At 71.3% G+C, this 115,343-nt stretch carries 104 protein-coding genes (2 of these 104 only partly in view); 61 read left to right on the forward strand and 43 right to left on the reverse strand.

Features of this window, described 5'->3' with window-relative positions:
* Positions 1-448, forward strand: partial view of a glycoside hydrolase family 43 protein gene (locus OG568_RS13705; protein WP_329531722.1) — the 3' portion only. 1,370 nt of this gene lie to the left of the window's left edge; the window shows 448 of its 1,818 coding nt (coding positions 1,371-1,818); its start codon lies beyond the left edge, outside the window; the stop codon is at positions 446-448.
* 191 nt (positions 449-639) lie between these two features.
* Positions 640-1,686, forward strand: coding sequence for a LacI family DNA-binding transcriptional regulator (locus tag OG568_RS13710; protein ID WP_329531723.1), 1,047 nt, complete (start codon positions 640-642; stop codon positions 1,684-1,686).
* Here the strand turns inward: OG568_RS13710 and OG568_RS13715 are convergent.
* Positions 1,683-2,336, reverse strand: coding sequence for a ThuA domain-containing protein (locus OG568_RS13715; RefSeq protein WP_329531724.1), 654 nt, complete (start codon positions 2,334-2,336; stop codon positions 1,683-1,685). The genes OG568_RS13710 and OG568_RS13715 overlap by 4 nt on opposite strands.
* 137 nt (positions 2,337-2,473) lie before the next feature.
* On the opposite strand from OG568_RS13715, the gene OG568_RS13720 reads away from it, so the two are divergent.
* On the forward strand, positions 2,474-2,872 hold the full coding sequence (locus tag OG568_RS13720; RefSeq protein ID WP_329531725.1) for a VOC family protein: 399 nt from the start codon (positions 2,474-2,476) through the stop codon (positions 2,870-2,872).
* A gap of 21 nt (positions 2,873-2,893) precedes the next feature.
* On the opposite strand, the gene OG568_RS13725 is transcribed toward OG568_RS13720, so the two are convergent.
* The 4 genes from OG568_RS13725 to OG568_RS13740 form a co-directional block, all read right to left on the reverse strand.
* Positions 2,894-3,370: a hypothetical protein gene (locus tag OG568_RS13725; RefSeq protein ID WP_329531726.1), complete on the reverse strand. Its 477-nt coding sequence runs from the start codon at positions 3,368-3,370 to the stop codon at positions 2,894-2,896.
* A 371-nt stretch (positions 3,371-3,741) separates the two neighbouring features.
* On the reverse strand, positions 3,742-4,428 hold the full coding sequence (locus OG568_RS13730; RefSeq protein ID WP_329531727.1) for a helix-turn-helix domain-containing protein: 687 nt from the start codon (positions 4,426-4,428) through the stop codon (positions 3,742-3,744).
* Positions 4,429-4,438: 10 nt separating this feature from the next.
* Positions 4,439-5,374, reverse strand: coding sequence for an AraC family transcriptional regulator (locus tag OG568_RS13735; RefSeq protein WP_329531728.1), 936 nt, complete (start codon positions 5,372-5,374; stop codon positions 4,439-4,441).
* Between the two features lie 76 nt (positions 5,375-5,450).
* The gene (locus tag OG568_RS13740; protein WP_329531729.1) at positions 5,451-6,614 is read right to left on the reverse strand and encodes a YihY/virulence factor BrkB family protein; all 1,164 of its coding nucleotides are present in this window, start codon (positions 6,612-6,614) and stop codon (positions 5,451-5,453) included.
* Between the two features lie 17 nt (positions 6,615-6,631).
* Here OG568_RS13740 and OG568_RS13745 point away from each other — a divergent pair, with 17 nt between their 5' ends.
* From OG568_RS13745 to OG568_RS13815, 15 genes are all read left to right on the forward strand, one after another.
* The gene (locus OG568_RS13745; RefSeq protein WP_329531730.1) at positions 6,632-8,266 is read left to right on the forward strand and encodes an acyl-CoA dehydrogenase family protein; all 1,635 of its coding nucleotides are present in this window, start codon (positions 6,632-6,634) and stop codon (positions 8,264-8,266) included.
* Positions 8,267-8,611: 345 nt separating this feature from the next.
* Positions 8,612-10,018: a GAF domain-containing protein gene (locus OG568_RS13750; RefSeq protein ID WP_329363089.1), complete on the forward strand. Its 1,407-nt coding sequence runs from the start codon at positions 8,612-8,614 to the stop codon at positions 10,016-10,018.
* 81 nt (positions 10,019-10,099) lie between these two features.
* A complete protein-coding gene (locus OG568_RS13755) occupies positions 10,100-11,479 on the forward strand; it encodes a hypothetical protein (protein WP_329531731.1) in 1,380 nt (459 codons plus the stop codon).
* A 382-nt stretch (positions 11,480-11,861) separates the two neighbouring features.
* Positions 11,862-12,434 (forward strand): GNAT family N-acetyltransferase, encoded by a 573-nt coding sequence (locus OG568_RS13760; protein ID WP_329531732.1) that lies wholly within the window; start codon positions 11,862-11,864, stop codon positions 12,432-12,434.
* Between the two features lie 171 nt (positions 12,435-12,605).
* A complete protein-coding gene (locus tag OG568_RS13765; protein ID WP_309486338.1) occupies positions 12,606-12,689 on the forward strand; it encodes a putative leader peptide in 84 nt (27 codons plus the stop codon).
* A 135-nt stretch (positions 12,690-12,824) separates the two neighbouring features.
* Entirely contained in the window at positions 12,825-14,519 is a 1,695-nt protein-coding gene (locus OG568_RS13770; protein WP_266429569.1) for a nitrite/sulfite reductase, read from the forward strand.
* Positions 14,516-14,695: a hypothetical protein gene (locus OG568_RS13775; RefSeq protein WP_079090235.1), complete on the forward strand. Its 180-nt coding sequence runs from the start codon at positions 14,516-14,518 to the stop codon at positions 14,693-14,695. The genes OG568_RS13770 and OG568_RS13775 overlap by 4 nt, the downstream gene beginning before the upstream one ends.
* On the forward strand, positions 14,692-15,456 hold the full coding sequence (locus OG568_RS13780) for a phosphoadenylyl-sulfate reductase (protein WP_329531733.1): 765 nt from the start codon (positions 14,692-14,694) through the stop codon (positions 15,454-15,456). The genes OG568_RS13775 and OG568_RS13780 overlap by 4 nt, the downstream gene beginning before the upstream one ends.
* On the forward strand, positions 15,453-16,025 hold the full coding sequence (cysC, locus tag OG568_RS13785; RefSeq protein WP_329363098.1) for an adenylyl-sulfate kinase: 573 nt from the start codon (positions 15,453-15,455) through the stop codon (positions 16,023-16,025). The genes OG568_RS13780 and cysC overlap by 4 nt, the downstream gene beginning before the upstream one ends.
* Entirely contained in the window at positions 16,022-16,960 is a 939-nt protein-coding gene (gene cysD / locus OG568_RS13790) for a sulfate adenylyltransferase subunit CysD (RefSeq protein ID WP_329531734.1), read from the forward strand. Before cysC ends, cysD begins: the two co-directional genes overlap by 4 nt.
* A 2-nt stretch (positions 16,961-16,962) precedes the next feature.
* A complete protein-coding gene (locus OG568_RS13795) occupies positions 16,963-18,318 on the forward strand; it encodes a sulfate adenylyltransferase subunit 1 (RefSeq protein WP_329531735.1) in 1,356 nt (451 codons plus the stop codon).
* A gap of 232 nt (positions 18,319-18,550) precedes the next feature.
* Entirely contained in the window at positions 18,551-19,666 is a 1,116-nt protein-coding gene (locus OG568_RS13800) for an aliphatic sulfonate ABC transporter substrate-binding protein (protein ID WP_266429583.1), read from the forward strand.
* Between the two features lie 36 nt (positions 19,667-19,702).
* A complete protein-coding gene (locus tag OG568_RS13805) occupies positions 19,703-20,491 on the forward strand; it encodes an ABC transporter ATP-binding protein (RefSeq protein ID WP_266431878.1) in 789 nt (262 codons plus the stop codon).
* On the forward strand, positions 20,478-21,398 hold the full coding sequence (locus tag OG568_RS13810) for an ABC transporter permease (RefSeq protein ID WP_329531736.1): 921 nt from the start codon (positions 20,478-20,480) through the stop codon (positions 21,396-21,398). The genes OG568_RS13805 and OG568_RS13810 overlap by 14 nt, the downstream gene beginning before the upstream one ends.
* A gap of 8 nt (positions 21,399-21,406) precedes the next feature.
* Positions 21,407-22,147: a sirohydrochlorin chelatase gene (locus OG568_RS13815; protein WP_329531737.1), complete on the forward strand. Its 741-nt coding sequence runs from the start codon at positions 21,407-21,409 to the stop codon at positions 22,145-22,147.
* 4 nt (positions 22,148-22,151) lie between these two features.
* Here the strand turns inward: OG568_RS13815 and OG568_RS13820 are convergent, their stop codons facing one another.
* From OG568_RS13820 to OG568_RS13835, 4 genes are all read right to left on the reverse strand, one after another.
* The gene (locus OG568_RS13820; protein WP_329531738.1) at positions 22,152-24,752 is read right to left on the reverse strand and encodes a fibronectin type III domain-containing protein; all 2,601 of its coding nucleotides are present in this window, start codon (positions 24,750-24,752) and stop codon (positions 22,152-22,154) included.
* A gap of 156 nt (positions 24,753-24,908) precedes the next feature.
* Positions 24,909-25,538, reverse strand: coding sequence for a mycothiol-dependent nitroreductase Rv2466c family protein (locus tag OG568_RS13825; RefSeq protein ID WP_329531739.1), 630 nt, complete (start codon positions 25,536-25,538; stop codon positions 24,909-24,911).
* Positions 25,539-25,593: 55 nt separating this feature from the next.
* A complete protein-coding gene (locus tag OG568_RS13830; protein ID WP_329531740.1) occupies positions 25,594-26,205 on the reverse strand; it encodes a TIGR03086 family metal-binding protein in 612 nt (203 codons plus the stop codon).
* Between the two features lie 10 nt (positions 26,206-26,215).
* Complete coding sequence (locus OG568_RS13835; RefSeq protein ID WP_329531741.1) at positions 26,216-27,253, reverse strand: ketopantoate reductase family protein; 1,038 nt, start codon at positions 27,251-27,253, stop codon at positions 26,216-26,218.
* A 39-nt stretch (positions 27,254-27,292) separates the two neighbouring features.
* On the opposite strand from OG568_RS13835, the gene OG568_RS13840 reads away from it, so the two are divergent.
* Together OG568_RS13840 and OG568_RS13845 are read left to right on the forward strand one after the other, a co-directional pair.
* Positions 27,293-28,123 (forward strand): aldo/keto reductase, encoded by an 831-nt coding sequence (locus OG568_RS13840; RefSeq protein WP_329531742.1) that lies wholly within the window; start codon positions 27,293-27,295, stop codon positions 28,121-28,123.
* A 34-nt stretch (positions 28,124-28,157) separates the two neighbouring features.
* Positions 28,158-29,024 carry a transglutaminase-like domain-containing protein gene (locus tag OG568_RS13845; RefSeq protein WP_329531743.1) on the forward strand — a complete coding sequence of 289 codons (867 nt, stop codon included), beginning with the start codon at positions 28,158-28,160 and terminating at the stop codon, positions 29,022-29,024.
* Here OG568_RS13845 and OG568_RS13850 read toward each other — a convergent pair.
* Complete coding sequence (locus OG568_RS13850; RefSeq protein ID WP_329531744.1) at positions 29,005-29,340, reverse strand: nuclear transport factor 2 family protein; 336 nt, start codon at positions 29,338-29,340, stop codon at positions 29,005-29,007. The genes OG568_RS13845 and OG568_RS13850 overlap by 20 nt on opposite strands.
* Before the next feature lie 103 nt (positions 29,341-29,443).
* Here OG568_RS13850 and OG568_RS13855 point away from each other — a divergent pair.
* The 3 genes from OG568_RS13855 (at position 29,444) to OG568_RS13865 (ending at position 34,360) form a co-directional block, all read left to right on the forward strand.
* Positions 29,444-30,240, forward strand: a protein-coding gene (locus OG568_RS13855) for an IS5 family transposase (protein WP_329536356.1) whose coding sequence is annotated in 2 segments (ribosomal slippage) — positions 29,444-29,780 and positions 29,780-30,240 — 798 coding nt in all. Because the reading frame shifts where the segments join, the coding sequence is not laid out codon by codon here.
* 145 nt (positions 30,241-30,385) lie between these two features.
* Entirely contained in the window at positions 30,386-31,759 is a 1,374-nt protein-coding gene (locus tag OG568_RS13860; RefSeq protein WP_329536357.1) for an MFS transporter, read from the forward strand.
* A gap of 453 nt (positions 31,760-32,212) precedes the next feature.
* Positions 32,213-34,360: a zinc ribbon domain-containing protein gene (locus OG568_RS13865; protein ID WP_329531745.1), complete on the forward strand. Its 2,148-nt coding sequence runs from the start codon at positions 32,213-32,215 to the stop codon at positions 34,358-34,360.
* Between the two features lie 47 nt (positions 34,361-34,407).
* Here OG568_RS13865 and OG568_RS13870 read toward each other — a convergent pair whose 3' ends face one another.
* On the reverse strand, positions 34,408-34,956 hold the full coding sequence (locus OG568_RS13870; protein ID WP_329531746.1) for a DUF1697 domain-containing protein: 549 nt from the start codon (positions 34,954-34,956) through the stop codon (positions 34,408-34,410).
* A 276-nt stretch (positions 34,957-35,232) separates the two neighbouring features.
* On the opposite strand from OG568_RS13870, the gene OG568_RS13875 reads away from it, so the two are divergent.
* Positions 35,233-37,497 carry an MMPL family transporter gene (locus OG568_RS13875; protein WP_329531747.1) on the forward strand — a complete coding sequence of 755 codons (2,265 nt, stop codon included), beginning with the start codon at positions 35,233-35,235 and terminating at the stop codon, positions 37,495-37,497.
* A gap of 209 nt (positions 37,498-37,706) precedes the next feature.
* Here the strand turns inward: OG568_RS13875 and OG568_RS13880 are convergent, their stop codons facing one another.
* Positions 37,707-38,933 (reverse strand): RNA-guided endonuclease InsQ/TnpB family protein, encoded by a 1,227-nt coding sequence (locus OG568_RS13880; RefSeq protein WP_329531748.1) that lies wholly within the window; start codon positions 38,931-38,933, stop codon positions 37,707-37,709.
* Positions 38,934-39,288: 355 nt separating this feature from the next.
* Here OG568_RS13880 and OG568_RS13885 point away from each other — a divergent pair, with 355 nt between their 5' ends.
* Positions 39,289-40,152: a phosphotransferase enzyme family protein gene (locus OG568_RS13885; protein WP_329531749.1), complete on the forward strand. Its 864-nt coding sequence runs from the start codon at positions 39,289-39,291 to the stop codon at positions 40,150-40,152.
* A gap of 34 nt (positions 40,153-40,186) precedes the next feature.
* Here the strand turns inward: OG568_RS13885 and OG568_RS13890 are convergent, their stop codons facing one another.
* From OG568_RS13890 to OG568_RS13905, 4 genes are all read right to left on the reverse strand, one after another.
* Positions 40,187-40,909, reverse strand: a complete 723-nt coding sequence (locus OG568_RS13890; RefSeq protein WP_329531750.1) for a 3'-5' exonuclease — start codon at positions 40,907-40,909, stop codon at positions 40,187-40,189.
* 131 nt (positions 40,910-41,040) lie between these two features.
* Positions 41,041-42,279, reverse strand: coding sequence for an SAV2148 family HEPN domain-containing protein (locus tag OG568_RS13895; protein WP_266429616.1), 1,239 nt, complete (start codon positions 42,277-42,279; stop codon positions 41,041-41,043).
* 114 nt (positions 42,280-42,393) lie between these two features.
* A complete protein-coding gene (locus OG568_RS13900) occupies positions 42,394-43,713 on the reverse strand; it encodes a copper amine oxidase (protein ID WP_329531751.1) in 1,320 nt (439 codons plus the stop codon).
* Between the two features lie 96 nt (positions 43,714-43,809).
* Positions 43,810-44,625: a Tat pathway signal sequence domain protein gene (locus tag OG568_RS13905; protein ID WP_329531752.1), complete on the reverse strand. Its 816-nt coding sequence runs from the start codon at positions 44,623-44,625 to the stop codon at positions 43,810-43,812.
* A gap of 178 nt (positions 44,626-44,803) precedes the next feature.
* Here OG568_RS13905 and glgX point away from each other — a divergent pair, with 178 nt between their 5' ends.
* The gene (glgX, locus tag OG568_RS13910) at positions 44,804-46,912 is read left to right on the forward strand and encodes a glycogen debranching protein GlgX (RefSeq protein WP_329531753.1); all 2,109 of its coding nucleotides are present in this window, start codon (positions 44,804-44,806) and stop codon (positions 46,910-46,912) included.
* A 60-nt stretch (positions 46,913-46,972) separates the two neighbouring features.
* Entirely contained in the window at positions 46,973-49,378 is a 2,406-nt protein-coding gene (gene treY, locus OG568_RS13915; RefSeq protein WP_329531754.1) for a malto-oligosyltrehalose synthase, read from the forward strand.
* Here the strand turns inward: treY and OG568_RS13920 are convergent.
* Positions 49,338-50,438 (reverse strand): cytochrome P450, encoded by a 1,101-nt coding sequence (locus OG568_RS13920; protein WP_329531755.1) that lies wholly within the window; start codon positions 50,436-50,438, stop codon positions 49,338-49,340. The two genes, treY and OG568_RS13920, sit on opposite strands and share 41 nt — an antisense overlap.
* A gap of 441 nt (positions 50,439-50,879) precedes the next feature.
* Between OG568_RS13920 and OG568_RS13925 the strand changes: the two genes are divergently transcribed.
* Positions 50,880-52,130, forward strand: coding sequence for a M14 family zinc carboxypeptidase (locus tag OG568_RS13925; RefSeq protein ID WP_329531756.1), 1,251 nt, complete (start codon positions 50,880-50,882; stop codon positions 52,128-52,130).
* Positions 52,131-52,238: 108 nt separating this feature from the next.
* Here the strand turns inward: OG568_RS13925 and OG568_RS13930 are convergent, their stop codons facing one another.
* The 3 genes from OG568_RS13930 to OG568_RS13940 form a co-directional block, all read right to left on the reverse strand.
* Positions 52,239-52,655: an SSI family serine proteinase inhibitor gene (locus OG568_RS13930; protein WP_329531757.1), complete on the reverse strand. Its 417-nt coding sequence runs from the start codon at positions 52,653-52,655 to the stop codon at positions 52,239-52,241.
* Positions 52,652-54,019: a M14 family zinc carboxypeptidase gene (locus OG568_RS13935; protein ID WP_329531758.1), complete on the reverse strand. Its 1,368-nt coding sequence runs from the start codon at positions 54,017-54,019 to the stop codon at positions 52,652-52,654. The genes OG568_RS13930 and OG568_RS13935 overlap by 4 nt, the downstream gene beginning before the upstream one ends.
* A 150-nt stretch (positions 54,020-54,169) precedes the next feature.
* On the reverse strand, positions 54,170-54,721 hold the full coding sequence (locus OG568_RS13940) for a DUF1707 and FHA domain-containing protein (RefSeq protein ID WP_266586838.1): 552 nt from the start codon (positions 54,719-54,721) through the stop codon (positions 54,170-54,172).
* Positions 54,722-54,976: 255 nt separating this feature from the next.
* Between OG568_RS13940 and treZ the strand changes: the two genes are divergently transcribed.
* Positions 54,977-56,722, forward strand: coding sequence for a malto-oligosyltrehalose trehalohydrolase (gene treZ, locus OG568_RS13945; protein WP_329531759.1), 1,746 nt, complete (start codon positions 54,977-54,979; stop codon positions 56,720-56,722).
* A 27-nt stretch (positions 56,723-56,749) separates the two neighbouring features.
* Here the strand turns inward: treZ and OG568_RS13950 are convergent, their stop codons facing one another.
* The 3 genes from OG568_RS13950 to cyc2 form a co-directional block, all read right to left on the reverse strand.
* Positions 56,750-57,679, reverse strand: coding sequence for an aminoglycoside phosphotransferase family protein (locus OG568_RS13950; RefSeq protein ID WP_329531760.1), 930 nt, complete (start codon positions 57,677-57,679; stop codon positions 56,750-56,752).
* Between the two features lie 67 nt (positions 57,680-57,746).
* Complete coding sequence (locus OG568_RS13955; RefSeq protein WP_329531761.1) at positions 57,747-58,862, reverse strand: aminopeptidase P family protein; 1,116 nt, start codon at positions 58,860-58,862, stop codon at positions 57,747-57,749.
* Positions 58,863-59,153: 291 nt separating this feature from the next.
* Positions 59,154-61,475, reverse strand: coding sequence for a germacradienol/geosmin synthase Cyc2 (gene cyc2 / locus OG568_RS13960; RefSeq protein WP_329531762.1), 2,322 nt, complete (start codon positions 61,473-61,475; stop codon positions 59,154-59,156).
* Between the two features lie 158 nt (positions 61,476-61,633).
* Here cyc2 and OG568_RS13965 point away from each other — a divergent pair, with 158 nt between their 5' ends.
* On the forward strand, positions 61,634-62,491 hold the full coding sequence (locus OG568_RS13965) for an alpha/beta fold hydrolase (protein ID WP_329531763.1): 858 nt from the start codon (positions 61,634-61,636) through the stop codon (positions 62,489-62,491).
* The gene (locus OG568_RS13970) at positions 62,488-63,753 is read left to right on the forward strand and encodes a cytochrome P450 (RefSeq protein WP_329531764.1); all 1,266 of its coding nucleotides are present in this window, start codon (positions 62,488-62,490) and stop codon (positions 63,751-63,753) included. The genes OG568_RS13965 and OG568_RS13970 overlap by 4 nt, the downstream gene beginning before the upstream one ends.
* A 3-nt stretch (positions 63,754-63,756) precedes the next feature.
* On the opposite strand, the gene OG568_RS13975 is transcribed toward OG568_RS13970, so the two are convergent.
* Together OG568_RS13975 and OG568_RS13980 are read right to left on the reverse strand one after the other, a co-directional pair.
* A complete protein-coding gene (locus OG568_RS13975; protein ID WP_329531765.1) occupies positions 63,757-64,923 on the reverse strand; it encodes a damage-control phosphatase ARMT1 family protein in 1,167 nt (388 codons plus the stop codon).
* A gap of 77 nt (positions 64,924-65,000) precedes the next feature.
* Positions 65,001-66,824: a S8 family peptidase gene (locus OG568_RS13980; RefSeq protein ID WP_329531766.1), complete on the reverse strand. Its 1,824-nt coding sequence runs from the start codon at positions 66,822-66,824 to the stop codon at positions 65,001-65,003.
* 389 nt (positions 66,825-67,213) lie between these two features.
* On the opposite strand from OG568_RS13980, the gene OG568_RS13985 reads away from it, so the two are divergent.
* Complete coding sequence (locus OG568_RS13985) at positions 67,214-68,152, forward strand: lytic polysaccharide monooxygenase (protein ID WP_329531767.1); 939 nt, start codon at positions 67,214-67,216, stop codon at positions 68,150-68,152.
* An 18-nt stretch (positions 68,153-68,170) separates the two neighbouring features.
* Here OG568_RS13985 and OG568_RS13990 read toward each other — a convergent pair whose 3' ends face one another.
* Entirely contained in the window at positions 68,171-68,821 is a 651-nt protein-coding gene (locus OG568_RS13990; RefSeq protein WP_266586818.1) for a Tat pathway signal sequence domain protein, read from the reverse strand.
* Between the two features lie 617 nt (positions 68,822-69,438).
* Between OG568_RS13990 and OG568_RS13995 the strand changes: the two genes are divergently transcribed.
* From OG568_RS13995 to OG568_RS14005, 3 genes are all read left to right on the forward strand, one after another.
* Entirely contained in the window at positions 69,439-70,098 is a 660-nt protein-coding gene (locus tag OG568_RS13995) for a DUF6230 family protein (protein ID WP_266591490.1), read from the forward strand.
* Positions 70,098-70,517, forward strand: coding sequence for a DUF6114 domain-containing protein (locus OG568_RS14000; protein WP_329531768.1), 420 nt, complete (start codon positions 70,098-70,100; stop codon positions 70,515-70,517). The genes OG568_RS13995 and OG568_RS14000 overlap by 1 nt, the downstream gene beginning before the upstream one ends.
* 230 nt (positions 70,518-70,747) lie before the next feature.
* Positions 70,748-72,010, forward strand: a complete 1,263-nt coding sequence (locus OG568_RS14005; protein WP_329531769.1) for a cytochrome P450 family protein — start codon at positions 70,748-70,750, stop codon at positions 72,008-72,010.
* A 39-nt stretch (positions 72,011-72,049) separates the two neighbouring features.
* Here the strand turns inward: OG568_RS14005 and OG568_RS14010 are convergent, their stop codons facing one another.
* Genes OG568_RS14010 through OG568_RS14030 form a run of 5 tightly spaced genes read right to left on the reverse strand, consistent with a single transcriptional unit; the run spans position 72,050 to position 76,298 of the window.
* Positions 72,050-73,405, reverse strand: coding sequence for a cytochrome P450 (locus OG568_RS14010; RefSeq protein WP_329531770.1), 1,356 nt, complete (start codon positions 73,403-73,405; stop codon positions 72,050-72,052).
* A complete protein-coding gene (locus OG568_RS14015; RefSeq protein WP_329531772.1) occupies positions 73,402-74,007 on the reverse strand; it encodes a GTP-binding protein in 606 nt (201 codons plus the stop codon). Before OG568_RS14015 ends, OG568_RS14010 begins: the two co-directional genes overlap by 4 nt.
* On the reverse strand, positions 73,985-74,344 hold the full coding sequence (locus tag OG568_RS14020; protein WP_329531773.1) for a DUF742 domain-containing protein: 360 nt from the start codon (positions 74,342-74,344) through the stop codon (positions 73,985-73,987). Before OG568_RS14020 ends, OG568_RS14015 begins: the two co-directional genes overlap by 23 nt.
* Positions 74,341-74,754, reverse strand: a complete 414-nt coding sequence (locus OG568_RS14025) for a roadblock/LC7 domain-containing protein (RefSeq protein ID WP_266647643.1) — start codon at positions 74,752-74,754, stop codon at positions 74,341-74,343. Before OG568_RS14025 ends, OG568_RS14020 begins: the two co-directional genes overlap by 4 nt.
* Positions 74,751-76,298: an ATP-binding protein gene (locus tag OG568_RS14030; RefSeq protein ID WP_329531774.1), complete on the reverse strand. Its 1,548-nt coding sequence runs from the start codon at positions 76,296-76,298 to the stop codon at positions 74,751-74,753. The genes OG568_RS14025 and OG568_RS14030 overlap by 4 nt, the downstream gene beginning before the upstream one ends.
* Positions 76,299-76,673: 375 nt before the next feature.
* Between OG568_RS14030 and OG568_RS14035 the strand changes: the two genes are divergently transcribed.
* Both OG568_RS14035 and OG568_RS14040 read left to right on the forward strand, forming a co-directional pair.
* Positions 76,674-77,615, forward strand: coding sequence for an AraC family transcriptional regulator (locus OG568_RS14035; protein WP_329531775.1), 942 nt, complete (start codon positions 76,674-76,676; stop codon positions 77,613-77,615).
* 163 nt (positions 77,616-77,778) lie between these two features.
* Positions 77,779-80,169, forward strand: a complete 2,391-nt coding sequence (locus tag OG568_RS14040; RefSeq protein ID WP_329531776.1) for a SpoIIE family protein phosphatase — start codon at positions 77,779-77,781, stop codon at positions 80,167-80,169.
* A gap of 16 nt (positions 80,170-80,185) precedes the next feature.
* On the opposite strand, the gene OG568_RS14045 is transcribed toward OG568_RS14040, so the two are convergent.
* Positions 80,186-80,650, reverse strand: a complete 465-nt coding sequence (locus OG568_RS14045; RefSeq protein ID WP_329531777.1) for a cupin domain-containing protein — start codon at positions 80,648-80,650, stop codon at positions 80,186-80,188.
* Positions 80,651-80,962: 312 nt separating this feature from the next.
* On the opposite strand from OG568_RS14045, the gene OG568_RS14050 reads away from it, so the two are divergent.
* From OG568_RS14050 to OG568_RS14070, 5 genes are all read left to right on the forward strand, one after another.
* Positions 80,963-81,982: a substrate-binding domain-containing protein gene (locus OG568_RS14050; protein WP_329531778.1), complete on the forward strand. Its 1,020-nt coding sequence runs from the start codon at positions 80,963-80,965 to the stop codon at positions 81,980-81,982.
* Between the two features lie 171 nt (positions 81,983-82,153).
* The gene (locus tag OG568_RS14055; RefSeq protein ID WP_329531779.1) at positions 82,154-84,574 is read left to right on the forward strand and encodes a sensor histidine kinase; all 2,421 of its coding nucleotides are present in this window, start codon (positions 82,154-82,156) and stop codon (positions 84,572-84,574) included.
* 11 nt (positions 84,575-84,585) lie between these two features.
* The gene (locus OG568_RS14060) at positions 84,586-85,017 is read left to right on the forward strand and encodes a roadblock/LC7 domain-containing protein (protein WP_329531780.1); all 432 of its coding nucleotides are present in this window, start codon (positions 84,586-84,588) and stop codon (positions 85,015-85,017) included.
* Between the two features lies 1 nt (position 85,018).
* Complete coding sequence (locus OG568_RS14065; protein ID WP_266429715.1) at positions 85,019-85,375, forward strand: DUF742 domain-containing protein; 357 nt, start codon at positions 85,019-85,021, stop codon at positions 85,373-85,375.
* Positions 85,362-85,964 (forward strand): GTP-binding protein, encoded by a 603-nt coding sequence (locus OG568_RS14070; protein ID WP_266586790.1) that lies wholly within the window; start codon positions 85,362-85,364, stop codon positions 85,962-85,964. The genes OG568_RS14065 and OG568_RS14070 overlap by 14 nt, the downstream gene beginning before the upstream one ends.
* A gap of 64 nt (positions 85,965-86,028) precedes the next feature.
* On the opposite strand, the gene OG568_RS14075 is transcribed toward OG568_RS14070, so the two are convergent.
* Positions 86,029-86,595, reverse strand: a complete 567-nt coding sequence (locus tag OG568_RS14075; protein WP_329531781.1) for a cysteine hydrolase family protein — start codon at positions 86,593-86,595, stop codon at positions 86,029-86,031.
* Positions 86,596-86,774: 179 nt separating this feature from the next.
* On the opposite strand from OG568_RS14075, the gene OG568_RS14080 reads away from it, so the two are divergent.
* On the forward strand, positions 86,775-87,374 hold the full coding sequence (locus tag OG568_RS14080; RefSeq protein WP_329531782.1) for an HD domain-containing protein: 600 nt from the start codon (positions 86,775-86,777) through the stop codon (positions 87,372-87,374).
* 203 nt (positions 87,375-87,577) lie between these two features.
* Positions 87,578-88,582, forward strand: coding sequence for a lysylphosphatidylglycerol synthase transmembrane domain-containing protein (locus OG568_RS14085; protein WP_443077642.1), 1,005 nt, complete (start codon positions 87,578-87,580; stop codon positions 88,580-88,582).
* A gap of 24 nt (positions 88,583-88,606) precedes the next feature.
* Here the strand turns inward: OG568_RS14085 and OG568_RS61450 are convergent, their stop codons facing one another.
* On the reverse strand, positions 88,607-88,954 hold the full coding sequence (locus OG568_RS61450) for a peptide-methionine (R)-S-oxide reductase (protein ID WP_443077643.1): 348 nt from the start codon (positions 88,952-88,954) through the stop codon (positions 88,607-88,609).
* A gap of 49 nt (positions 88,955-89,003) precedes the next feature.
* Positions 89,004-91,349, reverse strand: coding sequence for a DUF4132 domain-containing protein (locus OG568_RS14095; protein WP_329531784.1), 2,346 nt, complete (start codon positions 91,347-91,349; stop codon positions 89,004-89,006).
* Positions 91,350-91,747: 398 nt separating this feature from the next.
* Between OG568_RS14095 and OG568_RS14100 the strand changes: the two genes are divergently transcribed.
* A complete protein-coding gene (locus OG568_RS14100; RefSeq protein WP_329531785.1) occupies positions 91,748-92,095 on the forward strand; it encodes a hypothetical protein in 348 nt (115 codons plus the stop codon).
* A gap of 58 nt (positions 92,096-92,153) precedes the next feature.
* Here OG568_RS14100 and msrB read toward each other — a convergent pair whose 3' ends face one another.
* From msrB to OG568_RS14120, 4 genes are all read right to left on the reverse strand, one after another.
* Entirely contained in the window at positions 92,154-92,561 is a 408-nt protein-coding gene (gene msrB, locus OG568_RS14105) for a peptide-methionine (R)-S-oxide reductase MsrB (protein ID WP_329531786.1), read from the reverse strand.
* Between the two features lie 27 nt (positions 92,562-92,588).
* On the reverse strand, positions 92,589-93,974 hold the full coding sequence (murC, locus tag OG568_RS14110; RefSeq protein ID WP_329531787.1) for a UDP-N-acetylmuramate--L-alanine ligase: 1,386 nt from the start codon (positions 93,972-93,974) through the stop codon (positions 92,589-92,591).
* Positions 93,975-94,143: 169 nt separating this feature from the next.
* Positions 94,144-94,617, reverse strand: a complete 474-nt coding sequence (locus tag OG568_RS14115; RefSeq protein ID WP_266429741.1) for an indole-3-glycerol phosphate synthase — start codon at positions 94,615-94,617, stop codon at positions 94,144-94,146.
* Between the two features lie 203 nt (positions 94,618-94,820).
* A complete protein-coding gene (locus OG568_RS14120) occupies positions 94,821-95,648 on the reverse strand; it encodes a pyrimidine reductase family protein (protein ID WP_329531788.1) in 828 nt (275 codons plus the stop codon).
* Here OG568_RS14120 and zapE point away from each other — a divergent pair.
* The 8 genes from zapE to OG568_RS14160 all read left to right on the forward strand — a co-directional run bounded on the left by zapE (position 95,647) and on the right by OG568_RS14160 (position 103,092).
* On the forward strand, positions 95,647-96,789 hold the full coding sequence (gene zapE / locus OG568_RS14125; protein WP_443077644.1) for a cell division protein ZapE: 1,143 nt from the start codon (positions 95,647-95,649) through the stop codon (positions 96,787-96,789). The two genes, OG568_RS14120 and zapE, sit on opposite strands and share 2 nt — an antisense overlap.
* A gap of 122 nt (positions 96,790-96,911) precedes the next feature.
* A complete protein-coding gene (locus OG568_RS14130; RefSeq protein WP_329531789.1) occupies positions 96,912-97,250 on the forward strand; it encodes a hypothetical protein in 339 nt (112 codons plus the stop codon).
* A gap of 70 nt (positions 97,251-97,320) precedes the next feature.
* The gene (locus tag OG568_RS14135) at positions 97,321-97,899 is read left to right on the forward strand and encodes a carbonic anhydrase (RefSeq protein ID WP_329531790.1); all 579 of its coding nucleotides are present in this window, start codon (positions 97,321-97,323) and stop codon (positions 97,897-97,899) included.
* Positions 97,900-97,925: 26 nt separating this feature from the next.
* Positions 97,926-99,380 (forward strand): SulP family inorganic anion transporter, encoded by a 1,455-nt coding sequence (locus OG568_RS14140; RefSeq protein ID WP_329531791.1) that lies wholly within the window; start codon positions 97,926-97,928, stop codon positions 99,378-99,380.
* A 120-nt stretch (positions 99,381-99,500) separates the two neighbouring features.
* Positions 99,501-100,499 (forward strand): slipin family protein, encoded by a 999-nt coding sequence (locus OG568_RS14145; protein WP_329531792.1) that lies wholly within the window; start codon positions 99,501-99,503, stop codon positions 100,497-100,499.
* Between the two features lie 211 nt (positions 100,500-100,710).
* The gene (thrS, locus tag OG568_RS14150; RefSeq protein ID WP_329531793.1) at positions 100,711-101,940 is read left to right on the forward strand and encodes a threonine--tRNA ligase; all 1,230 of its coding nucleotides are present in this window, start codon (positions 100,711-100,713) and stop codon (positions 101,938-101,940) included.
* A 35-nt stretch (positions 101,941-101,975) separates the two neighbouring features.
* A complete protein-coding gene (locus OG568_RS14155; RefSeq protein ID WP_329531794.1) occupies positions 101,976-102,128 on the forward strand; it encodes a hypothetical protein in 153 nt (50 codons plus the stop codon).
* Positions 102,129-102,192: 64 nt separating this feature from the next.
* The gene (locus OG568_RS14160; protein WP_443077645.1) at positions 102,193-103,092 is read left to right on the forward strand and encodes a polyphosphate kinase 2 family protein; all 900 of its coding nucleotides are present in this window, start codon (positions 102,193-102,195) and stop codon (positions 103,090-103,092) included.
* A gap of 20 nt (positions 103,093-103,112) precedes the next feature.
* Here OG568_RS14160 and OG568_RS14165 read toward each other — a convergent pair whose 3' ends face one another.
* A complete protein-coding gene (locus OG568_RS14165; protein WP_329531795.1) occupies positions 103,113-103,616 on the reverse strand; it encodes a hypothetical protein in 504 nt (167 codons plus the stop codon).
* 233 nt (positions 103,617-103,849) lie between these two features.
* Here OG568_RS14165 and OG568_RS14170 point away from each other — a divergent pair, with 233 nt between their 5' ends.
* Genes OG568_RS14170 through OG568_RS14180 form a run of 3 tightly spaced genes read left to right on the forward strand, consistent with a single transcriptional unit; the run spans position 103,850 to position 105,763 of the window.
* Positions 103,850-104,731: a polysaccharide deacetylase family protein gene (locus tag OG568_RS14170; protein ID WP_329531796.1), complete on the forward strand. Its 882-nt coding sequence runs from the start codon at positions 103,850-103,852 to the stop codon at positions 104,729-104,731.
* Between the two features lie 32 nt (positions 104,732-104,763).
* A complete protein-coding gene (locus OG568_RS14175; RefSeq protein ID WP_266586755.1) occupies positions 104,764-104,952 on the forward strand; it encodes a hypothetical protein in 189 nt (62 codons plus the stop codon).
* A 49-nt stretch (positions 104,953-105,001) separates the two neighbouring features.
* Positions 105,002-105,763, forward strand: coding sequence for an aminoacyl-tRNA hydrolase (locus OG568_RS14180; RefSeq protein WP_329531797.1), 762 nt, complete (start codon positions 105,002-105,004; stop codon positions 105,761-105,763).
* A gap of 75 nt (positions 105,764-105,838) precedes the next feature.
* Here the strand turns inward: OG568_RS14180 and OG568_RS14185 are convergent, their stop codons facing one another.
* The gene (locus OG568_RS14185) at positions 105,839-107,068 is read right to left on the reverse strand and encodes an RNA-guided endonuclease InsQ/TnpB family protein (RefSeq protein WP_329531798.1); all 1,230 of its coding nucleotides are present in this window, start codon (positions 107,066-107,068) and stop codon (positions 105,839-105,841) included.
* 17 nt (positions 107,069-107,085) lie between these two features.
* On the opposite strand from OG568_RS14185, the gene OG568_RS14190 reads away from it, so the two are divergent.
* From OG568_RS14190 to OG568_RS14210, 5 genes are all read left to right on the forward strand, one after another.
* Entirely contained in the window at positions 107,086-107,994 is a 909-nt protein-coding gene (locus tag OG568_RS14190; RefSeq protein WP_329531799.1) for a DUF4142 domain-containing protein, read from the forward strand.
* A 172-nt stretch (positions 107,995-108,166) separates the two neighbouring features.
* Positions 108,167-109,528 carry a DUF692 domain-containing protein gene (locus tag OG568_RS14195; protein WP_329531800.1) on the forward strand — a complete coding sequence of 454 codons (1,362 nt, stop codon included), beginning with the start codon at positions 108,167-108,169 and terminating at the stop codon, positions 109,526-109,528.
* Between the two features lie 278 nt (positions 109,529-109,806).
* Positions 109,807-110,580: a DUF4142 domain-containing protein gene (locus OG568_RS14200; protein WP_329531801.1), complete on the forward strand. Its 774-nt coding sequence runs from the start codon at positions 109,807-109,809 to the stop codon at positions 110,578-110,580.
* Between the two features lie 91 nt (positions 110,581-110,671).
* Positions 110,672-111,460: a TIGR04222 domain-containing membrane protein gene (locus OG568_RS14205; RefSeq protein WP_266429788.1), complete on the forward strand. Its 789-nt coding sequence runs from the start codon at positions 110,672-110,674 to the stop codon at positions 111,458-111,460.
* Between the two features lie 119 nt (positions 111,461-111,579).
* Entirely contained in the window at positions 111,580-113,238 is a 1,659-nt protein-coding gene (locus OG568_RS14210; RefSeq protein ID WP_329531802.1) for an alpha/beta hydrolase, read from the forward strand.
* Here the strand turns inward: OG568_RS14210 and hemQ are convergent, their stop codons facing one another.
* Together hemQ and hemG are read right to left on the reverse strand one after the other, a co-directional pair.
* Entirely contained in the window at positions 113,239-113,970 is a 732-nt protein-coding gene (gene hemQ / locus OG568_RS14215) for a hydrogen peroxide-dependent heme synthase (RefSeq protein WP_266429793.1), read from the reverse strand.
* 4 nt (positions 113,971-113,974) lie between these two features.
* Positions 113,975-115,343: the 3' portion of a protoporphyrinogen oxidase gene (gene hemG, locus OG568_RS14220; RefSeq protein ID WP_329531803.1), read on the reverse strand. The gene runs 92 nt beyond the window's last position; the window shows 1,369 of its 1,461 coding nt (coding positions 93-1,461); the start codon falls outside the window, past its right edge — the gene reads right to left on this strand; its stop codon occupies positions 113,975-113,977.

Here is a 115,343-nt window from a genome sequence, read left to right on the forward strand (position 1 = left end):
CGAGGCCGCACCGCGCACCTTCACCCAGGCCGCGGGCCTGCTGCTGTGGTACGACACCGCGTCGTATCTCACGCTCGATCTGACCTGGGCCGAACTCGAGGGCGAGCCACAGCGCGGCCAGCAGTGGCAGGGCGCCGGCCGCACGGTGCTCAGTCTGTTGGAACGCGACGAGGAGGGCGCCCGGCAGGTCGCGGTCGCCGACATCGACGCGGGTGCTCCGGTCACCCTGGGCGTGACCGTCGACGGCGCCGACGCGCAGTTCTGGTACCTGCGGGACGGGGAGCGCACGCCGATCGGGCCGCCGCTCGACTTCAGCCGCCTGTCCGACGACTACGGATCCCGGCTGCGTTTCACCGGCGCGTTCGCCGGTATCCGCGCCCACGACCTCGTCGACGCCGCCTTCACCGCCGACTTCACCGGCTTCCGGCTCACCTGCACTCCCCGGTGACCTCCCGTCGGCGTTCGATGTTTCGAAAGTTTTGACCAGCATGATCCTGCGAATACCCGCCTCTTCACGCCCGTACGAAGGTGGGCTTACTGTAGGAAGCGCTTACCATGCGTCACTCGGTTCTCCTTGCGTGAGCAGCGCGACGCGAAACTTTCGACGGCCCTCGGGCGGGCCGGAGAGGCGGTTTCTCGATGGCCCCTACCGGGAGCGTGAGCACGGCGGTCGGACCCACCCTGGCGGTCGTCGCCCGCGCGGCCGGGGTGTCGGTGCCCACAGCGTCGAAGGTCGTCAACGGCCGGGAGGACGTGGCCCCGGAGACCCGTCGCCGCGTCACCGAGGCCCTCGACCGCCTCGGCTACGTCCGCAGACCCCGCTTCGAGGTGACAAAGCCTCCGGGGCTGGTCGACCTCGTGGTGCATTCGCTGGAGAGCTCCTGGTCGGGGGCGGTGCTGCACGGGGTGGAGGGCGCGGCGCACGACGCGGGCCTCGAGGTGGTGGTCTCGGCCGGCCTGACCCGGACCGGGGGCGGGCGCCCGGAGCGGGGCTGGCTGGACAAGCTCACCGCGCGCGGCTCGGCGGGCGTGCTGTTCAACCTGGCCGAGCTCACCCCGTCCCAGTACGCCTGGCTCGAGCGGCACCGCATCCCGTTCGTGATGATCGACCCGGTCCTCGAACCACCGCCCGGCGTGGTGTCGGTGGGCGCGGCCAACTGGCAGGGCGGGGTGCTGGCCACGGAGCACCTCCTCTCCCTCGGCCACGAGCGCATAGCCGTCATCGGTGGTCACCGCCGCAGGATGTGCGGCAACGCCCGGATCGCCGGCTACCGCTCGGCCCTCGCCTCGGCCGGGGTCAGGCATCGCCCCGAGTACGTCCGGCACGGCGGCTTCAGCGAGACCGGCGCCCATCGCCGCATGCGGGAACTCCTCGACCTGCCTGAACCGCCCACCGCCGTCTTCGTCTGCTCCGACAAGATGGCCTTAGGGGCCTACCAGGCCCTGTCCGAAAGGAAGTTGAGGGTCCCGGACGACATCAGCGTGGTGGGCTTCGACGACCTTCCCGAGTCCCGCTGGGCCACCCCGGCCCTCACCACCGTCCGCCAGCCGCTCTCCGAGATGGCGGCGACGGCGCTGCGCCTGCTGGTGCGCATGATGGCGGGCGACCAGCCGGAGGGCACACGTACGGAGCTGTCGACGCGTCTGGTGGAACGGGCGAGTACGGGCCCGGCACGGAGCTCTTAGAGACCGGCCGCCCACGTGATGCCGCCGAGCAGGTGCGCGCGGAAGCCGGGGTCCTCGTACGCCTGGGAGGCGTGCCCGAGCGCGGTGTAGAAGACCCTGCCCGCGCCCTGTTCCCGGCACCACACGAGGGGGTGGTCCGGCCCCATGCCCCCGCCCTCGTACGAGGTTTCGTCGGCGGAGGCGAGAACGCGGACCGTACCGCGCGGGCTGGCGCGGAAGTCGTACCACTCGTCGGTGAACTCCCAGACGGGCGGGAGGTGTTCGGTCGCCGGATGGCCGTGGTCCTCGACGAGCGCCTTGCCCGGCTGGTACTGCGGATGCCGGTCGAAGCGCGCGCCGAGGAGTTCGCCGTAGTACGGCCAGTCGTACTCGGTGCAGGCGGCGGCGTGCACTCCGACGAACCCGCCGCCGCCCTCGACGAACGCCGCGAGCCGGGTCCGCCCCCGCGGGGTCAGCACGTCCCCGCTGGTGGAGAGGAAGACGACCGCCGCGTACGGGTCGAGGGGCGTCTCGAAGGCGCCGGGGTCCTCGGTGGCGTCGACGGCGAACCCGTGTGCCGCGCCCAGCGACCGTACGGCGGTGACGGCGTCCGGGATGGAGTCGTGCCGGTAGGCGGTGGTACGGGTGTAGACGAGAACGCGGGTGGTCATGTGCGCGAGCCTATGCGGGCGGCGGCGCCCGCCCCAACGCCCCGTCGGCTGCGAAAATTTCGGATTCCGCCCGCCCTCGGAGGAACTCTGTCCGATTCGTTCAAGACTCGCTCCCGCCCCCTGCCTACGGTGACCCCATGACTCCACGATTCGCCGTGATCGGCCTGGTCGCCTCCGACATGGCCGCCACGCTCGCCTTCTACCGCCGCCTCGGGCTCGTCTTCCCCGAGGGCTCCGAGGACCAGCCGCACGTCGAGGCCGAACTGCCCGGCGGGCCCCGGCTGGCGATCGACACCGAGGAGACGATCCGGTCGTTCCACGCGGGGTGGCGACCGCCGGCCGACGGGGGCGGCCGGGTCTCGCTCGCCTTCGGCTGTGACAGTCCGGCGGAGGTGGACGCCGTGTACGCGGACCTGATCGGCGCCGGGTACCACGGCGAGCTCAAACCGTGGGACGCCTTCTGGGGGATGCGGTACGCCGTCGTGCACGACCCGGACGGCAACGGCGTCGACCTGTTCGCCCGGCTCCCCGAGTAGAGGGCCCACCGACCGGGGGTCCTACGAGCGTGGGTTCACCAGCGCCGGGCAGAAGTTCCACAGCTCCACCCCGGCTCTGATCAGCTCCAGCACCGCGCGTTGTTCGTCGGGAGTCCACGCGGCCCCTTCGCGGGCTGCTCCGAACAGCTTCTCGTAGGCGCTGTTGTGGAGTGCTCCCTGCCGCGGCAACCGGTCGACCGCGTCGAGGCCCCGGGCCAGGTCCTCGAAGAAGTTCCACGCCTCCAGCACCGCGCCGAGTGGGGCCCTTCGGCGCTCCGGGTCCGCCAGCCAGTGCTGGACGCGGCCGAGGTCCAGCGTGTTCACCTCGGTGGTGGCCGGCTCCTGGCCTCGTCGCCTCGCATACAGCCGGGCCTGCCGGACCGTCACGAACACGGGAACGTAACGGCGGCCGGCTTCCGGCACCGTGAGCACGCGGTCCGGTTCGTCGCCCCGCCCGCCGATCCACAGCACGACGGCACTGCGTTCGCGTCCGCGCACCCGGTACCCGTAGAGGCTCCGCCCTGCTGGAGCAAGGCCGCCGGTCCTACGTTCGTCTGCCGTGTCGATTCCCATGACACGCCCCACAGTGACAGGGCCCACAGAATCCGTCGCGGGGTTTTCGCCCGTGCGGGCGGCATCGCTAGTGCCGCGGCAGGCAACGTTTGCCCGTCAAGGAGCGGCGTCCGGTGCGTGCTCTGGGGGTCCCCCCGGCCGAAGGCTGGGGGAGTGCCGGCCGGAAGGCCTCGTCGACGGACCGGACGTACTTGGGCTTTCGGCCGGTGCGGCGAGTGGGGGCACCGCCCACGCCCTTGAGGCAGTGGGGGAGCGTGCCGGGCGTCGCGACGGGGCGAACGTTGCCTGTCGCGGCACTAGGAACGGGCGAGCAGTTCCCCCAGTGGCGCGCCCGCCAGCGCCCGCATTTCCCGCGCAAGGTGGGCCTGATCGGCGAATCCGGAGCGGGTCGCCGTCTCCGCGAAGGGGAGCCCGGAGCGCGCGAGGGCGAGCGCCCGTTGCAGGCGCAGGACGCGGGCGAGGGTCTTGGGGCCGTAGCCGAAGGCGGTCAGCGAGCGGCGGTGCAACTGGCGTGCGCTCAGGCCGAGCCGGTCGGCCGTCGCCGCGATCGACCGGCCCGCGTCCAGGGCCGTGACGACCTCCCGCAGCAGCGGGTCGGGGGGCTCGACGGCTGCCGCCCGGTCCAGTGCCACCTGCTCCAGCGCGGTCACCGGGTCGACGGCCGCGGCGACACGCGCGGTGAGGCGCCGTACCTCCGAGGCGGGCCAGAGGTCCGCCAGGCCGACGCGCAGGTCACGGAGTTCGTGGGCGGGTACGCCGAGGAACGTCGGCCCCGTGCCGGGGTAGAAGCGGACGCCCGCCCAGCGTCCGGTGGTGGATTCGGCAGCGTACGCGTGGGTGTCGGGCCCGGCGACCAGCAGCCGTCCCTCGTTCCAGAGCAGGTCCATGCAGCCGTCGGGGAGCACGGCCCCCACCGTGGAACCGGAGGCTCCGCGGGACCACACGACGGCGCCCGCCAACCGGGACGCCCGCTCCACGTACACGTGCGTCAGGCTACGCCGCGCGCGTCCGGTGCTCCTGCGGGCTGACTCCGTACACCCGTTTGAAGGCACTGGACAGGGCGAACGCGCTGCCGTAGCCGACGTGGCGGGCGATCGCCTCGAGGGTGTCGTCCGTTTCGCGCAGCCGGTCGGCGGCGAGGGCGAGGCGCCAGCCGGTGAGGTACGTCATCGGAGGCTCGCCCACGAGTTCGCCGAAGCGGCGGGCCAGCGCGGCCCTGGACACTCCGGCCTGCGTGGCGAGCGTCGCCACCGTCCAGGGGTGTGCCGGTTCGTCCTGGAGAAGCCGCAGCACCCGGCCGACGACGGGGTCCGCGAGCGCCCGGTACCAGGCGGGGGTGGCGGCCTCCGGTCGGGAGAACCAGGCGCGCAGCGCGGCGATCATGAGGAGGTCGAGGAGTCGGTCCAGGACCACCTCCTGGCCGGGCTCGTCGCGGACGATCTCCTCGGCGAGGATCGGGGTGAGCGGGCAGTCCCACACGTCCGGGGTCAGGGAGAGCATCGGCGGCAGGGCGTCGAGCAGTCTGCCGTTGACCTCGCCGCACATCATGTACGTCCCGATCAGCAGCACCGTGGAGCCGTCGAGCCGGTCGCCCCAGGTGCGGACGTCCAGGTCCCACCGGCCTTTCAGGGACCGCCCGTCGGGGTAGGTGCACTCGCCGCCCGGCAGGATCATCGCCTGCGGCGGGGTCTCCGGGTCGTCCGCGCAGGTGTACGGGTCCGGGCCGCGGGCGATCGCGAGGTCACCGGCCCGTAGGAGCAGGCGCTCGCCCTCGTCCGGGACGACCCAGGCCTCGCCCCGCACCACGAGCATGATCGTGAGGGGGGCGCGGTCCTCGACGCGTACGCACCAGGGCGGATCGAAGCACGCCCGGATCATGAAGGCGCCGCGTGCCCGGGGGCCCTCCAGCAGGCCGGCGAGTGCGTCCATGGCGTCAGCGTAGACGTCCCCGGGGAACTGTCGTAGACGTCCGGCTGCCCGTGCCCCTGACGGGGCGCGGGTCGTCCTACTCCTGTGCGGCGTGGTCGTCGTCGTTGTTCTTGCGGGGGTGGTGGGTGCTCTTCACGTGGGTGCGCAGGCGGGAGGTCACGTCCTCCGGGGGGAGGAAGCGGGACCAGCGTTCCGGGAACTCGGAGGGCATGTCCGGGTCGTCGGGGTCGGGCTCGGCGGCGCGGGAGGCGGCGGCGCGGGCGACGTACTCGGCGGCCTGCTCCTGGCGCAGGCGCTCGTTCGCGGCGCGGGCCGCGGCCGTGGCGGCGGCCGGCCAGACCCGGTCGATGGCGGCGTTGACCGCGGCGCCGACGAGGACGGCGAACGCGGACACGCCGATCCACAGGAGGACGGCCACGGGGGCGGCCAGTGAGCCGTAGATCGTCGGGCCCTCGACCGTACTGGTCAGGTAGATACGGAGGAGGAAGCTGCCGACGACCCACATGGCGAGGGCGACCAGGGCGCCCGGCACGTCCTCGACCCAGGGTGAGCGGACCGGCACCGACACGTGGTACAGCGTGGTCAGGAAGACGACCGAGAGCACGATGACGACAGGCCAGTACAGGATTTGTACGAGCGTCGCCGACCACGGCACGATCTGCACCACCGCGTCCGGGCCCGCGACCATCAGCGGCAGCGCGATCGAGCCGATCAGCAGCGCCACGATGAACAGCAGGAACGACATCACGCGGGTCGCCACGATCCCCCGGGTGCCGTCGAGGCCGTACATCACGGTGATGGTGTCGACGAAGACGTTCACCGCACGCGAGCCCGACCACAGGGCGAAGAGGAAGCCGATGGAGATGATGTCCGGCCGGCCGCCCTTCATCACGTCGTGAAGGATCGGTTCGGCGATCTGGTGGACGCCCTTGTCGGTGAGGACCGTGCGGGCGGCCTCCAGAATGTTGGACTCCAGGCTCGCGATCGAGTGCGCGCCGGTCCAGTCGTCCACGTAGCCGAGCAGTCCGATGAGGCTCAGCAGCAGGGGCGGCACGGACAGGAGCGTGAAGAAGGCGGCCTCGGCCGCCAGCCCCAGGATCCGGTACTCCATGCAGGAGTTGACGGTGTCCTTGAGCAGCAGCCAGGCGGTCCTGCGCTTCGACACGTTCCTGTACAGCGCGCGAGCGCGGTGGAAGCGGCCCGAGGAAGGCCGTTCGGGTGTTTCTTTTGCCTGGTGCACGTCCTTACCGTATCCGTATGGCAGCCAGCACCCACACCGTGACCAACCAGGCTCCGCCCCTGGTCGGATATGACGTCTTTGCCGCTGATCGCGCCCTCACGGAGGCGCTCGAGCGGCATCTGGATCCAGGGCTTCTCGACGAGGCGCGCGAGGAGCTGTCCCTGCTCGGGCGTACGACGGGCTCCGCGCAGGTGCAGGAGTGGGGGGTGCTGGCCAACGAGAACCCGCCGAAGCTGCGCACCCATGACCGCTACGGCAACCGCATCGACGAGGTCGAGTTCCATCCCGCCTGGCACCGACTGCTCGGCAAGGGCGTCTCGGCCGGGCTGACGGCGGCCTGGAGCCGTCCCGGCGGTCACCTCAGGCGCGCGGCCGGCTTCGTCGTGTGGTCGCAGGCCGAGGCGGGTCACGGCTGCCCGCTGTCGATGACCCACGCGGCGGTGCCCGCCCTGCGTACCGACCCGGAGCTCGCCGCCCTCTGGGAGCCGCTGCTCACGTCCACCGTCTACGACCAGGGGCTGCGGCCCGCCTCCCAGAAGGCCGGTGTGCTCTTCGGGATGGGCATGACGGAGAAGCAGGGCGGCAGTGACGTACGGGCGAACAGGACCGGGGCACGGCCGCTCGCCGAGGACGGGACGTATGAGCTGACCGGGCACAAATGGTTCTGTTCGGCGCCGATGTCGGACGGGTTCCTGGTGCTGGCGCAGGCCCCGGGCGGGCTGACCTGCTTCCTGGTGCCGCGGGTACTGGAGGACGGGACCCGCAACGTGTTCCGCATCCAGCGGCTCAAGGACAAGCTCGGCAACAAGTCGAACGCGTCGAGCGAGGTCGAGTTCGACGGGACCTGGGCGCGCCGGGTCGGGGACGAGGGGCGCGGGGTGCGCACCATCATCGAGATGGTCGCGGTGACCCGGCTGGACTGTGTGCTCGGCGCCGCCGCCGTCATGCGGCAGGCCGTCGCGCAGGCCGTGCACCACTGCACCTACCGGGAGGCCTTCGGCGGCAGGCTGATCGACAAGCCGCTGATGCGCAATGTGCTGGCGGACCTGGCGCTGGAGTCGGAGGCGGCGACGACGCTGGCGATGCGCCTCGCGGCGGCGTACGACGACGGCGGCGAGGACGAGCGGGCGTTCCTGCGGCTCGCGGTGCCGGCCGCGAAGTACTGGGTGACCAAGCGCTGCACCCCGGTGGCGGTGGAGGCGCTGGAGTGTCTGGGCGGCAACGGGTACGTGGAGGAGTCCGGCATGCCGCGGCTGCTGCGCGAGTCGCCGCTCAACTCCATCTGGGAGGGCGCGGGCAATGTGCAGGCCCTCGACCTGCTGCGGGCGATCCAGCGGGAGCCGCAGGCGCTGAACGCGTTCCTGAAGGAGGTCGGCCGGGCCCGTGGCGCCGACCACCGGCTGGACGGCGCGATCAAGAACCTGCTGGGCGAGCTCGCCGACCTGGACGGTATCGAGGGCCGCGGGCGCAGGCTCGCGGAGCGTGTCGCGCTGGTGCTGCAGGGGTCGCTGCTCGTTCAGTACGCGCCCCCGGAGGTCGCCGACGCGTTCTGTGCCTCACGGCTGGGCGGCGACTGGGGCTCGGCCTTCGGCACCCTGCCGCACAGTCTGGATCTGGCCACGGTGGTGGAACGGGCCCGACCGGTTTCCTGAGCCGGTCCCCGCACCGGGTGGCGCGGGGGTGGTGCTGCGCCGACACGGCACCACCCCCGCTCTCCGGCCCCGTTGTGAGGAGCGCGAACGCCGCACGGGCGGCGTTGCTCAAGTTTCCGACCCCGTACGGCTGTTCGCCAGGGTTGCAGGGGGTTGCAACTTTTCGGGCTTCTGTGGCCGGACTGTGTCCCTCCGTCGGCGCCGGGCGGCACTATGAGAACAACGGTCAATGAGAACCGCGGTCAGTACCGGCCGGGGGACCCGTGGCGCCATGGCCGAAAAGGGCCGAGCGATCGGTTGTCCACCGAGGAGCGGGGCCCGTCCGGGGCGGATGGGGAGGATCCAGTGGCGCACTCGCCGATCGACGTGACGCGGCTCGCCGCTCTGGACGCCGCCCAGGCGGCCCGCGTACTGAGCGACGTGCGCGACGCCGCGCTCGCCGGACAGCCCGGCCGCCTCGCGCCGCGCCCGGTGATCGAGCAGTCCTGGGAGCGCATGCTGCGCGGCGGAGTCGACCCCGACCACGACTTCCGGGCCGGGCTGCTGGTCCGCGACGAGGTCGAGCGGCGGCGCCAGACCTCACAGCTGCGGCATGTCCTGCCGGTGCTGCGCGAGGGCCTGCTCTCGGTCGCGGACGTCGCGCACCACATCATGGTGATCGCGGACGCGGAGGGCCGGGTGCTCTGGCGGGAGGGCAGCGCGTCCGTACTGCGCAAGGCCGACGGGTTCGGCTTCGAACTCGGGGCGGACTGGCGCGAGGGCGTGGTCGGTACGAACGGTGTGGGGACCCCGCTGGTCGCCCGGCGCCCCGTCCAGGTCTTCTCCGCCGAGCACTTCGTGCGCACCCACCACTCGTGGACCTGCACCGGCGCTCCCATCACCGACCCGCGCGACGGCAGTCTGATCGGCGTCGTGGACGTGAGCGGGCCGCTGGACACCCTGCACCCGGCGACGCTCGCCCTGGTCGGCTCGGTGGCCAAGCTCGCCGAGGCGCGGCTGCGCGAGCGGCACCTGGCCTCGCTGGAGGGTCTGCGCGCGGTGGCGGCGCCGGTGCTCGCCCGGCTCGGCGGGCGCGCCCTCGCCGTGGACCAGGACGGCTGGACGGCCGCGGTCACCGGAATGCCGTACACCGGACGGCTCGCGCTGCCCAAGGCGATCGCTCCCGGGCGGAGTTGGCTGCCGACCCTCGGGCTGTGCGTGGTGGAGCCGCTGCCCGGCGGCTGGCTGGTGAGGGCCGCCGACGAGCCGGAGCCCAGGCGGGCCGCGCGCATCGTCCTGGACCTGGCGCACCCGCGGCGCTCCTCGGTGACCGTCTCGTCCGAAGCGGGCTCCTGGTGCCACGAACTGAGCCCCCGGCATGCCGAGTTGCTCTACCTTCTGGCCGTCCGCCCCGCCGGGCGCAGCGCCTCCGGGCTCGCCGACGACCTGTTCGACGATCCCGGCCGTACGGTGACGGTGCGGGCCGAGATGTCGCGCGTACGGCGGTATCTCGGGGCTTTTCTGGAACACCGGCCGTATCGTTTCTGCGAGGACGCGGAGGTCGAGTTGGTCCTCCCGGAGGACCTCCGGAACCTGCTCCCCCACTCGACGGCGCCCGCGGTACGCAGGGCGCGCGAACCCGGGGCCCCTTGTACCGCACCGGGGCCGGACGCGTCACCCGACCGGCCGAATATGCCCCTTGCGAGAGGCAAGGAGCGTATTTCGGGACCGTCTTCCGGGGTCTTCGACCAGGCACGTGGCTCTCTGACGTAGCATCCCCTCACAGGCCACCCCACCCGTCTCTCCGTCAACGTTCTGATCATGAGGGGCAGTTGGCCTTCCTCGGGAGGACGCATGAAGCACCGCGGCAGACACCGTCGTAGGCGAAGGGGACAGGCGCTGCGCGCCACACTGGCCGGAACCGCCCTCGCGCTCACCGCGGCCGCCACGCTGATCAGCACCTCCCAGGCCACCGGCAGCAACAGTCCGGGCGCACTGACCCCGCTCACCTCGGCCTCCGAGACCAGCAGGCTCCAACTCCACGAGAACCTGGTCGCCGCGGACACCCTCACCACGCTCAGCCGGAACATGGGCGGGAACGTCGGGGTCTCCGGCGTACTGGCGAGCGCCGACCACACGATGCGCGACGAGGCCGACTGCTCCGGGACCGAGCGGGCCGCGCTGCCGCTCGAACCGGTCGCCACGCGCGCCTACTGCTGGGCCGCGGACGACGCGGGAACCCAGCGGTGGGCACCCGCCTCCGTCACCACCTCCGGTGACGCCGACGACGACGGCCAGTGGGGCGACCAGCGGGTCATCCTGGCGGGCTGGAGCCATGACGACCAGGCCACGGGTTCCTCCGACGCGGACCGGGGCCTGGCCCGGATCGCCTTCATCGACGCCACCGACCCGGCGGCCCTCAGATACCGCTGGGTGCTGCTGGTCGCCCCGCGCGACGGCGGCAAGGACTTCGGCGCGGTCCGCTCGCGGATGAGCGGCATGGTCTGGTACCAGGGCAAGCTGATCGTCACCGCGCAGAACGGCGCGGGGCAGGACGACTCCCTGCTCGTCTTCGACCTGCACCACCTCCTCAAGGCGGGCGTGAACAGCGGAGCCGTCGGCAAGGTGCGCGGCGGCTACTCCGCGGACGGCTACCAGTACGTGCTGCCCGCCGTCGGCTCCTACAGCCCGGCGGGCGGCACCTGCGGCTCGGGCGAGGCCCGGGCGAACCCCTGTTTCGGATCCCTCTCGCTGGACCGCACCTCGACACCGGACAGCCTGGTCGCCACGGAGGCGGCGCCGGCCGACGGCACGGAGCGCACCCGGATCTGGCGGTACTCGTACAGCACCGTCGCCGGCCGGGCGGGGCTGCTCGGCAGCGACTCCCTGGGGCGTGTCGACGCGCGCGAGGCCTACACGACCAAGGCCGCCGGGCTCTCGGGCGTCCTCTCGTACACGCCGGCCGGGGCGCGCAAGGCCGACTGGTACGTCGGCCACACCCCCGCCAGCGGCGGCCGGCACGGCACGCTGTGGCGTCAGAGCGGCAGCGGTGCCGAGGCGGTCCAGTGCACGGGGGACCAGTCCTACGCCTGCTGGGGCCAGCACACCGCGTCCCTGTCCTACTGGCAGGACACCGGCGAACTGTGGACCCTCACGGGTGCGGACCCCGACACGGTGCCGGAGCGGGTCCTGTACGCGGTCCCGTTGACGGCGGTGGACAAGTCCCTGGGCTAGGAGAGTCCCCGGGGGGTCTCCGCCCCCGCCGCCCCTACCCGTCCCATCCTCAACCTGGGGGCTCCGCCCCCAGCCCCCCCGATCGGCCTGAACGGCCTCGTCCTCAAACGCCGGACAGGCTGAAGATGCGCGCCAGCACTTCTGAGGAGGCGCGGAAAGATGCGGGGCGAAGCCCCCGCCCGAGGGGCGCGGGGAACTGCGCGACCAGCCCCCACCCACCCGCAGCCAAACGAATGAGGCGGGCGGGGGATCCGGGGCACAGCCCCGGCCTCAGGGGCGCGGGGAACTGCGCGAACGGCCCCCATCCACCCGCAGCCGAAGAACCCCCTGCGATCCAGCCCCGCTTTGGAGCGGGGCGTGAGCCCGTGGTTCCCTGGCCCTCATGAGCAACGTCACTGTGACCACCTGGTCCCTGGAGCAGACCGCACCGAGCGACCTGCTCCCCGCGATCACGCCCGACGGGGACGTCCGGATCGTGCGCTCCGAAGTCCCCTCCCCCGAGTTCAGCCGCTTCCTGTACGCCTCCGTAGGCGGAGACATCCGCTGGACCGACCGGCTGAGCTGGACGTACGCGCAGTGGCAAGAGGTCCTGGAGCGCCCCGGCGGGGAGACCTGGGTCGCCTACGACCGGGGGACGCCCGCGGGCTACGTCGAGCTGGACCCGCAGGACGACGGCGTCGTGGAGGTCGCGTACTTCGGGCTGATCCCCGCCTTCCGGGGCCGCCGGATCGGCGGGCACCTGCTCTCGTACGGCGTCGCACGCGCCTGGGACCTGGCCGAGCGCTGGCCCGGGCGGGCCGAGACGAAGCGTGTCTGGCTGCATACATGCAGCAAGGACGGGGAGCACGCGATGGACAACTACCTGCGCCGCGGCTTCAAGCTCTTCGACACCAAGGTGGAGGAGGAGCCGGAGGTCGCCGCACCCGGGCCCTGGCCGGGCGCACGAGCGGTCTGACCTGCCGTGGGCCGTCCCTCGGCCCGTCATCGGACGGTCGCCGGGCGGCCGGATCTCCATTTCTGCCCAGCCGTGTGACCGACAACACCATCGTCTCACCATTCAGGACACGGGTGTCCACATGATGGATGATGGTGGACTGGTCCGAGATCCCCGTGACACGCTTCCGTCATGTCTGGAACTGGAATTGCCTTGGTGAGTCGGCGGCACGTCGACCTCGGCCGCATGTCCAGCGCCATCTGTCCGGCGAGCTGACACCCCCGGCCCAGCCGACATTCTCCCTTTTGCCTCCCTCTGCGCAATGACGCGCGCGTACTTCCGTATGCGCCCATATGCGCAGATGAGAGCCGCTCTCCTTCCTGTCCCGCAGTCCCGAAGGACGTATCAACCATGGCCGCCACCCCGCAGAATCCCGCCGCCGCGCCCCGCCGCAAGGTGAGTCGTCACCGCGGCGAGGGTCAGTGGGCCGTGGGTCACTTCACCCCGCTCAACGGAAACGAGCAGTTCAAGAAGGACGACGACGGTCTCAATGTGCGGACACGCATTGAGACGATCTACTCGAAGCGCGGCTTCGACTCGATCGACCCCAACGACCTTCGTGGACGGATGCGCTGGTGGGGGCTGTACACCCAGCGCAAGCCCGGGATCGACGGCGGCAAGACCGCGATCCTGGAGCCGGAGGAGCTGGACGACAAGTACTTCATGCTGCGCGTCCGCATCGACGGCGGCCGGCTGACCACCGACCAGCTGCGCGTCATCGGCGAGATCTCGCAGGAGTTCGCGCGCGGTACCGCCGACCTCACCGACCGCCAGAACGTGCAGTACCACTGGATCCGTATCGAGGACGTCCCCGAGATCTGGAACCGGCTCGAAGCGGTCGGACTGTCCACGACCGAGGCCTGCGGTGACACGCCCCGCGTCATCCTCGGCTCGCCCGTCGCCGGCATCGCCGAGGACGAGATCATCGACGGCACCCCGGCCATCGACGAGATCCACCGCCGGATCGTCGGCAACAAGGACTTCTCGAACCTGCCCCGCAAGTTCAAGACCGCGATCTCCGGCTCGCCGCTGCTCGACGTGGCCCACGAGATCAACGACGTCGCGTTCGTCGGCGTGAACCACCCGGAGCACGGCCCCGGCTTCGACCTCTGGGTCGGCGGCGGCCTCTCCACCAACCCGAAGATCGGCCAGCGCCTCGGCGCCTGGGTCCCGCTCGACGAGGTCCCGGACGTCCACGTGGGCGTCCTCTCGATCTTCCGCGACTACGGCTACCGGCGCCTGCGCACCCGCGCCCGTCTGAAGTTCCTGGTCGCCGACTGGGGCGTCGAGAAGTTCCGCCAGATCCTGGAGGACGAGTACCTCAAGCGGAAGCTGGTCGACGGCCCGGCCCCCGACCAGCCGGTCGCCCGCTGGCGCGATCACGTCGGTGTGCACCGCCAGCAGGACGGTAACTTCTACGTCGGCTTCGCGCCGCGCGTCGGCCGTGTGGACGGCACCACCCTCACGAAGATCGCCGAGCTGGCCGCGGCACACGGCTCGGGCCGGCTGCGCACCACCGTCGAGCAGAAGATGATCGTGCTCGATGTGACGGAGGACCAGGTCGACTCGCTGGTGGAGGGCCTCGAAGCCCTCGACCTGACCGTCAAGCCCTCCACCTTCCGGCGCGGCACGATGGCCTGCACGGGCATCGAGTACTGCAAGCTCGCGATCGTCGAGACCAAGGCGCGCGGTGCTTCCCTGATCGACGAACTCGAGCGCCGTATCCCCGAGTTCGACGAGCCCATCACCATCAACATCAACGGCTGCCCGAACGCCTGCGCCCGTATCCAGGTCGCGGACATCGGCCTCAAGGGCCAGCTGGTCCTCAACGACCAGGGCGAGCAGGTCGAGGGCTTCCAGGTGCACCTGGGCGGCGCCCTCGGCCTGGAGGCCGGCTTCGGCCGCAAGGTCCGTGGCCTGAAGGTCACCTCGGACGAACTGCCCGACTACATCGAGCGGGTCCTCAAGCGCTTCCAGGCGGAGCGCGAGGACGACGAGCGCTTCGCCACCTGGGCCGCCCGTGCGAGCGAGGAGTCGCTGTCGTGAGCGAACGAGCGGCTCCCTTCTACTGCCCCTACTGCGGCGACGAAGACCTCCGTCCGAGCGAGCAGGGCCACGGCGCGTGGGAATGCGCGGCGTGCAACCGAGCCTTCCAGTTGAAGTTCCTCGGGCTGCTTGCCCGTGGGGTTCAGCGCAACGAAGGTGGAGGGGACGAGATATGACGACGATTCAGAAGGACCGGGAAGATCGGGAAGACCGGGAAGGTCCGGAAGATCGGGAAGGCCGTACGGCCGAGGACCTGAAGCTGCTCGCCGAGCAGGCGGGGCGCGACCTCGAGGACTCCTCGGCTCTGGAGATCCTCCAGTGGGCCGTCCAGACCTTCGGCAAGACGTTCTGTGTGACCTCCTCCATGGAGGACGCGGTCGTCGCCCACCTCGCCTCCCGCGCCCAGCCCGGGGACAGCCAAGTCGACGTGGTCTTCCTCGACACCGGCTACCACTTCCCCGAGACCATCGGCACCCGGGACGCGGTCGAGGCCGTGATGGACGTCAACGTCATCACCCTCACCCCGCGCCGGACCGTCGCCGAGCAGGACGCCGAGTACGGGCCCAAGCTGCACGACCGCGATCCCGACCTGTGCTGCGCCCTGCGCAAGGTCAAGCCCCTGGAAGAGGGCCTGACCAGGTACGACGCCTGGGCGACCGGACTGCGCCGCGACGAGTCCCCGACCCGGGCGAACACCCCGGTCGTCGGCTGGGACGAGAAGCGGCAGAAGGTCAAGATCTCGCCGATCGCCCGCTGGACGCAGGACGACGTGGACGCGTACGTCGCCGAGCACGGCGTGCTCACCAACCCCCTGCTGATGGACGGCTACGCCTCCGTCGGCTGCGCGCCCTGCACCCGCCGTGTGCTGGAGGGCGAGGACGCCCGCGCCGGACGCTGGGCGGGACGATCCAAGACCGAGTGCGGGCTGCACGGATGACCACGACCACCCAGATCTCCCAGGAGCAGCAAGTGACGACCGGAGCCACCGTCTGGCTCACGGGTCTGCCGAGTGCCGGCAAGACCACCATCGCGTACGAGCTGGCCGGCCGGCTGCGCGACGAGGGCCACCGTGTCGAGGTGCTCGACGGCGACGAGATCCGCGAGTTCCTCTCGTCGGGCCTCGGTTTCTCGCGCGAGGACCGCGACACGAACGTGCAGCGGATCGGTTTCCTCGCCGAGCTGCTCGCCCGCAACGGCGTGAAGGCGCTCGTCCCGGTGATCGCGCCGTACGCCGACAGCCGTGAGGCGGTCCGCGGGCGTCACCAGAGCGGCGGCACCCCCTACCTGGAGGTGCACGTGGCGACCCCGGTCGAGGTCTGCTCCGTACGCGATGTGAAGGGCCTCTACGCCAAGCAGGCCGCGGGGGAGATCTCGGGGCTGACCGGCGTGGACGACCCCTACGAGGAGCCCGCGTCGCCCGATCTGCGCATCGAGTCGCACACCCAGTCCGTGCAGGAGTCCGCGGCCGCGCTCCATGCGCTGCTCACCGAAAGGGGTCTCGCATGACGACCGTCGCCAGTGTCCCCGAGGAGACGGACAGCAGCCCGTACGCGCTGTCGCACTTGGACGCGTTGGAGTCCGAGGCCGTCCACATCTTCCGTGAGGTCGCGGGCGAGTTCGAACGGCCGGTGATCCTCTTCTCCGGCGGCAAGGACTCCATCGTCATGCTGCACCTCGCCCTGAAGGCCTTCGCCCCCGCAGCCATCCCCTTCACCCTGCTGCACGTCGACACCGGACACAACTTCCCCGAAGTCCTCGCCTACCGCGACCAGACCGTCGACAAGCACGGACTGCGACTGCACATCGCCTCCGTACAGGACTACATCGACCGCGGAGTCCTGCGCGAACGCCCCGACGGCACCCGCAACCCCCTGCAGACCCTGCCCCTCACCGAAAAGATCCAGTCCGAACGCTTCGACGCCGTCTTCGGCGGCGGACGCCGCGACGAGGAGAAGGCCCGCGCCAAAGAACGCGTCTTCTCCCTGCGCGACGAGTTCTCCCAGTGGGACCCCCGCCGACAGCGCCCCGAACTCTGGCAGCTCTACAACGGCCGCCACGCACCCGGCGAACACGTCCGCGTCTTCCCCCTCTCCAACTGGACCGAACTGGACGTCTGGCAGTACATCGCCCGCGAAGGCATCGAACTGCCCGACATCTACTTCGCGCACGAGCGTGAGGTCTTCCAGCGGTCGAACATGTGGCTGACCTCCGGCGAGTGGGGCGGCCCGAAGGACGGCGAGACGGTCGAGAAGCGGCTCGTCCGCTACCGGACCGTCGGCGACATGTCCTGCACGGGCGCCGTCGACTCCGACGCGACCACGCTGGACGCCGTGATCGCCGAGATCGCCGCCTCCCGGCTCACCGAGCGGGGCGCCACCCGCGCCGACGACAAGATGTCCGAGGCCGCGATGGAAGACCGCAAGCGCGAGGGGTACTTCTAGACATGACCAGCACCACCGAACCCACCGAGCCGCTGTCGGTCGAGCAGTTGTCGGCGACCACGCTCCTGCGCTTCGCGACCGCCGGTTCCGTCGACGACGGCAAGTCCACACTGGTCGGCCGTCTGCTGCACGACTCCAAGTCGGTCCTGACGGACCAGCTTGAGGCTGTGGAGCGGGTCTCGGCGAGCCGTGGCCAGGACACCCCCGACCTCGCCCTCCTCACCGACGGCCTGCGCGCCGAGCGCGAACAGGGCATCACCATCGACGTCGCCTACCGCTACTTCGCGACCGCGCGCCGCCGGTTCATCCTGGCCGACACCCCCGGGCATGTGCAGTACACCCGGAACATGGTCACCGGTGCCTCCACCGCCGACCTCGCCGTCGTCCTCGTCGACGCCCGCAACGGGGTCATCGAGCAGACCCGCCGGCACGCGGCCGTCGCCGCGCTGCTGCGCGTCCCGCACGTGGTCCTCGCCGTCAACAAGATGGACCTCGTCGAGTACAAGGAGTCCGTCTTCGCGGCGATCGCCGAGGAGTTCACGGCGTACGCCTCCGAGCTGGGCGTTCCCGAGATCACCGCGATCCCGATCTCGGCACTCGCCGGTGACAACGTGGTGGACGCCTCCGCGAACATGGACTGGTACGGCGGCCCGACGGTCCTGGAGCACCTGGAGACGGTCCCGGTCAGCCACGACCTGGGGCACTGCCACGCGCGTCTGCCCGTGCAGTACGTCATCCGCCCGCAGACCACCGAGCACCCGGACTACCGGGGATACGCCGGTCAGATCGCCGCCGGTACCTTCCGGGTCGGCGAGAGCGTGACCGTACTGCCCTCCGGGCGCTCGACGAAGGTCAGCGGGATCGACCTGCTGGGCAAGCCGGTCGACGTGGCGTGGACCCCGCAGTCGGTGACCCTCCTGCTGGAGGACGACATCGACATCTCGCGCGGCGACCTGATCGTGCCGAGCAAGGACGCGCCCCCGACCACGCAGGACGTCGAGGCGACCGTCTGCCACGTGGCCGACCAGCCGCTCACCGTCGGCCACCGCGTGCTGCTCAAGCACGGCACCCGCACGGTGAAGGCGATCGTCAAGGACATCCCGTCCCGGCTGACGCTGGACGACCTCTCGCTGCACCCGCACCCGGGTCAGCTGGTCGCCAACGACATCGGCCGCGTGAAGATCCGTACCGCCGAGCCGCTTCCGCTCGACTCGTACGCCGACTCCCGGCGCACCGGCGCGTTCATCCTGATCGACCCGGCGGACGGCACCACGCTGACCGCGGGCATGGTCGGCGAGTCGTTCGCCGCGCCGCAGCCGGTCAAGGACGAGGGCGACGAGGACGGGTGGGACTTCTGACATGACGTCAACCGACTTCTACTCCACGTTCGCCAAGGAGGGCGGCCGCGTCGGCAGCGGCGCCCTCGGCAGCGGGCAGGGCGGAGTGGCGCGATGTGCGGACTGACGTACGCGCACTGCCTGCGCGCCCCGTCCCCCCACCCGACGTCCCGGATGCGACGACGAAGACCTGCCGACCTCCCGGCCACGACCTGAAAACGTGACCGCCGGGCCAACGAGAGGAACCCCTCCCGTGCCTGCCATCCGCTCGAACCTCGTACGCCGTGGCATAGCCACCGCCGTCGCACTCCCCCTGCTCGCGCTCGCCGCGTGCAGCTACGGCTCCGACTCCAAGGACTCCACCTCCTCGAAGGAGAAGGTCGCCGCCGGATCCTCGAAGATCGAGGGTCTCGACACCGTGAAGATCGGCTACTTCGGCAACCTGACCCACGCGACCGCGCTGGTCGGCCGCCAGGAAGGCCTCTTCCAGAAGGCGCTGGGCGGCACGAAGGCGGAGTACTCCATCTTCAACGCCGGTCCCTCCGAGATCGAGGCGCTGAACTCGGGCTCGATCGACATCGGCTGGATCGGCCCCTCGCCGGCGATCAACGGCTTCACCAAGTCCCAGGGCAAGAGCCTGCGCATCATCGGCGGTTCGGCGTCCGGCGGTGTGAAGCTCGTGGTCAACCCGAAGAAGATCACGTCCCTGAAGGACGTCAAGGGCAAGAAGATCGCGACCCCGCAGCTCGGCAACACGCAGGACGTGGCGTTCCTCAACTGGATCGCGGAGCAGGGCTGGAAGGTCGACGCGCAGAGCGGCAAGGGTGACGTCTCGGTCGTCCGCACGGACAACAAGATCACCCCGGACGCCTACAAGTCCGGCTCCATCGACGGCGCCTGGGTGCCGGAGCCGACCGCGTCCAAGCTGGTCGCCGAGGGCGGCAAGGTGCTGCTGGACGAGTCGTCGCTGTGGCCCGACAAGAAGTTCGTGATCACGAACATCATCGTGTCGCAGAAGTTCCTCAAGGAGCACCCGAAGGTCGTCGAGGCCGTGCTGAAGGGCTCGGTCGACACCAACAAGTGGATCAACGCCAACTCCGACCAGGCGAAGGCCGCGGCGAACGCGCAGCTGAAGGTCGACTCCGGCAAGGAGCTCCCGGCGAACGTCCTCGACCCGGCCTGGAAGTCCATCCAGATCACCAATGACCCGCTGGCCTCCACCCTCAACACGGAGGCGGCGCACGCGGTGAAGGCGGGCCTGCTGGAGAAGCCGGATCTGAACGGGATCTACGACCTCACGCTCCTGAACAAGGTCCTGGGGGCCGCGGGCGAGAGCACGGTCGACGACGCCGGTCTCGGCGTCAAGTAAGGACCCACACCGATGAGTTCCCAGGAGGTGACGACCATGGCCACGACCCTCGCCAAGGCCGCTGACGGCGCCGAAGTGGTGGAGCACGCCGCCCGGATCGAGCATGTCTCGAAGTCCTTCGCCGGACCGGCGGGGCCCCAGCTCGTCCTCGACGACATCACCCTCGATGTCGCGCCGGGCGAGTTCGTCACCCTTCTGGGGGCCTCGGGGTGTGGGAAGTCGACGCTGCTCAACCTGGTCGCGGGCCTCGACGCCCCGACCGCGGGCAGCATCACGACCAACGGGCGTCCGGCCCTGATGTTCCAGGAGCACGCCCTGTTCCCGTGGCTGACCGCGGGCAAGAACATCGAGCTCGCCCTTCGGCTGCGCGGCGTCGCGAAGTCCGAGCGCCGCGACCGGGCGGAGGAGCTGCTCGAACTCGTCCGGCTGAAGGGCGCGTACGGGAAGCGGGTGCACGAGCTGTCCGGCGGTATGCGCCAGCGCGTCGCGATGGCCCGCGCGCTCGCCCAGGACAGCCAGATCCTGCTGATGGACGAGCCGTTCGCGGCGCTGGACGCCATCACACGGGACGTCCTGCACGACGAACTGACCCGGATCTGGCGCGAGACCCGGCTGTCCGTCCTCTTCGTCACCCACAACGTGCGTGAGGCGGTGCGGCTGGCCGAGCGTGTCGTCCTGCTGTCGTCCCGCCCGGGCCGGGTGGCCCACGAGTGGCGGGTCGACATCCCTCAGCCGCGTCGTATCGAGGACGCGGCCGTCGCCGAGCTGTCCGTCGAGATCACCGAACAACTGCGTGGGGAGATCCGCCGCCATGGCCAGCACTGAGACGAAGGCCGACGCGGCCGACCAGCCCGTCAAGGACAGCCCCGGCAGCGACATGGCGGGCCTGGAAGCGGGCCTCGACGCCCTGGAGACGGTCGGCCACACAAACAGGCCGACGTTCCGCCAGACCTTCGTCGAGAAGATACTGCCGCCGCTCGTCGCCATCGCCCTGGTGCTGGTGGTGTGGCAGGCGCTGATCTCGTTCAAGGTCGTCACCGACCCGAGCAAGCTGCCCTCCCCGTCCGACGTCTGGGGCGAGGTCAAGAACGCCTGGCTGCAGGGCACGCTGCTCGACTACATCTGGACGAGCGTCTCGCGCGGTCTGCTCGGGTTCCTCTTCGCCCTGGTGATCGGCACCCCGCTGGGTCTGCTGGTGGCCCGCGTGAAGTTCGTCCGCGCCGCGATCGGCCCGATCCTCTCCGGCCTGCAGTCGCTGCCCTCCGTGGCCTGGGTGCCGCCGGCCGTCATCTGGCTGGGCCTGAACAACTCGATGATGTTCGCGGTGATCCTGCTCGGTGCCGTCCCCTCCATCGCCAACGGCCTGGTGTCGGGTGTGGACCAGGTGCCGCCGCTGTTCCTGCGGGCGGGCCGCACGATGGGCGCGACGGGACTGCGCGGGACCTGGCACATCGTGATGCCGGCCGCGCTGCCCGGCTATCTGGCCGGTCTGAAGCAGGGCTGGGCGTTCTCCTGGCGCTCCCTGATGGCGGCGGAGATCATCGCCTCCTCCCCCGACCTGGGCATCGGCCTCGGTCAGCTGCTGGAGAACGGCCGCACCGCCAGTTCCATGTCGATGGTCTTCCTCGCCATCTTCCTCATCCTGTTCGTCGGTATCGCCATCGACCTGCTGATCTTCAGCCCGCTGGAGCGGTGGGTGCTGCGCAGCCGCGGTCTCCTGGTGAAGAGCTGAGCCGCGTCATGACGAGTCAGCCGGTCCTCCTGGTCATCGCCCACGGCAGCCGCGATCCGCGTCATGCCGCGACGGTGCACGCCCTCGTACGGCGCGTGCGGGCGCGGCGCCCCGGCCTGCGCGTGGAGACCGGCTTCCTCGACTTCAACATCCCCTCGGTGCAGGGGGTGCTGGAGTCGCTGGCGGCGGAGGGCGTACGCGATGTGGTCGCCCTCCCCCTCCTCCTCACCCGTGCCTTCCACGCGAAGGCGGACATTCCGGCGGTCCTGCGGGAGGCCCCGTCGTGCCTGCGCATCCGCCAGGCGGAGGTGCTCGGCCCCTCCCCCCTGCTGACGTCGGCGCTCGACCGCCGGCTGTACGAGGCGGGGCTGACCCCCGCCGACAAGTCCTCGACGGGGGTCGTGCTGGCCTCCGCGGGGTCCACCGACCCGGAGGCGATCGCGGTGATCGCAGAAATCGCGCGGGAGTGGCGGCACACCGGTTGGTGCGCCGTGCGGCCCGCGTTCGCCTCCGCATCCCTTCCGCGCACCGAGGACGCCGTACGCGAACTGCGCGCCCTCGGCTGCGAACGTGTCGCCGTCGCGCCCTACGTCCTCGCGCCCGGCTTCCTCCCGGACCGCATCGCCCGGGGCGCCGCCGAGGCGGACGTACTGGCCGATGTACTGGGCCCGGCGCCGGAGGTGGTACGGGTCCTGCTGGAGCGGTACGACGAGGCACGCGTCCCGGTCCTGGCGGCGCTCGGCGCCTGAGCGCTCACGACTTGGTGGTGGCCGTCACGGTGGCCGCCGGTCCCGTGCCCGCCGCCGTCACCGTCGCGATCGTGACGGTGTACGAGGTGCCCGGCCTGAGTCCTCCGATCACCCGGAACATGCCCTTCGCGGAGGGCTGGGTGACCAGGACGTCCCGCCCCGTGACGTCGATCGGGGCGCGGCCGTCGGAGACGGTGACGCGGTAGCCGACGACCTTGGCGTCACCGGTGGCGGTCGGCGGGGTCCAGGCGACGGTGGCCGCGGTGGACGCCGTGCGCAGCTTGGGGCCGGTCGGTGCGCCCGGCAGCGCGGTCACGGCGGTCGGGGTCAGCGGGAGCGAGGCGAGCGACGGGGCACTGGTGCCGTGGGTGTTGCTCGCGGTGACGGTGACCGTGAGCGGGCCGCCCGGCGCGGGCAGTCCACCGATCCGTACGACCGCCGTGCGCTTGAACTCGGCGGCGCCGATGGCCTGTTCGCCCACCTGATGCCCGGTCGCGTCGTACGCCCGCGCCGTGTAGCCCGTCACCGGTGAGCCGCCGTCCACGAAGCTCGGGTTGAAGGTGACGTACAGGGCGTCGGCGCCCGCCGTGCTCGTACCGACACGGGAGGGTGCCTCCGGGGCGGAGACGGCGCCGACGCGGCGGTCGAGCAGTCCGCGGTAGGCGGGTTCGAGTCCTGCGTTGTCGAGGATCTCCGGCGGTACGTCGGAGGGGGCCGTCATGATCTTGTTGCCGGCCGTCACCAGGCCCTTGTTGTCGCTGTCGGAGGTTCCCTCCTCCCACCAGTTGTCCTTGACGAGGGTCGGGTCGTTGTTGCCGAGGGTGTCGCGGTAGTCGGTGTGGCGGGAGGCGACGTTGGCGTACGAGGCGTTGTAGAGGACGTTGCCCTCGACCGTCTCGTAGGTGCAGCCGTTGTCGGTGTAGACGTTCTTGCCCAGGCCCCACTGGTCGTGGATGACGTTGCCGGTGACCTTCTCTCCGTCGGCCAGGGAGGTGCCCGTCAGGCCCTGGGTGTAGATGCCGCCGCCGTCGTCGAGCATCTGCATGTAGTCGAAGATCAGGTTGTCGCGGACCGTGTTGTCGTGGCTGGGGTTGGGGGTCGCCGGGTCGCCGATCTTGTCGGGCCAGCCGCCCCAGCCGAGGGAGACGGCGCTGTAGCCGACGTGGTCGATCTGGTTGTGGGCGATCGTGGTGCGCTGGGTCCAGCCGTCGAGGATCGCCACGCCGCCGTGGTACTCGCGGGGAAGTCCGTAGAGGTGATTGTTCGTCACCTGCACCCCGGAGGCCGGGGTTTGCCCGTCCACTGAGCCGATCTCCAGGCCGTTGCCGGAGATGTCGGTGAAGACGCTGCCGCTGACCGTGGAGTCCTTCGAGCCGGTGCCCAGGTCGAGGCCGGACGCGCCGAGATGGGCGAAGACGTCGTCGCTGAACGCGATGCGCTGTCCGTACGCGAAGGAGACGTTGCCCGGCATCTTGGTCCAGGAAGCGAAGGGGCAGGTGCCGCCCTCGACGTACTGGCACAGGCCCTGGGTCGCCCAGCCCTTCTCGCCGGTGATGGTGTAGCCCGCCTGGATCTCGGAGAAGCCCTCCGGCCCCGAGGGGGTGAGCCAGGTGGCGTAGCTGAACTGGAGGCCGCGGAAGGCGAGGTCGTGGACGGGCGCGGCGGCGGTGCCCCGTCCGTCGATCAGCTTCTCGGCCTGTGCCGCCTCGACGTCGGCGCGCGCGAGGTTCTCGCCCTTGCGGGGCAGGTAGTAGACCCGGTGTGCGGCGCGGTCGAGGTACCACTCGCCGGGCTGGTCCAGGAGTTCGTAGGCGTTCTCGACGTAGGTCGCCCTGCCGCCGTTGGTGAGGTGGCCGGGCCCGACCATGCTGACCGTGCGGCCGGGGATGTCCGGGAACTCGACCCGCTTGTTGGAGTTGTCCCAGCACGGCTGGACCATCGTGATCGTGGTGCCCTCGGTGGCGGCGACGCGGCAGCGCGGCTCGGTCCACTGGCCCAGGCCGTCGCGCTCGACGTTCCACAGGGACTCGCCGCTGGTGTAGACGAACTCGGCGTCGGAGGGGTGCTTCCAGTGCGCGAGGGCGTCGGAGGACGCCGTGTACCCGGTGGCGGTCTGGGTGAGGGTCACCGGCACGGCCCCGCGGGCCCGTTGGGCGCGCACCCCGTCGACGTACAACTGCCGTGTGTCGGTGAGGCCTTGGGGCGCGGGCGCGGACCACAGGCCTGCCCTCCCGGCGACCGGGCGCCAGCCCTCGACCTGCCGGCCACCGCTGATGACGGTGTTCCCGGTGCCCTGCCAGATCACCTGGTGGCCGCCGGTGCCCGAGTCCCGGGCGTCGAGGGTGAGGGGCGCGGTCTGCCGGTACGTTCCCGACGCGAGGTGGACCGTCAGATCGCCCTTCATCCCCGTGACCCGCTCACGCACCAGGCCGCGGGCGCGTTCCAGGGTGCGTACGGGGTGGCGGGCGGTGCCGTTCGCGTGGTCGTTCCCGCCCGGGGAGACGTAGAGGTCGGAGGTCGCGGGCTGGGCGGAGGACACGGCGCCCGGAATTCCTAAGGCCAGGACCGTGGAGATCAGGGTGACGAGGGCGGCTCTTCGGCGCATGGGCATGTTCCCCTCCCGTGGGATCAGCCTGTACCCAACGCCGAGAAAGGTAGGATCTATCAAGCGTCACCGTCAATGAATGCGACAGAGAACGCCCCAACTTCCTCCTACTGGCCACCGATTCATCCGAGCAGCGTTCATATTCCAGACCGCCGTTCAGTCGAAGGACAGTCCTCCCGTCCTCGTCCGCTTGAGCTCGAAGAAGTCCGGGTGGGCGGCGAGGACGCGGAAGCTGTCGAAGAGCTCCGCCGCGCGCTCGCCCCGCGGAACGGCCCGCAGGACGGGGCCGAACCACACCGTTCCGTCGACGTGGAGGGTGGGGGTCCCCACATAGCCGTCCGAGCCGGGCTCCCGGCCCGCCTCGTGACTGCGGCGTACCGCCTCGTCGTACGCGGAGTCGTGGGCCGCTGCGGCCAACTCGGCCGGGAGCCCCAGTTCGGCGAGGGAGTCGGCGACCACGGCGTCGAAGTCCTCGACCCCTCGGTCATGGATGCGGGTGCCGAAGGCGGTGTAGAGGTCGCGCAGCACCTTCTCGCCGTGTTGTTCGGCGGCGGCCACCGCGACCCGTACGGGTCCCACGGACTTGTCGACCAACTCCCTGTACCAGGCGGAGAGTTCATTGCCCTGGTTGTGCAGGTGGAGGCTCATCACACGGAAGCGGAGGTCGAGCGGGCGGGCACGCTCGACCTCCAGCATCCAGCGTGAGGTGATCCACGCGAAGGGGCAGGCCGGGTCGAAGTAGAAGTCGACGCGGGTGGGTGAGTCGTCCGTCCTCGGGTTCGTCATACCGTCGAGGCTAGCCAGTCAATGGCACAGTGACACGGCCCAATTCTCCTCTGAATCACTGGTCCAATACGGTGTGGGCCAGGTGCGGATTCCGGCCGCTGTGGGCGAGGGCGCGCTCGAAGACGGGTGCGTCGTCGGACACTGGTACCGGGTCGGCGAAGCCGTCGTACTGACGGTAGAGCTCGGCGTGCGTGTCGACGACGTCCAGGACGAACCGGGCCGCGCCGTCCGAGATCCGCAGCTCCTGGCCGGTGGCCGTCGCGACGTCCCAGCCGTGCACCGCCATCTCCTTGACGATCATCGAGGCGATGTCGGCGGCGGGCATCTTCGCCGTCCCGAGCTCGACTTCGCCCTCCCACACCTCGGGGTCGTCCCAGGCGGCCACGGCGCGGTCGAGCTGCTCGGCGTACGCCCGCGCCCAGCCGGGATCCGCGGTGAAGTCGCGACCGGTCAGTTCCTCGGGGAGCTGCTCGCGCAGCGCGCGGTGCTCCAGGCCGTGCGCGGTGTAGAGGACCCAGTGGTTCACCAGGGTGCGCAGGTCCCAGTCCGGGCAGTGCGTGGGACCGGGCTCCGCCAGTCGCGCCGCCGTGACACCGCCGGCCACCCGGGCGGCCTCGGCGGCGCATTCCACCATGTACGGGTGCACGTTCTTGTACGGATTGCTCATGCCCTTCACGCTAGGGACGCGGCGCGTGCTCCTCTTGAACAAACGCGACAGCGTCGTCGGCCAGGCGTACGAGTTCCGCGACCGGCAGCGATCCCGCCGCCCTGCGCTCGCGCGCGAAGGTGTTCGCGAGCCGCTGGAGCAGTTCGTTGAGCGGGGTCGGTACGCCGTGCAGCCGACCGAGGAGGACGATCTCGCCGTTGAGGTAGTCGGCCTCGATGGTGCCGGTGCCCCGGTCGAGGGACTGCCAGGAGGAGCCGCCGCCGCGTGGGGAGCCGTCGAAGGGCTCGAACCGGATCTTGTTGTCGCGGGCCTTCGTCTGCTCCTCCTCACTGGTGTACGCGATCTCGGCGGCGGTCAGCACCGCTTCGCCCTCCGCGCGCACTCGCGCGTAGAGCGCCAGGCCCTCCTCACTGGTCAGGACGCCGCTGACCGCCTCGATCGCGTTCGCGAGATTGCCGAGCAGCTTGGCGTACTGCCAGCGGGCCACGTCCGGCACGACGGGTGCCTCGAAGTCGGCCTTCTCCAGGTCGGCGGCGATGCGGCGGGCCGTCTCGTCCGTGCCGTGCGGATGGCGGCCCAGGTGCAGGATTCCGGTGAGCGGGGCGCCCGCCGCCGACACCGCACCCGGCTCGACGAGGGTCGCGGGCAGCCAGACGCAGACGCCGTACACCCGGCGGAAGCGGCGCAGCGCGATCCGGGGGCTCTCCACCCCGTTCTGCGCGCAGACCAGCGGCAGCCGTTCGGCGGCCGTGCCGCCGCCCGCCACGGGTGCCGGGCCCCATGCCTCCAGGGCCGCCTCGCTGTCCTGTGTCTTCACCGCCAGGACCAGTACGTCGTCGGCGCGCAGTTCCCCGAGCGCCGCGGGCCCGTCGACCGTGGGCAGCCGGTGTGTGCGCGTCCCCTCCGAGGTCATGAGCCGCAGCCCGTGCGTGCGCAGCGCCTCGTAGTGCGCGCCCCGCGCGACCAGCGCCACCTCGTGGCCCGCCTCGGCCAGCCGGCCGCCGATGGCCCCGCCGACCGCTCCCGCTCCTATGATGATGTAACGCATGGAGACGAGCCTCGCACAGTCGTATGTACCCTCCATTAAATGGTTTCGGAAAACTTCGTCCTCGGTGGGGAGCTGCCGGTGCGGCGGCTCGGTTTCGGCACCGCGCAGTTGACCGGTCCCGGCTACTGGGGGCCGCGCGGGGACGCCCGGGACGCGGTGGCCGTGCTGCGGCGGGCCGTCGAGCGCGGGGTCACGCTCGTCGACACCGCCGACAACTACGGTCCCGCGATCGCCGAGGAGCTGGTCGCCGAGGCCCTGTATCCCTACGACGAGGGCCTGTTGATCGCGACCAAGGGCGGAGTCGTGCGCACCAGTGACCGTGCCTGGCACGTCGACGGGCGGCCCGAGCGGTTGCGGGCGATGTGCGAGGCGAGTCTGCGGCGGCTGCGGCTCGACACGATCGGCCTGTACCAGCTGCACCGGCTCGACCCGGCCGTACCGCCCGCCGAACAGCTAGGCTCACTCGCCGCGTTGCGTACGGAGGGCAAGATCCGGCACATCGGGCTCGACACCGTCACCGCCGAACAGCTCGAAGCGGCACTGGAGTTGACCGACATCGCCTCGGTCCAGAACCGCTTCAACCTGCTCGACCGCGACTCGGAGCCGCTGCTGAAGCTGTGCGAGGCGCGCGGGATCGCCTTCCTGCCCTGGTTCCCGCTGGGCAACGGCTCCCTCACCGCCGACCCGGAGTGCGCCCGGATCGCCGCCGCGCACGGGGCGGCACCGGGGCAGATCGCCCTGGCCTGGCTGCTGCACCGCTCCCCGGTGCTGTGCCCGACCCCGGGCACGGGATCCCTCGCCCATCTGGAGGAGAACCTCGACGCGGGCCGGGTGCGGCTCACCGCCGAGGACATGGCAGCGCTGGGTTGACCTTGCCCCTGGGACAAGGACGAGAGTCTCGGACATGGACCAGTACCTGAAGCAGACGCCGTACAGCGATCCCGGCGACGCTCTGGACAGGGGCGGACTGCCCCGCGATCCGGAACAACTCGCCCGTGTCGTCAGAGATCTGATCATCCATCGGGGCGAGGGACGGCGCTTCGACTACGCCATCCCCGAGGAGCGGGTGCACGAGGACGCGGAGTCGCGGTACGCGGCGCGGCTGCTGCGGATCCTGGCGGAGCGCGGGGACGCCCCGCTCACCGAGCCGCGGGCGCCAGCACGACGGTTCGTGGGCACGTGCCGGGACTTCGCGCTGCTGCACTGCTCCCTCCTGCGGGCCACGGGGACGCCCGCCCGGCTCCGTTGTGGCTTCGCCCGGTACTTCGACGAGTACTACGCCGACCACTGGGTCACCGAGTACCGCCTGCCGGACGGCGGTTGGCGGCTGGCCGACCCACAGGTCCACCACGGGTACGACATCTCCTTCGACCCGATGGACGTGCCCCGCGACCAGTTCCTGGTGGCCGGGGACGCCTGGCGGGCGTGCCGCGAGAAAGGGACCGACCCCCGGAGGTTCGGCGTGTTCGACCTCAACGGGATCGAGGGCCTGTCGTATCACGGCCTGTGGTTCGTCCGCGCGAACGTCCTGCGCGACCTGGCCGCACTCAACGGTGTCGAAGTGCTGCCCTGGGACGCCTGGGGCCCCGAGATCATCGACGACACGGCGCTCGACGCGGACGAGCTCGCCCTGATCGACTCCGCCGCCGCGGCCGGCGGCGAGGACGAGCTGCGACGCCTGTACCGGGATCCGAGGCTGACCGTCCCGGACGAGATCGTCTCGTACACCACCTACCACGGCGTACGAAAGGTCACTCTGGGGCGGACCTGAAGGGCGTGCCCTGGTGGAAGTACAGGCGCCAGCCGTCCTGCGTCCGCCGCCACAGCGAACTGCGGTGCACCCGACGGCCGTTGTCCCCCTCCGTGTCGAACGTGAGGTGGACCAGGTCCGGTGCGAGCTGGACGCCCTTCATCCGTGAGGCGGTGACGGGCCGCGACCCCTGCTGGGCCAGCAAGGTCAGTTCGGTGAGGACCGAAGCGCGGTCCCACAGCCTCCCGGAGGAGCCGAACTCGTAGAAGTCGGGGTGGAGCAGGGCCCCCATCCGCTCCGGCGAGCGGCGGACCTCCGCGTCGAGCAGGGTCTTCAACTGTTGGGTGTTTGGCTTAGAGTTCCTAGCCAAACGACGCTTCCACCCTCGGAATATTGGCATCTGACGGAGTGTTTGCCTTCATGTGAGAAGGGGTGAGCAGCTGCCGTGGATCGTGTCCGATGAGCTGTGGGCGCGGATCGAGCCGTTGTTGCCGGTCGTGCCGCGCCGTGCCGATCACCCGGGACGCAGGCGTCTGGACGACCGGAAGGTGCTGTCGGGCATCCTGCTGTACACCGGCATTCCGTGGGAGTTCCTGCCCCAGGAACTGGGCTTCGGCTCCGGCATGACCTGCTGGCGGCGCCTGCGCGACTGGAATGACGCGGGTGTCTGGCAGCGTCTCCACGAGTCGCTGCCGGCCGAGCTGAACGCCGCAGGTGCCCTGGACTGGTCGAGGGCGGTGATCGACGGCTCCGACGTACGGGCCATGAAGGGCGGCCCAAAACCGGACGGAGCCCGGTCGACCGTGCCCGAACTGGCTCCAAGCATCATCTGATCACCGAAGCGCACGGCATTCCGCTGGCGGTGTCACTGACCGGCGGCAACCGCAATGATGTCACGCAGCTCATGCCGCTGATCGAGGCTGTTCCGCCGGTGCGCGGCCGGCGTGGACGGCCTCGCCGACGCCCCGTCAGCCTCTACGCCGACCGGGGCTACGACCACGACAAGTACCGCCGGCAGGTCCGGGCGGTCGGGATCACCCCGGTCATCGCCCGCCGCGGCACCGGACACGGTTCAGGGCTGGGTATCCACCGGTGGGTGGTCGAGCAGAGCTTCGCGCTGCCGCACTGGTTCCGCCGGTTACGTATCCGCTGGGAGATACGCGATGACATCCATGAAGCCTTCCTCGTCCTCGGATGCGCGCTCATCTGCCGGCGGCGTCTGAAGTCGAGTCCGTAGGGATCAAAAGCATTGGCCCTGGCCAGAGTTGCTGCATACCTTGCTGCCCGTGACCCGCCGCTGCCCTGCACCCGTCGCATCTGCCCCTCCGACCGGGCTGTTCTCCCGTACGTATCTGGCCGCCACCGCCAGTTTCGCGGCGGTGATGTTCCTGACCGGGTTCGCCGCGCTGGCGGTGATGCCGTTGCTGCCGGTGGCTGCCAGGGACCTCGACGGGGTCGCTCTGTATCCGTTGGTGGCGGGGGCGTTCGTGGCCGCGAGCCTGCTCGGCGGGGTGCTGGGCGGGGCGTGGGCGGACCGTGCCGGAGCCCGGCGGCCGCTGGTGGCCGGGGTGGTCCTGACCGTCTTGACACTGCTCGTCTCCGCGACCAGTACCACCATCTGGCAGTTGGCCCTCGGGCGCTTCGCGGACGGCATCGCGGCGGGACTGGTCGCGGTGTCTGTCAACGCGGCCATCGGCCAGTCCTACCCGGATCACATACGCGCCCGCGCCCTGGCCCTGATGAGCGCCTGCTGGATCGTGCCGTCACTCGTCGGTCCGCCGCTCGCCGGGCTCGTAGCCGCGTGGTGGTCTTGGCGGGCGGTGTTCTTCGGCCTCGCGGGCCTCACTCTGCTTCCGGCGGTGGCCGCGGTGCTCCTGCTTCGAGGGCGGGCGGCGCAGGGCGGAGCATCGCGGGGGGCCCAAGGCACCGAGGGACCCGTGCGGCGGCCCGCCCTGCCCACTGCGGTGGCGGTGAGCGCGGCAGCGGCGCTCACCCAGTACGGCGTCTCCGCCTGGGACGTACGGCACGCAGCGTGCACGGTGTCTGGCCTGACACTGCTCGCGGTGTTCGCCCCGCGGCTGCTGCCGCCGCGCACCTGGCGGGCCGAGCGCGGGCTGCCCGCCACGGTGCTGCTACGGGCGCTCACCTCGGGCGCGTACTTCACGCTCGAGGCGTTCGTACCGCTGATGCTGAGTACGGCGCGACGGGTGCCGGGCGTGGTGACGGGGCTTGCGTTCACCGGGGCCGCGCTCGCCTGGGCCGGGGCGTCCTGGGTGCAGGGACGCCTGCAGGAGCGGGTACCGCGGCACCGGCTCGTCGCCGTCGGGGCCGGGGTGATGGCGGCCGCGGTTGCTCTGGCCGTACTGTGCACCCTGCCCGCGGTGCCCGCGGCCGCGGCGGTGTTCTCGATGGTGCTGGCCGCTGTCGGTATGGGGCTTGCGGCGCCATCGCTGACCCTGCTGTCCCTCGCACACGCCCCGGTCGGCGGGCAGGGTTATGCGAGCGGCGCGATGCAGACTTCGCAGAATCTCGGCCAGACGGTGGTCCTGGCGCTAGCCTCGGCCCTGCTCAGCGCAGTGTCGACGGCGGCGACTGGTCAACTCGCTCCGTTCGTATGGGCGTTCGCGCTACTGGTACTACCGGTCGTGGGGACGGTCTGCCTGGCAGGCCGGACGCGGATGGCAAGCCCCGATCGGCAACGCGACCCTGCACCGGCCGTCACCACTGCCCATGCTGAACCCGTGGACGCGACATAGGCGATGCAGATCATTTCGTTAGGAGTTCTTAAGCAGGCTGGCTGATGCTGCTGCATGTCATCGGTGCGGATCTTCAGGATCTGCCACTGCTTTCTTCCCCGTTCAGTTGGGATTTCCGTCGGCTTTGAGATGTGCGGGGACTCTGCTGCTCAATTCGTGGAGCCTGTGGAAACCGCCGTCAATGGTGGCGTCCCCCGGGTCTTCGTCGCAGGTCGCGAGCGGAGGTCCGGCAGCCGCGCCGAATTGACCAGCAGAGTCTGCGGGTGTTCCCGGTCTGGTCCTTGTCGGATGCCGATGGTCGTGGTCTTCCCGTACTCCGGGGCCTTCTCGCACTTTCGGGGTGCGGGAAGGCCGTGTCCTTGTGTGATGGTCGGTCGTTAGGCCGATCGGAGTGCCGGGATGCGGCCGCCTGTGAAGATGACCGGACACGTGCCAGAAAGCGGGGTGGTAGGCGTGGCCAGGCTGATGGCGACGGCCACGTGCACCGCCTTCTCCGGCGAGCTGGAAGGCACCGGTGAGCGGGTCGGGCAGCGAGCCCTGCTGGAACGGGTGGGTTTTCTGACGGAGTTGAGTCAGAAACTGACCGGCGCTCTGGTGGCCGCCCGGTGGGACGAGGCCTGCCTGGACGTGCTGGCCGCCGGGGTGGACGAGCGGGGCGAGGCGCTGCCGTCCAAGGGGTGGATGGCGCTGCGCCGCCTGGACTGGCCGCAGACTGTCACGCCCCCGGCGGGGGTGTATGTCCCGGACCGGGTGCGCCGGGGTGTGGAGGAGTACGCGGCCCGCACCCTGCGGCTGGCCCTGCACCGGCGCAGTATCGTGGCCGCCGTCCTGGCCACCTGGCCCGCTGATCCGCGGCGGCGCACCGAGGCGGAATGGACCGCGCTGCGCGCAGCGCTGCCCGCCGGGGTGAGCGGTGCGGAGGTGCGCAACCGCACCCGGCAGGTCCGCCAGTTCATGGCCGGGCACGGGCACCTGCCCGCCGGGCTGTGCGTCCTGGAGGGCCCGCCGCGGGTGGCCCCGCTGGTGGTGCTGGCGGCGATGGACCGCCAGCAGGTCACCCTGGCCCGGGTGGATGAGGTCACCGCCCGGCTGCGGGTCAAGCTCCCCCTGCGCGCCGCCCCGGCCACGGGGCGCGACTGGGCCTGGCACGTGATCGACATCCATCTGCCCGGCACCGTCACACCGGATGCGGTGCTGCACACCCCGGCCCTGCGCCCTACCCCGGCCGGGAGGATCGCCGTCGACCTGCCGCACTCCCGGCCCGCCCCGGCCACCAAAGCGACCGGCCATACCGTGGCACTCGGTTTCGACTGGGGTGTCAACACCCTGCTCACCGGCACACTCGGCCGCCTGACCGGCCAGGGCCCGGCCCAGCGGGTGGTCACCGACGGCCGGCCCCTGGTCTTCGACGCCACCACGATCAGTGCCGCCCTGCACCGGCTGCGCGGCCACCGCGAACACCTCGCCGCTAAGCGCGACCACTACCAGGCCCTCGCCGACGGGCTCGGCTCCCCGTGCCCGGCCTGGGGCGAACACCTCGACCGGGCCCGGGTACTGGACGTCGAGCACGGACGGGTGTGTGCCCGTATCCGGCAGCTGAATGCCGCGCTGGCCTGGTCGGCGGCCCGCTGGGCCGTCGACCAGGCCGTAGCACTCGGCGCGAGCATCATTTACCTGGAAGACCTGACCACCCTGGAAGCCCGTGGCCACCGGCGCGGCAACGCCCGGCTGTCGGGGCAGGTGCGCGGCACGGTGGCCGAAGCGATCCGGCACCTGGGAGCGAAGGCGGGGATCGCGGTGGTCACCGTCCCGGCCCGGGGCACCTCCAAACGGTGCCCCGGCTGCCTGAACACCCTCACCCACCACCCCGCCCCCGACCGACTGACCGAACGCGGCTGGAAGTGGGCGCACTGTCCGGGGTGCGGGCTGTCGATGGACCGGGATCACGCCGCCGCCCGCCGGATCGTCTCTCGCGGCCTGCTCGCCCAAGCCCACACCATCACCGACCGCGCCACCGGCGCCCGGACCATCCGCACCACGGTGGAGGGCACCGTGGTCCTGGTCCGCCGTCCGAAGAAGACCACCCGCCGCCTGCGCCGACAGTGTCGCGCAGAGCAGGCCCCGCCCCGGCCGCGCGGACCGAAGACCACCCCGGGCAAGCAGCGCCCCACCCCCAGCAGGCCGAGCGGCACCCGGCACCGAGGTGCCCGGCGTGCCTACGCAGACACAGCCCCGGGCCCTAAGACTTCCCGCCGTATGCCCGATGTGCGTACGGTCCCCGCCACCACCCCCACCACGGGGGCAGTCCAGCGTCCGGCGGGGCATGACACCCAGGCACCAGCCGTATCCGGGCCGGCGCCAGGTCATGGAGTACCCGCACCCCACCGGCCCGAAGAAGACCTTCTCCCGGCCGGCCGGGTGCGGCTCTCGAACAGAACCTGTCGACGGCGCACCCGCGCCGCCGAGCGGACCGGCTTCCACCACCTGCACGCCACCCAGGTCCACCCCCTCACCCCGAGGTTCGGACCACCGGACAGCGACCGCACACGGCCACGCCGCGCCCGAAAAGCCTGGAAACCACAGGCACACACAGAGTTCTAGAGACGCTCAGTTCGCCCATGATGGCGGCCTCCACGGCGGGGTTGTGCTCAGGCACCGGTCAGCTCCTCGAGTTTGACGACCGTGTTCCAGTTGCGGGCGGTGGCGGTGACGCCCTTGAGGAGCCGGGGCTTCGACAGGGCCACGGCGAGCTTGGAGCGTCCGAGGCCGTCGGGGGCGTACAGATAGAGCGCCCGGTCCCCGAGGCGGAACTCCTCCGGCAGGAAGAGGGCCGGGTCGACCGAGGCGAAGCGCTCGGGGTCGACGGGGCCGGAGAAGTAGGTGACGTGCAGCTGCTTGGCCTCCAGTTCGGCGGCCGGGAACGGGCACGCCTCCCGTACGGCCCTCAGATAGGCGTGGTCGCGGACCAGTACGCCGACGCCGAAGCCGAAGTGCTTCTCTATTGCCTCGGCCAACTCGGCCGCCAGGGAGTCCTCGTCACCGCGGTCGGCGGAGAAGACGGCGTTGCCGCTCTGGAGATACGTCTGTACGTCGCCGTGGCCGAGTTCCGCGATCAGCGTGCGGAGCTCGGCCATCGGCACCTTCTTGTTGCCGCCCACGTTGATCCCGCGCAGCAGTGCCGCGTATGTCGTCGCCATCCGCACACCATAGGACGGCCGTCAGGCCCGGGCGGACCAACACCCGCACCCCGGTCCCGATCGACGGCCGCACCCTGATCCGGATCCCCGAGAGGCCCGGATAGGTGTAAGGGGCCCCTGTCCTCCCCAGTGCGGAGGCGACGGGGTCCGCGGGGAGGAGCCGGAGGTCGTGGGGTTCACCGGGCAGCACGAGGAGACGTTCTTATCCGCCCCCTACCTTCATAAGCAGAGATGACGGCAGGGGGCTGTCACCGTGCACAAGGGGGCAGGCCCGTCATGGGGAACGGAGACATACGGGTGCGGGGCATCGCCGCGCGGGCAGGCGGCTGGAGCGCCCGGCACCGATGGGCCGCCGTGGGGATCTGGGTGCTGTTCGTCGTCCTGGCGATGGGGATCGGCTCGGCGGCGGGCCGCGTCGACGTCAAGGAGAGCGACCAGCTCAAGGGCGAGACGCACACCGCCGCGAAGATCATCGAGGACGCCGGGATCGAGGAACCGGCCAGTGAGAGCGTTCTGATCCAGGGGAAGGACGCGAGCGTCAAGGCCACGGACGCCGACTTCCGCGCCGCCGTCACCGCCATCGTCAAGGCCGTCGAGGGGACCGGCAAGGTCACGGACGTGACCTCCCCGTACGACACGAAGACGATCTCCAGGGACGGGCGCAGCGCGCTCGTGCAGTTCGACATGCGGGGCGACGCGGAGACCGCGGGTGACCGCGTCGAGCCGGTGCTGAACGCCGTCAAGGGCGTCCAGAAGGACCACGCGGGGCTGCGGATCGAGGAGATCGGCGGCGCCAGCATGCAGAAGACGTTCTCCGACGCGTTCGGCGACGACTTCAAGAAGGCCGAGTACTCCGCGGTGCCGGTGGCCCTCGGCATTCTGCTGATCGCCTTCGGCGCCCTGGTGGCGGCGCTGCTCCCGGTGGCGCTCGCGGTCACCGCGATCATGGCGACGATGGGCCTCATGGGCATCGTCAGCCACCTCCAGCCGATGAGCGACACCGCCAACTCCGTGATGCTCCTGGTGGGTCTGGCCGTCGGCGTCGACTACTGCCTGTTCTATCTGCGCCGTGAGCGCGAGGAGCGCGAGGCCGGCCGGGACGCCGGTGCCGCGCTGCGGATCGCCGCCGCCACCAGTGGCCGCGCCATCGTCGTCTCCGGTGTCACGGTGTGCGTGGCCATGGCCGGCATGCTCTTCACCGGACTCGCCGAGTTCGAGGCGATGGGGCTGGCCTCGCTGATGGTCGTGGCGGTCGCCATGGTCGGCTCGGTCACCGTACTGCCCGCGCTGCTCTCACTGCTCGGTGAGCGGGTCGAGAAGGGCCGCCTTCCGTTCCTGCACCCGGACAAGCGGCGGGCCAGGGGCAAGCGCGTCCGGTCCGCCGAGGAGGGCAGCCGGTTCTGGAGCGCGGTGCTGCGGGTCGTGCTCGCCAAGCCCGCCGTCTCACTGGTCGTCGCGGCCGGGGCGCTGCTGGCCATCGCCGCTCCCGCCCTCGGCATGAAGACCCAACAGCTCACGCTGGACAAGGAGTTCGGCAACTCGCTGCCGATCGTGGGGACGTACAACCGGGTCAACGACGCCTTCCCCGGCGGGTCCGAGCCGGCCGAGGTGGTCGTCAAGGCACACGACATCGACGCCGCCGACGTGAAGTCCGCGCTCGCCGACTTCCGTACCGAGGCGATCAGTTCGGGCGCCTCGCGCGGCCCGGTCGACATCAAGGTGCACGCGGCGCAGAACGTCGCCTTCGTGTACGTGCCCCTCGTGGGCGGCTCCGACCAGGACAAGGCGGAGAAGAGCCTTCAGCTGCTGCGCGACAAGGTGCGGCCCGACACGCTCGGCAAGGTCGACGGCGTCCAGGCCCCGATCACCGGACAGGTCGCCGGATCGCACGACTTCAGCGACCAGTTGCTCGGCTCGGTCGCCCCGGTCTTCGCGTTCGTGGTCGTCTTCGCCTTCCTGCTGATGCTGCTCTCGTTCCGCTCGCTGACGATCGCGATCACCTCGATCGTGCTCAACCTCCTGTCGGTCGCGGCGGCCTACGGCATCCTGGTCGCCGTCTTCCAGCACGGCTGGGGCGCCTCGCTGGTCGGCGCGGAGGGTGTGGGCGCCATCATCACCTGGCTGCCGCTGTTCCTCTTCGTGATCCTCTTCGGACTCTCGATGGACTACCACGTCTTCGTGGTCTCGCGGATCCGTGAGGCGCGGCTGCGGGGCCGGGACACCAAGGACGCGATCCGGCACGGGGTGGTCACGACGGCCGGTGTCGTCACCAGCGCCGCCGTCATCATGGTCGCCGTCTTCGCGATCTTCGGAACGCTGTCCATGCAGTCCATGAAGCAGATGGGTGTGGGCCTCGCGGCCGCCGTGCTCATCGACGCGACGATCATCCGAGGGGTGCTGCTGCCGGCCGTGATGGCGCTGCTCGGCGAGCGCAACTGGTATCTGCCGAAGTGGCTGAACCGGCTGCCGGACCTCACCCACGACGAGTCGCCCGAGGCCGTGCTCCCGCCGGCCCGGGAGGGCGAGCGGGCCGGGGTGTGACCCCGTAACCGCGTCGGCATCAGGGCCTGTTGGTTCCCCAGGGAACCAGCAGGCCCTTTGCCCGGGCGCCCGTCTTGCCTGCGCGCCCGTCGTGTCCTGACGGACGCCTGGGTCGTCAAGGCACCTCGCACGCGGTCCGACCTGTTTGACTGCTCCCCTCTCTGAAGGGAGGGGATTCCTTCCTTCAGGGCTGAGCGGGGATTCCTGGCTCAGGCTGCCTCGGGGAGCAGCGCTCCCGGTGGTCTTACGCCCTCGACACCAGCCGGGTTCAGACCTGCCCGGACGAGCATCACGCGGGCGGAGTTCTTGTCTCTGGGGGAGACGGCTCCGCACGCGGTGCAGGTGTAGGTGCGCTCGGACAATGGCAGTGCGTGCTTGGTTCTCGCTCCGCACGATGCGCAGTCCATCGTGGTGTGTGCAGGGTGTACGAGACGGATGTCGCGTCCGTGCTTGCGCCCCATCTCGACCAGGGCCTTCTTCGTGGCGCCGATCGCGGCGTCCGCCGCCTTGCGCGCCATCGAGGACCTGGCGAGGAACTTCGGCCTGAAGTCCTCGACCGCCACGGCGTCATGGTCGCTCACGACCTTCTTCGCCCACTTGCGGCCGGCATCCTGGCGCTGCCGGGCGATCTTCGCGTAGGTCTTCGCCCGCCACTTCTTCGCCTCGCGGTAGCCCCTCGAGGCGGCCTGCCCCATCTTCGGCCGACGGCGGGCCATCATCCGGTCGTAACGGGTCAGCCGGGTCTGTGCCTTGCGGCCGTGCTGGGGGTGCGGCAGATCGTGCGCGTTGGAGGTGGTGGTCGCGATCTCCCTCACGCCCCAGTCCACGCCCAGTACCCGGCCGGTCTTGGGCAGCGGCCGTACCTCGGCGGGGACCACGAACGAGCAGTACCAGCGCCCGACGCTGTCCTGGTACACGCGCACCGAGGAAGGCTCGGCCGACAGGTCGCGCGACCACACCACCCTCAGCACGATCCCACCCGCCAAATGCAGGCGGCCGTCCTTCAGCCGAAACCCGCGCCGGGTGTAGTTCAGCGACGACAACGCCTCCCGTTTCTTCTTCCACCCCGGCAGACCGGCCCGCTGCCGCTGCGGCAGGCGTTCTTGAATGTCCTTGTGCGCCTTCGCGCGGGACCTGCCGAAGTCCCGGATCACCTGCTGCTGAACAACCGAGCTGCCCTCACGCAGCCACGGCATACGGCGCGCCTGGGTCAGCATCCGGTCGAGCTGCGCCGGGCCACAAGTCCGCTTCTCCCCCTTCTGTCCCGTGGTCTTGTTGTGCAGGTGAACCGCCCGGGACTTGGCGACACACTCGTTCCAGACCCACCGGCACCGGTCCCACTCCGCCTCCAGCGCCGCACCGGCGCCCGAGGACACGCGAAGCCGGTACGTGTACCGGGCACACCCGGTCCCATCGGCTTCACTGGGTGTCATCATGTCGCCAACATAACGTCATGATTCGCTTGTCACTCCGGATCCCGGCAGGCCTACCCGAACGGGTGACCGTCCACGCCGCCGCGGACCGGCGGTCCCTCAACTCCGAGATGCTCCCCCCGGGGGCATCCCCTCACCCCTCCCCGGGCAGACACCGGACCGCCCGGCGGCGATCCGGCCTCTCCTGCCCCGCTCCGCGGGAAACCGGATTCCTCCCCGGCCTGGAGGCCGGGGCATCCTCCGGGAATCCGGGTGAATGCGACACTGGCCGACGGATGGCGGGAACGTGACGCCTTACCCGTAGGCCGTACACGAGAGTCGTGCACGAGGGCTGGGCGCGAGGACACGGAGGCGAAGGATGGACGAGGCACGGGCGCGGGACGTACTGGCCGCGGCGGGGGTGCTGCCCGGGCCGGCGCCGGACGCGACACTCCTCGCCCTCGGCGAGAACGCCGTGTTCGCCGCCGGTGACCTGGTGGTCAAGGTGGGACGCGACGCCGAACTCCTCGACCGCGCCCGGCGGGAACTGGACATCGCGGCCTGGCTCGCCGAGGCGGGCGTCCCCGCGGTGCGGGCGGCCGAGAGCAAGCCGGTCCTGGTGGACGGTCACCCGGTGACGGTGTGGCACCGGCTGCCCGATCCCGTACGCCCCGCCGAGCCACGGGATTTGGCCGAACTGCTACGGGTGGTGCACGCGCTGCCCTCCCCCTCGTTCTCCTTGCCACCCCGCGAGCTGCTGGGCGGGGTGGAGCGCTGGCTGAGGCTCGCGGGCGAGGCGATCGACCCCGCGGACGCGGCGTATCTGCGGGCGCGGCGCGACGGCTTCGCGGACGCCGCGGCCGCGCTCACCCCGCATCTGCCGCCGGGCCCGATCCACGGCGACGCGCTGCCCCGCAATGTGCACGTGGGTCCCGACGGCCCGGTCCTGGTCGACCTGGAGACCTTCTCCGCCGATCTGCGCGAGCACGACCTGGTGGTCATGACCCTCTCCCGCGACCGCTACGGGCTGCCCGCCGAGGCGTACGACTCCTTCACCGAGGTCTACGGCTGGGATGTGCGCGCATGGGAGGGCTGCTCCGTGCTCCGGGGCGCGCGCGAGACCGCGAGCTGCGCCTGGGTGGCCCAGCACGCGCCGAGCAACCCGAAGGCCCTGGCCGAGTTCGAGCGGCGGGTGGCGTCGCTGCGGGACGGGGACGAGACCGTGCGCTGGTACCCGTTCTGACGCTTCCCGCGCTTCCCCGGCCGTGCGGGCCCGCTCAGACCTTCTGGTCCGCCAGGTCCCGCATCGGCCATGTCCCGTCGACCACCGCGTCCTTCTCTCCCTTGCGGCGCAGGAAGCTCTGGAAGTCGGCCGCCCACTCGGCGTACCACTCGATCTGGCGGCGGTGCAGCTCCGCCGGGCCGAGGGCCGCGACCTTCGGGTGACGGTCGGCTATCGCACGGGCGAGCCGGGCGGCGGCGAGGGCGTCGGCCGAGGCGTCGTGGGCGGAGTCCAGCGATACGCCGTACTCCGTGCAGACCGCTTCGAGGTTGCGCTTGCCGCGGCGGTAGCGGTCGACGGAGCGGTCGATCGTGTACGGGTCGACGACCGGCGCGGGGTCGGTCCCGCCGAGGCGCTCGCGCAGCGACGGCAGCCCGTACCTGCGCAGTTCGGCGGAGAGCAGGGTCAGGTCGAAGGCCGCGTTGTACGCCACGACCGGGACGCCGCTCTTCCAGTACCCGGTGAGGACGTCCGCGATCGCGTCGGTGACCTGGTCGGCGGGCCTGCCCTCCGTGGCCGCCCGCTCGCTCGAGATCCCGTGCACCGCCACCGCGTCCGCCGGGATCTCCACGCCCGGATCGGCCAGCCACTCACGGCGCCCTATCGGCTCTCCGTCCTTGACCTCGATCACGGCGCCCGTGACGATGCGCGCCTCGCGCGGATCGGTCCCGGTCGTCTCCAGGTCGAAGCCGATCAGCAGCTCCCGGTGCCAGCCCATGGGCGGCCCCCCTTCTTCGTGGTGCTTTCCCCCAGTGGTCTCCACGATCGCACGAGCCACTGACAGTCCGAGGACCGCGTTCCGCTTCCCGGCGCCGGGCACCACACCACGACCCCGGCCGGAGCGACACTTCAGGACACCGGACGCGAATCCGCCCAAGCCACCTCGAACTCCTCGCGGTATGTCGGGAAGAGCCCCTCTTCGCCGACCTCGTCCGGTTTGACCACCCGGCCGCCGCCGCGCAGCACCAGCACCGGTGCCTCCATACCGCGGGCGCGGCGCAGATACGACTGCACGATCGCGATACCGTCCGAGCCGTCCCCGTCGACGAGGTACGCCGTGAAGCGCGGCGTCTCGTCGTACACCTGGATCTCGAACGCGCCGGGATCGCGCAGCCGGGCCCGCACCCGCCGCATGTGCAGGATGTTCATCTCCACGGCGCGACTCAGCTCGCCCCGCTTGAGGCCGAGTTCGCGCTCGCGCCGCTTGACCGCGCTGGACGCGGGGTTCAGGAACAGCAGCCGTACCCGGCAGCCCGACTCGGCCAGGCGTACGAGCCGCCGCCCGGAGAAGTTCTGCACCAGCAGGTTCAGACCGATACCGATGGCGTCGAGGCGGCGGGCGCCGCCGAAGAGGTCCTCGGCGGGGAACTGGCGCAGCAGCCGCACCCGGTCCGAGTGCACGCCGACCACGTCCGCGTACCGGTCGCCGACCAGGTCCTCGACGGCGTCGACGGGCAGCCGGCGTGCGGAGGGCACGTCGCTGCCCGCGCCGAGGATCTCCAGGAGCTTCGCCGCGGCGCGCTCGGCCTGTCCCAGGACCGCCTCGGACAGGGCCCGGTTGCGGGAGACCACGTTCCGGGTGACTTCCAGTTCGTCCAGGGCGAGTTCGACGTCCCGGCGTTCGTCGAAGTAGGGCTCGAAGCACGGCCAGTGCTGCACCATCAGCTCGCGCAGCTGGGGCAGGGTGAGGAAGCTGAGCACGTTGTCGTCGGCCGGGTCGAGCAGGTAGCCCTTGCGGCGGCTGACCTCACGCACGGCGACCGCGCGCTGCACCCACTCCTGCCCCGCGGGTCCGGCGGCGGCGACCACCCACTCGTCGCCGTGGACGGGTTCGTAGATGGGACGCAGAACAGCGGCCACGACCGCGCGCAGCCGCTGTTCGACCAGGTTCAGCCAGATGTAGGCACGGCCGGCTCGCTGGGCGCGCGTACGCACCTCACGCCAGGCGTCGGCGCCCCAGTCCAGTTCCGGTCCAATGGATCCCATCTCCATCGGCCGCGCCAGGGACACCGCGCCGGGTGGGACATCTGTGGAGTTCCCCTCGTGACCCTCGTCACCAGGAGGCAACTCCAGCCCTCCCGAGCCCACCCGCGCACCGCCTTCCGCTCCCCCGAGCTCTTCCGTGGGGTCAGCCCCACTCAACGATCAAGGAAGGGTACTCCGGGAGCGGCGGGCGGTGCAGCCCGATGGACAGGTCGTTTCTCAACTACCGTTTTCCACATGCCCGTTCTGGTTGGCGAGCTCCGGCGGAGTGAGCGGATTCATAGCGGTGACGTCGCGCGGAGCGAGGGAGAAGCCCTGCCAGTGGACCGGCATGGGCTGCTGGTCCTCGTCGCGCGCGATGTGGTGGAAGCCCACGTTCACCCACACTATGGGGTGGGTGAGCGTCTGCCCGTTGACGTACTTGTCGACGGACTTGCCCGCTCCGGCGCCGCAGTTGAGCAGGTTGTTGGTGGCGAACTGCTCGCACTTCTTGTACTCGGTGAAGTACAGGTCGTGTTGGGTGAAGGGGCGGCCGAGGTACTTGGTGGTAGCGCCCGGGACGATCTCGTAACTGCGGGCGTGGTCGTCCTTGTTCTTGCCGGTGTCGCTGACGACGCGCCACCAGCGCATGTTCTTGGCGTCGCCGGCGAGTTCCTTGGTGATCTTGGTGCGGGTGGTCTTGTTGGTCGGGCCCTCGTTGCCGTTGCGGGGCGGGCTGACCACGGAGTCGTACTGCTCGATCTTGTTCTTGGAGGAGCCGTCGAGGCCGAAGTCCAGCCGCCAGAAGACGTTGTGGCTGTGGCTGGTGGCGTAGGCCTTGGCGCCCTTGCCGATGGGCCAGCCGCGGCCGTCGCCCGCGTCGTAGTCGCCGGGCGAGAGGCTGCCGGTGGCGCCGATGTTCATGCTGATGGTGCCGTCGTCCTGGAAGCGCCACTCGCTGATGTACTCGTACCAGCCGACCTTGTTGACCGTGTAGATCAGCAGGTCCTTGCCCTGGGTCTGGAAGACCTTGTTGCCCGTGTCGGCCTCCATGCGGTAGGCGTGGCCGCGCGAACGGGTGGTGGTGCACAGGCCGTTGACGTTCGGGTGTTGCGGGTCCCAGGAGTTGGGGATCTTCACGGTCTTGATGGTGCCGCCGGGACATTCGCCCGGCGCCATGTTCATCAGGCCCTGTCCGAAGCCGGCGCCCGTGAGGTCGTCGTACTCGGCCTTGCCGTCGTCGTAGGGGACGTGGATCTGGCCGAGCTTCGCGCTGGTGAGGACCTTGATCGGCTGGGCCTCGCCCTTGGGCTGGTACGAGATGTTCTCCAGGACGAGCCCGGCCTCGCTCTCGTAGTGCCAGCACATGCGCCAGGTGGTGCCGGTGGAGAGCTTCTGCTCGATCTTGTACGCCGCGCTGCAGCCGGCGGCCGCCGCGGGCGCGGCCTTGGACTGGGCGACGGCCGGACCCGCGGCCGTCGTCGCGCCGACGGCGAGTGCGGCCACCGAGAGGCCGACCGCCGTCCGGCTGCGGGCACGGCTGATTCTGTTCACGCGCATGACGAAGAGACTCCTTGCCAGAGCATGCGGAAGAAGGAGGTGAGTTGGAAAGGTGAACGGAGGCGGCTCAGCCGCCCGGAGCGCGTCGGTCGCGGCTCAGCCGAGCTTGCCGACCTTGCGGGCGCTCAGATCGATCACCAGTTCACGGGCGTCGATCCAGGACCCGTTCTTGACCTTCGGGAACAGCCTCACGCAGCGGTGCTCGCCGCACTTCCCGAGGAGAGCGGGCTGGGCGCCCGAGGTCGCCCGGTAGACCATGCTGTTCAGTGTCAGCTGGTCGGGCGAGGTGAGTTCCTTGCCGGTGGCGTCCTTGTAGTCGGCTCGCAGTCCCGCGCCGAGCGGGTCGGCGATCAGCAGTTTCGCGGCCTCGACCATCTCGTCGCGGCTGATGGGCGGCTGGACACCGTGCTGGGTGTCCGTCCGCTCGACCTTCCCGCTGTCGAGATTGACCGTCTTGGTGACGAGCGTGTCGTCCTTGTAGTCGTAGAACGTGACGTCCGCGCGGCGCGGCGCGTTCGGGTCGTCGAGTTCGTTCTCCTCCGGGTCGGCGAGGTCGACACCGATGCGCTGCGGGCCGCGCTGACCCTCGACGTTCTCACCGGAGGCGAGCAACTGCCGGTTCAGCGCGAGCTGTTCGACCCGCTTGGTCTCGTCGTCGGTCAGCGGGTCACGGCCGGTGCCCTTGTCACCCTCGGCCGGGGCCCGCTCGACGACACCGGGCTCGACGACCGCCTGCCCCTGTCCTTGTCCCGCCTGCGACGCGGCCTGGTTGCCACCGCGCAGGCCGCCCGAGCTCTCATCGGCACCCGCCGAGCCCGGAAGGGTGATCCCGACCATCACGGCCGTCCCGGCCACCGCGACGGCCGCACCCGCCACCACCTTTCCCAGATGGCGGTGCACTGTCTTGCGCACTTTTCCCCCTACTCCCTCTGTTTCTCCAGGAGTGATCTGAGCCCCACTGGTTCGGCATACGACGTATGCCTGGTCAGCGGGTAAGAGGGACACAAGTCATATGAGGTTCCCTCACTTTCGGGGAGACTCGACTCCGAGTTGCCCCCAGGGGCGCGGCACTACTGGAAGAGTCATATCCATGCAGGTCTGGCCTGGAGAGGCGTATCCACTCGGTGCCACGTACGACGGCGCCGGTACCAATTTCGCGGTCTTCTCGGAGGCCGCCGACCGGATCGAGCTGTGTCTGCTGCAGGACGACGGCTCGGAGACGGCGGTGGAACTGCGCGAGAGCGACGCGTTCGTTCGGCACGCGTACCTGCCGGGGATCATGCCCGGACAGCGGTACGGGTTCCGGGTGCACGGGCGGTACGCACCCGAGCGCGGACAGCGCGTCAACTCCGCGAAGCTTCTGCTCGATCCGTACGCGCGTGCGATCAGCGGCTCGGTCAAGTGGGGCGAGGAGGTGTACGGCTATCCGTTCGGGGCGCCCGACAAGCGCAACGACCTGGACTCGGCGCCGCACACCATGACCTCGGTCGTGGTCAACCCCTACTTCGACTGGGGTGACGACCGGCGACCGCGCACCGAGTACCACCACACGGTGATCTACGAGGCCCATGTGAAGGGCCTGACGATGCGGCATCCGGCCCTGCCCGAGGAACTGCGCGGCACCTACGCGGCGCTCGCCCACCCGGCGATCATCGAACACCTCACGGAGCTGGGTGTCACGGCGCTGGAGCTGATGCCCGTACACCAGTTCGTGAACGACCACCGGCTGGTGGAGATGGGCCTCAACAACTACTGGGGCTACAACACGATCGGTTTCTTCGCCCCGCACAACACCTACGCGTCCTGGGGCGACCGCGGCCAGCAGGTCCTGGAGTTCAAATCGGCGGTCCGGGCGCTGCACGAGGCCGGGATCGAGGTCATCCTGGACGTGGTCTACAACCACACCGCCGAGGGCAACCATCTCGGCCCGACGCTGTCCTTCCGGGGCCTCGACAACGCCTCGTACTACCGCCTCGCGGACGACCCCCGCTACTACATGGACACCACGGGGACCGGCAACTCTCTCCTCATGCGCTCCCCGCACGTGCTCCAGCTGATCATGGACTCGCTGCGCTACTGGGTCACCGAGATGCACGTCGACGGATTCCGCTTCGACCTCGCGGCCACGCTGGCCCGCCAGTTCCACGAGGTGGACCGGCTGTCGTCGTTCTTCGACCTGGTGCAGCAGGATCCGGTGGTCTCCCAGGTGAAGCTGATCGCCGAGCCCTGGGACGTCGGCGAGGGCGGCTACCAGGTGGGCAACTTCCCACCGCTGTGGACCGAGTGGAACGGCAAGTACCGCGACACCGTACGAGACCTGTGGCGCGGCGAGCCGCGCACGCTGGCGGAGTTCGCCTCCCGGCTGACCGGCTCCTCGGACCTCTACCAGGACGACGGCCGCCGTCCGCTCGCCTCCATCAACTTCGTGACCTGCCACGACGGATTCACGCTCAACGACCTCGTCTCGTACAACAACAAGCACAACCAGGCCAACGGCGAGGACAACCGCGACGGCGAGAGCCACAACCGGTCCTGGAACAGCGGCGCCGAGGGCGACACCGACGACGAGGACGTACTCGCGCTGCGGGCCCGTCAGAAGCGCAACTTCATCGCGACGCTGATGCTCTCCCAGGGCGTGCCGATGCTCAGCCACGGCGACGAGTTCGCGCGCACCCAGAACGGCAACAACAACGCCTACTGCCAGGACAGCGAGCTGGCCTGGGTGCCGTGGCCCGAGGACGACGGCGAGCTGCTGGACTTCACCCGCGCGATGGTGTGGCTGCGCCGCGACCACCCGGTCTTCCGGCGGCGCCGCTTCTTCCACGGCCGTCCCGTCCAGGGCACCCACGACGAGCTGTCCGACATCGCGTGGTTCACCCCGGCGGGCACCGAGATGACCCAGCGCGACTGGGGGTCCACGCAGGCGCAGGCCCTGTCGGTCTTCCTCAACGGCAACGCGATCTCCGAGCCGGGCCCGCGCGGTGAGCGCATCGCCGACGACTCCTTCCTGCTGATGTTCAACGCCTCGCCCAGGCCCCTGGAGTTCGTGGTTCCGGTCAACCACGGGCGACAGTGGCAGGTGGTCGTCGACACGGCCCTCCCGGAGGGGGTGACGGCGGGCACGGGCGCGAAGGTCCAGGCCGGCGACCGGCTGACCCTGCTCGACCGGAGCCTGACCGTGCTGCAACGGCCCGCGTAGCCGGTCATTCAGGCGTACGCCGATGACACGAAAGAGGGCGAGGCGGGTACGTAGGTTGCCATGACACCTGAGCGTCCCGAACGGGAGATCCCGGCCCCGGTGGTACCCGCCGCACCCACCGCCACCTACCGGCTGCAGCTGCAGCCGGAGTTCCCCTTCGGGGCCGCCGAGGCCGCCGTGCCGTACCTGGCCTCGCTCGGCGTCTCCCATCTGCACCTGTCCCCCGTCCTGGAGGCGGTCCCGGGTTCGACGCACGGCTACGACGTGGTGGACCACGCACGCGTACGGGGCGAACTGGGCGGCGAGGAGGGGCTGCGCTCCCTGGCCCGCACGGCGCGGGAGCACGGGCTCGGCCTGGTCGTGGACATCGTGCCGAACCACATGGCGATGGCCCCGCGCCACAACCACGCCCTGTGGGAGGTGCTGCGCGAGGGCCCCGGATCGCCGTACGCGCGCTGGTTCGACATCGACTGGGACGCCGGGGGCGGCCGGCTGCTGCTGCCGGTGCTCGGGGGCCGGCTCGGCGCGGAGATCGGCCGGCTGAAGGCGGACGGCGACGTGCTGCGCTACTACGACCACGTGTTTCCGCTGCGCGAGGGCACCGCGGGGCTGCCGCTGCCGGAGCTCCTCGACGCGCAGTGGTACCGCCCGGCCTGGTGGCGGCTGGCCCGCACCGACCTCAACTACCGCCGCTTCTTCAGCATTTCGGAGCTCATCGGGGTACGTGTCGAGGACCCGGAGGTCTTCACGGCGACCCACGCGAAGCTCCTGGAGCTGCTGGACGAGGGTGTGGTCGACGGACTGCGCATCGACCATCCGGACGGCCTGGCGGACCCGGACGCCTATCTGCGCCGCCTCCACGAGGCGACCGGCGGGCGCTGGACGGTGGTCGAGAAGATCCTCGCGGACGGCGAGCCGCTGCCCGCCGCCTGGCCCGTCGCGGGCACCACGGGCTACGACGCCCTGCGGCACGTCGACGGCCTCTTCACGGACCCGGCGGGCGCGGGGGAACTCCTCGGCCAGTACCGGCGGTTCGCGGCCCCCCAGGCCGATCGGGGCGGCCGCTGGGAGGCGACGGTGCGCCGGGCGGCGTACAAGGTGATCACGCACGAGCTGGCCACGGAGTTCGACCGCCTCACGCGCGTGGCGAACCGGCTGTGCGCCGCCTCCCCCGACCCGGAGCCGCGCGATCACGCCCCCTGGGCCCTGGCCACCGCACTGCGGGAGCTCCTCGTGCGCGTCGAGGTGTACCGGCCGTACCCGTCCACGGACGCCTCCCTGGTCGTGACCGAGGAGGCCGCCGAAGAAGCCCGGGCGGTCTTCACGGTGCCGGAGGAGGCGCACGCCGTGGACGTCGTACGGGACCTGCTGCTCGGGCGGGCGGGCGACGGGCCCGAGCACGCGGAGTTCCGGGCCCGGTTCGCGCAGACCTCGTCCGCGCTGCGGGCGAAGTCCGTGGAGGACACCGCGTTCTACCGCTATGTGCCCCTGCTGTCGGCCAACGAGGTGGGCGGGAACCCGGGCGCTCCGGCCGTGTCCCCGGAGGACTTCCACGCCTACTGCGCGCGCGTGCAGCGCGACTGGCCCGCCACCGGCACCGCCCTGTCGACCCACGACACCAAACGCAGCGCCGACGTCCGTGCCGCCCTCTCGGTGCTCAGCCAGTGCCCCGAGCGGTGGGCGGACGTGCTGGCCGAGGTGACCCGCGAGGGGGCGACGGGCGTACCCGACCCCCAGCTGGCGTGGGCCGCGTGGCAGACGGTGTTCGGGCTGGGCCCGGCCGACGCGGAACGTGTCCGGGGGGCACTGCTCAAGCACGTCCGGGAGGCCGGGCTGCACACCTCCTGGACCGAGCGGAACCCCGCCTACGAGGAGTCGGTGGCGGCCTTCGTCGCGGCGGGCCCCTGCGGGCCGCCCGGGCGGCGTGTGGCGGACTTCCGGGCCTTGCTCGCCCCGCACGTCGGGGCGAACGTCGTGGGGGCCGCTCTGGTCCAGCTGACGATGCCCGGGGTGCCCGACGTCTACCAGGGCACCGAGGGCGAGTATCTGGCGCTGGTCGACCCGGACAACCGGGAGCCGTTCGTGCCCCTGGAGCAGGCGTCGGCGAAGGCCACGCTCACGACGGCGGCGCTGCGGCTGCGCGGGCGGCGCCCCGAGGTCTTCGGCGACGCGGCGACATACACACCGCTGACGGCGGAGGGTCCGGGCGCCGCGCACTGCACGGCGTTCGTCCGCTCCGGGAAGGTGATTTCCGCCGTCACGCGGCTCTCGCTGCGCCTGGCTCAGGCGGGCGGCTGGCGCGACACCCGGCTCGCCCTCCCGGAGGGGCGGTGGACGGACGTGCTCGCTCCGGAGCGGGAGTTCACCGGGCACACGCGTGTGGCGGAGCTTTTCGAGCGGTTGCCGGTGGTCCTGCTGGAGCGGGTCAGCGCGGGCGGACCAACAGGCTCCGGGGCGAGCGGCTGAGCAGGCCGTCCGCGACGGGGCGGAAACCCGGGGACCTGCGCAGCTCCGGGAGGGCGGCGAGCAGGGCGTGCAGGCCGTGTTCCGCGGTGAGCCGGGCGAGCAGCGCGCCGGGGCAGAAGTGCCGTCCGGAGCCGTACGCGAGCTGCCCGGGGTCGGGGCGGAAGACGTCGTAGCGGTCCGGGTCGGCGAACCGGGCCGGGTCGCGTCCCGCGGCGCCCAGCAGACACGCCACGGTGGCGCCCACGGGTACCGCGCCGACCGGCTCGACGGCCCGGCGCAGCACGATGTGCAGCGGGGGATCGCGGCGCAGCGACTCGGCCCAGGCCCCGGCCGTCAGCTCGGGGCGGGCGCGGACCAGCGCCAGCTGGCCGGGGTGGTCGAGGAGGTTGGCGAGGAACGACGCCAGCGCGTGCGCGGTCGCCTCGCCGCCCGCGCCTAGGAGCGTCCCGGCGATCCCGGCCACGGCCTCGTCCGACAGCGGGCGCCCGTCCGCCCGCGCCGTACACAGCGCGGAGAGCAGGTCGTCGCCCGGGCGGGCGCGGCGGCGGGCGATGTACGGGCGCAGGAAGGCGTCGAGCTCGGCGTGGTGCCCGCCGAGGTGGTCGAGGCCGGTGCGGCACCAGGAGTGCACCCGCGCGGTGTCCTCGTAGGGCAGCCCGAGTGCGGCGACGGCCGCCGCCGTGGGCAGCCAGTGGCAGAACTCGGCGACGAGGTCGGCTTCTTGGCGGCCGGCGAGACGGCGGGCGAGGACGTACGCCGTCCGCTCGACCCCGGCGGTCAGCGCGGTCAGGGCGTGTCCGCGGAACGCCGGTGAGACGAGTGCCCGGTGCGCGCTGTGCGTGCCGCCCTCCAGATGGGCCAGGGTGCGTCCGGGCGGCGGGGCGACGAGCCGGGGGTCGGCGAGGGCGGCGCGCACATCGGCGTACCGGCTGACCAGCCAGGCGCCGAACGGCCGGTCGTACACGAGCGGGAGCTTCTCGCGCAGGGTGCGGTACAGGGGGTACGGATCGCGTTCGATGCCGGGGGTGAGCAGGCTCGGGGGGTCGGACAGCCGTCGCACGACGGGCGGTCGTGTCGGGGTCGCGAACGGCGCGACCGGAGCGATGGACGTGACCGGAGCGACCGTAGCGATGGGAAGGTTGGGAGTGTTGGGCGCGAGCGACGCGCCTTCGACGGGAAGGCCGTGAGGACACAACACCGCGGGCCTCCCACGTCGGGTCTGCGCGCCGTGGGCGGCACGCGGTTGTCCCCAGCCGACCATCACGGCCCCCGTACCGCAGTCCTCGTACGCCCGTACGGGTGACACCGGGGGCTCCCGAGGTCGGTCCAGACCCTTGGACGGGGCGCGAGCGGCGTCGCGCACGCCTCGTTCGGCGCCGCCCACCCGCCCTGCCGGAGATCAGTGCCACCCGGCGCCCCGGGGTGCCGAGCGCCCTCTCCTTGACAGTTCCCCCAGACCGTGGAGTACTGCGGAAAGCGACGCAGGGCGGACAAGTCGGGGGTGAGTCTCCTGCCGGAGTTGCGCTACCCCAGTGTGACCGAAATCGTCTCGTCCGCCCGGGCGTTGGCGGCTCACCGTCCCGGGCTGTGCGCCCTCAGACAGATCGGCGTCTCGCGCGCGGGAAGACCCCTTCACCTGCTGTCCATCGGTCACGCCGAACGCGCGGTCCTCGTCGTGGCGGGCGCCCACGCGAACGAGCCGACCGGCGGCTCGACGCTCCAGGCCCTGGCCGAACGTGTACTGCACGAACGGGAGTTGCGGGCCGACACCTCCTGGCACTTCCTGCTCTGCGCGGATCCGGACGGCGCGAGCCTCCATGTGACGCCGGCGCCGCGCACCCTGTTCGACTACCACCTCGGGTTCTTCCGTCCGGCCGGCCCCGAGCAGCCCGAGTGGTCGCCCTCCGTCCTGCCGCCCGACCGGCTGCCCCCGGAGACCCGCGCCCTCACCCGGGTCATCGACGAGCTGCGGCCCTACCTTCAGGTGACCCTGCACGGCACCGACCTCGGCGGCAGCTGGGTACAGCTGACCAAGGACATCCCGGGCCTCGCCGAACCCTTCGCCAAGTCCGCGGCGGAACTGCACATCCCCGTGGAGACGGGCGCGTCGGACGCCGCAGGCTGGCCCGCCTCCGGACCCGGGGTGCATGTGATGCCGGCACCGGGCTCGGACGCCGCGTACCCGAGCATGCCCGACGACGCCCGGCACAGCACCTGGTACCACACCCACCGGTACGGCGGTCTGACCGCGGTCGTCGAGGTGCCGATGTGGGCCAGCGACCTCGTGGACGACCCGGCGCCGCATCCCGCGCCGGACGCGGCGATGCGGCGCCTGGCACACCGGCTGCTGCGCGACGCGCTCCAGGTGGAGACGGTGCTCGCGGAGGTCCTGCCGAGGCTCCCCGGTCCCGACGGGCCGCTCCTGCGCGCCGCGAAGTGGGCGCTGGAACTGGTGCCGGGCCTGGCCGACGACTGGGTGCGGACGCCGCCTCCCGACCCGACGATGGCGTACGTCGGCAGTGTCGACGCGTTCGGGCGCCGCCTCCCTTTGCGCGCTGCCGCGATGCTGCTGCGGGTCCTCCAGGAGGCCGACGACCGGGCGGCGCCGCACCTCGAACGCCTGGTCGCCGCCTGGAGCGACGCCTTCGCCGAACGCTTCCGGGCCCGCTGGGTCCCCCTGGAGCACCAGGTCGAGCACCAGTCCCGCACGGTGGTCGCGGCGGCGCGGCATGCGCGGGACGGCGCGGTCTGACGTCTTACGTCTGCCAGAAGTCAGATGTCAGATACCAGACAACGGATGACAGATATCAGATGACGGATATCAGATGACGGATTTCGTCATCTGTCACCCGACGCCACCTCAGCCCGACATCGCGAACACCGCCCCCGTCTCAGCCCCCATCACACACGAGTTCGAGAACGTGTGCGAGTACGTCACCTGCCGCCCTCCCCACTCCCCGCGCGCGACGGCGGTGACCGGGCCGTAGATCATGGAACAGATGGTGTCGAGTTTGGGTGGGATCCGGGAGATGTCGCCCCCGGTGGTGGCGAGTTCGGCGCAGGCCTCGGCCGCGTGGGAGTGGCCCTGGGGCGGGTCGCAGAGCAGGAGCGTGCCGCGGATACTGCTCGAGTGGGCGTCGCCGGTGGTGAGGGTGAGGTAGAGCCAGTTGCCGGGGAACGCCTCCTGGGGCGCCGCCTGGGCCGGGGTCGCGCCCAGGGTGAGCAGGGCGGCTGTCGCGAGGAGAGCGTTGCGTACCGCGTGGGTTTTTCTCGTCATTCCCGGTGCATCGGCAGCGCGGCCTGCGAACCCCACCCCGTCTCACTCGAATGGGAGCGCACGGGCGCGTACCGCCCGGCGAGTTCGAACGCGGCGATCACCACCCGTGCCTGGTACTCGACCTGGCGGGCGACCGGGATCCAGCGCGCCCCGCAGCCGTCGCGGTAGTCGGCGCACCACGCGTCGATCAGCCGGTCGAGCTCCGGCAGCGCGCCGCTCGGGTCGTGCCCGGAACCGGTCACGAGCTGGTGCAGCAGCCCGGCCGTGCGCAGGGCGACCCGGCGGCCGGCGAGGCGCAGGGCCGTCAGGCGGGCGGTGTCGAGCGGTGGCAGGCGGCGCTCCCCGGTGTCCTGCACATCGGGGTCCCAGGAGTCGGCGAGGCCGGGACCGACGAGTAAATAGTCGTCCACGGGCGCGAGGAGACGGGCCGCGTCCGGGGAGGTGTCGAGGCCGGGGCGGATCCGCCCGAGGATGCCCTCCAGGAGCCGCGTGTCGTGGCGCAGCGTGTGGCTGACGGAGCGCAGCACGGCGTCGGCGTCGGCGGGCCGGCCGGTGTCCTCCACGGCCGCCACGCCCCACATGGGGGCCTCGACGACGGCGGTGACGGTGCCGTAGCGGTGCGGATGGAACCAGGTGGACTCGACGGCGGCCTCGGTGATCGCGGCGGCCAGGTCGCCGGGGTGCGGCGGCGGGATGCGGTAGACGGCGGGGCCGAGCCTCGGCCAGTACAGGGTGTCGTAGGGCCCGAGTTCACGCGGGATGCCGAGGCGGGCCGCGGTGTGGGCGACGCGTTGGGCGAGCCCGGGCAGCTCGCGGGTCAGCTCGACGAAGGCGCCGCCGACGTCGACGCCGTGCAGGGAGCACTGGAAGACCGGCCGCAGTTCGTCCTGGAGGTCGAGGAGGGCGCGGGTCTCGGGGAGGGTGGCGCCGGCCGCGCCCTCGGGCAGCCACTCGGGCTGTTCCAGGAAGCCGGGGCGAAAGAAATTCCGGAAGTAGTGGCCGAGGTCGTACGGCCCGGACAGCCAGGCCTCGTTGCGGCGGGCGCCGTCGGGGTCGAGGCAGAGCAGCAGGTTCCAGGTGGCGTCGGCGCCCTCGCAGAGCCGGGGGTCCGCGAGCACCCGTTCGGCCAGGCGCAGGACCGTGGCGCCGCCCACGGGCTCGTTGGCGTGGGGTCCGGCGACGACGAGGGCCTGGCGGCCGCCGTGCCCGACGGACAGCAGCCACAGCGGGGTGCCCGCCCGTGACGTGCCCACGCGGCGCAGTCGGACGTCGTGCGGCCGGCGGGCGACGAGCGCGGCCGCACGGGCGCCCAGCTCGTCCACGGTCGGGTAGCGGAGGAGTGGCGGCAGGGCGCACCTCCACAAATGTGGTGCCGTCGGTTCACCTGATGTGCATGGTGTACGCACAGTCAGTCACGGCTGTGGGGGTACGTCAACACTGTCGGCCGTAAGGGAATTTGAGGAAATCGGTGAGTGAAACCGGGGCCAAGGCTCACGCGGGTGCGGGTCGGTCGCTCAGGAGGACGAGAGGCGGAAGGACATGCGTCCGAAGCTGATCTGGTCGCCCTCCTTGACGACGGCGGCGCTGATCACCCGCCGCCCGTTGACGGTCGTCCCGTTGGTCGAGCCGAGGTCGCGCAGCACCCACAGGCCGCCCTGGCGGCTCAGTTCGGCGTGGACGCGGGAGACCGTCTCGTGGTTGAGCCGCAGTCCGCTCGCGGGGTCGCGGCCGATCCGCAGCGGGTAGTTGTTGCCCGGGTGGGGCAGCAGCAGCTTGGGGAGCCGCTCGGCCTGCCAGGCTCTGCGCAGCCGTACGGTGAAGCCGGAGACCGCCTCGACGGTGCCGAACACCATTTTCGACCAGCGCCCCTCGGTGGGCAGGTCGGCGATGAGCACGGCGAGTTCGTCGGAGCGGCGGGCGGCGAGCGCCAGTTCCATCCGGCGGACGAACGTGTCGTGCGAGAGGCGCCCGAGGGCGACGCCGTCACTGAGCGCCTTCAGCGCCCGGTCGCGCTCCGCGTCGGACAACCGCGCGGGGTACGTGTGGAACTCGAAAGACGACGTCACGGAGGTGATTGTCGGTCAGTAGGAGCGGGGTGTCCAGAAGACCCGGAAACGGCCGCTGCCGCCGACAGGTGGGTTCCACGCGTCCATCACGTGGCAAACATGCGGCAAAAGGGTGGATTCGAAAGCGAATTGATCTCGCGTGAAGCACCATGGACGTGCTACGTCACGACATGCTGCGTCACTCACGTCGCGCTCTGTCACGAAGAGCGGGCAACAGACAGCGGACAACGGAGAGCGGACAAGGGGGAACCGTCTGTGCGGTTCGAGGTGTGGGCACCGCAGGCCGACCGGATGACGCTCCACTGCGCGGGCGCCACGCGCGCGCTGGAGCGCGACCCGGAGCGCGCCGGATGGTGGACGGGCGACGCGGACGCGCAGGACGGCACGCGGTACGGGTTCGCGGTGGACGACGGCCCCGTGCTGCCCGATCCCCGCTCGCGGCGGCAGCCGGACGGCCCGGACGGGCTGAGCGCGGTGGTCGACCAGGCTCAGTACGCGTGGCACACCGAGTGGGCGGGGCGACCGCTGCCGGGCGCGGTCCTGTACGAGCTGCACGTGGGGACGTACACCCCTGAAGGAACGCTGGACGCGGCGGCCGAGCGGCTCGAACACCTCGCGGAACTGGGCGTCACGCACGTCGAGTTGATGCCGCTGTGCCCGTTCCCCGGCCGGCACGGCTGGGGGTACGAGGGCGTCTGCCTGTGGGCCGTGCACGAGCCGTACGGCGGCCCGGAGGCGCTGAAGCATTTCGTCGACCGGGCGCACGACCTCGGTCTGGGTGTGGTCCTCGACGTCGTGCACAACCACCTCGGCCCGTCCGGCAACCATCTGCCCGCGTTCGGGCCGTACTTCACGGACACCCATCAGACGCCCTGGGGCTCGGCCGTGAACCTGGACGCACCGGGTTCGGACGAGGTGCGCACGTATCTCGTGGGCAGCGCGCTGGCCTGGCTGCGGGACTACCGGCTGGACGGGCTGCGGCTGGACGCGGTGCACGCGTTGCGGGACACGCGCGCGACGCACTTCCTGGAGGAGCTGTCGACGGCCGTGGACGCCCTCGCCGACGATCTGGGCCGGCCGCTGTTCCTGATCGCGGAGTCGGATCTGAACGACCCGCGGCTCGTCACTCCGCGCGTGGAGGGCGGTCTCGGGCTGCACGCGCAGTGGAACGACGACTTCCACCACGCGCTGCACACCGCGCTGACCGGTGAGAAGCAGGGCTACTACGCGGACTTCGCACGGGCCCCGTTCGCGACGCTCGCGAAGACGCTGACGTCCGGCTTCTTCCACGACGGCACGTACTCGAGCTTCCGGGGTCGCCGCCACGGCCGCCCCCTGGACCGTACGCGCGTCTCGGCGCACCGGCTCCTGGGCTACTCCCAGACCCACGACCAGATCGGCAACCGCGCCCAGGGGGACCGGCTGTCGGCGTCCCTCTCCCCCGGGCTGCTGGCCTGCGCGGCCGCGCTGACGCTCACCGGGCCCTTCACGCCGATGCTGTTCATGGGCGAGGAGTGGGCGGCGGGCACCCCTTGGCAGTTCTTCACCGACCACACCGATCCCGAGCTCGCCGAGGCCGTACGGCGGGGCAGGCGCCGGGAGTTCGCGGCGCACGGCTGGGCCGAGGAGGACGTCCCCGATCCGCAGGACCCGGCGACCCGCGACCGTTCCTGCCTGGACTGGTCGGAGCCCGAAAAGGCACTCCACGCGCGTGTGCTGGCCTGGTACCGCGAGCTGATCGACCTGCGCCACCGCCAGCCCGACCTCGCGGACCCCGACCTCGCCGCCGTCAAGGTCGCCTACGACGACCAGGCCCGCTGGCTGACACTGCGGCGCGGAGACGTACGGGTGGCGGTGAACCTCGGCAAGGAGGCCGCCACGATCCCGCTGGGCCTGCGCCACGCACGGGTGCTGGCCGCGTGGGAACCGGTCGGGGCGCCGGACGCGGACGGGTTGTTGAGCGTGCCCGGCGAGTCGTGTGTGGTGCTGACACAGACGTGAACGCCGGGCGGCCTCACGCTGCCGGGCTCAGTCCTCGCCCGGCAGTTCCGTGACCCGTTCGAGGAGGATCGGCTCCCAGGCGCGGCCCAGTTGGGTCCGCAGCAGCGGGAGCGGACCCTCGGCGCGCCCCTGCAGACGCTCGGCGAGGCGGATCACCGTGTCGCACCGGGACAGCCACAGGCCGCGCAGACAGGGGCGGGCGCCATAGCCGGCGAGGGTGGCGGCGCGTACGGCGCCGGGGGCGCCGACGGCGATCGCGAGCCCGGCGATGTCCTCGGCGGGGTCCCCGAGGACCGCGTCGGTCCAGCCCAGGACGCCGCGCACCCGCCCGTCGGCGCTCACCACCAGGTGTTCGCCCTTGAGGTCGTGGTGGACGAGGACGGCGGCCGCGGTCTGCGCGGCGAGCTGGCCGGCGGCGGGCGGGGTGAGCTGGGCGAGGCGTCCGGGGTCGAACTCGTCGGCGGCGGCGAGCCGCTCGGCGGCCCCTTCCGCGGCCGTCCGCAGCTCCTCCAGGGAGCGTGGCGCGGCCCGTGGCACCCCGAGCGCCTCGGCCTGCCGTACGGACACCTCGCGCAGCCCCGTGAGCAGGCCGGCGAGGTCCGCCTCCCCGACCGCGGAGACGTGCTGCACCTCGCCGGAGCGGCCGGGCAGCCGGGTGTCGAGGGTGTAGGTCAGCCCGGCCGTCCAGTCGCCGTGCGCGACGCTCGTCGGCACCGCGACCCCGACGAGCGGGCGGACCAGGTCACGCAGCCGCAGCTCGCGGCGCCGGCGCACGGCGGCCTCGCCGTCCGGGGCGAGCCGCAGCACATGGCGGGTGCCGACCCACCAGGTGAAGTGCTCACCGCCCTCGGTGACGGGCCGGACGTCGGGGCCCGCGCCCGCCGCCTCACCGGCGGCCGGCAGCGAACGCACCAGTCGGCGGACGGTGTCCGCGGTCGGTGTCGGTACCTGGGTCATGGTCGCGCCGTTGCCGTCGGGGGCCTTGGACTGCCGGGAGGCCCTGGGGAGTACTCCTGGTGGCCGGTCAGTCGACGATCGCCATCTCGCGGGACGTGGTGTTGAGGCGCCATCCACCCTCCTCGGTCACCGTCACGATGTCCTCGATGCGCACTCCGAAGCGGCCGGGCAGATAGATGCCGGGCTCCACGGAGAAGCACATCCCGGGCACGAGGGGCAGTTCCTCGCCCTCGATCATGTAGGGCGGTTCGTGGGTGGTGACGCCGATGCCGTGCCCGGTGCGGTGGATGAAGTACTCGCCGTATCCCGCCTCGGTGATGACGGCGCGGGCCGCCCGGTCGACGTCCTGGCAGGCGGCCCCCGGCCGGACCGCGGCGACGCCCGCCTCCTGGGCCGCGCGCACGACGTCGTGCACCCGGCGCTCCTCGATGTCCGGATCGCCGACGTGGACCGTGCGGGAGGTGTCGGAGCCGTAGCCGTGCTTGAGGCCGCCGAAGTCGAGGACGACCATGTCACCGCGCTCGATGACACGCTGACCGGCCTCGTGGTGCGGGTTGGCCCCGTTCGGGCCCGAGGCGACGATGGTGAAGTCGACCTGGGAGTGTCCGAAGTGCCGCAGCAGGTCGGCGAGGTCCGCGGCGACCTCGGCCTCCCTGCGCCCCGCGAAGGGCACTTTCCGGATCTCCTCGTACGCGGCGTCCGCGGCCGCCCCGGCCTCCGCCAACCGCTCCACCTCCGCCGCGTCCTTGACCGCCCGCAGCATCGGCAGGGCCACGGTGAGGGCCACGTAACGCGTGTCCGGCAGCCGCTGCTGGAGCCCGAGCAGATGCATGGCCCAGGCGTTGTCGCTGACGCCGAAGCGTCCGTCGCTCCTGACCAGGGACGCGGCCGCCTCGTAAGGGTCCTTGCCGTCGGTCCAGTCGCGCAGGGTCAGCATGGGGGCCGCCGCTGCCGCGTCCGGGGCCTCCAGGGTCGGCACGACCAGCACGGGCTCCTGTCCGGCCCTGAGTACCAGCAGGGTGAGCCGCTCGGTCTCCCCGGGCCGGTAGCCGGTCAGCCACACCAGATCGGGCCCGGGGGCGATCAGGACGCCGTCGAGCCCCGCGTCCGCGGCGGCCTCGGCCGCGCGCCGCATACGGGCCTCGTAGTCACCGGCGGTGAAGGGCGCGGGCGTGACGGTCATCCATGCCTCCGCTTGTCCGGAGTTTTCCCAGGGGCTACGGGCAGCATCCTGCCCTTTTGCCGAAGCGGGCGCGAGCCGGTCACGGCCGTGTCGTCGCTCCGGGAGCTGGGCCGACGTCGCGGTACCGGTCGCCGAGGCCGCCGGAGAGCTCCTCGTGGGGCTCTCCGGGACGGCCGGCGAGGACGAGTGTGGAGCGGAGCCTCGCCGGGGCGACGGACATCGGCGCGGACGCCGGTACGGGCGTCCGTACGGGCGCCCCTGCGGACACCGATGCCGACGCCCGTAGGGGCATCAGTGCGGAACAGGCACCGCCTCCGCCCTCGGCAGGCCGAACTCCACGGCCGCTCCCACCCCCTTGGGCAGGGTGAACGACGCAGCGGCGCCTTCCGCGGTCCGCGGAGTGGGTTCCGGTGCGGCTTCGGCTTCCAGCCGCGGGCTGAGCGCCGGCACGACCTCCGCCGCGGGCAACGGCACCGCGGGGGCCCGGTCCGGTACGAAGCCGTGGGCGCGGCGGGCCAGGTCCTCGGCGCCGTAACGGTGGCAGTCCTGGTGCCACTTCAGGATTCCGGACAGCCAGTTCTCGAGTTGCGCCACATAGCCGTCCATGATCCCGCGCACCTCCTGTGGGAGCTTGAAGTCCTCGTACAGGAGGGGCAGTTCGTTGGCGGCGACGTGCTGGAACTGCCGCATCCGCTGGGTCATCAGGTCGTGGATGATGCCGAGACCGGTCGGGTAGTCGCAGCCGAAGAAGTTCTGCACGACGAGGATCGCGTTGTGGACCTCGCCCTCGTACTCGATCTCCTTCTGGTATGAGAAGACGTCGTTGATCAGCATCCCGTAGTCGATGGCGGCGTTCTCCAACGACCGGACGGGACCGCTCAGATAGACCTCGGGCGGGACCTTGGGTCCGTGGCCCAGGCGGCAGAGGTTCAGGGTGAGGTCGGAGCCGAAGGTGGCGCGGCGCATCTCCAGGTAGTCGATGGGGTCGGGGATGCGGTGCTGGAGCTGGTTCGACAGCTCCCACACCCAGCTCTCCGTCATCTTGTCCACGTCGCCGCGCAGCTTGCGCCGCTCGTCCGGTGTCATCTTCGCCGTCGTGCGTCGCCACAGGTCGAGGAGGCCGTGCTCCATGCCGTTGGCCGGGACCGGGGTCGGCTCGCCGTCGACGGGCATGCAGGCCGAGAGACGGTCGGTGGTCAGCTTGGCCGCCGCCAGGTCGCGGCGGTGCCCGAAGACCAGCGGGTAGTAGTCGTCGCCGTACGTCCCCCAGGCCAGCCACTGCGAGCCGAGGTCGAGGGCCTCCTCGGTCGCGTCCGGGTGGATGCCCGCGGCGCACAGCGGAAGGTCGTACGCCGCCAGCTTGTCCTCGTCCCAGACGCCCTCCTGGAGCATGCCCTGCTCGTACATCCAGCCGGTGAGGCGGTCGCGGGCGCCGTCCAGGTGAGGGCTGAGTTCGAGTGCGAAGGGCATGTGGAAGTCGGGGAGCAGGGAGGGGCCGACCTTCTGGTATGGGACATGGGTGTAGCGGCGCAGCCGCTCCGCCCCGGCCGCGGAGAGCAGGGCGCCGATGTCGACGGCGGACGTACCGAACCCGGCGAGGCCAGGGGGCCGGTTGCCCTCCACCGCGCCCTCGTTCATGTAGCGGCTGGAGCGCAGATGCCACTCGTGGCCGCCCGACTGCCAGTCCTGGAGCCCCTGGGTGTAGGCGGCGACGGCGGCGACCTGGTCCGGGGTGAGCCCCTTCTCCGCGGCGATCGCGGGCACTTCGGTGAGGGCCGTGTGCTCGAACTGGTGCAGGCGTGAGGTGAGGATGTCGTTGACGGTCTCGGCGGCCTCCTGGGTGGTGCAGTCGAAGAAGGTCTCCAGGACGAGGATGCCGTTGCTGAGCTCGCCCTCCTCCTCGACCTCGCGCTGGTAGGAGAACAGGTCGTTGCGCAGATGGACCCCGTCGGAGAACGTCTCCATCAGCACCCGCAGCGGCCGCGTCCTCGCGACGGAGGCGGGCACCTCTGCGGTCGCGTACTCCACGAGCCCCGCCGACCAGGGGGCGCCGCCCACCTTGCGGCGCATCTCGATGTACTCGACGGGGTTGGCGATCCGCCCCTCGTTGATGTTGGAGAGCTCCCACATCGACTCGTTGAGCAGGTGCTCCGTGGACACCGCGAACCGCGCCCGCCAGTCCACCGACATCGCCGGCACCGTGCGCGCCCAGAGGTCGGCGAGCCCCGCCTCGACCGGGTTCTCCGGCTCCGGTACGGGGGTCGAGAGGTCCAGCGGCATGAACAGGGGCAGCCGGTCCAGGTAGGCCTTGCCGCCGTCGCGGTCCTGGGTGCGTTTGAAGGTCTCCAGGAAGTGGTCGTCGAAGAAGAAGACCCATACGTACCAGTCGGTGATGAGGGAGAGTGCCGGGCCGTCGCAGTCGGGGTGGGTGTACGCACAGAGCAGTCCGTAGTCGTGCGCGTCGAGGTCGGACTGTTCCCAGATGCCGGAGCCCTCCAACATGCCCATCCCGCGGGCCCATTCGACCGTGTGGGCGCGCGCCTCGTCGAGGTGCGGGTTCAGCCGCGCGGGATACGGCATGTAGAAGTGCGGGAGTTCGAACGGCTGCGTCATGGCCGGGCCCTACCCAGGGCCCTCCGGGGACATCCGCAGGGTGGGACATGATCACACCATCGCGTGAATTTACCCCTTTTCCCGTCAACGGCACGGGCCCGGAGGGCGCTCCGACGCGCGCTCTTGCCGACCCGCGCCCGTCGGGCCACCGTGGTCGCATGACCTCCTTCGTCCTTCCCCATGAAGTGCACGGCGACGGCGCCCACAAGGTGATCGCCATGCACGGCTGGTTCGCCGACCGGTCCGCCTACGCGGCGGTGGTCCCGGATCTCGACCGCGCCGCGTTCCAGTACGCGCTGGTCGATCTGCGCGGCTACGGGGAGGCGAGGGACGCGGTCGGCGCGTACACCACCGCCGAGGCCGCCGCCGACGTGGTCGAGCTGGCGGACCGGCTCGGCTGGGAGCGGTTCTCGGTGGTCGGCCACTCGATGGGCGCCGCCGTCGCCCAGCGCCTGCTGGCGCTCGCGCCGGACCGGCTGCGTCGACTCGTCGGGATCTCACCGGTGCCCGCGTCCGGGCTGCCGCTGCCCGCCGACCAGTGGGAGCTGTTCGCGGACGCCGCGCACAAGCCCGGGAACCGGCGGGCCATCATCGACTTCACGACCGGCGGCCGGCTGCCCGCCGCGTGGCTCGACCGGATGGTGGCGCGCTCGCTGGAGCTCAGCGACGCCAAGGCGTTCCGCGCCTATCTGGACTCCTGGGCCGGCGACGACTTCCACACCGAGGTCGAGGGCGCGACGGTGCCCGCGCTCGCGGTGACCGGGGCGCTGGATCCCGCGCTGTCCGCCGGTCTCATGCGGGAGACCTGGATGTGCTGGTACCCGGACGCGGAGCTGTTCGAGCTGCCCGGGGCAGGTCATTACGCGATGGACGAGAGCCCGCTGGACCTGATCCGCGTCGTGGAGGCCTTCCTGCGCTCGCAGGACGCGGGCCGGGGCGGCGGCGAGGAGGTGGACGTGGATACGGGCCGCGACGAGGGTGTGGGCGCGAGCGAGCGGGAGGACGAGCCGGCGTGAGCGTACGCGAGAGTGCCCCGCCCGTCCCCGACGTCTTCGACCCCCGGCGGTACGCCGACGGGGTCCCGTACGCCGCCTACCGCACCCTGCGCGACCATCACCCCGTGGCCTGGCAGGACGAGTCCGAGGTGCTGGGCTGGCCGGCCGGGCCCGGCTTCTGGGCGGTGACCCGGCACGCCGACGTGGTCCGGGTGCTGAAGGACTCGGCGACGTACTCCTCGTGTCTCGGAGCGACCCAGATCCGCGATCCCGACCCGGACGACCTGCCCTTCATCCGCCGCATGATACTCAATCAGGATCCCCCGGACCACGGCAGGTTGCGGAGGCTGGTCAGCCGTGCCTTCACTCCTCGCCGTGTCGAGCACTTCGCGTCGGCCGTGCGCGCCCGGGCCCGGGACCTGCTCGGGAACGCGGTGGCACAGGCCCGCGCGGGCGACGGCGTCTTCGATCTCGTCGCCACCGTCACCGACGAGTACGCCCTGCTCAACCTCGCCGACCTGCTCGGCGTTCCGGAGCGCGACCGGGGCCTGCTGCTGCGCTGGACCCAGCGCGTCATCGGCTACCAGGACCCCGACGAGGCGGGCGAGCCCGTGCTCGACGCGCACGGCCGCCCGGTCGATCCACGCTCCCCGGCGATGCTGCGGGACATGTTCGCCTACGCGCACCAACTGGCCCTCTACAAGAAGAACCATCCGAGCGACGACGTCATGACCACCCTCGCCGCCGACCCCGAACTGACCGCCGCCGAGCTGGAGATGTTCTTCTTCCTCCTCACGGTCGCGGGGAACGACACCGTGCGCAGCGCGGCGCCCGGTGGAATCCTGACACTCGCTCACCACCCGGACGCCTACGCCACTCTGCGTACCGGGGGCAGCGAACTCGGCCCAGCGGTGGAAGAGTTGCTGCGGCTGCATCCGCCGGTGCTCAGCTTCCGCCGTACGGCGACCCTGGACACCGAGCTGGCCGGGCAGCGCATCCGCGCGGGCGACAAGGTGGTCGTCTTCCACGCCTCGGCCAACCACGACGAGCGGGTCTTCAGCGATCCGGACCGGCTCGACCTGACGCGCTCCCCCAACCCCCATGTCTCCTTCGGCGACGGCCCGCACGTCTGTCTCGGCGCCCACTTCGCCCGTCTTCAGCTGCGTGTGCTGTACGAGGAGGCGTTGCGGGCCCTGCCGGTACTGCGCACGGCCGGGCCTGCCCGACGCCTCGTCTCGAACTTCATCAACGGGATCAAGTCGCTGCCCCTGGAGGCCGCTTGACCATCAGACCCGCACCTGGATCAGCGCATGCGTGCCGCTCGTACGCCAGCGCCGGCCCTCGGCCGCGTCGAGGGCGGCCTCCGTACGGGAGTCCAGGCCCACGATCACATCGGACTTGAGGGTGCGCAGCGCGGCGACCGGGCCCGGGAAGTACGCGGTGGGCTCGGCGAAGGGCGTGTCGGCGGGGTAGAGCCGGTCGCCGACCAGACGGCGGTAGTTCAGGTCGCCCTTCATGAGGGTGACGTCGGCCTCGGCGAAGTCCCGGCGGAGGTCGTCGGGCATGTCGGCGTACGGCAGCGGGGCGCAGGAGAAGGGGTGGGCCCGGACGGTGAGGCGCCCGTCGGTCATGGCCGCCCACAGCCGGTGGCCGGACTCGCCCGCCGCCCCCTTCGCGCTGGTGAGGTGGCGCAGGGCGTCGACCACGTCGGCGGTCGTGGCGTCGGAGACGTAGTACGGGTGCGGCTTCACCTGCAAGAGCGCGCGGCCGACGCGGCGGTGGTGGAGCAGGTGGTCGATCAGGAGCAGATCGGGGATGAGTTCCCGGCCCGAGTTGTCCGCGACCAGGCAGAGGGTGCCGTCGGCGAACAGGGACCGCAGCGACTCGCCTTCGTCGACGACCAGTTGTGCATCCACGGCTGTTTCCCCCGCTGCGGTCACGAGGCGGAACCCGAGGTCCGCACGGTTGCCCCACAGCGAGCCGTGCAGCAGCGCCTCCTCACGCTCCTCGACCGGCCGCTCGGTGAGCGGGTCGAGCGCGGCGAGTTCCTCGTCCGCCTCCGGGGTGTCGAGTTCCGCGAGTTTGAAAGGGCGGAAGGGGTCGATGCCCTTCCAGGCACCGGGAGTGAAGTAGCCGACGGCTTCGAGGAGTTGGCGGTAGAAGTAGCTTTCGGACCAGAGGAAGGGCACATCGAACCAGGAGCGGCCGAGGTACTCCGCGGCGCCCCACCGCTCCCACTGTTCACGGTCCGCGGCCCGCTCGCCGAGCGGTTCGACGACTCCCTCGGTGGCGTTCTTCAGCAGGGCGTCGAGCGCTCGGTGCTGCTCGGGGCCGTAGGGGAAGGCGTCCCGCACCTTCCGGATGAGGGCCGGATGCCGCTCGGCCAGCACGCTCCAGGGGAACGAGCCCGGCTCGTCGCTGAGGATCACGGGCGCGTCGGCGGGTTCAGGCATGTGGCTCACGTTACCGGCTGAGCCGAAAGGGGCGGCCCACGCCGCGCGTGGGCCGCCCCTCCCCCCGTGGGCCGCGCTCAGAGGGTCAGTTTCCAGCTGTTGAGCTTGCCGGTGTCCGAGGCGGCCACGTCCTGGACGCGGAGCTTCCATGTGCCGTTGGCGGTCTCGCTGGACGCGTCGACCGTGTAGGTGGTGTCGACGTTGTCCGCGGAGTCCGAGGTGCTGGAGGACTTCAGGCGGTACGTCGAGCCGTCCGGGGCGACCAGGTCGAGCACCAGGTCACCGCGGTAGGTGTGGGTGATGTCGACGCCGACCTGGAGGGCGGAGGGCGCGTTGCCGGTGCGGCCGCTGACGACGATCGAGGACTCGACGGCCGCCCCGTTGTCCGGGATCGAGAGGGCGGTGATGTTGGAGAAGGTGGTGCCCCCGGTCGAGCCGCCGCCGCTCGCCACGGCCTGCACGGTCTTCGTCGCGTCCGCGAGGCCCGCGCCGCAGCCGCCGGAGCAGGTGCCGGGCAGGGCACGGGCGTTGTTCTTGATGGCCGTCTCGATCTGGGCCGGGGTGAGCGAGGGGTTCGCCGACCTCATCAGCGCGACCAGGCCCACGATGTGCGGGGTGGCCATGCTGGTGCCCTGGTAGTACGCGTACGACTCCGAGGAGGGGGTCTTCGTACCGGAGTTCAGCGTGGAGTAGATGCCGTTGGCGGTGGCCGTGCTCATGTCGCCGCCGGGGGCGGAGATGTCGACGATCGAGCCGTAGTTGGAGTAGGAGGCCCGGGAGCCGCTGCGGCCGGTCGCGGCGACAGTGACGACGTTGTTGCAGCTCGCCGGGGAGTAGTTCGCGGCGTTGTCGTTGTCGTTGCCCGCCGCGACGACGACCGTGGTGCCCCGGTTCACGGCGGCGGTGATGGCGCTCTGGGTGGCCGAGGTGCAGGCGCCGCTGCCGCCGAGGCTCATGTTGATGACCTTGGCGACGTTGGCGTTGGCCGGAACGCCGGAGACGGTGCCGCCGGAGGCCCAGGTGATGGCGTCGATGATGTCGGAGTCGTAGCCGCCGCACTTGCCGAGGACGCGCAGCGGGGAGATCTTCGCGCCGTGGGCGATACCCGCGATGCCCTTGTTGTTGTTGGTGACCGCCGCGATGGTGCCCGCCACGTGCGTGCCGTGCCAGGAGGAGTCACTCGCCGGGATACCGGAGCCGCACTCGTTCGCCGCGTAGTGGTCGCCCGGGTCGGCCGGGTTGCCGTCGCGTCCGTCGCCGTCGACGGAGACCGCCGTGTCGGAGATGAAGTCGTAGCCGGCGACGATGTTCGCGGCGACGTCGGTGTGCGCCACGTAACCGGTGTCGATGACGGCGACCGTCACCCCGCTGCCGGTGGAGGTGGACCAGGCGCCGGGGACGTTCATGCCCGCCTTGGCCTCGTACAGGTCCCACTGCTTGGTGTACTCGGTGTCGTTCGGGTCGGCCTGCGGCGTGTTCAGGCGGTCCGGCACGGCGTACGCGACCTGCGGGTCGGACCGGTACCGCGCGATGACGTCGGCGACGTCCTTCGTGCCGAGGCTGTCTCCGAGGTCGACGAGGGCCGCGCCGGTGCCGAGGCGGCGGGCGAAGTCGAGGTCTTCGCCCGCTTCCCTGCCCTTGGTCTCGGCGTCGGCGGAGGCGGCGGAGTTGGACGTGGCCTCTGCGGCGCCGGACTTGTAGCCGACGATGAGGCGCTCGGCGGGAGCGGCGACGGCCTGTGCGGCCGTCTGCGCCGCCGGGGTGACCGGCACCCTGTCGGTGACGGTCGCGGTGGACGGCTGGGCGGCGACCGTGGTGGTCGTTCCGGCCAGCAGGGCCGCGGAGACCGCGGCGACGGATATCAGCTTCCGTCGGACTTCTCGTGAGGGGGCGGGACGCAAGGGCTTGCCTTTCGTGGCCGGCTCCGGGCGGTGGAAGGCGCGGCGGAGCAGCGGTCGAATCGCTTCGTCGTCGAAGCGGCGGGGGGTGCAGTCCAGAAGCGGCGCGGTGGCCGGCCATACGTCGCGAGCGACCGGTCAGGGGTTGCCTGTGGGTCGGCTGTGCCCGAACGATAGGCAAAGTCCAGGTAATACGGATACAGGGGAAACCCTCGATCTGGCCGGTAACCGACCCTCGAGCGAGCCCAGTTGGCCGAGAGTGCCCGGTTTCACCCGGCCGGCGGATCTGAACGCGGGGCCCTGTGCCCCCGTACTTCACTGTGCGGCCGCGTCTGCGCGCGATGCCGTACGGCCGCACCCGCCGCCCCCACCCCCGCGAGGAGACCCACCGGATGACCGCACACCGCACCGCCACCGCGGCCGCTGTCGCCGTGGCGGCCCCGCTGCTCCTCATGACGTGGGCCGCGGCTCCGGCCCAGGCGCACGGCGCACCGACGGATCCGGTCAGTCGAGTGGTGGCGTGCTCGCCGGAAGGCGGCAGCAACATCGGCACGGCGGCCTGCAAGGCGGCGATCGCGGCGAACGGCGCACCCTTCACCGCCTGGGACAACCTCCGGGTCGCCGGTGTGGCCGGCCGGGACCGCCAACTGATCCCGGACGGGCAGCTGTGCAGCGGTGGCCTGCCCGCCTACAAGGGACTGAACCTGGCCCGCGCCGACTGGCCCTCGACGCGGATGACGCCGGGCGCGACCTTCACGCTCTCCTACAGTTCGACGATTCCGCACACGGGAACCTTCAAGCTGTATCTGTCCAAGCCCGGGTACGACCCGACCAAGCCTCTCAAGTGGTCCGATCTGCCGACGAAACCGTTCGCCACGGCCACCGACCCCGCGCTGGTGAACGGTGCCTACCGGATCAAGGCCACGCTGCCCTCCGACCGGACGGGCCGGCAGATGCTGTACACCATCTGGCAGAACACGAGCACGACGGACACGTACTACTCGTGCTCGGACGTGGTCTTCCCGAGCGCGAGCGGTGGCGGCGGGGCCGCCGCGCCGACGACCTCGTCCCCGGCGCGTGCGACAGCCACGGCCACCCGGAAGGCTCCGCAGAGCCCGCGGACGACCACTGCCCCCGCCGACCGGTCACCGTCGCCCGCCCCGGAGAGCAGCGCGGCGACGACCGTGGTGACCGCGCCCGACCATCTCACGCCGGCCGCGGACACCTCGTCCGGCTCCAGCAACACGCTCCCCCTCGTCGCAGGGGCGGGGGGAGCGGCCGCGCTGCTGCTCACCGCCGGCGTCGCCATCACGCTGCGCCGCCGCCGGTGAGCGGTCGTGCGGGTTCCGTCAGTTGACGGTGACCGCCGGGCTGCCCGACTGGGTGGTGTCGCTGACGGGTGCGTACTTCGCAGTGAAGTAGCCGCTGGCGAAGCAGAGCGACGAGCCCGAGGACTTCGTGAACGCCTGGTTGGTGAAGGTGATGCTGTTGTCGGTGTTGCTCGACGTGCCGGTCAGGCTGGGCGCCTGGTAGACGCAGTTGATGCTGCCCAGCAGGGTGCGCAGGACGACGGTGGTCTGGATGGTGGAGCCCGCGGCCGGGGTCACGGTGACCGTGCCGGCCGAGGCGACCGCGGTGGTGTACGGAAGATTGTTGACCGTGACACTGGTGACGCCGAGCACGCCGATGACATTGCTGGTGCAACTGCCGAAGGTGTGGGCGCTGAGCGACTCGGTGGCCGTGCCGGGGGCCGTCGGGTTGTCGGTGACGGAGGCGGTGAAGGCCGACGCGGCACAGGAGACACCGCTCGTGCCGGTCGCGCTGGAGTAGAGCGTGGCGGCGGTGCCGCTCGCCAGTGAGGCGGTGAGGACGTCACCGGTGGCGACGGCGGCGCCGCCGGCGGTGAGCACCGGGGTGTCGTCCGCCGATGCGGGGGCGATCGCGGAGACCGAGAGCGCGGCGGCGGTGCCGAGGAGGGCGAGCAGGGATCGAGTGCGCATGGGGGTGCCTCTTTCTCAGACGGGCGTGCGGGTGTGTACGGCGCCGCCGCGGACATGCCGCCACGGCGGACCGCTGCCGGTCCGTGACGCCTTCTCCTTACGTCACGGACCGGCAGCGGAAGCCGGGCGACCGGACACGGCCCAGGGGGGAAAGTGCCGTGCCGGTGCCGCGGGGGGAGGTGGATTCAGCGTTGGAGCGCACCGCACGTTCAGACGTGCCACGGCCACCCCGCGAGGAGCGGGGGGTCCAGGAGGTGGCATACGTGCCGCGCATCGGATCCGGCGCCACGGATCCATGGGAAACAAGGCAGAGTTGTAGACCCCATTAATGGTCAACGTCAAGGCGTAGTAAGGAAGTTGAAGGTCATCATGGCTTCAAGTACGAGGTCAGGACGGCCCGGCCTCCACAGGTGCCACACAATCAACATCCCTTTGCCACAAGTCTCTTGACCCGCGAATGTAACCCCCGGTAACTTCCACGTGGTTACTGCCGCGTAACGAGAAAGCCCTTGCGACCGCCGGGAGTCGTGAGGAGGCGTGCGCGGCAGCCGCTGTCCGCGCCAGGACAACGTGCCCGTTGAAGCCCCACCTGCATGACTATGTCCAGGGAGCAGAACATGGCCTCGTCCTCGGACGCCACGGCGTCCACCGATTCGACCCCCGAGAACCCCGAAAGCGGTTCCGGCAGACGTGGGCGGGTCCGCCTGCGCCGCGCCGCGGTGATGGCGGTGCCTGCCACCGCGGTCGCCGCGGGACTGATGATCCTCACCGCCCAGGGCGCTCTGGGGGTGCAATTCGCCATCTCCGGCATGCCGTTCACGGTCACGGCCACCGAACTCAACGGCACCGGCTTCGAGCAGTTCGGCAACCTCGACAACATGGCCGACGGCAGCCCGAACGCCGGCGACACCGGCGGCCAGGTCCTCGTCATCACCTCCGCGATCAAGAACGCGACGCTCACCAAGCTGTGCCAGAGCGTCGACCTGGGCGGTACGAACCTGGTCATCACCGCGGGCGGCGGCACGGACAAGGTGCAGGCGACCAATCTGACGACCGACTCGACCGAGCTGTCGGGCGACGCGGCCTTCAACAACATCGAGATCGGCAACGACGCGAGCACGCTCGACAAGGCCGGGGTCCAGGGGAACAAGGGCGTCTTCAGCCAGCAGGCCGACACCGTCCACATCGGGAACCTGCGGCAGACCAACTACGCCACCACGGCTGCGGTGTTCAAGCTCCCCGGTCTCAAGCTCCGCTTCAGCGACTCGGGCTGCTGATGCCGACCGTCCGGGATCTGCGGTCCGGCTTCCGGCAGTGGCGTGCGGACCGCCCCTTCTGGGGCGGTCTGCTGCTCACCCTGGGCGGAGCGGAGATCCTCCTCACCGAGAAGGCGTCCCTGAAGGTCGTCATGCACATCGGGATGCAGGGCATGGCGGGCTATCTACTGCCGACCATCATGATCCTGTGCGGTCTGCTGATCCTCTTCAACCCGGCGCAGCGCCTGTTCTACTCGCTGCTCGGCATCCTCCTCTCCCTCGGCACCTGGCTGACCTCCAACCTCGGCGGCTTCTTCATCGGCCTCCTCCTCGGAGCGACCGGCAGCTGCCTGGCCTTCGGCTGGCTTCCGCACCAGGAGCCGCGCAAGCGGCGTCTGCTGCGCAGGCGCCGTCGGCAGCAGATGGCGACCGAGGCGTAGAGAAGGGGTAGGGAAGGGGTCCCGCCCCGGCCGAGCCCAGGGCAATGGGCGGCCGGGGCGGGAGCCGCGACGGGACGACCCCAGGACGCGGGCAGGCCTCCGACTTGCCTGTACGCGCAGGGAATTTGCCCTCGCACGCAGTGGACGCCGGACGAACTCTCCCGGGAACGCCACCCTCGCATAGCGTGGACGCGCCGTACACCGACGTCCGAGCGCCAGGGAGGCTCCCGATGGGAACCCCAAGTCCCTTGACGGGAAACCCGAGTCCCCTGGTGATCGACGCGACGGGCCGTGACATCCACGCGGAAGCCGCCCGCATCCGCGCGCGCGGGCCGGCGACCCGCGTCGCTCTCCCCGGTGCTGTCGAGGCCTGGGCGGTCAGCAGCCCCGAGCTGCTCAAACGACTGCTCCTGGACCCACGGGTGTCCAAGGACCCGCGCCGACACTGGCCCGCCTGGATCAACGGGGAGATCTCCCCCGAGTGGCCGCTGTTCACCTGGGTCGCGGTGCAGAACATGTTCACCGCGTACGGCGGCGATCACAAGCGGCTGCGGACCCTGGTCTCCACGGCGTTCACCGCCCGCCGCACGGCCGCTCTGCGACCCCGTATCGAGGAGATCACCACCGGCCTCCTCGACCGTATCGCCGAGGCCGGAGAACACGGGGAAGTCGTCGATCTGCGGGAGGAGTTCTGCTATCCGATCCCCATCCAGGTGATCAGCGAACTCTTCGGCCTGCCCGAGGACGGACGGGCCGACCTCAGGGACCTGGTGGACAGCATCTTCCACACCTCCGCGCAGCCCGAGGAGGTGACGAGCAACTACGCCAGGCTGTACGCCGTACTGGGTGAACTGGTCACCGAGAAGCGGAAGTCACCCGGCGACGACCTGACGTCCGGCCTCATCGCGGCCCGCGACGAGGGCGACGGCCGGCTGAGCGAGCAGGAGCTGCTCGACACGCTGGTCCTGATGGTCAGCGCGGGTCACGAGACCACGGTCAACCTCATCGACAACGCCGTGCACGCCCTGCTCACCCACCCCGAGCAGCTCGCGCACCTCCGCGCCGGACGTGCCACCTGGGACGACGTGATCGAGGAGACCCTGCGGGCCGAGGCCCCCGTCGCGAGCCTGCCGCTGCGCTACGCCGTGGAGGACCTCGACCTCGCCGAACTGGGCGGCCCGGACGGCACGGTGATCGGCCGGGGCGAGGCGATCCTCGCCGCGTACGCCGCCGTCGGACGCGACCCCGAGCGCCACGGCAAGGACGCGGACCTCTTCGACATCACCCGGGCCGACAAGGAGCACCTCGCCTTCGGACACGGCGTACACCGCTGCCTCGGCGCCCCGCTGGGCCGTCTGGAGGCCCGCGTCGCCCTGCCCGCCCTCTTCGACCGCTTCCCCGGTCTCCAACTTGCCGTGGATTCTTCCGAGTTGGAGCCGGTGGACTCCTTCATCTCGCACGGCCACCGCACCCTGCCCGCCCGGATCCGTTAGGTCCGTCAGGGGCCATTAGGGGCCGTCAGGGGCCGGCGCTCACTCCCCGCGCCACCAGGACAGGAGCCGGTTCCGGCCGCTTGGCCGGTGGTCGGGCTCCGAGGCGGGGGGCTCGGTCGCGAGAGCCGGGAGGGGGCTCGCGGACGACTGCCGCTCGCTCTCGGGTCGCAGGACCGTCGCGGTGGGCGGGAAGCGTACGGGCAGCGCGGCCAGCGCACGGTGGAACGGGCCTGGTCGCCAGGCCAACTCCTCTACTGCTAAGTCCAGTTCGATGTCCGGGAGGCGGTCGAGGAGCTTCTCCACCGCGGCCGCCGCGATCAGCCGGGCCGGGCTCTGCGCCGGGCAGTTGTGCGGGCCCGCGCTCCAGGCCAGGTGGGCACGGTTGCCCGCCCGCTGACCGGCCGTCAGCGCCGGGTCGGTGTTGGCGGCGGCGAGACTGACGACCAGCGGATCACCCGCGCGCAGCACCGCTCCCTCGTACACGACGTCGTGCAGCGGATAGTGCACGGCGTAGTTGGCGATCGGCGGATCGGTCCACAGCACCTCGTCGAGGGCGTCCTCCACCGGGAGGCTGCCGCCGGACAGATCGCCCGCGAACCGGTCGTCGGACAGCAGAAGCCGCAGACTGTTCGCGATCAGGTTCTGCTGGGGCTCGGTACCGGCGCCCATCAGCACCACGAGGGTGTGGATCATCTCCTCGTCGGTGAGGCCCGCGGGGTGCGCCATCAGCCAGGACGTCATGTCCTGACCGGGGTTGCCCCGCTTCAGCGCGACCAGGTCGAGCAGGGTGCTGGTCAGCAGTTCGTCGGCCTTCTCCGCGTCCACCCCGTCGAAGATCCCGGACATGCCCTCGACCAGCCGGACCCCGTACTCGGCCGGGCAGCCGAAGAGGTGGTTGAAGACCAGCAGCGGAAGGACCTGCGCGTACTCACCGAGCAGATCCGCCCTGCCGAGCGGCGCGAAGCGGTCGATGAGGGTGTCGGCGCTGCGCTCCACATAGCCGCGCAGGGCGTTCGGATCGACGAGCGCGAGGCCGTCGGTGATCGCGCCGCGCAGCCTCTCGTGCTGCTCGCCGTCGGTGAACAGGGCGTTGGGCCGGTACATCATCATCGGCACGACCGGACTGCCCGGCGGGACGGTCCCGTCGGCGAGGTCGCGCCAGCGGCGGGGGTCCTTGGAGAAGGTCTCCGGGCTGCGCAGAACGTGCAGGGCGGCGTCGTAGGAGGTGACGAGGGTGGCTCTGACGCCGGGTGCGAGCTCGACGGGCGCGGTCGGTCCGGCCGCGCGCAGTCGCCGGTAGACGGCGGCGGGGTCGGCCGCGAACGCGGGCCCGTACAGGGGCTCGTGCGCCGGGCACCCGGGTGGCGGTCCGGGCGGTGGTGGTTCGGAGGTCACACGGGCTCCAGTTCGCCGCTGCGGGTCATGAGGTACTCGACGAGGGCGATCAGCGCCTCGGTGGACGAGACCCGGTCGCGGGCGTCGCAGCGCACGAGCGGGGTCGAGGGCAGCAGGTCGAGAGCCTCGCGGACCTCGTCCAGGTCGTGCGACGCGCTGGCGTCGTCGAAGTCGTTGAGGGCGACGGCGTACGGCAGACCCAGCTCCTCCAGTACGCCCATGACGTCGAAGGACTCGGACAGCCGCCGGGTGTCCGCCAGCACCAGCGCGCCGAGCGCTCCGCTGGTCAGGTCCCTCCAGAGTCCGGTGAAGCGGTGCTGCCCGGGCGTGCCGAAGAGGTAGAGCACCAGGGCGTCGCTGAGGGTGAGGCGGCCGAAGTCGAGGGCGACGGTGGTGGTCGTCTTCTCTCTCGAACCGGCGAGGTCGTCGACGTGGGCGCCGGCCTCGGTCATCACCTCCTCGGTGCGCAGCGGCCGGATCTCGGAGAGCGCGCCGACGAACGTGGTCTTGCCGACCGCGAAGTGGCCCACGACCAGCAGTTTGACCGCGGTCTGCACACCGGGGCCGAGGTGGACGTCGTCAGAGTCGGGCGCGGAGCCCATCCAGTACCTCCTGGAGGATGCGGGCGTCGGAGAGGCGAGCGGCCGGTATCGGCGCCCGGGTGACGAGGTGACCGCTGTCCATCAGGTCGGCGATCAGTATTTTGGTGACGCTGACCGGGAGTTCCAGATGACCGGCCACCTCGGCGACCGACAGCGCTCCGGGCCGGCACAGCTCCATCATTCGGCGCTTCTCCGGGCTCAGCCCCATCAGCGGCAGGTCGTCGGCGGCGATCAGCAGGGTGACGAGGTCGAGGGTGTTGCGGGAGGGGTGGGCGCGGCCGTCCGTGACGACGTACGCCCGCACCAGCCTCCCTCCCGGCCGGCGCCCGGGCGTCATGCCGGGCTGCCGGTGTCCTGCCGGGCCGGGCTGGTCAGCTCCTTGCCGAGCCGGTCGACCAACTTGTGCATGCGGTACGTGACCGCCTCCATGTCCACGTTCTCGCTGGTGGACACCGCGAGATGGGCGCCCTCGCCGGCGGCGACGAGGAAGACGTACCCGTGCGCGAACTCGATCAGGGTCTGCCGCCACGGCGCGGTCGCGCTGCCGCAGAACTCGGCCGTGCTGCGGCTGATCGACTGCACCCCGGACAGGCCCGCGGCCAGCCGCTCGGCGTCATCGCGGTGGATGTCCGCGGAGTGGGCCCGGAGCATGCCGTCGGCGGACAGCAGGATGGCGTGCCGCGCCTCCGGCACCTTCAGGACCTCGTCGAGCATCCACCCCAGCTCGTTGGTCATGGGCGCGATCATCCCTGTGTGTTCCCTTCGGATTCGTGGGGGGCTTCGATGTCGTAGGGGGTTCGGGCGCCGTAGGGGGTTCGGACGTCGTCGGTGGCTTCGGTTTTCTCGGGGGACACGGCCCGGGTATGTGCGGGGGGTGCGATGTCCCGCTCGGCCCGCGCGGAGCGGGTGCCGCGCGCGAAGGCGCCCATGCGCCGGGCGTTCTCCTCCGCGGACCGGCCCACGCCCTCCTCCGCCGGGGCTGCCGCTGCGGCCGGGGGCTGTTCGGCGGCGGGCGCGGGTACGGGCGCGCGGCGGCGCCGCTTGGGCAGTCCGCCGGCCGTCGTCGCCTCCGCGAGCGCGCTCGTCCGGGCCGTACGCCGGGGCGTGCGCGCCGGTTCCGCGGGCGGCGAGGGGGGCTGGACCGGGTCGGCGTGGGTGAGCAGCGCGGCCGGTACGAAGACCACGGCGCGGACGCCGCCGTACGGGGAGCGGGTGTCCACGGAGACGTCGAACCCGTAGCGGGTGGCGAGGACGCCGATGACGGCGAAGCCGAACTGGGGCGGGTCGTCGAGACGGGTGACGTCGACCGCCCGGCGGCCGGTCAGCAGCGCGGCGGCGTGCTCGGACCCGCGGCTGTCCATGCCGACGCCCGCGTCGTCGATGACCACGACGGCGCCGTTGTGCACCGCCTGCACGCTGACCTCGACCGTGGTGTTCGGCTGTGAGTGGCGCGCGGCGTTGTCCACCAGTTCGGCGACCGCGAGGACGACCGGCTCGACGGCCCGGCTCTCGACGGCGACGTCGGCCTGCCCGTTGATGCGGATGCGCCGGTAGTCGCGGATGCGGGAGGTCGCGCCGCGGACGACCTCGATCAACGGGGAGGTGGCCCGTTGGCGCCCGGGCCAGGAGCCGCACAGGACGGCGATGGCCTGGGCGCGCCGACCGAACTGGGCGTTGGTGTGGTCGATCTCGAGCAGGTCGCGCAGTACGTCGGGGTGGTCGTGCCGGTCCTGCATCTCCGAGATGGACACCTGCTGCTCGTTGGCGAGGGCCTGGATCGAGCGCATCGACGCCTTGAGGGCGGCCTTCGCGGACTGGTCGGCGCGGGCCTGCGCATGCCGCACGGCGTCGGAGAAGCGCTCCAGGAGGCCGTCGAGGCACTTCGCGAAGTCGGTGTCGGCCAGCCGCGCGTCGAGCAGACCGACGGCGGGCAGAGCCGGTGCGGACACGGTGGCGGGTTGCCCCGTCGCGGCGAGATGCCGACCGGCCTCAGGGAAGGTCTGCCCCTCCGCAGCAAGGTGTCCCCCGGCCGCCGAGGAGAATCGACCCGCCGGAGGATGTGGCCGGCCCGTCGCCGGTGCGGGCTGGTGCGGGGCGCCCTCGAGCGCGGGCAGACGGACCGCGACCAGGTGGCGCAGCTCCTCGTCCCGGGCCCGTAGCGCGTCCGCGAGCTCGGCGCTCCGGCCGCGCTGCCGTCCGGTGATCCCGCGCTGGCGCACCAGCAGCACGGTGACGGCGAGCAGGCCGACGACCAGGCACCAGAACGCCGCCTCCGGTATCCGTTCGGTCATGAAGTCCTCAATGGCATATGCAAGTTGACGGGTTGCACGACCGTAGCCGTCCACCGGCGCAAGCGCTTGCCCTCGCGCGCAAGGAAGTTGCCGTGGGACGCACGGACTGTATGCACTAGGGCCTGTCCGGCGGATCAAGTCGCAGGAAACGGGCGGCGCCTCGTCGACTCTGGTGAGCGGGGCTTGGTGCGTGCAGCTGCAAGGCGGAGGAGGGAGTCGACGCGGAGCGTCGGCGAGTGACGACAACGCCGCAGATGGGCGTGCCAAGCCCCGCGTCTGCGGCATGATCCGCCGGACAGGCCCTAGGCTGACGAGGAGTAACTACCGCTCGTTGCACGGGAGTTGAGAGTGCCGTTGCCCGCGGAAAGCTACATCGTGGAATCACAGACGACCGCGGAGGTGGATCCGCGCGAGCGGGCCGACTTCTGGAGCGAGCACGTCGGGTCCTACCAGTCCACCATGGGCTACCGGTACGCGCGCACCGACGACTTCCGTGGCGCGACGGTCCGCCAGCGCACCGAGCGGTATCAGCTCGTCAAGTTCTGGTCGGACGAGATCACGTACAGCAGGACCGCCCACCAGGTCCGCCAGGATCCCGACGAGGACTACCGATTACTGCTGCCGCTCAGCGGGGAGATGGTGCTGCGGCAAGGCGGCCAGGAGGCCCGGCTGACACCGGGCACCGGCACCCTCGTCAGCTTCGGGGCGCCCTTCGAGTGCCTCCAGGACGCCTCGACGCACGCGTTCGTCCTCACCATCCCCGCCTGCGAGGTGGACGGCCCGCTGAACCGCAGGTCCCCACTGGCCACCGGGCTCGACCTGAGCAGGGGCCTGGGCCGGGTGGTGAGCTCCATGATCAACGACCTGCACGCGGAGCGCGACCACCTCACCGACCCCCACTTCAACGCCGTCTCCGACCGCGTCGTCGAGCTGCTGTGCATGCTCGTCCTCGGCGACGACCGCCCCGACGGGGCGGGCCAACTCACCGACGTGGAGACGATGGTTCGCCGCTACGTCCGTGAACACGCCGCCGACCCCGGCCTCACCGGTACGTCCATGGCGCACGCCCTCGGCTGGTCCCTGCGCCAGATCCAGCTGGCCCTGCAGCGCGCCGGCACCACCCCGCGCGACCTCATCCGCGAGGAGCGGCTGCGGCTGGTCCGTGAGCGCCTCCAGTGCACCGACTGCGAGCACCTGACCATCACCGACCTGGCCTTCACCTCGGGATTCTCCTCGGCGAGCGCGCTGAGTACGGCGTTTCGGCAGCGGTACGGGGTGAGTCCGCGGGAGATGCGCTCCGGGGGGCGGCGACCGTGACGCCGTCGCTCTCAGCGCCCCTGGGCCGGGGCCGCGCCCCCGATCCCCGGCCGCCGCGGTCCGTTGCCCGCGGGCCGGTGGGGACGCGAGCGACCCTTCCCCGCCCCTGTTCCGGCCCACTCCCGGGTTGATGTGACTGCCGGATCACACCATCCTTGTACATATGGTGAAAATCCCGGGCGATACGGGGCGGGCGACCACGGCCGGTGACGCCATGGTGGTGGTCGACGCGCACGGAATCGTCACCGGCTGGAGTGAGGGCGCGCGTCTGCTGACCGGGTACGCCGCGGCGGAGATCACCGGCCGCCCGGTGTCGGAGCTGCTGGACGGGGACCCGGGCGAGGCCTGGCGGGCGCTGCGGACGAGCGGCGGCAACGGCGTGGTCGCCGTACGGCACGGGGACGGCCGGCGGACCGAGCTGGCCCTGCGGGCGTGCCCGCTCCAGGGCGAGCACGGGGAGCCGAGCGGATACGTGATCACCGCGGCGCCGGACGAGCAGGGCCGCGGCCTGGGAGAGCTGGCGTTCAAACAGGCGTCGGTGTCGATGTCGGTGTTCGACACCGAACAGCGCTACCTGCGGATGAACGACACCGCCTGCCGGGTCATGGGCGTCCAGGAGGCCGAGGTCCTGCACCGCTACCTCCCGGACACCGTCGAGAACGCGGAACACAGCCGCGGCTTCTTCAACCATCTGCGCAAGGTCGTCGAGACCGGCCGCCCCGTCCACTACGAGAGCTGGACCCGGGCCCCCTCCGGACTGCGCATGAACGCGTGGAACATCGAGATGTGGCCGCTGCGGTCCCCCTCCGGGCAGCTGCTCGGCGTCTCACTGGCCGGCTTCGAGAACACCGAGCAGTACCGGGCCCGGCGGCGGCTCGCCCTGCTGAGCAAGTCCGCCGCCGACATCGGTACGACGCTGGACGTGATCCACACCGCCCGCGAGCTGGCCCAGCTGGCGGTACCCGAGCTGGCCGACTTCGTGAGCGTGGACCTGCTGGACGCGGTGGTCGCGGGCGAGGAGCCCGTCGGCGGCGCGGTGGACGCCGATGTGGAGCTGCGCCGGGTCGCGCACCGCTCCCGTACCACCGACGCGCCGGAGACGGTGATCGATCTGGGCGCGGCGGAGGTCTACCCGTCCTCCTCCCCGCCGATCCGCGCCCTGGTCACCGGGCACGCGGTGCTCACCAGGACCGGTGACCCTGACGTCGACGGGTGGCTCGCCCGGCACGGCACCCGGGCCGCCACGCCGTACCAGCCGCGCCGCCAGAACCTCTCCATGATGGCGGTACCGCTGGTGGCGCGCGGTACGACCATGGGGGTGGCGGTCTTCGTACGGCTGCTCACCGCCGAGAGTCCGGACGCCTTCGACCACGACGACGTGTCACTGGCCCAGGAACTCGCCAGCCGCACGGCCGTCTGTGTGGACAACGCCCGCCGGTACGGCAAGGAGCGCACGACCGCGCTGGCCCTGCAGCGCAGTCTGCTGCCCCAGGCCATGGCCGGTCAGGCGGCGGTCGAGTTCGCCTCCCGCTACCTTCCGGCGCTGTCGCGGGCGGGCGTCGGCGGCGACTGGTTCGATGTGATCCCGCTGTCCGGGACGCGGGTGGCGCTCGTCGTCGGCGATGTCGTCGGGCACGGCATCCATGCCTCGGTCACCATGGGCCGGCTCCGTACGGCGGTATGGACTCTGGCCGACGTCGACCTGCCCCCGGACGAGCTGCTCACCCACCTCGACGACCTGGTCGGACATCTGGCGGACGACGAGAGCCCGACGGGCGCGGAGATCGGCGCCACCTGTCTGTACGCGGTGTACGACCCGGTGTCCGGGCACTGCGCGATCGCCGCCGCGGGGCACCCACCGCCCGCGGTGCTGTTCCCGGACGGCACCGTGAAGGTCGTCGAGGTGAGCGCGGGACCGATGCTCGGCGTGGGCGGCCTCCCCTTCGAGGCCACCGAGCTGCACCTGCCGGAAGGCTCCGTCCTCGCCCTCTACACCGACGGTCTCTTCGCGGCCCGCCACCTCGACGCGGACGCGGGTACGGCCGTGCTGTGCAGCGCGCTGACGGTCCCCGCCGGAAATCTGGACGACGCCTGCGACAACGTGCTCCAGGTGCTGCTCCCGCAGCACCCCACCGACGACGTGGCCCTGCTGCTGGCCCGCACCCGCACCCTGGACAGCGACGAGGTGGCGGTGTGGGACCTGCCCGCCGATCCGGCGGAGGTCGCCACCGCCCGGCAGTACGCCACCGAGCAGCTGACCCGCTGGGGGCTCGACGAGGTCGCGTTCGTCACCGAACTCGTCGTCAGCGAACTGGTCACCAACGCCATCCGCTACGGCGGCGCCCCCATCCAGCTCCGGCTCATCCGCGACCGCGCCCTCATCTGCGAGGTCTCCGACGCCAGCAGCACCTCTCCGCACCTGCGCCGGGCCCACACCTTCGACGAGGGCGGCCGCGGGCTGCTCCTCGTCGCCCAGCTCACCGACCGCTGGGGCAGCCGCACCACCAGCGCCGGAAAGACGATCTGGGCCGAACAGGCGCTGCCGTTCGAGTGACGCGGCCTCGCGGTCGCTACTGGAAGTCGCAGCCGGGGTTGGGCGCGTCCTCCGAGAACGGCGAGCCGTGGGGCAGGACGTACAGCACGTCCAGGACGACGGGGACCGAGCCCTCGTTGCGGCCGATGTGCACATGACCGGGGCCCGGGGGCTCGGTGATCGTACGGCCGGCCGGGTAGGTGCCGTCCGGCTCGCAGCCCGCGTCGAAGTGACTCAGGGTGCCCTGCTTCACGAAGCCGTACAAGGGCCCGTCGTGGTAGTGCCAGCCGGTGCTCTGGCCGGGCGGGACGGTGATCTCACGGAGGGTGTAGTCCGTGTTCCCCACGGTGGTCTGATACAGCAGCTTCGCGGTGACACCGGGGCCGGGAGGAGTCGCGTACGCGGTCCCTGCGACCAGCGACATGGCCGACAGGCCGACAACTACGGCGCCCGTCACTCCCGTACGCAGCATGGCACGGGCAGCGGAAACCTCACGCGTCATCTCGTCCTCCCCCATGTGAACGCAACACCCCGCCAACGGCGGGTCCGCGCCCCATCATTGAACATCCGCGCCCCATGCGGAAGGTGCGATACCACCCAACTCACCCGTCACGCGTCCAACTAGTGACGATGCGACGACGACGCACCGACGCAGGCCATCTCCGGCATATGCCCGCTCACTTGACGGCCGAGTGTGACACACGGTTGGCTCCGGCCCAACGAAAGTACGACAGTCGGTGCACAACGTCCCGACGTCGCACCGCTCTCACCCTCCCCGTCCCGCCGCTGGGCCGCACAGCAAGGTGCCGCACCCATGAACATGTCCCCCACTTCTCACCACTTCCCCGGATCCCCGCACCGCGCCGCCCTCGTCGCCGTCCTCGCCGCGGGCTGTCTGCTCGCGGCCGGCTGCTCCGCTTCCGGCGGATCGAACGACACGAGCGACGGCTCGGCGGGGAAGGCGGGCACCGGCCGGATCAAGGTCGCCCTGATCACCCACGGCGCCCGCGGAGACGCGTTCTGGGAACTGGTGCGCAAGGGCGCACAGGCGGCGGCCGCCAAGGACAACATCGACCTGACGTACGCGAGCGACTCCGAGGCCGCCGCCCAGGCGAGCCTGGTACGGGACGCGATCCGCGACCGGGTGGACGGCATCGCGCTGACGCTGGCCAAGCCGGAGGCGATGCAGAGCGCGGTCAGCGCGGCCAAGGCGGCGGGGATACCCGTGGTCGGCCTCAACTCCGGGATCGACGCCTGGAAGTCCGAGGGCCTGCTGGAGTACTTCGGCCAGGACGAGAGCGTCGCGGGGCGGGCCACCGGCGACAAACTGGACGAGCTCAAGGCCAAGCACGCCCTCTGCGTCATCCACGAACAGGGCAACATCGCGCTGGAGGCCCGCTGCGCCGGGGTGAAGAAGACGTTCGGCGGCGAGACCGACCTGCTCTATGTGAACGGCACCGACATGGACGCGGTGGGCGCCTCCGTCACGGCCAAACTGCGCGCGGATCCGAGCGTCGACGAAGTCGTGATGCTGGGCGCGCAGTTCGCGCTCGCCGCGGTGAAGTCGGTGAAGGCCGCGGGCAGCAAGGCCCAGGTCGCCACCTTCGACCTCAACAACGGTCTGGTGAAGTCCGTACAGAGCGGGGACGTGCAGTTCGCGGTGGATCAGCAGCCCTACCTCCAGGGCTATCTGGCCGTGGACTCGCTCTGGCTCTACCACTCCAACGGCAACTTCAGCGGCGGCGGGACCGCTCCCGTGCTCACCGGCCCCGCGTTCGTCACCAAGGAGAACGTCTCCTCGGTCGCGAAGTTCGCGGCGAACGGGACCCGCTGATCCGCCGCCGCCCGCACAGGCGGCACCAAGGTTTTCCGTCCCTCACGGTGCGTACGATCACTTGTACGGATAGCATCCTGCGCACCCCATGTGCTTCGGCAGGACCACCCCTCTTGCCCTCGTCAGCCCCCTTCCCCCCTTCCCCTCTTCGCTGATCGCTCTAGGACGACGATGTCTCCACGGACCGGTGCCCGGCGCCGTCTCGGCTCCATACGTCTCTCCCTGATCCTGCTGGCGCTGGTCCCCAGCGTCACTCTCGCCGCCATGTGGGGTGTGACGACGACGCAGATCTTCTCGGAGGGGCTGCGCCTGCGCGAACAGACGGGGCTGAGCCGGTCGACCGGCGCCATGGGCACGGAGGCGACGCTCGCGCTGCAGCGGGAGCGCAGCCTGTCGGCCGCCTGGCTGGCCTCGCCGCACGGTTCCCGGGCCGCCCTGGACCAGCAGCGCATGCGCACGGACACCGAGGTCGCGAAGCTGGTGCGCCGGTCCGAGGACTTCAGGAACGCGCCCGCCCGGATCGGGGACCGGATGTACTCGGTCATCGCCTCGGTGGGCAGCCTCGAGTACTACCGGGGCCAGGTGGACCACCCCACCGACATCACCGCCCAGCAGGCCCTGGACCAGTACACCTCGATCATCAGCGACCAGATCCACGCCTTCCAGGAACTCTCCCAGGTCGACGACGGCGACCTCACCTCGCAGGCAGGGCCGCTGATCACACTGGGGAACGCGGCGGAGCTGGTCGCGCAGGAGGACGCCCAGCTCGGCCTCGCCTGGCCCTCGGGCAAGCTCGACCAGCAGTCGTGGCAGGAGTTCACCCAGCGGGTCGACGTACGCCGCTGGGTCGTCCAGAACCAGGTCCTCAACTCGCTGCACGGCACGGTGAAGGACCAGGTCGAACGGGTCCTCCAGGGCCAGGACTGGAAGACCCTGGAGACCGTCGAGGACCAGGTCGTCGCGGCCCGGACGGCGCACGGCCAGGTGGCCAGGACGGTCGAACTGCCCCACGCGCAGGCCCGCTGGAACGCCGCGTTCGCCAGGATCTCCGCCCAGTACACGAACCTGATCCAGCAGCAGACCACGCAACTCCTCGACCGCAGCGCCGACAAGGCGCACGGCCTGCTGATCAAGGCGGCCGCGCTGAGCGCCGGCGGACTCGTCGCCCTGCTGGTGTGCGTCGTGATGTCCTGGCGCATCACCCGCTCCCTCTCCCGGCGGCTGCGCGGTCTCAGGATGGCCACGCTCAGCCTGGCCGAGGAGCGGCTGCCCGACGTGGTCGCCCGGCTGAACCGGGGCGAAAAGGTCGACGTGGAGTCCGCCACCCCTCCGCTGGACTACGGCGAGGACGAACTCGGGCAGGTGGCCAAGGCGTTCAACACCGCGCAGCGCACGGCGGTGCACACCGCGGTGGAACTCGCCGACACCAGACGCGGCTTCCAGAAGGTGATCCTGGGCATCGCCCGGCAGAGCCAGAACCTGGTCAACCTGCAGCTCAGCAAGCTCGACGCGCTGGAACGCGAGCACCAGGACCCGGGGATCCTCAAGGGCCTGTACGAACTCGACTCCACCGCGAGCCAGCTCCGCCGCTACGAGGAGAACCTCGTCATCATCAGCGGCGAGCAGCCCCGGCGCAGCTGGACCGAACCGGTCGCGCTGATCGACATCCTGCACAGTGCCGTCGGTGAGGTCGCCCAGTACCAGCGTGTGGAGGTGCACACCGACGACGAGGTGTACCTGAGCCCGCCCGCGGTGGCCGACGTCATCCATCTGCTGGCCGAGCTCATCGACAACGCGACCGCCTACTCCCCCGCGCCCAGCCCGGTCGGGGTGCGGGCCGCGATGGTGGCCAAGGGCCTGGCCGTCGAGATCGAGGACCGGGGCCTCGGCCTGGCCGAGGAGGACTACGCCGCGTTCAACGCCCAGTTGGCGGTGGCCCCGCAGTTCGACGTGGTGGCGCTCGCCGACGACCTGCGGCTCGGCATGTTCGTGATCGCCCGGCTCGCCACCCGGCACGGCATCACCGTCACCCTGCGCTCCTCGCCGTACGGCGGCACCACCGCGATCGTGCTGATCCCGCACGACATCGTGGTCCGCGAGAGCCCCGACTCCCCCGCCACGGACAAGGACGCCGCGGTACCGGCCGCGGTCGTGGCCGCGAGGAGCTCCGACGAGGCCGCGGCCGCGGAGCGGCAGCCCCATGAACGTACGGAGGAGGCGCACCCCGCCGCCCGGGCCCGCACGGCCGACTCCGCCGCGCCCCGTCCCGCGCCCGGTGCCGCCCGCCGCGACGGACTCGCTGCGCTGCCGCGCCGGGTGCCGCAGACCAGCCTGGCCACGGAGCTGCGGGAGGAGGCCGCGCCCTCCGAGGCCGACGACAAGGACGCCGCCGACGCCGACGCCGCCGACTTCACCGCGGAGCGCGCCGCCTCCTCACTCGCCGGCTTCCAGCGCGGGACGCTCCGGGCCCGTGACGACGAGGAGACGCCGTACGGCGACGGGGGCGAGGAACCGTCGTACGACCACGGGAACGACCAGGCCCCGACCCAGCCCGCAGACCGCTCGTGGACTCCGCCCGCCGACCGCTCGTGAAGGACAGAGAAATGACACGCCCCAGCACCGCCACACACAGCCAGCTCGACCAGCTGCTCACCGGACTGGTGGAACGGGTCGCCGGTGTGAACCACGCCGTCGTGCTCTCCGAGGACGGACTGGTCGTCAGCAAGTCCACGGCGTTCGTCCGCGACGACGCCGAGCGGCTGGCGGCGACCGCGTCCGGCCTGATGAGCCTCAGCAAGGGCGTCAGCATGGACTTCCGCGGCGGCCCGGTGCGCCAGGCGCTGATCGAGATGCGCGACAGCTATCTGATCCTCACCGCCGCGGGCCCCGGCGCCCATCTCGCCGTGCTCACCAACCAGGGCGCGGACGTCGGCGTCGTGGCGTACCAGATGAACATGCTGGTGAAGAAGATCGGCGAGCACCTCAGGGCAGCACCTCGCGCGGGCGTCGCCGCCGCGGCCGACAACGGCCAGTGAGGTGAGCGAAGGCGACGCGGCCGGGCGGCTGGTACGGCCGTTCACGCTGACCGGAGGCCGCACCCGGCCCAGCCGCGCCGACTTCACCCTCATCACGTCGGTGACCGCGGTGGATCCGCCGCCCGAGGGCGCCACCCGGCCGCAGCCCGAGCACTCCCGGATCCTGCGGCTGTGCGCCAAGCCGATCGTGGTGGCGGAACTCGCCGCCGAACTCGACCTGCCGGTGAGCGTGGTCGTGATCCTGCTCTGCGATCTGCTGGAGGCGGGCCGGATCACCGTCCGAGCGCCTCGTCTCCTCTCCCGTACCCCGGACCTGGACCTGCTGCAGAAAGTGAGGGACGGCCTTGGCCGGCTCTGACCCCGCCGTGCGCGGAACTTCGGCACCCGCCACACCCTCCGCTCCCGACGCGGTCAAGATCCTGATCGCCGGAGGGTTCGGCGTCGGCAAGACGACCATGGTCGGGGCGGTCAGCGAGATCGTCCCGCTGCGCACCGAGGAACCCCTCACCTCCGCCGGTCTGAACGTCGACGACCTCGACGGCATCGAGGAGAAGCGGGCCACCACCGTGGCCCTGGACTTCGGGCGGATCACCCTCAGTCCCGAACTGGTCCTGTACCTCTTCGGCACCCCGGGCCAGCAGCGCTTCTGGTTCATGTGGAACGACCTCGCCATCGGCGCCCTGGGCGCCGTGGTCCTCATCGACGTCCGCCGGCCGGAGTCCAGCTTCGCCGCCATCGACTTCTTCGAGCGGCGCGCCATCCCCTTCGTCGTCGGCGTCAACGGCTTCCACGGGCAGCACCCGTACACCCCCGAGGAGATCCGCGACGCCCTGGCCCTGCCGAAACGGACTCCCGTGCTGCTCTGCGACGCCCGGGAGCGCGGCTCGTGCCGGGACGTACTGATGACTCTGATCGACGAGTTGATCGCTTCGTCCAGCCACAACTGACGTAGGGGAAAGGCCTGTTCGCCGGTGCCCCTGTGACCCGCCAGGGGCCGCCGGTCGGGGTGGCTCAGTCCTCGACGACCGCCGCGTAGGACACGTCCGCCGTGTCGACGGTGCCCCCGCGGCGCCCGGGCGCGCTCGACCACTTCCAGTAGAGGTTGGTGTGCGCGATCACCTGCTCCGGCGGCGGCGCGCCGTACGCGCTGAGGTCCTCCGTCGTGTGCGCGTCACCGACCAACGTCACGTCGTACCCGCGTACGAGGCCCCCGTGCAGGGTGGCGCGGATGCACGCGTCGGTCTGGGCGCCCGTGACGACGAGCCGGCCCACCCCGCGCTCGGCGAGCAGCGCCTCGAGGTCGGTGTCCTCGAACGAGTCGCCGTAGTTCTTGTGGACGACGGGTTCCGCGTCGCGGCGGACCAGTTCCGGCACGTACTGCCAGCTCTCGCTGTCCCGCTCGAGCCGGTCGTCCGAGTGCTGCACCCAGACCACCGGCACGTCCTGCGCGCGAGCCTTGCCGACCAGGGTGTTGATGTTCGCGACCACCTCGTCGCGCCGGTGCGCGGCGGCCACCACCCCGTTCTGCACGTCGATGACGAGCAGCGCGGTGTTCGGCCGATCGGGCAGAGTCGTCATAAGGTCCTCCGGTGTCTCATCCGTCTCGTCCGCCTCTTCCGTTTCGCCCGGCTCCCCATGGCGGATGCGTTCCGAGCGCACACCCACTTTCCCCCCTCCGACGGCCGAAGCGCCAACTGCCCTGTCCATACAGGACAAAGAGCCGCCGAGGCCGACACGCCCCTCAGTACGCTGACGCCGTGACCGTCGATCTCCTGCTGCGGGCCCTGACCGACCCCGGGGAACCGCCCTTGCGCCCGCTGCCGGATCAAGTGGCTCGGCTCCTGCGCGACCTCGACGCCCCGCCCCGCCTCGCCGCCCACCTGCGCGCCGTGCACGACGTCTCCCACCAACTCGTCGACTGGACGGCGCGACGGCACCCGGCACCGCGCTTCGACCGGGACGCCGTGCTCTTCGGGGCGGCCACGCACGACGTGGGAAAGGCCGTGCACCCCGCCGAACTGTCCGGCCCCGGCTCCGCGCACGAAGAGGCCGGACGCGAACTGCTGCTCGCCCAGGGCATCAGCGCCGAACTGGCCCGCTTCGCCGGGACCCACGCGACGTGGACCGGTCCTGACGTCGGGTTCGAGGATCTGCTGGTGAGCGTGGCCGACAAGATCTGGAAGAACAAGCGCGTCCCGGAACTGGAGGACCTGGTCGTCACGCGGCTGACCGCGGCGAGCGGCCGGACGGCCTGGGAGGAGTTTCTCGCCCTCGACGACCTGCTGGGATCCATCGGCGAGGGCGCCGACCGACGGTTGGCCTTCCAGGCGTCGTACCCCGTACAGCGCCCCCTCTGAGCGCGCCGACGAAGGGGCCCCACCACACCTGGGGCCCCGACAGGGGGCCGCGGCCGTGTCGCCCAGCCGCTGGTGCGCCTTCCCCTCCCGGACACCGCGCCGTCACACCGGACGGGAACCTTTCTCCCGTCCCCCTCAGTTCTGCCTCGCCTTGTGTGCGTCCGCCGGTACCGCGGACGTGACATGGAAGGACGATGTGCGCCGTGTCCCCGCTCCCGCTCGGTGATCTCCCCGTAGCGCGCCCCGCCCCTGTCCGGTCCCCCGCCGCCGTGCGCCTGAGCCGACTCACCCGTCTGACGCTGACTCTGCTGCCGCTGCTGTCGATCGGGGCGTGGGCGGCGGTCGACGGGCGGGCGGTGCGCGTGGGCGCCGCCCGGCTCGCCGCCGCCGATCCCTGGTGGCTGCTGGCCGGGGTCTTCTTCACCTGCCTGGGCTGGGTGGCCGCCGCGTGCGTCCGGCAGGGGGCCCTGCCGGAACGGCTGCCGCCCGGGCTGCTGCTCGCCTCGCAGTTCGCCGCCGGCGCCGCCAACCACATACTTCCGGCGAGCATCGGCGCCCACGCCGTCACCCTGCGCTTCCTCCAGGGCCGCGGCATCCCCCTGCCACGAGCCACCGCCTCGCTCGCCCTGTACTCACTGGTCAAACCGCTGGCGAAGACGGCGGTGCTCGTCGTCTTCCTCGTGGCCCTCCCGGACACCCTGCGGCTGGGCGACCTCGCCCCGGACACCTGGACGTTGGTCATGGCCGCCGGGGCAGCGACGCTCGGTCTCACCGGCGCCGCCCTGCTCCTGACGGTCGTACGCCCGCTGCGCCGTCCGGCGCTCGGCTTCGTGCGCACCGCCCTGACAGAGGCGCGGATCCTGCACACCCGGCCCAGCCGCGTCCTCGCCCTGTGGGGCGGGTCAGCCGCCGCCCCGGTGCTCCAGGGGAGCGTGATCGCCTCGGTCGGGTTCTCGCTCGGACTGCCGCTGTCCTGGGCCCAGGTGGTCCTCGCGCTGCTGCTCGCCAGTACCGCCGTCGGCGCGGTACCCGCTCCGGGCGGCATCGGCCCGGTGGACGCGGCCCTGGTCCTCACCATGGCGGCGTTCGGCGCACCCATGGGCCTGGCCACGGCAACCGTCATCGGCTACCGCGTCCTGACCGTCTGGATCCCCCTGCTCCCGGGCGCCCTCGTCCTCTCGGCCCTCGTCCATCGCGAGGTGCTGTGAGCCGAACCGGAGGTGCTGTGAGCCTCAGCCCCCGTCCGGAGCCAACCGCAGCGAGATGCTGTTGATGCAGTACCGCTGATCGGTCGGGGTCGGGTAGCCCTCGCCCTCGAACACATGGCCGAGGTGCGATCCGCAGCGCGCGCACCGCACCTCCGTACGGACCCCATCCCGTGCGAGCGGTCCGCGATCAGTTCGACCGCGTCGGAGTCCTTCGGGTCGAAGGGCGAACAAGGACGGCCAGCCGTCGAGCTTCGCGCATGCACACTTCTCCAGCCGAACAACGCGGCACGACCACGGCAGATCACCGTCGATCGCCCGCACCAACGTCCCGGCCGGCAGCGGGCGCAGCCGTTCGGCGATCGCCGCCACCACCGCGGGGCGCGCCGGATCGCCGCGGGCGATCAGAACGTCACGGTGGCCATCAGGCGCCTCGCTCGATCTGCGTGAGGATGGACTCGTCGGTGATCTCGGTGTCGGCGGCCAGCAGGAATGCCTTGCTGAGGATCAGGGTGAGCCGGTCGTCCTCGAACGGCAGGAACACCTTGCCCTCGCTCTTGCCGCGCGACGGGACGATGCACAGGTAGCTGTCGTCCGGTTCCATCAGGATGTTGGCCGAGCCCAGGTGGATCTTGTACGTGCGCAGCTCGCCGCGGACGATCAGGAAGCGCTCGGCGAGCGTGCACCGGCCGGCGATCTTCAGGCGCGGCAGGATCCGCTCCAGCACGTCGCGGCGCGCCTCGGCGCTCTCGGTCAGCTCGGCGAACCCGTTCCGCTCCCAGTAGGTGCGCTCGGGGCCGCCGTCGGTCCAGTCGGGATCGGCGGCGATCGAGGTCACGCCGACGAAGAGGTCCACGTCGCGCATCGCCTCGCTGAACACCAGCGGGGGCACGTCGGCGAGCGATGCCTCACGCCAGGCGCCCGCCACCCGGCGGTCGAAGCGCACCTGGTCGGTCGAGGCCAGTTCGTCGTCGCCCGCCCAGTCGGCCCAGCTGTGGAAGAAGCGGACCCGCCACTCCCCCGCCGCCAGGGTGCGCTCGGCCTCGTCGCCGTCCCCGCCGTCCCAAGGGCCGAGCCGGTCGCTCTTCCATCCCCGGGCCCGGAACAGGGCGAACATCCTGAGGTAGTGGACGATGTGCGCGGCGAAGCGGTTGGAGTAGACGCGGGTCTGCTCCTCGGCCGGGGTGAGGAGGTAGATCTCGCGGAACGCCTGCTTGAAGGGCTGCCGTATGCACCGCTCGGTCAGCAGGTCCCGCCAGGCCCGCACGGCGTGGGGGTCGGAGCGGATCGGGTGCCAGAGCCGTACGGAGGCGTCGTCGGGCGCGTCGGGAAGGTGCTCGTCCGTCTCGGGCAGTACGGCCCGCCATTCGCCGGGTGCGACCTCGATCTCCCAGATCAGCCGGCGTACGAGGGTCCGGGCGAGCGGGTGCCCGGCCAGCTCGGTGCGCCACCAGCCGTACGGGTGGACGGCCTCGACGGTGAATCCGCCCTCCAACGCGCGTACGAGGGTGCCGAGTTGGGCGTTCACCCGCTTCACCAGGTCGCGCAGCTCCTTGACCAGGGCGGCGTGGTCGCGGCGGACCGGCGCCGGGACGCTGCGCAGCGGGCGGCCGTCCTTCTCCCAGGTCAGCGTGGCGGTCTCGGCGACCATGACGACGGCCTGGTAGTCGCCGGCCGTTCGACGCAGGACGCCACCTGCGGCGGATCCGCTGATGGATGCGGTGTCGAACTCCAGCCTCGGCAGCCGTAGCGCCACGTCGGTGCGCTCGGCCAGGGCCGCGTCGACCTTCTTGAGCATCTTGTCGAGTTGCTTGGGCACCCCGGCGTGCCGGACGGTCCGGCGCACGGTGCGGATCGCGGTCACCAGCTCGGGCGTCGGGAAGTCCTGTGCGGCGCGGACCACCTCGTACAGCAGGGCCTGCGACGGAAGCGTCTTTGCCGCCGTCGGGGCGAGGGCGACGCCGGGCAGCAGCCGCTCGAACAGCTCCGGCAGCCAGGGCTCGTCGCGCAGCAGCGCCACCCGCAGGGCCTGTCCGAGCAAGGTGATCTCCCGGTCCGTGAACGCCTTGTCCGCCCGGTAGGGGATCTCGCCCGCCCGGATCGCGTCGGTGCGGTCGGCCGCCGCGTCCAACGCGCGACGGGCGAACGCCACGTAAGCGGGGCTGTCGGCCGACCTGCGCCATGCATGCGCGAGCGGCGAGTCGAACCTGTGGTCCCGGTCGATCTCGGACAGCAGCGCCTGTTCGGCCGGGGCGAGGCCGGCGATGACGGCGATCTCGTCGGCGACAATGGGGCCCACATCACGGGAGAGGCGCTCCACGGCCGCGCGCAGTGTCCCCTCACCGGCCAGCCCCGCGGCCGCGAGCAGCGCGTACGGCTGACGCACGGTGTCCTTCTCCAGCCACAACCTGACCAGGGAGCGGGCCGGTCCGGACACGTCGGGCAGCGGCCCCGTGCAGCGCTCCAGCGCGTCCAGGCCCCGGACGAGGTCCGCCCAGCCGTGCTCCTCGCACTTTTCAACGAGCGCCTCGAACATCCGACGGCACGCGTCGGGCGTATAACGCGGCCGCCGTTCTCCGGCCGCGTCCTCGACCGCGAAGCGGACCATCGTCATCGCGTGCGTGGCCGAGGCGTCCACCTGGTAGGCCGTCACAAGCAGGCTGCCGAGCTCCTCGTCGGAGACCTGCGAAAGATCCGGATGCCTGTCCCGCTCCTCAAGTGCGAACTCCGGGTCGGTCAGCGCGCGCATGAGCCGGGCTGCGAGGTCCATCGGACTCCTCTCCTCGAGCGGCGGGAAAGCCCTGCCGTCGCCGGCTCGGCCACCAAAGCGTCATCGAACATGGCGAGATGATGGCAGAGGGGACTGACAACGCGATCAACCCGAGTAATCCTCACGACTGTTCACGTGCAAAGCTAGCGAGACAGAGTTGATGCAGTACCGCTGATCGGTCGGCGAGCTCAACTGTCGCGCGGGCCGTCCAGTGCACTCACCGGCAAGAACATCGCGGACACCCTGGAGCGCCTGGCCGAGACCTGGTACGCCGCTGCCGGGACGATCGGCGAGCGTGCCGACGTCCATCTGGAGGCGCAGGAGGACCTGCACGTCCTCACCGCCTCGGTCGACGGCACGCTGCCGGCGCGTCCGGTCTGCTCGCCGCGCCGGCCGAGGTGCGCGACCGCGGGAAGGACGACATCACCGCCGGGGAGCGCGGCCTGTTCGACCAGATCCTGACCGGGGACACCCGGCGGCATCTCGCCTCCCGGGTCGCCGTGCGGCTGGTGTGGCAGGTCGACCCCGCGCTGTCGCCCGGCACCCGCGCCCCCCGCGACCTGCTGCCGAAGGACCCGATCCGGCTCACCCACGCCGCCCACGAGGCGCTGCACCGGTTCTTTCGCGAACGCATCGGGGAGGCCAGGGCGAGCCAGACGGCGGGCAGCCGGGAGGAACAACTCGCGCAGGTCCTCGACTACACGGCCTGGCACCAGTTCGTGGTCCGGTTCGACCGGGCCGGATGATGTCCGCACGGAACTCCCCGTTACGGGCATCATCCGGTCCATCGTCAGCTGGTTGAGTTCAGCCCTCGTCCGACGTCAGCCGCAACGAGATCGAGTTGATGCAGTACCGCTGGTCGGTCGGGGTCGGGTAGCCCTCACCCTCGAACACATGACCGAGGTGCGATCCGCAGCGAGCGCACCTCACCTCCGTGCGGACCATCCCGTGCGAGCGGTCCGCGATCAGTTCGACCGCGTCGGAGTCCTTCGGGTCGAAGAAGGACGGCCAGCCACAGTGGGACTCGAACTTCTCGTTCGAGGTGAAGAGTTCGGCACCGCAGGCCCGACAGGAGTAGACACCCTTGGTCTTGGTGTCGGTGTACTCGCCCGTGAAGGCGGGCTCGGTGCCCGCCTTCCGCAGGACGGTGTACTCAGCAGGGGTCAGCTCCGCGCGCCACTGCTCGTCCGGCTTTTCGATGTCGTACGACATGAGCTCAACCCCTCACAAACATCACGGCTACTTCGACAGGCGGGCCAGGATCTCGGGACCGAGGTCCGTCACGTCTCCCGCGCCCATGGTGAGAACGAGATCACCGGGCTTCGCCATTCCCGCGACGACCGAGGGCACCTCCGCCTTGTCGTGCACCGGTGTCACGTCCGCGCCCGCCGCCCGCGCCGCCTCGATGATCAGCTCGCTGGTGACGCCCGGGATCGGGTCCTCGCGGGCCGGGTAGATGTCCAGCACGATCGAGGCGTCGGCCAGGGCCAGGGACTCGCCCATCTCCTTGGCCAGCTCCTGGGTGCGGGAGAACAGGTGGGGCTGGAAGACCACCAGGATGCGGCCGTCGGCGCCGGCGCGCATGGCCTCCAGGTCGGCCGTCATCTCGGTCGGGTGGTGCGCGTACGAGTCGATGACCTGGACGCCCGCCTCCTCGCCCTTCAGCTGCAGACGCCGCTTCACGCCCGTGTAGGCGGCGATCGCGGGGGCCAGCTCGGCGGCCGGAACGCCCAGCGCCGCGCCCGCCGCCAGCGCGGCCACCGCGTTGTGGGCGTAGTGGCGGCCGGGGACGGAGACGGTGAAGGTCAGCTCCGTGCCGTCGAGGACCACCGTCACCTCGCTCTTCAGACCCTGGGGGACCACGGACAGGACCCGTACGTCCGCGTCCGGCGCGTCGCCGTACGTCACCGCCCGTACGTCCGCCGGCAGGCGGCGGGTCAGTTCGCGCGCGCCCTCGTGGTCCGCGGAGATCACCAGCGTGCCGCCCGGCACGATCTTGCCCGCGAAGGTCTCGAAGGACTCGTAGATCTCGTCGATGGAGGCGTAGTTGGCGTGGTGGTCGAGCTCGACGTTGAGGACGATCGCGACCTCGGGGGCGTACTTGTGGAAGCTGCGGTCCGATTCGTCGGCCTCGGCGACGAAGATCTCGCCGTCGCCGTGCAGGGCGTTCGAGCCGGGGGCGTCCAGGTCGCCGCCGATCGCGTACGAGGGGTTCAGTCCCAGTTCCGAGAGGGACACCGCGAGCATCGACGTGGTCGTGGTCTTGCCGTGCGTGCCCGCGACCGCGATCGGACGCAGGCCGTCCATCAGCCGGGCGAGGGCGTCCGAGCGGTGGACCACGGGGATGCCGAGCTCGGCCGCGCGGGCCAGCTCCGGGTTGTCCGCGCGGATCGCCGAGGACACGACCACACAGGTGGCGTCGGACGCCAGGTGGTCCGCCGCGTGACCGATGTGCACGGTCGCGCCCAGCGCCCGCAGCGCCTCGGCGGTGGCGGACTCCTTCGCGTCACTGCCCGCCACGTTCGCCCCGCGCTGCGCCAGGATCTTGGCGATGCCCGACATTCCGGCGCCGCCGATGCCGATGAAGTGCGGTCGGTCCATGGCGGTAGGAAGGCCGGCTGCCATGCGTGTATCTCCCAAGATCCGGTACGACGATGAGCGCGCCCGAGCGAGAGCACGCACCCCCAGCCTATTGCGTGCGGCGACAGGCGCCCCGTAAGGGGCACGGGGCTGTGACATGCGCGGCTCCGCCGCGCGGCCGCGGCCCAGCGGCGCGGCCGCGGCCCAGCGGCGCCTACACCTTGCTGTGCGAGAACAGCTTCAGCACCGGCACGCCGACCTTGTGGCGGGCCCGCGAGGCCCAGTCGCGGTGGAAGAACTCCTCCACGTAGTGCGGGTCGGTCAGCACGATGACCTCGTCGGCGTGGATCTCGTCGACCAGCGCCTTCAGCGCGTCCAGCGGGTGGTCCTCGATGAGCCGCCCCTCGGCCTCGCTGCCGGCCGAGTGCAGGGCCACCAGCGACACATCGAGGGCCTGCTGCCCCTGACCGGCCGCGTCCGCGCCCTCCGGCGTCTCACGCTCATGGGCCGCCTCGTCCAGCTCCCCGAGGGCGACGTCGTCGATGGCCCGCAGCAGCCGGTCGGCCTGGTCGCCGCGCGGCTGGAGCAGTACATGGAAGGCGACCGTCTCGTCACCGTGCAAGGTGGTGACGAACTCCACGTCGGCGGACGTCAGGGCCTTCTCGATCATCAATACGCTTGTGAACACGACAGGCGCCCTTCTCCTCCGTGGGCCTCCCTGGCCCCCTGCGGAAACCATCCTGCCCCGTGATCGCACGGGGACTGCGAGTTTTAGTGTGCCCGGCGGAAGATAATCGGAACGATCTGTTCCGCCGTCTTGCCGGGACCGGGATCAGTCTTGCCGGTACCGGTGTCGGGGTCGACACCGGGGTCGACGACCGGGACCGACGGTCAGGGGCGACGGTATCGGGCGAAGAGGAATCCGGCCTCCTCCAGGAGGGACGCCAGTTCGAACCGCTGGGGAACCGCCATCGAGGGCCCTCCGGCGATCCGCTGCGCGTCACCCGCCGTGAGTGTCGGCGACAGGGTCAGACAGAGTTCGTCGAGGACACCCGCCGCGGCCATCTGACCCAGCAGCCGCGGGCCGCCCTCCGTCAGCAGCCGGGTCATGCCGCGCTCGGCGAGGGCTTGTACGGCCCGTACCGGGTCCACGCCCACGCCGTCCCCGGCGATCACCACCCGGGCGCCCGCCTTCTCGGCCGCCGCCACCCGCTCGGGGGCCGCCGCCGCGCCCGTGAGGACCAGCGTGGGCACCAGGGGCGAGGTGAACAGCGGCAACGAGAAGTCGAGGTCGAGGCTCGCGGTGACGACGGCGATCGCGGGCGCCGGGCCCTGTCCGGCCGCCTCCCGCCGCGCCGCGAACTCGGCACGCGCGCGTGCGGGGCGGTAACCCTCCTGGCGTACCGTTTCCGCGCCGACGACCACGACGTCCGCGAGAGCCCGCAGCACTCCGAAGATCCGCATGTCGGCGGCGCTGGAGATGCCCTGGGACTTCCCGTCGTGCTGGGCCGCGCCGTCGAGCGTGGAGACCATGTTGGCGCGCAGCCAGGGCTCCCGGGCACCGGCGGAGCGCGCCTCGGGGTAGGCGTACGCCTCCGCCAGCTCCAGCAGCTCCCACTCACGGTCTGCCGCGTCCGTCACCGCCGCACCAGGGCCGTCGGGGCGCCCGGCGGTGGCCTGGGCTGCTGTTTCGTAGGTCACAGGGAACAGGCGTCGCATGTCGTGCAGTGTGGCACGGCCCTTAGAGTGGATAACCGTGTCCTCCTCCACCGCCGCTTCCGGGATCGAACCGATACCCGAAGCGGCCCCCTCGTCCCTGTGCGCCCGCGAGCCGCACGTCCCCGCGGACCGGCTGGTCGCCGAGATGGTGCCGCCCCCGCGCTTCGACTCGGTGCGCTTCGAAACGTACATTCCGGACCCGAACCAGCCGAGCCAGACCGAGGCCGTACGGGTCCTCGCCGGCTTCGCGGCCGGTCTCGGCGGGGCACACGCCCTCGGCGGCGGCAAGCGGGGCTTCTTCGGCTTCGGCAAGGCCAAGGCACCGAAGACCCCGGCCGGCCCCCGCGGTGTCTACCTGGACGGCGGCTACGGCGTCGGCAAGACCCACCTGCTCGCCTCCCTGTGGCACGCCACCGCGGCCGAGCCCGCGCTCAAGGCCTTCGGCACCTTCGTGGAGCTGACGAACCTGGTCGGCGCGCTCGGCTTCCAGAAGACCGTGCAGACGCTCTCCGGGCACCGACTCCTGTGCATCGACGAGTTCGAACTCGACGACCCGGGCGACACCGTCCTGGTCTCCACCCTGCTGGGCAAGCTGGTCGACGCGGGGGTCGCGCTCGCGGCCACCTCGAACACGCTGCCCGGCAAGCTCGGCGAGGGCCGGTTCGCGGCCGCCGACTTCCTGCGCGAGATCCAGGGGCTGTCCGCGCACTTCCGGCCGCTGCGCATCGACGGCGAGGACTACCGCCACCGCGGACTGCCCGAGGCCCCGGCCCCGTTCACCGACGAGCAGGTCACGAAGGCCGCGTACGCCACCGCCGGGGCCTCCCTCGACGACTTCCCGCATCTGCTCGACCACCTCGCGCGCGTGCACCCCAGCCGCTACGGCGCCCTGACCGACGACCTGAAGGCCGTCTGCCTCACCGACGTCCAGCCGGTGCCGGACCAGTCGACGGCGCTGCGACTCGTGGTGCTCGCCGACCGGCTGTACGACCGCGAGGTGCCCGTCCTCGCCTCCGGGATGCCCTTCGACCAGCTCTTCAGCGAGGAGATGCTGAACGGCGGCTACCGGAAGAAGTACTTCCGCGCGATCTCCCGGCTCACCGCGCTGGCCCGCGACGCCAAGGGCCTCGTCGAGGCATAGTTTTCGGCCCCTCCACGACGTTTTCGGCCCTCTTCACTGTGAAACGTCGAGTTAACCCTGCAAACAACTTGCCGCGTTAACCTATGTATTGACATGGGGGACGAGACGCTGGGAGGGGGCGCATGGTGCGAGGTACGACGGCCCGACCCCTGTATATGGTCCTCGCCGCCGTCCTGATCAGCCTGCAACTCTTCGCCCCCACCGAGGCGTTCGCGTCCGCGCACAGGGGCGAAGTCGTCTCGTGCGCCGAAGCGGAGCATCCGCACAAGGTGGCACCCCCGCTGGGCGCCCGTCAGCGGACCCGCGACGAGGATCTCGTCCCCGACACGCCCACGCGCGCCCTGCTGGCGAGCGACCCCGCGGCCTCGTACCCGCCGCTCGCGCTCGTCCCGGCGCACCCGCGCACGTCGAGATCCTCGACCGCCCACTCCCCCGCCGCACTTCAGGTCTTCCGCTGCTGAGCGGAGCGCGTCCCCCCACGCTCCGTCTTGTAAGCCGACGCGCCCTCAGGGCGCGCCAGGAGGAACTGACATGCAGCCCCTCATCGACCATGCCCGCTCCTTCGGCCGGCGGCCCGAGGATTTCGCCTCGCTCGCCGACGGCCAGTCCCCGCAGGTCCTGTTCATCACCTGCTCCGACTCCCGGGTCGTTCCGGCCCTGATCACCGGCGCCCGCCCGGGCGAGCTCTTCGAGCTGCGCACCGCGGGCAACATCGTCCCGCCGTACGTCCCCGACCGGCCGACCTCCGAGGCGGCCACCGTCGAGTACGCGGTGGACGTGCTCGGCGTGTCCGAGATCGTGGTCTGCGGCCACTCGCACTGCGGCGCCGTCGGCGCGCTGGTGCGCGGCGAGGACCTGACGGCCGTACCCGCCGTACGCGACTGGCTCGCACAGGCGAAACGCCCGTCCCACGCGCCGGACGACGACCCCACCGTCGCCGACGCGGTTCAGAACCACGTCCTCGCGCAACTGCTCAGGCTGCGCGGATACCCCTGTGTGGAAAGGGCCCTGACGGCGGGCCGACTGCGTCTGCACGGCTGGTACTACGAGGTCCACACCGGAGCCGTGCGCGAACACCGTGCGCACACCGACACCTTCGAAGCGCTGTGAGCCGCGCCATGAACACTTCGAGCCTCATGAGCAAACTCCCCCACCTGCGGCAGGACTTCGCCGCCTCGATCGTCGTGTTCCTGGTCGCCCTGCCGTTGTGCGTAGGTGTCGCCGTCGCCTCCGGCGTCCCGGCCGAACTCGGCCTGGTCACCGGCATCGTGGGCGGTCTCGTCACCGGCCTGATGCGCGGCAGCAGCCTTCAGGTGTCGGGCCCGGCGGCCGGACTGACCGTGCTGGTCTTCGAGGCCGTGCGGGAGTACGGACTCGCCGTCCTCGGAGTCGTCGTGCTCGCCACGGGTGTGCTCCAACTCCTCATGGGCGCCCTGAAGCTGGGGCGCTACTTCCGGGCCATCTCGGTGGCCGTCGTCGAGGGCATGCTCGCCGGGATCGGCCTCGTGCTGATCGCGGGCCAGCTCTACTCGATGGCCGGGCTCAAGGCCCCCGCCTCCGGACTCGACAAGCTCGCCGGGCTGCCGGAGGCCGTCGCCGACGCGGCCCGCGGCACCGAGGCGCTGGCCTCGGTCGGACTCGGGGCGGGCACGATCGCCGTGCTCGTCCTGTGGCGGCGGCTGCCACGACGGGTGCGTACGGTGCCGGGGGCGCTCGGCGCGGTCGTACTGGCCACGCTGGCGGCCTCGGGGTTCGGGCTGCCGGTGGCCAAGGTCGAGGTGCGGGGGCTGGTGGGCTCGATCCAGTTGCCGAGCCTGGACGCCTTCGGCGAGCTCGCGAGCGTGGGCGTGCTCGGTACCGTGCTCGCCTTCACCCTGATCGCCTCCGCCGAGTCGCTGTTCAGCGCGGCGGCCGTGGACCGGCTGCACAACGGCCCACGGACCGAGTACGACAGGGAACTGATGGCGCAGGGCGCGGGCAACACGGTCTGCGGACTGCTCGGCGCGCTGCCGATGACCGCGGTGATCGTGCGCAGCGCGGCGAACGTCCAGGCGGGCGCGCGGACGAAGGCGTCCCGCGTGCTGCACGGCGTCTGGCTGCTGCTGTTCGCGGCGCTGCTGCCCGCCGCGCTCGGTGTCATCCCGCTGCCCGCCCTCGCCGGCATCCTGGTGCACGCGGGCTGGAAGCTGATCCCGCTGCGCGAGATCGCCTCGTTGTGGCGCGAGCACCGGGGTGAGGCGCTGATCCTCGTCGTCACGGCGGTGTCGATCGTCGCCGTCAGCATGTTCGAGGGGGTGCTCATCGGCCTCGCCCTGGCCGTCGTCAAGACGGCGTGGGAGGCCTCGCACGTCCGCCTGGAGGTCATAGACAAGGGTGCGGGCCCCGTCCAGGCGTATCTGTCGGGCAACGCGACCTTCCTGAGGCTGCCGAAGATCCTCGACAGCCTCGAGGCGCTGCCCCAGGACCGCCCGGTCGAGCTGAACCTCTCCGGTCTGCACCACCTCGATCACGCCTGCCGCACCGCACTGGAGAACTGGTCGGCGCGGCACAGTGAGGCGGGGACGGAACCGGTGAAGGTGACCACCGGCTGACCCCCTGCTGACCACCGGCTGACCCCCGGGGGCTCGCGGTCGGAGATCCTCGACCGCGAGCCCGTGTGAGGCATATCGTGGGATTAGTGGTGGTATGAGGCGGCTCGAAAGGGGGTTGTCATGCTCGATGAGCTGTTGGCCACGGCCGCGGTGGTCGGTACCGCCGGGGTGGTGTACATCGCTGCGGCGGCCCGGGTCGTCAAACAGTACGAGCGGGGCGTGGTGCTCCGGCTCGGGCGGCTCAGGGATGGCATACGACCACCCGGGTTCACCATGATCATCCCGGGCGTGGACCGGCTGCGTAAGGTCAACATGCAGATCGTGACGATGCCGGTGCCCGCGCAGGACGGCATCACTCGGGACAACGTCACGGTCCGGGTCGACGCGGTCATCTACTTCAAGGTGGTCGACGCGGCCGACGCGGTCATCCAGGTCGAGGACTACCGCTTCGCGGTCTCGCAGATGGCGCAGACCTCACTGCGCTCGATCATCGGCAAGAGCGACCTGGACGATCTGCTCTCCAACCGGGAGAAGCTCAACCAGGGCCTGGAGTTGATGATCGACAGTCCGGCCATGGGCTGGGGTGTGCAGATCGACCGGGTCGAGATCAAGGACGTGTCACTGCCGGAGACGATGAAACGGTCGATGGCCCGGCAGGCCGAGGCCGACCGTGAACGGCGGGCCCGCATCATCAACGCGGACGCCGAGCTCCAGGCGTCGAAGAAGCTGGCGGAGGCCGCCGGGGTGATGTCCGAGCAGCCCGCCGCGCTCCAACTGCGCCTGCTGCAGACCGTGGTGGCGGTCGCCGCCGAGAAGAACTCCACCCTCGTACTGCCCTTCCCGGTGGAACTCCTGCGGTTCCTGGAACGGGCACAGACCCAGCCGGGGGCACCGACGGTGGAACAGATACCGGCGCGTCCACGGCCCGACGAGCACAGGGGCGACGGGCACAGGGACGACGAGTTCGTGCTCGACGAACCCAAGCGTGACAAGTTCACGTTCGACGAGGCCGCGGAGGACGAGCTCCCGCTCGACAACCCCGCCCCGGGCCCTCGCCCCAGCCCCGACTCCGCCGACGACGAGTCGGCGCACGGGTCAGGACCGGTACCGCCACGGTGACGGCCGACGGATACGGATGCCCGGAACTCTAAATGCCGCGACCGCCCGCCGGCTCGCTGCTAGCATCCCCCACATGAAGCGTGCCGCCATGAACACGACGACGTCGGAGAGTGTCCCGGCGCGCTGACTGCTGACGAGTCCGAAGCCCCGGGGCGAGTGCCCCGGGGCTTCGCCGTGTGGTCACTCGCCCATGAGAAGCGAGGAGACCACCATGACCGCCCTCCCCGACCACCGCCGCCTCGGCCGTGAACTGGATCTGTTCGACACCGATCCTCTGATGGGCGCGGGCCTGCCGTACTGGCTGCCCGAGGGTGCGGCCGTGCGCCATGCCCTGGAGGAGTACGTCCGCGACGCCGAGCGACGCGCGGGCTACCAGCATGTGTACTCACCGGTGCTGGGCAAACGGGAGCTGTACGAGATCTCCGGGCACTGGTCGCACTACAGCGAGGACATGTTCCCCCCGATGGAACTCGGCGGGGAGCAGGTGGTGCTGCGCCCGAGCCTGTGTCCCCACCACGCGCTCATCTACCGCTCCCGCTCCCACAGTTACCGCGAACTTCCGCTCCGCATGGCCGAGTTGGGCGGTATGTACCGTTCTGAACCGTCCGGTGTCCTCGGTGGCCTCACCCGCGTACGCGCCATCCAGCTCAACGACGCGCACATCTTCTGCACCCTGGATCAGGTCGCCGAAGAGGCGTCGGCGGCACTGGAGTTGATCCGTCAGGCGTACGAGGCGATGGGCATCCACGCGGCCCGCGTCCGGCTCTCCCTGCCGGGTCCCGGCGGCAAGTACGTCGCCGACCCCGAGCTGTGGCGGCGCTCGGCGGCGCTGCTGCGCGAGGTCCTCGACCGCTCCGGTATGGCGTACGAGGCCGTGGAGGGCGAGGCCGCGTTCTACGGCCCAAAGATCGACGTGCAGATCGCCGACCCGGCGGGCAGGGAGTCCACCCTCTCCACCGTCCAGGTCGACTTCCACCAGCCCGAGCGCTTCGACCTCCACTACATCGGCGCCGACGGGGCGAAACACCGTCCGGTCATGGTCCACCGCAGTGTCATCGGCAGCCTGGAGCGAGCCGTCGCCCACCTCGTCGAGGCGCACAGGGGCGCCTTCCCGCCCTGGCTCGCCCCGACCCAGCTGGTGGCCCTGCCCGTCTCCGACGCGAGTGCCGAGGTCGAACAGGCGGCCGACCTCGTACGCCGCTGTCTGGACCTCGGCCTCCGAGCGCGGCTCATCTCCCCTGACCAGGGCACCCTGGGCGCCCGGATCCGCGCCGCCCGCCTCGTCCCCTACCAGGCGGTGATCGGCCCCCGTGAGACCGCCGCCGACGAGATCGCCCTTCGCCTGCGCGACGGCCGCCGTATCGCCCCGCGGCCGGCCACCGAGGCGCTGGACCGCATCAGCCGCCTCGCCCGTGCCCACAGCACCGAGCTGATCGACTAGTGCCGCGCCGTGGACGGACTACCGGTACACCAGGTGTGGTCGAGACGGCGGTGACGGTCGGCGGCCGTGCTGGGAACGGTCGGCTCGCGCGGACCGTGATGACGCCGTACGGTCCGCGCCTCATCGTGAACATCGACCCCGACAGCCGTCCGGAACCGGCCGTCCTGGTCACCCTCGAAGAGGCCTGAGCACGACTCGCGGGTACCCGGCACGCGTCGCACCATCGAGGCACACGGCCGGAAGGGGTACGCGGTGGCCAAGAAGGACGGCAAGGGCACGAAGGACGGCGGACAGGGCGAGGACGGGGCCCCGGCCCCGTTGCGCCGGCTGCTGCGCGTCCCCGGCGGCAAGGACGTCGACCTCTCCTCGTACGACGCCAGGGCCAGGCCCGCCGGTCCGCGTGACAAGGCCGCCGGACTGGCCGCCATCGCCCAGATGGGCGAACGCCTCGCCGACCTGCAAGAACGCTTGTGGGCCGGGAGTACGAGGGGGGACCGCCGCCGGATCCTGCTGGTCCTCCAGGGCATGGACACCAGCGGCAAAGGCGGCACGGTCAAGCATGTCATCGGGCATTTCAACCCCGCAGGCTGCCGCATCCGGGGCTTCAAGGCGCCGACCGCCGAGGAGCGCGGTCACTCCTTCCTCTGGCGGATCAGACGGGCTCTGCCCGAACCCGGCGAGATCGGCATCTTCGACCGCTCGCACTACGAGGACGTCCTGATCGCCCGCGTCCGCGAACTGGCTCCCCGCAAGGAGATCGCCCACCGCTACGGCGAGATCAACCGCTTCGAGAAGTCCCTCGCCGACGACGGCGTCACCATCGTGAAGTGCTTCCTGCACATCTCGTACGACCAGCAGCGCCGCCGCCTTCTCGCACGGCTCGACAACCCCGACAAGCACTGGAAGTTCACCGCCGACGACATCGACGACCGTGAACTGTGGCCCGCGTACCAGCAGGCGTACGAGACCGCTCTAGAGCGCTGTTCCACACCGCACGCCCCCTGGTTCCTCGTCCCCGCCGACCGCAAGTGGTACCGGAACTGGGCGATCAGCAAACTGCTCCTGGAACACCTCGAGAGGCTGGATCCGCAGTATCCGAAGGCGGACTTCGACGTGGCAGAGAGCCGACGGCGACTGCTCGCCGGAGGCTAGCGTCTGGGCACACCCACGGCTCATGTGCTGTCGTGGCAGTCGAGTTGGGCGTCGATCTGGGCGGCGGTCCTCGGGCCGTCGTCGGTCCAGTACTGTCCGGGCCTCAGTTTCGCCGTCACGACCGCGTGCAGATCGAGAACGGAGTCGAGCCCCTCACCCGAGGTATCCACGTACGCCACGTCGAGGGTGCTCGGCACCGGGGCGGGCTCGGCCGTGTGACGCTCGAACCCCTCGGCCGACCAGAGCCTGACAACACCTCTCTTCGCCGACGCCGTCCTCGGACCGGAGGCCCACCAGACGATCGGCGGGTTCGCGTCCTCGGCCTTGTCCCAGTCCGTGACCTCCACCCGCCGCAGTACGTCGGAGGGACAGAGCGGGATCTTGACGACGATCGCCCCTCCTTCGGCCCGGGCCCCGAACACCGTCGCATCCGCCGGATCCGACGGCCCCAGAAAGCACCCGCTCGCCAGCAGGGCGACCGCCGTGACGAGGACCGATGGAGCAACGCGCGGCCGGTTCGGCACCGGTATCCACCCCGTCTCACGTCGGTCCTGCCGTTCGGACCGGTCGCGGCAGGGGTTCGATCCTGCACGCGGACAAGGGAGGCGGACAAGGGGAGCGGACAAGGGGAAAGGGAACCGACGCACAAGGCCGTCCGGTATTCCGCCGGGTCCAGCCGGGTGACTTCCGTGCCGCCGCCAACGGGCACAGGAGGACAATGGGCTAATAGTCAGACTTGCCCATATATCTTCATGTGATGATCATTCCAGTACGACAATTCGCCGCGACTTGCGCCCTCGGCGCACTCGGGGTCGCACTCGCCGCCTGCGGGACACCGGGAACCCCGCACGCCGCCCGACCGGGATACCCCGCGTCGGCCTCGGGCAGTACCAGCGCCCCGCCCTCGCGACCCCCCACGCTCGCCCCCGGCTCCAGCGGTATCACCCCCGTCTTCACCAACGGTCCGCGGACGGCGGGCAAGACCGTCGCGCTGACCTTCGACGCGGACATGACCGCGAACGAGGGGCCACGCGCGGCCGCCGGCGAGCACTTCGACAACCCCCAACTGATCGCCGCGCTGCGCGCGTTCAAGGTGCCGGCGACCGTGTTCATGACGGGGCGCTGGGCCGACGAGTACCCGAAGGAGGCCAAGGACATCGGGCAGGACCCGCTCTTCGAGGTCGCCAACCACTCGTACAGCCACTACGCCTTCACCGACAGCTGCTACGGCCTGCCCACCGTGCCCCAGGAGCGGATGCGGGCCGAAGTGGAGGAGGCCTACACCGCTTTCAAGAAGGCGGGCGTGCCCCACGCGATGCCCTACTTCCGGTTCCCCGGCGGGTGCTACGACCAGCAGGCACTGCGCACGCTGAGCGCGGTGGGCGTGACCGCCGTGCAGTGGGACGTCGTCAGCGGGGACGCCTTCGCCACCGACGCCGACGCCGTGGCCCGTCAGGTGCTGGAGGGCGTGAAGCCCGGCTCCGTCGTCGTCATGCACTGCACGCGCAGCGCGGCCCCGGTGACCGAACAGGCCCTGCGGACGATCGTCCCCGAGCTTCGCAAGCAGGGTTTCCGCTTCGTGAAGGTCTCCGAGATGATCGGCTCGGCGACGCAGGGCGAGCGGCACGGCACCACGTAGGCACGCTCAGGTCCCGGCCTACGCTGGGACCCATGAGCGACGACTACTGCGCCACCCCGGCGCTCCCCGCCCCGGCACCGGACCCGACCGACGTCGGGCCGCCGTTCGCCGAGTGCGTGCTGTGCCGGAAGCCGACCGAGTACCCGGAGTCGTACAAGGGGATCACGCTGTGTCCCGTCTGCGAGTGGCAGGAGGCGCAGCGGACCGCCTGTTCCGGGTGACGGCGACCGCCGCCGAAGAACCGATCTTCCGCCTGGCACACTGGAGGGCGTGAGCAGCGACCCGACCGTAGCCGACGCACCCGGCCGACCCGACACACCCGGCTCGGCCGAGGACAGCCCCTTCCGATCCGAGCGCACCGCGCGCGACGAGGCCCCGCAGTTCGTGCTGCCGCTGGTCGTGCGTATCGAGAAGGCCGCTCCCCCCGCGCGTACGGACGCGCTGGAGACCGCCGCCCGCGCCGTGCTGACGATCCTCGGCGATGAGCGGGCCCTCGGGGACGGCGAGTGGGCGCAGGCGGTGCGGGACTGGCAGGACGCCCGGATTCGCAAGGTCGTACGACGGGCGCGCGGCGCCGAGTGGCGGCGGGCCGAGGCGCTGCCCGGCATCACGGTGACCGGGAAGTCCGCCGAGGTGCGCGTTTTCCCACCGGTCCCCCTGGACGGCTGGCCGAAGGACCTGGTCAAGCTCCAGGTCTCGGGCACCGATCTCGACGACCCGGAGCCCCCGGTGGACGCCGACCCGACCGTGCCGGTGCTGTGGCTCAACCCCGACCTCGACATGTCCGCCGGCAAGACGATGGCGCAGGCCGGGCACGGCGCGCAGCTGGCCTGGTGGGAGCTGTCGGACGAGGAGCGGGCGGCCTGGCGCGACGCCGGTTTCCCCCTCGCCGTCCGCACCGCCGACCCGGCACGCTGGAGTGGACTGACCACCTCCGGGCTGCCGTTGGTGCGCGACGCGGGCTTCACGGAGATCGCGCCGGGGTCGTGCACGGTGGTGGCCGACCATCCCGCGCTGCGCACACGCTCCTGACCGACCCTGATTGACTGCTCCCCTCCCTGAAGGGAAGGGGATTCCTTCCTTCAGGGCTGAGCGGGGATTCCTGGCTCAGGCCGCCTCCGGGAGCAGCGCTCCCGGTGGTCTTACGCCCTCGACACCAGCCGGGTTCAGACCTGCCCGGACGAGCATCACGCGGGCGGAGTTCTTGTCTCTGGGGGAGACGGCTCCGCACGCGGTGCACGTGTAGGTGCGCTCGGACAACGGCAGTGCGTGCTTGGTTCTCGCTCCGCACGATGCGCAGTCCATCGTGGTGTGCGCGGGATGCACGAGACGGATGTCGCGTCCGTGCTTGCGGCCCATCTCGATCAGGGCCTTCTTCGTGGCTCCGATCGCGGCGTCCGCCGCCTTGCGCGCCATCGAGGACTGGGCGAGGAACTTCGGCCTGAAGTCCTCGACGGCGATGGCGTCGTGGTCGGTCACGACCTTCTTCGCCCACTTGCGGCCGGCGTCCTGCCGCTGCCGGGCGATCTTCGCGTAGGTCTTCGCCCGCCACTTCTTCGCCTCGCGGTAGCCCTTCGAGGCGGCCCGCCCCTTCTTCGGACGGCGGCGGGCCATCATCCGGTCGTAACGCGTCAGCCGGGCCTGCGCCTTGCGGCCGTGCTGGGCGTGCGGCAGATCATGGGCGTTGGATGTGGTGGTCGCGGTCTGCTTCACCCCCCAGTCCACGCCGAGCACCCGGCCGGTCTCCGGCAGCGGCTGCACCTCGGCGGGGACCACGAACGAGCAGTACCAGTGCCCGACGCTGTCCTGGTACACGCGCACCGAGGACGGTTCGCCCGGCAGGCTGCGCGACCACACCACCCTCAGCACGATCCCACCCGCCAGGCACAAGCGACCGTCTTTCAGCCGGAACCCGCGCCGACTGTAGTTCAGCGACGGCAACGCCTCCCGCTTCTTCTTCCACCCCGGCATACCAGCCCGCTGCCGCTGAGGCAGACGTTCCCGAATGTCCTTGTGCGCCTTCGCACGCGCCTTGCCGAAATCCCGGATCACCTGCTGCTGAACAACCGAGCTGCCCTCCCGCAGCCACGGCGTACGCTCCCGCGCCCCGGTCAGCATCCTGTCGAGCTGCGCCGGGCCACAGGTCCGCTTGTCGCCCTCCTGTCCCGTGGTCTTGTTGTGCAGGTGGACCGCCCTGGACTTGGCAACACACTCGTTCCAGACCCACCGGCACCGTGCCCACTCCGCCTCCAGCGCCGTACGCGCACTCGACGACACACGAAGCCGGTACGTGTACCGGGCGCGCCCGGCCTCGCCAGCTTCACTGAGTGTCACCATGCCGCCAACATAACGTCATGATTCGTTTGTCACTCCGGATCCCGGCAGACCTACCCGAACGGGTGACCGCTCAGGCCGCTGCGGACCGCCGCTCTCTCAACTCCGAGATCCTCCACCCCTGGAGGCCGCCCTCGCCGCTCCCCGGGCGGACGCCGGACCGCCCGACGGCGATCCGGCTTCTCCTGCCCCGCTCCGCGGGAAACCGCCCTGTGCGGTCGTACGCCGACCGTGCGGGCACTGGGCAGGCGAATCTCGCGGCAGGGACGGTGAACACACAGTGGGGGCCCCTGTCCGCCTCCGACCGTGATCTGATCGTGCGGGTGCGGCTGGCCGGGCTCTGGGAACTTCCGGCGGGACAGCAGGCGATCGAACGGGACCCCAACAAGGCGATCAAGGAGGCGGGGGACCACCTGATCGTCGGCCACACCGACCTCGACAAGCGGGTGCGGGTCGTCGCGGCCCAGCTCAACGTCGAACTGCCGAACCAGCCGAACGAGCAGCAGCAGGGCTGGCTGCAGGAGATGACCGCGGCGACGGGCACTGAATACGAACGGAAGTTCGTGAACCTGCTGCGGGCCGCGCACGGCAAGATCTTCCCGGCGATCGGCACGGTCCGTAACTCCACCCGCAACTCGCTGGTCCGGCAGCTGGCCTCGGACGCCAACCAGACCGTGCTCGACCACATCACCATCCTGGAGAAGACCGGGGCCGTCGACTTCGACGCCCTCGCCAACGACACGGCGGCCCTGTCGACCGCGAGCCCGACCGGTCCCCCGGCGCCGGCCGCCGGAGTCACGGCGCCCTCCGCGCCGCCGGTGCAGCCGGGCGACGGCGTCGTCGCCACGTCGAGTCCCTCACCCGCGCCGCCCGGCCAGGTCAACACCGCCCGGCCGGAGCCCTCGGATCCGGACAACGTGCTGCGATAGCCGGTGCGGCGGCCGGTGCTCGGGCAGCCCGACGGAACCTCAAATGTTGCTCTGAACGTCCGTCGAGGTGGGTTCGGCCCCGGATCCCGGGGCCATGACTCCGTCACGCCGGAACACGGGTCCGTCGTCAGGAGACAGCAGGCAGGGTTCGAGCGGCGACGGAGGAGGCGACATGACACAGCCGAGGCGGCTGGGAACAGGGATCGGGTGGCGGCCGGAGATCGCCGAGGCCGTGGAGCGCATGCCCGGCATCGACTGGGTCGAGGCCGTGGCGGAGAACCTGTGTCCCGGGCATCTCCCCGAGTCGCTGCTGCGGCTGCGCGCGCGGGGCGTCACGGTGGTACCGCACGGGGTCTCGCTCGGCCTCGGTGGCGCGGACCGGCCCGACGAGTCCCGTCTCACCGCCCTCGCGGAGCGGGCCGAGGCGCTGGGCTCGCCGCTCGTCACGGAGCACATCGCGTTCGTACGGGCCGGGGGCTCGCTCACCGCGTCGCCACTCCTGGAGGCCGGGCACCTGCTGCCGGTCCCCCGCACCCGGGACGCCCTCGACGTGCTGTGCGAGAACGTCCGTATCGCGCAGGAGGCCCTTCCCGTCCCGCTCGCGGTCGAGAACATCGCCGCGCTGATCTCCTGGCCCGGGGAGGAGATGACCGAGGGGCAGTTCCTGTACGACCTGGTGGACCGCACCGGCGTACGCCTCCTCATCGACGTGGCCAACCTCCACACGAACCACGTCAACCGGGCCGAGGATCCCTCGAAGGCCCTCGACGAGCTCCCCGTCGAGGCGATCGCCTACGTCCACGTCGCCGGCGGCTTCGAACGGGACGGCGTCTGGCACGACAGCCACGCCCACCCCGTCCCCCAGCCGGTCCTCGACATCCTGGCCGACCTCGCCTCCCGCGTGAGCCCACCGGGGGTCCTCCTGGAACGCGACGAGAACTTCCCGGACCCGAGCGAGCTGGAGAGGGAGCTCGGAGCGATCAGGGTCACCCTGACGAAGGCGCGGGTGCGGGTCACGACGCCGTCCCGCACCCCGGCAGGCCCGCACTCGGGTGAGGCCGCCGCCACTCCGAGCGGCACCCCCGGGGCAGCCGGGAGCCGTGCGCCCGACGTGACCCAGGATGCTCGGCAGCGGCTCGCGCTGGGGCAGGCCGCCCTGTTGTCCGCGCTCGTCGCGGGCACCCCCGTGCCCGAGGGGTTCGATCGGGGGCGGCTCGGTGTGCAGGCGCGGGCGCTCGCGGCCAAGCGGGCGGATGTCGTGGCGAAGGTGGCGGCGGAGCTGCCGGAGATCCTCAAGGACGCGTACCGGCCGGCGTTTCTCGCGTATGCGCAAGGGCATCCGATGAGCGGTGGGTACCGGCGCGACGCGTTGGACTTCGCCGAGTACATGCTGCTCGCGGGGCACCCCGAGGACGCGGAGACGCGGCGGCGGTTGCGTGAGTGGTGGCTGGAGCGGTCCGGACCGACTCCGCCGTCGCGGCGGCCCACGGCCCGGCTGGTCCGCGCGACCCGACGGGTCCTGCTGCGCCGCTGACCCCGCCCGGCAGGCACCGACGCGCCCTCCTACGCGCGCCGTAGTCCCTCACCCCGGCAGAGTGTGCCGGGGTTAACACCAGGGCCCGCCCCGCCGGATTCCACGTCCGGTTTCCGCGGTTTCCTGACGGTCTGGACTCCGGTCGAACTACCCCATTCGGCGCCTTCCTCCCACCCGCTAACCCTTCCTCCTCGTACGGCAGTTGGCGTAGTGCCCGAAGTAATATGCCAACCCGCACCCGTAGCGCACTAGCGTGCGGTGCCGCAACAGGAGGCACCATGCGATCCATCAACCGCACCGGATTGGTCAGTGGGACAGGACTCATCATCGCGGCCCTCACCGCGACCCTCGTCGCGCTGGTCTTCCCGATCTGGTCGTACGCGGACCGCGCCGGCACCGGCCTGGACACCCTGAACGCCCAGGCCGTGTCGACGCAGTTCGGTCCGCTGTCCGCACTGGACCGGGAGTTCATCACCAAGGTCCGGCTCGCCGGGCTCTGGGAGCTGCCCGCCGGCCAACAGGCCGAGGAGCGCGGCACCACCCAGGCCGTGAAGACGGCGGGCGCGCACCTCGTCGAGGGCCACACGTTCCTCGACGCGCGCGTCCGGAACGTCGCCGCACGGCTCGGACTCGAACTCCCGAACCAGCCCAATCCCCAGCAGCGCGGCTGGCTGGCCACGCTCGACGCCGCGCACGGCACGGACTACGACCAGAAGTTCGCGAACATCCTGCGCAGGGCGCACGGCAAGGTCTTCGCCGTCGTCGCCCAGGTCCGCGCGAACACCCGCAACTCCCTCGTACGGGACCTCGCCGACGACGCGAACACCACCGTGCTCGACCACATCAAGGTCCTCGAAGCCACCGGGTACGTGGACTTCGACGCCCTCGCGCAGGACGCCGCGACCGCGAGCCCGCCGCCGCTCACGGCTTCCCCCGCCCCGCCGGGTCCCGTCCAGTCCCCGGACAGCCCCGTCCCCGTCACCCCGTCCGGGTCCTATCCGCTGCCCCCGGCCGCATCCCGCGCCAAGGACCAGCCGAGCGGCACCCCTTGACAGGCACCGGAACGTCACAGAGCCACAACGCTCCCTCCATATCGGGGGCAGACCGTGGCGCCGGCCTCGACTCTTCGCGTAGAAACACGCCATGTTCTGGGTCCTTCTCCTGCTCCTGGCCTGGGCCGCGGCCGGTATCTCCTGCACTCGGCTGTGCCTGGCCGCCGTGCGCGCGGCGGCGGTCGACACCGACGCGACGCGCTGGCACCACCTCACGCTGTACGAGGCCGCGTTCCTGTCCGGCGGCCCCGCCCGGGTCGCCGATCTGACCATGGTGTCGATGGCCCGTCAGCGCCGGCTGCTGCTCGCGCACACGGGCTGGGCGACCGTCGTGGACCCGCGCGGTCGCGACGAGATGGAACGCTCGGTGATAGGGGCCATAGGCCCGCAGGGGCAGTCCCGGATAGCGCCCGTACGGGCGAGCGCGGCCACCGCGGACTCCGTGCGCCGTCTCGCCGACCGTCTCGTCGCCGCGGGCCTCGCCGTGCCCGACGGCGCCCGTACCACCGTCGCGGGCGCCGTCCGTCAGGTCCAGGCCGCCGCCGCGGCCGTCCTCACGCTCGGCGCCGTCGCGGTGCTGATGCCCTCTCAGGCCCGGGCGAGCGGGAACGACGTACCGATCGCCGTGTGGTTCTCGCTCCCGCTCATCCTCACGCTGAGCTGCCTCGCCATCGCCCGCATCGAGGTCCACCCGTACACACGCTGGGCCTCCCCGGCCGGGCAGCGGCTGCTCGGCACCCTCGCCCGGCACCCCGACGCCGCCGGGGACGACCGCACGTACCTCACCTCGGTCGCCGTACGCGGCATCCGCGCGGTCGGCGAGCCGGAGCTGCGCGCGGCCTTCGCGCACCGCGACCGCAGCCCCGAGCGGCAGCGCTGACGGCGCCCGAGGGGGCGCATAGGGGTCATTGGGGCCGACACCGGCACCAGGTGCTTTACTTCATCAACTGACGAACCAAACATCCCTTTTGTTGCTGCCGTGCGCCGAAGGGATACGCGATGAGAGCTGCCGTCCTGTACGGAACCACCGGGTCCTTGCTTCTGAGCGGCCTCGTCGCCGCCCCCGCGGGTGGTGCGGCGACCTGGCCGGACCCCCCGGCCTCCCTCGAGGCGCGCGGCACCACCGTCGCCGCCTCCCGCGCCGCGGCGGCCGGCATCCACTGGGGCGCGTGCCCCAAGAAGGACGACTTCCCGGTCGAGATGCGCTGCGGCACGGTCACCGTGCCGCTGGACTACGCGCACCCCGACGGCAAGAAGATCAAACTGACCGTCAGCCGCGCCGGCGCCACCGGCAAGGATCTGCGCAACTCCAAGCACAAGGTGCCGCGTCAGGGCTCCCTCGTCTACAACCCGGGCGGCCCGGGCGCGTCCGGCATGTACTTCCCGCTGATCGGCTTCCTCCCCGAGTGGAAGCGCGTCGCCGCCGCGTACGACCTCGTGGGCTACTCCCCGCGCGGCGTGGACCGCTCGGCCCCGCTGTCCTGCGAGGACCCGAAACACTTCCTGAAGGGGCCCGCGCAGTCGCCGACGTACCCCTCGGAGACGTACAAGAAGGAGCGCATCGCGGAGGCACGGACGTACGCGCGCGGCTGTCTCAAGCGCTCCGGGCAGGACATCCGGCACTACACCTCGCTCAACAACGCCCGCGACCTCGACGTGCTGCGCGCCGCGCTGGGCGAGCGGAAACTGACGTTCATGGGGGCCTCGTACGGCACGTACTTCGGCGCCCTGTACGCGACGCTCTTCCCCTCGCACGTGCGCCGGATGGTGTTCGACTCCGCGGTGAACCCCGATCCCCGGCAGATCTGGTACCGGAACAACCTCGACCAGTCGGCCGCGTTCGAGGCCCGCTGGGCGGACTTCCGCGCGTGGATCGCCAAGCACGACAAGGAGTACGGGCTCGGCACCACGCCCGAGGCGGTGCTGCACAACTACGAGAGGGCGCGGGCGCGGCTCGCCGCGACACCCGCGGGCGGCAAGGTGGGGCCGCGCCAGTTGCAGGGCGCGTTCCTGGAGGCGGGGTACTTCGACGACTACTGGCCGCAGCGTGCCCAGGCGCTGTCCGCCTATCTGAAGGGCGACCCGAAGCCGCTGATCCAGCAGGCCGGGCCGCATCCGGAGGCGTCGGCCGAGGCCGAGAACGCCAACGCGGTGTACACGGCCGTGGAGTGCAACGACGCGGCCTGGCCGACGGACTGGCGTACCTGGGACCGGGACAACACGCGGCTCGCGCGCGTGGCGCCGTTCGAGACCTGGGACAACGTGTGGATGAACCTGCCCTGCGCGTACTGGCCGGTGCCGCGGCAGAAGCCCCTCGATGTGCGGACGCTGCCCGGGGCGCTCGCGCCGGTCCTGATCCTGGCGGCCGAACGGGACGCGGCGACGCCGTACGAGGGAGCGGTGGAGCTGCAGCGGCGGCTGTCCGGCTCGGTCCTGGTGACCGAGAACGGGGCCGGGACGCACGGGATCGCGGGCGGGCCCAACAGTTGCGTCAACGGCTACCTGGACGCGTATCTGCTGGAGGGCCGACTCCCGAAGCGGCGTGCGGCGTGCGCGCCGCACGCGGAGCCGAAGCCGGCGGCGCCGGATGGTGACAAGACCACCCGGCACGACACGGAGGCCCCGGAGGACCCGAAGACGACCCGTCAGGCCCCCTGATCAGGCGAGACCGGCGACCAGCTCGGCCACGGACTTACGGCGGCCGGTGTAGAACGGGACCTCCTCGCGGACGTGCATGCGGGCCTCGGAGGCGCGCAGGTGGCGCATGAGGTCGACGATGCGGTACAGCTCGTCGGCCTCGAAGGCCAGCATCCACTCGTAGTCGCCGAGGGAGAACGAGGCGACCGTGTTGGCGCGCACGTCCGGGTAGCCGCGGGCCATCTTGCCGTGGTCGGCGAGCATGCGGCGCCGGTCCTCGTCGGGCAGCAGGTACCAGTCGTAGGAACGCACGAACGGGTAGACGCTGATGTAGTTGCGGGGCGTCTCGTCGGCGAGGAACGCCGGGATGTGCGAGCGGTTGAACTCGGCGGGGCGGTGCAGTGCCATGTTCGACCAGACCGGCTCCAGCGCGCGGCCCAGCCGGGTGCGACGGAAGAGGTTGTACGCCTCCTGGAGCTGGTCGCTGGTCTCGGCGTGCCACCAGATCATCAGGTCGGCGTCGGCGCGCAGCCCCGACACGTCGTAGGTGCCGCGGACGGTGACGTCCTTCGCGGCGAGCTGGTCGAAGAGCTCCTGGACCTCGTCGGCGAAGCCGGCGCGGTCCTCGGGCAGCACGTCCTTCAGCTTGAAGACGGACCACAGGGTGTAGCGGATGACCTCGTTGAGGTCCTTGGCCTTCTTGCCGATGTTCGGGATCTTCGCGGGGCCGGTGGTGGGGGCGTCGTCACTCATGAGGCTATTCTCCCGCTCCGCCGTGCAGGCTCTGCACCGGGTTCGCCCTCAGCGCGTCCAGTCCCGCGTGGTCGCCACCGAGCTGGTCCACGGCGGCGTACGCGCTCGCGACGCACGCGGGGATGCCTACCCCGTCGTACGCCGCGCCGCAGACCGCGAGCCCCGGGAGCTTGGCCACGTGCTCACGGACGCGGGCCACACGCGTGTGGTGACCGACGGGGTACTGCGGCAGGCCGTCGTCCCACCGGGTCACCCGGGTCGCGACGGGCTCGGCGGCCAGGCCGGTGGCCTCGCGCAGGTCGTGCCGGGAGACGTCCACGAGGTCGGCGTCGTCGCGGCCCAGTACCTCCGTCTCGCCGTACCGCCCGACGGAGGTGCGCAGGACGAGCAGGTCGGGGTTCTCCTCGGCGATCCAGCCCCACTTCTGGGAGGCGAAGGTGGATGCCTTGATGGTGTGGCCGTCCACCGGCGGCACCAGGAAACCGCTCCCTTCGGGGAGGGCGGTGTCGGCGCGCCGGTAGGCGAGCGTCACCAGCGCCATGGAGGCGTACTCCACACCGGCCAGCTCGGTGGCCGCGGCGGGCGTCTCGGCCCGCAGCAGGGCGGCGGCCGCGCCGGCGGGCACCGCGACGACGACCCCGTCCGCGTGCAGGACGCGGCCCCCGGCCACCACCCGCCAGCCGCCGTCCTCGGTGCGGCGCAGCTCCGTGACCGGGGCGCCGGTGACGATCTCGCCGCCCCGCGCGCGCACCGACCGCGCGACCGCGAGCGGAAGTTGGCCCACGCCGCCCTCGATGCCCATGAACACCGGCCCGGTCTGCTGGGCCGCGGCCGCCTTCGCCTGGATCTCGCGGACCGCCTCGGTCAGGGAGACATGGGTGCGGACGGCGGCGAAGAGCTGGGGAACGGCCAGGCGCATCGAGATGCGGTACGCGTCGCCCGCGTAGACGCCGCCCAGGAGGGGCTCGACCAGGCGGTCGACGACCTCGCGGCCGAGGCGTGCCGCCACGTACTCCCCCACCGCCACGTCGTCACCGACCTCCGTGCGGGGCAGGTCGGCGTCGCGCTCGATGCGGGCCAGGCCCTCGTCGGACAGGACGCCGGAGAGGGCGGCCGCGGTGCCGGGCACGCCCATGACGTGGCCCTTGGGCATGGGGCGCAGCGCGCCGCGCGTCCACAGGGAGGCGGTCGCGGTGGCGGGCGGCTGGAGGCGGTCGGCGAGGCCCACCTCGCGGGCGAGGGCGACCGCTTCCGGGCGGCGGGCGAGCATCGACTCGGCGCCGAGATCGACCCGTGCGCCCGCGATCTCGCCGGGCAGCAGCTTGCCGCCGACGCGGTCCGACGCCTCCAGGACGGTCACTCGCGCGCCGCGG

This window comes from Streptomyces sp. NBC_01450, from assembly GCF_036227505.1.
Lineage (GTDB): Bacteria > Actinomycetota > Actinomycetes > Streptomycetales > Streptomycetaceae > Streptomyces.

Coding starts and splice junctions, on each gene's coding strand:
- OG568_RS13745 (WP_329531730.1), top strand. CDS start 6,632: ATGGCAGCCAGCACCCACACCGTGACCAACCAGGCTCCGCCCCTGGTC.
- OG568_RS13930 (WP_329531757.1), bottom strand. CDS start 52,655: ATGACGAGAAAAACCCACGCGGTACGCAACGCTCTCCTCGCGACAGCC.
- OG568_RS13805 (WP_266431878.1), top strand. CDS start 19,703: ATGGCCACGACCCTCGCCAAGGCCGCTGACGGCGCCGAAGTGGTGGAG.
- OG568_RS13955 (WP_329531761.1), bottom strand. CDS start 58,862: ATGACCGTCACGCCCGCGCCCTTCACCGCCGGTGACTACGAGGCCCGT.
- OG568_RS14015 (WP_329531772.1), bottom strand. CDS start 74,007: ATGGGCTCCGCGCCCGACTCTGACGACGTCCACCTCGGCCCCGGTGTG.
- OG568_RS14075 (WP_329531781.1), bottom strand. CDS start 86,595: ATGACGACTCTGCCCGATCGGCCGAACACCGCGCTGCTCGTCATCGAC.
- OG568_RS14170 (WP_329531796.1), top strand. CDS start 103,850: ATGATCATTCCAGTACGACAATTCGCCGCGACTTGCGCCCTCGGCGCA.
- OG568_RS14095 (WP_329531784.1), bottom strand. CDS start 91,349: ATGGACCTCGCAGCCCGGCTCATGCGCGCGCTGACCGACCCGGAGTTC.
- OG568_RS14000 (WP_329531768.1), top strand. CDS start 70,098: ATGCCGACCGTCCGGGATCTGCGGTCCGGCTTCCGGCAGTGGCGTGCG.
- OG568_RS13770 (WP_266429569.1), top strand. CDS start 12,825: ATGGCCGCCACCCCGCAGAATCCCGCCGCCGCGCCCCGCCGCAAGGTG.
- glgX (WP_329531753.1), top strand. CDS start 44,804: ATGCAGGTCTGGCCTGGAGAGGCGTATCCACTCGGTGCCACGTACGAC.
- OG568_RS13815 (WP_329531737.1), top strand. CDS start 21,407: ATGACGAGTCAGCCGGTCCTCCTGGTCATCGCCCACGGCAGCCGCGAT.
- OG568_RS14140 (WP_329531791.1), top strand. CDS start 97,926: ATGAGCAAACTCCCCCACCTGCGGCAGGACTTCGCCGCCTCGATCGTC.
- OG568_RS13900 (WP_329531751.1), bottom strand. CDS start 43,713: ATGCGCGTGAACAGAATCAGCCGTGCCCGCAGCCGGACGGCGGTCGGC.
- OG568_RS14025 (WP_266647643.1), bottom strand. CDS start 74,754: ATGATCGCGCCCATGACCAACGAGCTGGGGTGGATGCTCGACGAGGTC.
- OG568_RS13965 (WP_329531763.1), top strand. CDS start 61,634: ATGACCTCCTTCGTCCTTCCCCATGAAGTGCACGGCGACGGCGCCCAC.
- OG568_RS14030 (WP_329531774.1), bottom strand. CDS start 76,298: ATGACCGAACGGATACCGGAGGCGGCGTTCTGGTGCCTGGTCGTCGGC.
- OG568_RS13995 (WP_266591490.1), top strand. CDS start 69,439: ATGGCCTCGTCCTCGGACGCCACGGCGTCCACCGATTCGACCCCCGAG.
- OG568_RS14195 (WP_329531800.1), top strand. CDS start 108,167: ATGACACAGCCGAGGCGGCTGGGAACAGGGATCGGGTGGCGGCCGGAG.
- OG568_RS14005 (WP_329531769.1), top strand. CDS start 70,748: ATGGGAACCCCAAGTCCCTTGACGGGAAACCCGAGTCCCCTGGTGATC.
- OG568_RS14045 (WP_329531777.1), bottom strand. CDS start 80,650: ATGACGCGTGAGGTTTCCGCTGCCCGTGCCATGCTGCGTACGGGAGTG.
- OG568_RS13820 (WP_329531738.1), bottom strand. CDS start 24,752: ATGCGCCGAAGAGCCGCCCTCGTCACCCTGATCTCCACGGTCCTGGCC.
- OG568_RS13735 (WP_329531728.1), bottom strand. CDS start 5,374: ATGGACGCACTCGCCGGCCTGCTGGAGGGCCCCCGGGCACGCGGCGCC.
- OG568_RS13840 (WP_329531742.1), top strand. CDS start 27,293: ATGGTTTCGGAAAACTTCGTCCTCGGTGGGGAGCTGCCGGTGCGGCGG.
- OG568_RS13975 (WP_329531765.1), bottom strand. CDS start 64,923: ATGCCTGAACCCGCCGACGCGCCCGTGATCCTCAGCGACGAGCCGGGC.
- cyc2 (WP_329531762.1), bottom strand. CDS start 61,475: ATGACGCAGCCGTTCGAACTCCCGCACTTCTACATGCCGTATCCCGCG.
- OG568_RS14145 (WP_329531792.1), top strand. CDS start 99,501: ATGCTCGATGAGCTGTTGGCCACGGCCGCGGTGGTCGGTACCGCCGGG.
- murC (WP_329531787.1), bottom strand. CDS start 93,974: ATGGCAGCCGGCCTTCCTACCGCCATGGACCGACCGCACTTCATCGGC.
- OG568_RS13830 (WP_329531740.1), bottom strand. CDS start 26,205: ATGAGCAATCCGTACAAGAACGTGCACCCGTACATGGTGGAATGCGCC.
- OG568_RS13885 (WP_329531749.1), top strand. CDS start 39,289: ATGGACGAGGCACGGGCGCGGGACGTACTGGCCGCGGCGGGGGTGCTG.
- OG568_RS13795 (WP_329531735.1), top strand. CDS start 16,963: ATGACCAGCACCACCGAACCCACCGAGCCGCTGTCGGTCGAGCAGTTG.
- OG568_RS14050 (WP_329531778.1), top strand. CDS start 80,963: ATGAACATGTCCCCCACTTCTCACCACTTCCCCGGATCCCCGCACCGC.
- OG568_RS13870 (WP_329531746.1), bottom strand. CDS start 34,956: ATGGCGACGACATACGCGGCACTGCTGCGCGGGATCAACGTGGGCGGC.
- OG568_RS14020 (WP_329531773.1), bottom strand. CDS start 74,344: ATGACGCCCGGGCGCCGGCCGGGAGGGAGGCTGGTGCGGGCGTACGTC.
- OG568_RS13825 (WP_329531739.1), bottom strand. CDS start 25,538: ATGACGAACCCGAGGACGGACGACTCACCCACCCGCGTCGACTTCTAC.
- thrS (WP_329531793.1), top strand. CDS start 100,711: ATGACCGCCCTCCCCGACCACCGCCGCCTCGGCCGTGAACTGGATCTG.
- OG568_RS13985 (WP_329531767.1), top strand. CDS start 67,214: ATGACCGCACACCGCACCGCCACCGCGGCCGCTGTCGCCGTGGCGGCC.
- treY (WP_329531754.1), top strand. CDS start 46,973: ATGACACCTGAGCGTCCCGAACGGGAGATCCCGGCCCCGGTGGTACCC.
- OG568_RS14175 (WP_266586755.1), top strand. CDS start 104,764: ATGAGCGACGACTACTGCGCCACCCCGGCGCTCCCCGCCCCGGCACCG.
- OG568_RS14210 (WP_329531802.1), top strand. CDS start 111,580: ATGAGAGCTGCCGTCCTGTACGGAACCACCGGGTCCTTGCTTCTGAGC.
- OG568_RS13720 (WP_329531725.1), top strand. CDS start 2,474: ATGACTCCACGATTCGCCGTGATCGGCCTGGTCGCCTCCGACATGGCC.
- OG568_RS13950 (WP_329531760.1), bottom strand. CDS start 57,679: ATGACCCAGGTACCGACACCGACCGCGGACACCGTCCGCCGACTGGTG.
- OG568_RS13765 (WP_309486338.1), top strand. CDS start 12,606: ATGTCTGGAACTGGAATTGCCTTGGTGAGTCGGCGGCACGTCGACCTC.
- OG568_RS14135 (WP_329531790.1), top strand. CDS start 97,321: ATGCAGCCCCTCATCGACCATGCCCGCTCCTTCGGCCGGCGGCCCGAG.
- OG568_RS13760 (WP_329531732.1), top strand. CDS start 11,862: ATGAGCAACGTCACTGTGACCACCTGGTCCCTGGAGCAGACCGCACCG.
- OG568_RS14060 (WP_329531780.1), top strand. CDS start 84,586: ATGACACGCCCCAGCACCGCCACACACAGCCAGCTCGACCAGCTGCTC.
- OG568_RS13710 (WP_329531723.1), top strand. CDS start 640: ATGGCCCCTACCGGGAGCGTGAGCACGGCGGTCGGACCCACCCTGGCG.
- OG568_RS13880 (WP_329531748.1), bottom strand. CDS start 38,933: ATGATGACACCCAGTGAAGCCGATGGGACCGGGTGTGCCCGGTACACG.
- OG568_RS13715 (WP_329531724.1), bottom strand. CDS start 2,336: ATGACCACCCGCGTTCTCGTCTACACCCGTACCACCGCCTACCGGCAC.
- OG568_RS14130 (WP_329531789.1), top strand. CDS start 96,912: ATGGTGCGAGGTACGACGGCCCGACCCCTGTATATGGTCCTCGCCGCC.
- OG568_RS13890 (WP_329531750.1), bottom strand. CDS start 40,909: ATGGGCTGGCACCGGGAGCTGCTGATCGGCTTCGACCTGGAGACGACC.
- OG568_RS14055 (WP_329531779.1), top strand. CDS start 82,154: ATGTCTCCACGGACCGGTGCCCGGCGCCGTCTCGGCTCCATACGTCTC.
- OG568_RS13780 (WP_329531733.1), top strand. CDS start 14,692: ATGACGACGATTCAGAAGGACCGGGAAGATCGGGAAGACCGGGAAGGT.
- OG568_RS13835 (WP_329531741.1), bottom strand. CDS start 27,253: ATGCGTTACATCATCATAGGAGCGGGAGCGGTCGGCGGGGCCATCGGC.
- OG568_RS14205 (WP_266429788.1), top strand. CDS start 110,672: ATGTTCTGGGTCCTTCTCCTGCTCCTGGCCTGGGCCGCGGCCGGTATC.
- hemQ (WP_266429793.1), bottom strand. CDS start 113,970: ATGAGTGACGACGCCCCCACCACCGGCCCCGCGAAGATCCCGAACATC.
- OG568_RS13990 (WP_266586818.1), bottom strand. CDS start 68,821: ATGCGCACTCGATCCCTGCTCGCCCTCCTCGGCACCGCCGCCGCGCTC.
- OG568_RS14040 (WP_329531776.1), top strand. CDS start 77,779: ATGGTGAAAATCCCGGGCGATACGGGGCGGGCGACCACGGCCGGTGAC.
- OG568_RS13810 (WP_329531736.1), top strand. CDS start 20,478: ATGGCCAGCACTGAGACGAAGGCCGACGCGGCCGACCAGCCCGTCAAG.
- OG568_RS13875 (WP_329531747.1), top strand. CDS start 35,233: ATGGGGAACGGAGACATACGGGTGCGGGGCATCGCCGCGCGGGCAGGC.
- OG568_RS13860 (WP_329536357.1), top strand. CDS start 30,386: ATGTTCCTGACCGGGTTCGCCGCGCTGGCGGTGATGCCGTTGCTGCCG.
- cysC (WP_329363098.1), top strand. CDS start 15,453: ATGACCACGACCACCCAGATCTCCCAGGAGCAGCAAGTGACGACCGGA.
- OG568_RS14200 (WP_329531801.1), top strand. CDS start 109,807: ATGCGATCCATCAACCGCACCGGATTGGTCAGTGGGACAGGACTCATC.
- cysD (WP_329531734.1), top strand. CDS start 16,022: ATGACGACCGTCGCCAGTGTCCCCGAGGAGACGGACAGCAGCCCGTAC.
- OG568_RS13845 (WP_329531743.1), top strand. CDS start 28,158: ATGGACCAGTACCTGAAGCAGACGCCGTACAGCGATCCCGGCGACGCT.
- OG568_RS14185 (WP_329531798.1), bottom strand. CDS start 107,068: ATGGTGACACTCAGTGAAGCTGGCGAGGCCGGGCGCGCCCGGTACACG.
- OG568_RS13755 (WP_329531731.1), top strand. CDS start 10,100: ATGAAGCACCGCGGCAGACACCGTCGTAGGCGAAGGGGACAGGCGCTG.
- OG568_RS14120 (WP_329531788.1), bottom strand. CDS start 95,648: ATGCGACGCCTGTTCCCTGTGACCTACGAAACAGCAGCCCAGGCCACC.
- msrB (WP_329531786.1), bottom strand. CDS start 92,561: ATGTCGTACGACATCGAAAAGCCGGACGAGCAGTGGCGCGCGGAGCTG.
- OG568_RS14190 (WP_329531799.1), top strand. CDS start 107,086: ATGATTCGTTTGTCACTCCGGATCCCGGCAGACCTACCCGAACGGGTG.
- zapE (WP_443077644.1), top strand. CDS start 95,647: ATGTCGTGCAGTGTGGCACGGCCCTTAGAGTGGATAACCGTGTCCTCC.